The organism is Oceanobacter sp. 5_MG-2023 (genome assembly GCF_030548165.1).
In the GTDB taxonomy this organism is placed as follows: domain Bacteria; phylum Pseudomonadota; class Gammaproteobacteria; order Pseudomonadales; family Oceanobacteraceae; genus Oceanobacter.
In genome coordinates this window covers 56,604-156,724 of sequence record NZ_JAUORS010000007.1, presented here as the reverse complement: position 1 = coordinate 156,724, position 100,121 = coordinate 56,604, and the positions used below count along the sequence as shown (strand labels likewise).

94 protein-coding genes and 1 pseudogene (1 of these 95 only partly in view) are annotated in these 100,121 nt (G+C 53.0%); 44 read left to right on the top strand and 51 right to left on the bottom strand.

Going from position 1 to position 100,121, the window contains the following annotated elements; genetic code table 11:
* Positions 1 to 242 precede the first annotated feature (242 nt).
* From Q4551_RS06975 to Q4551_RS06955, 5 genes are all read left to right on the top strand, one after another.
* Positions 243 to 1,793 (top strand): 2-isopropylmalate synthase, encoded by a 1,551-nt coding sequence (locus Q4551_RS06975; RefSeq protein WP_303432737.1) that lies wholly within the window; start codon positions 243 to 245, stop codon positions 1,791 to 1,793.
* Positions 1,794 to 1,798: 5 nt separating this feature from the next.
* The gene (locus Q4551_RS06970; RefSeq protein WP_303432736.1) at positions 1,799 to 2,602 is read left to right on the top strand and encodes a hypothetical protein; all 804 of its coding nucleotides are present in this window, start codon (positions 1,799 to 1,801) and stop codon (positions 2,600 to 2,602) included.
* Positions 2,599 to 3,057 (top strand): ribosomal protein S18-alanine N-acetyltransferase, encoded by a 459-nt coding sequence (rimI, locus tag Q4551_RS06965; protein ID WP_303432735.1) that lies wholly within the window; start codon positions 2,599 to 2,601, stop codon positions 3,055 to 3,057. The genes Q4551_RS06970 and rimI overlap by 4 nt, the downstream gene beginning before the upstream one ends.
* Before the next feature lie 21 nt (positions 3,058 to 3,078).
* Positions 3,079 to 3,732 (top strand): energy-coupling factor ABC transporter permease, encoded by a 654-nt coding sequence (locus tag Q4551_RS06960; RefSeq protein ID WP_303432733.1) that lies wholly within the window; start codon positions 3,079 to 3,081, stop codon positions 3,730 to 3,732.
* A gap of 524 nt (positions 3,733 to 4,256) precedes the next feature.
* Positions 4,257 to 5,012 (top strand): ABC transporter substrate-binding protein, encoded by a 756-nt coding sequence (locus tag Q4551_RS06955; protein WP_303432732.1) that lies wholly within the window; start codon positions 4,257 to 4,259, stop codon positions 5,010 to 5,012.
* A 20-nt stretch (positions 5,013 to 5,032) separates the two neighbouring features.
* Here Q4551_RS06955 and Q4551_RS06950 read toward each other — a convergent pair whose 3' ends face one another.
* Positions 5,033 to 5,584, bottom strand: coding sequence for a response regulator transcription factor (locus tag Q4551_RS06950; protein WP_303432730.1), 552 nt, complete (start codon positions 5,582 to 5,584; stop codon positions 5,033 to 5,035).
* Positions 5,581 to 6,852 carry an ATP-binding protein gene (locus Q4551_RS06945; RefSeq protein ID WP_303432728.1) on the bottom strand — a complete coding sequence of 424 codons (1,272 nt, stop codon included), beginning with the start codon at positions 6,850 to 6,852 and terminating at the stop codon, positions 5,581 to 5,583. Before Q4551_RS06945 ends, Q4551_RS06950 begins: the two co-directional genes overlap by 4 nt.
* A 227-nt stretch (positions 6,853 to 7,079) precedes the next feature.
* On the opposite strand from Q4551_RS06945, the gene Q4551_RS06940 reads away from it, so the two are divergent.
* Together Q4551_RS06940 and Q4551_RS06935 are read left to right on the top strand one after the other, a co-directional pair.
* Positions 7,080 to 7,982, top strand: a complete 903-nt coding sequence (locus Q4551_RS06940; protein ID WP_303432727.1) for a DMT family transporter — start codon at positions 7,080 to 7,082, stop codon at positions 7,980 to 7,982.
* Positions 7,983 to 8,285: 303 nt separating this feature from the next.
* A complete protein-coding gene (locus Q4551_RS06935; protein ID WP_303432726.1) occupies positions 8,286 to 9,092 on the top strand; it encodes a class I SAM-dependent methyltransferase in 807 nt (268 codons plus the stop codon).
* 39 nt (positions 9,093 to 9,131) lie between these two features.
* Here the strand turns inward: Q4551_RS06935 and hexR are convergent, their stop codons facing one another.
* Positions 9,132 to 9,995 carry a transcriptional regulator HexR gene (hexR, locus tag Q4551_RS06930; protein WP_303432725.1) on the bottom strand — a complete coding sequence of 288 codons (864 nt, stop codon included), beginning with the start codon at positions 9,993 to 9,995 and terminating at the stop codon, positions 9,132 to 9,134.
* Between the two features lie 288 nt (positions 9,996 to 10,283).
* Between hexR and Q4551_RS06925 the strand changes: the two genes are divergently transcribed.
* The 12 genes from Q4551_RS06925 to Q4551_RS06870 all read left to right on the top strand — a co-directional run bounded on the left by Q4551_RS06925 (position 10,284) and on the right by Q4551_RS06870 (position 24,761).
* Positions 10,284 to 11,504 carry an efflux RND transporter periplasmic adaptor subunit gene (locus Q4551_RS06925; RefSeq protein ID WP_303432724.1) on the top strand — a complete coding sequence of 407 codons (1,221 nt, stop codon included), beginning with the start codon at positions 10,284 to 10,286 and terminating at the stop codon, positions 11,502 to 11,504.
* Positions 11,440 to 13,455, top strand: coding sequence for a MacB family efflux pump subunit (locus Q4551_RS06920; RefSeq protein WP_303432722.1), 2,016 nt, complete (start codon positions 11,440 to 11,442; stop codon positions 13,453 to 13,455). Before Q4551_RS06925 ends, Q4551_RS06920 begins: the two co-directional genes overlap by 65 nt.
* Entirely contained in the window at positions 13,456 to 14,901 is a 1,446-nt protein-coding gene (locus Q4551_RS06915) for an efflux transporter outer membrane subunit (protein WP_303432721.1), read from the top strand.
* Between the two features lie 564 nt (positions 14,902 to 15,465).
* Positions 15,466 to 17,142 (top strand): amidase, encoded by a 1,677-nt coding sequence (locus tag Q4551_RS06910; RefSeq protein WP_303432719.1) that lies wholly within the window; start codon positions 15,466 to 15,468, stop codon positions 17,140 to 17,142.
* An 893-nt stretch (positions 17,143 to 18,035) separates the two neighbouring features.
* The gene (locus Q4551_RS06905; protein ID WP_303432717.1) at positions 18,036 to 19,625 is read left to right on the top strand and encodes a peptide chain release factor 3; all 1,590 of its coding nucleotides are present in this window, start codon (positions 18,036 to 18,038) and stop codon (positions 19,623 to 19,625) included.
* Between the two features lie 362 nt (positions 19,626 to 19,987).
* The gene (gene rplM, locus Q4551_RS06900; protein WP_303432716.1) at positions 19,988 to 20,422 is read left to right on the top strand and encodes a 50S ribosomal protein L13; all 435 of its coding nucleotides are present in this window, start codon (positions 19,988 to 19,990) and stop codon (positions 20,420 to 20,422) included.
* Position 20,423: 1 nt separating this feature from the next.
* Positions 20,424 to 20,816 carry a 30S ribosomal protein S9 gene (gene rpsI, locus Q4551_RS06895; RefSeq protein WP_303432715.1) on the top strand — a complete coding sequence of 131 codons (393 nt, stop codon included), beginning with the start codon at positions 20,424 to 20,426 and terminating at the stop codon, positions 20,814 to 20,816.
* 224 nt (positions 20,817 to 21,040) lie between these two features.
* Positions 21,041 to 21,637: a ubiquinol-cytochrome c reductase iron-sulfur subunit gene (gene petA / locus Q4551_RS06890; RefSeq protein ID WP_303432714.1), complete on the top strand. Its 597-nt coding sequence runs from the start codon at positions 21,041 to 21,043 to the stop codon at positions 21,635 to 21,637.
* On the top strand, positions 21,637 to 22,863 hold the full coding sequence (locus tag Q4551_RS06885; RefSeq protein ID WP_303432713.1) for a cytochrome b N-terminal domain-containing protein: 1,227 nt from the start codon (positions 21,637 to 21,639) through the stop codon (positions 22,861 to 22,863). The genes petA and Q4551_RS06885 overlap by 1 nt, the downstream gene beginning before the upstream one ends.
* Positions 22,863 to 23,621 (top strand): cytochrome c1, encoded by a 759-nt coding sequence (locus Q4551_RS06880; protein WP_303432712.1) that lies wholly within the window; start codon positions 22,863 to 22,865, stop codon positions 23,619 to 23,621. Before Q4551_RS06885 ends, Q4551_RS06880 begins: the two co-directional genes overlap by 1 nt.
* A gap of 91 nt (positions 23,622 to 23,712) precedes the next feature.
* A complete protein-coding gene (sspA, locus tag Q4551_RS06875; RefSeq protein WP_303432711.1) occupies positions 23,713 to 24,339 on the top strand; it encodes a stringent starvation protein SspA in 627 nt (208 codons plus the stop codon).
* Positions 24,340 to 24,347: 8 nt separating this feature from the next.
* Positions 24,348 to 24,761: a ClpXP protease specificity-enhancing factor gene (locus Q4551_RS06870; RefSeq protein WP_303432740.1), complete on the top strand. Its 414-nt coding sequence runs from the start codon at positions 24,348 to 24,350 to the stop codon at positions 24,759 to 24,761.
* Between the two features lie 109 nt (positions 24,762 to 24,870).
* Here the strand turns inward: Q4551_RS06870 and map are convergent, their stop codons facing one another.
* From map to gatC, 6 genes and pseudogenes are all read right to left on the bottom strand, one after another.
* Positions 24,871 to 25,647 carry a type I methionyl aminopeptidase gene (gene map, locus Q4551_RS06865; protein WP_303432739.1) on the bottom strand — a complete coding sequence of 259 codons (777 nt, stop codon included), beginning with the start codon at positions 25,645 to 25,647 and terminating at the stop codon, positions 24,871 to 24,873.
* 8 nt (positions 25,648 to 25,655) lie between these two features.
* Positions 25,656 to 25,898: a ParD-like family protein gene (locus tag Q4551_RS06860; RefSeq protein WP_303432710.1), complete on the bottom strand. Its 243-nt coding sequence runs from the start codon at positions 25,896 to 25,898 to the stop codon at positions 25,656 to 25,658.
* 295 nt (positions 25,899 to 26,193) lie between these two features.
* A pseudogene (locus tag Q4551_RS06855) lies at positions 26,194 to 26,307 on the bottom strand (IS481 family transposase); the annotation flags it as partial.
* Between the two features lie 199 nt (positions 26,308 to 26,506).
* A complete protein-coding gene (gatB, locus tag Q4551_RS06850) occupies positions 26,507 to 27,982 on the bottom strand; it encodes an Asp-tRNA(Asn)/Glu-tRNA(Gln) amidotransferase subunit GatB (protein ID WP_303432709.1) in 1,476 nt (491 codons plus the stop codon).
* 11 nt (positions 27,983 to 27,993) lie between these two features.
* Positions 27,994 to 29,448, bottom strand: coding sequence for an Asp-tRNA(Asn)/Glu-tRNA(Gln) amidotransferase subunit GatA (gene gatA / locus Q4551_RS06845; RefSeq protein WP_303432708.1), 1,455 nt, complete (start codon positions 29,446 to 29,448; stop codon positions 27,994 to 27,996).
* Between the two features lie 108 nt (positions 29,449 to 29,556).
* Entirely contained in the window at positions 29,557 to 29,844 is a 288-nt protein-coding gene (gene gatC / locus Q4551_RS06840) for an Asp-tRNA(Asn)/Glu-tRNA(Gln) amidotransferase subunit GatC (RefSeq protein WP_303432706.1), read from the bottom strand.
* Between the two features lie 127 nt (positions 29,845 to 29,971).
* Between gatC and Q4551_RS06835 the strand changes: the two genes are divergently transcribed.
* From Q4551_RS06835 to Q4551_RS06805, 7 genes are all read left to right on the top strand, one after another.
* Positions 29,972 to 31,009: a rod shape-determining protein gene (locus tag Q4551_RS06835; RefSeq protein ID WP_303432705.1), complete on the top strand. Its 1,038-nt coding sequence runs from the start codon at positions 29,972 to 29,974 to the stop codon at positions 31,007 to 31,009.
* 98 nt (positions 31,010 to 31,107) lie between these two features.
* Positions 31,108 to 31,971 carry a rod shape-determining protein MreC gene (gene mreC / locus Q4551_RS06830; RefSeq protein WP_368501373.1) on the top strand — a complete coding sequence of 288 codons (864 nt, stop codon included), beginning with the start codon at positions 31,108 to 31,110 and terminating at the stop codon, positions 31,969 to 31,971.
* The gene (mreD, locus tag Q4551_RS06825) at positions 31,968 to 32,447 is read left to right on the top strand and encodes a rod shape-determining protein MreD (RefSeq protein WP_303432704.1); all 480 of its coding nucleotides are present in this window, start codon (positions 31,968 to 31,970) and stop codon (positions 32,445 to 32,447) included. The genes mreC and mreD overlap by 4 nt, the downstream gene beginning before the upstream one ends.
* Positions 32,444 to 33,016: a nucleoside triphosphate pyrophosphatase gene (locus Q4551_RS06820; RefSeq protein WP_303432703.1), complete on the top strand. Its 573-nt coding sequence runs from the start codon at positions 32,444 to 32,446 to the stop codon at positions 33,014 to 33,016. The genes mreD and Q4551_RS06820 overlap by 4 nt, the downstream gene beginning before the upstream one ends.
* Before the next feature lie 100 nt (positions 33,017 to 33,116).
* A complete protein-coding gene (rng, locus tag Q4551_RS06815; RefSeq protein ID WP_303432702.1) occupies positions 33,117 to 34,568 on the top strand; it encodes a ribonuclease G in 1,452 nt (483 codons plus the stop codon).
* Between the two features lie 8 nt (positions 34,569 to 34,576).
* On the top strand, positions 34,577 to 38,668 hold the full coding sequence (locus Q4551_RS06810; protein ID WP_303432701.1) for a YhdP family protein: 4,092 nt from the start codon (positions 34,577 to 34,579) through the stop codon (positions 38,666 to 38,668).
* Positions 38,665 to 39,465 (top strand): carbon-nitrogen hydrolase family protein, encoded by an 801-nt coding sequence (locus Q4551_RS06805; RefSeq protein WP_303432700.1) that lies wholly within the window; start codon positions 38,665 to 38,667, stop codon positions 39,463 to 39,465. Before Q4551_RS06810 ends, Q4551_RS06805 begins: the two co-directional genes overlap by 4 nt.
* A 10-nt stretch (positions 39,466 to 39,475) precedes the next feature.
* Here Q4551_RS06805 and yjgA read toward each other — a convergent pair whose 3' ends face one another.
* The 12 genes from yjgA to Q4551_RS06745 all read right to left on the bottom strand — a co-directional run bounded on the left by yjgA (position 39,476) and on the right by Q4551_RS06745 (position 49,032).
* Positions 39,476 to 39,988, bottom strand: a complete 513-nt coding sequence (gene yjgA, locus Q4551_RS06800; protein WP_303432699.1) for a ribosome biogenesis factor YjgA — start codon at positions 39,986 to 39,988, stop codon at positions 39,476 to 39,478.
* Between the two features lie 79 nt (positions 39,989 to 40,067).
* On the bottom strand, positions 40,068 to 41,426 hold the full coding sequence (gene mgtE / locus Q4551_RS06795) for a magnesium transporter (RefSeq protein WP_303432698.1): 1,359 nt from the start codon (positions 41,424 to 41,426) through the stop codon (positions 40,068 to 40,070).
* A gap of 216 nt (positions 41,427 to 41,642) precedes the next feature.
* Positions 41,643 to 41,912, bottom strand: a complete 270-nt coding sequence (locus Q4551_RS06790; RefSeq protein ID WP_303432697.1) for an HPr family phosphocarrier protein — start codon at positions 41,910 to 41,912, stop codon at positions 41,643 to 41,645.
* A gap of 38 nt (positions 41,913 to 41,950) precedes the next feature.
* On the bottom strand, positions 41,951 to 42,823 hold the full coding sequence (gene rapZ, locus Q4551_RS06785) for an RNase adapter RapZ (RefSeq protein ID WP_303432696.1): 873 nt from the start codon (positions 42,821 to 42,823) through the stop codon (positions 41,951 to 41,953).
* A 24-nt stretch (positions 42,824 to 42,847) separates the two neighbouring features.
* On the bottom strand, positions 42,848 to 43,306 hold the full coding sequence (gene ptsN / locus Q4551_RS06780) for a PTS IIA-like nitrogen regulatory protein PtsN (RefSeq protein ID WP_303432695.1): 459 nt from the start codon (positions 43,304 to 43,306) through the stop codon (positions 42,848 to 42,850).
* A gap of 3 nt (positions 43,307 to 43,309) precedes the next feature.
* Positions 43,310 to 43,612 (bottom strand): ribosome-associated translation inhibitor RaiA, encoded by a 303-nt coding sequence (gene raiA / locus Q4551_RS06775; protein WP_303432694.1) that lies wholly within the window; start codon positions 43,610 to 43,612, stop codon positions 43,310 to 43,312.
* A 50-nt stretch (positions 43,613 to 43,662) separates the two neighbouring features.
* Positions 43,663 to 45,153: an RNA polymerase factor sigma-54 gene (locus Q4551_RS06770; RefSeq protein WP_303432692.1), complete on the bottom strand. Its 1,491-nt coding sequence runs from the start codon at positions 45,151 to 45,153 to the stop codon at positions 43,663 to 43,665.
* 128 nt (positions 45,154 to 45,281) lie between these two features.
* The gene (gene lptB / locus Q4551_RS06765) at positions 45,282 to 46,007 is read right to left on the bottom strand and encodes an LPS export ABC transporter ATP-binding protein (protein ID WP_303432690.1); all 726 of its coding nucleotides are present in this window, start codon (positions 46,005 to 46,007) and stop codon (positions 45,282 to 45,284) included.
* Positions 46,004 to 46,540 (bottom strand): lipopolysaccharide transport periplasmic protein LptA, encoded by a 537-nt coding sequence (lptA, locus tag Q4551_RS06760; protein ID WP_303432689.1) that lies wholly within the window; start codon positions 46,538 to 46,540, stop codon positions 46,004 to 46,006. The genes lptB and lptA overlap by 4 nt, the downstream gene beginning before the upstream one ends.
* Positions 46,530 to 47,093 carry an LPS export ABC transporter periplasmic protein LptC gene (gene lptC / locus Q4551_RS06755; RefSeq protein ID WP_303432687.1) on the bottom strand — a complete coding sequence of 188 codons (564 nt, stop codon included), beginning with the start codon at positions 47,091 to 47,093 and terminating at the stop codon, positions 46,530 to 46,532. Before lptC ends, lptA begins: the two co-directional genes overlap by 11 nt.
* Positions 47,093 to 48,064: a KpsF/GutQ family sugar-phosphate isomerase gene (locus Q4551_RS06750; RefSeq protein WP_303432685.1), complete on the bottom strand. Its 972-nt coding sequence runs from the start codon at positions 48,062 to 48,064 to the stop codon at positions 47,093 to 47,095. Before Q4551_RS06750 ends, lptC begins: the two co-directional genes overlap by 1 nt.
* A gap of 2 nt (positions 48,065 to 48,066) precedes the next feature.
* A complete protein-coding gene (locus Q4551_RS06745; protein ID WP_303432684.1) occupies positions 48,067 to 49,032 on the bottom strand; it encodes a calcium/sodium antiporter in 966 nt (321 codons plus the stop codon).
* 207 nt (positions 49,033 to 49,239) lie between these two features.
* On the opposite strand from Q4551_RS06745, the gene Q4551_RS06740 reads away from it, so the two are divergent.
* From Q4551_RS06740 to hisD, 9 genes are all read left to right on the top strand, one after another.
* Positions 49,240 to 50,052, top strand: a complete 813-nt coding sequence (locus Q4551_RS06740) for an ATP-binding cassette domain-containing protein (protein WP_303432683.1) — start codon at positions 49,240 to 49,242, stop codon at positions 50,050 to 50,052.
* A 2-nt stretch (positions 50,053 to 50,054) separates the two neighbouring features.
* Positions 50,055 to 50,837 carry a lipid asymmetry maintenance ABC transporter permease subunit MlaE gene (gene mlaE, locus Q4551_RS06735; RefSeq protein WP_303432682.1) on the top strand — a complete coding sequence of 261 codons (783 nt, stop codon included), beginning with the start codon at positions 50,055 to 50,057 and terminating at the stop codon, positions 50,835 to 50,837.
* Positions 50,838 to 50,839: 2 nt separating this feature from the next.
* A complete protein-coding gene (mlaD, locus tag Q4551_RS06730; RefSeq protein WP_303432681.1) occupies positions 50,840 to 51,301 on the top strand; it encodes an outer membrane lipid asymmetry maintenance protein MlaD in 462 nt (153 codons plus the stop codon).
* A gap of 102 nt (positions 51,302 to 51,403) precedes the next feature.
* The gene (locus tag Q4551_RS06725) at positions 51,404 to 52,063 is read left to right on the top strand and encodes a phospholipid-binding protein MlaC (protein ID WP_303432680.1); all 660 of its coding nucleotides are present in this window, start codon (positions 51,404 to 51,406) and stop codon (positions 52,061 to 52,063) included.
* On the top strand, positions 52,060 to 52,371 hold the full coding sequence (locus Q4551_RS06720) for a lipid asymmetry maintenance protein MlaB (protein WP_303432679.1): 312 nt from the start codon (positions 52,060 to 52,062) through the stop codon (positions 52,369 to 52,371). The genes Q4551_RS06725 and Q4551_RS06720 overlap by 4 nt, the downstream gene beginning before the upstream one ends.
* A gap of 180 nt (positions 52,372 to 52,551) precedes the next feature.
* Positions 52,552 to 52,797, top strand: coding sequence for a BolA family protein (locus tag Q4551_RS06715; RefSeq protein ID WP_303432678.1), 246 nt, complete (start codon positions 52,552 to 52,554; stop codon positions 52,795 to 52,797).
* Between the two features lie 14 nt (positions 52,798 to 52,811).
* Positions 52,812 to 54,077, top strand: a complete 1,266-nt coding sequence (gene murA, locus Q4551_RS06710; protein ID WP_303432677.1) for a UDP-N-acetylglucosamine 1-carboxyvinyltransferase — start codon at positions 52,812 to 52,814, stop codon at positions 54,075 to 54,077.
* Positions 54,078 to 54,106: 29 nt separating this feature from the next.
* Positions 54,107 to 54,757, top strand: a complete 651-nt coding sequence (gene hisG, locus Q4551_RS06705) for an ATP phosphoribosyltransferase (RefSeq protein WP_303432675.1) — start codon at positions 54,107 to 54,109, stop codon at positions 54,755 to 54,757.
* Between the two features lie 14 nt (positions 54,758 to 54,771).
* Positions 54,772 to 56,076, top strand: a complete 1,305-nt coding sequence (hisD, locus tag Q4551_RS06700) for a histidinol dehydrogenase (protein WP_303432674.1) — start codon at positions 54,772 to 54,774, stop codon at positions 56,074 to 56,076.
* Positions 56,077 to 56,097: 21 nt separating this feature from the next.
* Here the strand turns inward: hisD and Q4551_RS06695 are convergent, their stop codons facing one another.
* Positions 56,098 to 57,276 carry a trypsin-like peptidase domain-containing protein gene (locus tag Q4551_RS06695; RefSeq protein WP_303432673.1) on the bottom strand — a complete coding sequence of 393 codons (1,179 nt, stop codon included), beginning with the start codon at positions 57,274 to 57,276 and terminating at the stop codon, positions 56,098 to 56,100.
* Positions 57,277 to 57,376: 100 nt separating this feature from the next.
* Here Q4551_RS06695 and Q4551_RS06690 point away from each other — a divergent pair, with 100 nt between their 5' ends.
* The 4 genes from Q4551_RS06690 (at position 57,377) to Q4551_RS06675 (ending at position 61,863) form a co-directional block, all read left to right on the top strand.
* Positions 57,377 to 58,147: a Nif3-like dinuclear metal center hexameric protein gene (locus Q4551_RS06690; protein ID WP_303432671.1), complete on the top strand. Its 771-nt coding sequence runs from the start codon at positions 57,377 to 57,379 to the stop codon at positions 58,145 to 58,147.
* 478 nt (positions 58,148 to 58,625) lie between these two features.
* Positions 58,626 to 59,528, top strand: coding sequence for an MbnP family copper-binding protein (locus Q4551_RS06685; RefSeq protein ID WP_303432669.1), 903 nt, complete (start codon positions 58,626 to 58,628; stop codon positions 59,526 to 59,528).
* Complete coding sequence (locus Q4551_RS06680) at positions 59,529 to 60,680, top strand: methanobactin export MATE transporter MbnM (RefSeq protein WP_303432667.1); 1,152 nt, start codon at positions 59,529 to 59,531, stop codon at positions 60,678 to 60,680.
* The gene (locus Q4551_RS06675; protein WP_303432665.1) at positions 60,652 to 61,863 is read left to right on the top strand and encodes a hypothetical protein; all 1,212 of its coding nucleotides are present in this window, start codon (positions 60,652 to 60,654) and stop codon (positions 61,861 to 61,863) included. Before Q4551_RS06680 ends, Q4551_RS06675 begins: the two co-directional genes overlap by 29 nt.
* 212 nt (positions 61,864 to 62,075) lie before the next feature.
* On the opposite strand, the gene rfbD is transcribed toward Q4551_RS06675, so the two are convergent.
* From rfbD to rfbA, 3 genes are read right to left on the bottom strand one after another with little or no spacing between them, the layout of a single operon-like run.
* Positions 62,076 to 62,969, bottom strand: coding sequence for a dTDP-4-dehydrorhamnose reductase (gene rfbD, locus Q4551_RS06670; protein ID WP_303432664.1), 894 nt, complete (start codon positions 62,967 to 62,969; stop codon positions 62,076 to 62,078).
* Positions 62,969 to 63,532 carry a dTDP-4-dehydrorhamnose 3,5-epimerase gene (gene rfbC / locus Q4551_RS06665; RefSeq protein WP_303432663.1) on the bottom strand — a complete coding sequence of 188 codons (564 nt, stop codon included), beginning with the start codon at positions 63,530 to 63,532 and terminating at the stop codon, positions 62,969 to 62,971. The genes rfbD and rfbC overlap by 1 nt, the downstream gene beginning before the upstream one ends.
* Entirely contained in the window at positions 63,532 to 64,416 is an 885-nt protein-coding gene (rfbA, locus tag Q4551_RS06660) for a glucose-1-phosphate thymidylyltransferase RfbA (protein WP_303432662.1), read from the bottom strand. Before rfbA ends, rfbC begins: the two co-directional genes overlap by 1 nt.
* Before the next feature lie 187 nt (positions 64,417 to 64,603).
* Here rfbA and rfbB point away from each other — a divergent pair, with 187 nt between their 5' ends.
* The gene (gene rfbB, locus Q4551_RS06655; protein WP_303432660.1) at positions 64,604 to 65,662 is read left to right on the top strand and encodes a dTDP-glucose 4,6-dehydratase; all 1,059 of its coding nucleotides are present in this window, start codon (positions 64,604 to 64,606) and stop codon (positions 65,660 to 65,662) included.
* Between the two features lie 266 nt (positions 65,663 to 65,928).
* On the opposite strand, the gene ybaK is transcribed toward rfbB, so the two are convergent.
* The 13 genes from ybaK to Q4551_RS06590 form a co-directional block, all read right to left on the bottom strand.
* Positions 65,929 to 66,402 (bottom strand): Cys-tRNA(Pro) deacylase, encoded by a 474-nt coding sequence (gene ybaK / locus Q4551_RS06650; protein WP_303432659.1) that lies wholly within the window; start codon positions 66,400 to 66,402, stop codon positions 65,929 to 65,931.
* Positions 66,403 to 66,405: 3 nt separating this feature from the next.
* The gene (locus Q4551_RS06645) at positions 66,406 to 66,741 is read right to left on the bottom strand and encodes a DUF1653 domain-containing protein (RefSeq protein WP_303432657.1); all 336 of its coding nucleotides are present in this window, start codon (positions 66,739 to 66,741) and stop codon (positions 66,406 to 66,408) included.
* 11 nt (positions 66,742 to 66,752) lie between these two features.
* Positions 66,753 to 67,451, bottom strand: coding sequence for an SIMPL domain-containing protein (locus tag Q4551_RS06640; RefSeq protein WP_303432656.1), 699 nt, complete (start codon positions 67,449 to 67,451; stop codon positions 66,753 to 66,755).
* A gap of 62 nt (positions 67,452 to 67,513) precedes the next feature.
* Positions 67,514 to 68,491 (bottom strand): thiamine-phosphate kinase, encoded by a 978-nt coding sequence (gene thiL / locus Q4551_RS06635; RefSeq protein WP_303432655.1) that lies wholly within the window; start codon positions 68,489 to 68,491, stop codon positions 67,514 to 67,516.
* A complete protein-coding gene (gene nusB / locus Q4551_RS06630) occupies positions 68,488 to 68,979 on the bottom strand; it encodes a transcription antitermination factor NusB (protein ID WP_303432654.1) in 492 nt (163 codons plus the stop codon). Before nusB ends, thiL begins: the two co-directional genes overlap by 4 nt.
* Before the next feature lie 5 nt (positions 68,980 to 68,984).
* Positions 68,985 to 69,461 carry a 6,7-dimethyl-8-ribityllumazine synthase gene (gene ribE / locus Q4551_RS06625; protein ID WP_303432652.1) on the bottom strand — a complete coding sequence of 159 codons (477 nt, stop codon included), beginning with the start codon at positions 69,459 to 69,461 and terminating at the stop codon, positions 68,985 to 68,987.
* A gap of 28 nt (positions 69,462 to 69,489) precedes the next feature.
* Positions 69,490 to 70,605, bottom strand: coding sequence for a 3,4-dihydroxy-2-butanone-4-phosphate synthase (gene ribB, locus Q4551_RS06620; protein ID WP_303432650.1), 1,116 nt, complete (start codon positions 70,603 to 70,605; stop codon positions 69,490 to 69,492).
* A 70-nt stretch (positions 70,606 to 70,675) separates the two neighbouring features.
* The gene (locus Q4551_RS06615; protein ID WP_303432649.1) at positions 70,676 to 71,329 is read right to left on the bottom strand and encodes a riboflavin synthase; all 654 of its coding nucleotides are present in this window, start codon (positions 71,327 to 71,329) and stop codon (positions 70,676 to 70,678) included.
* Positions 71,330 to 71,366: 37 nt separating this feature from the next.
* Entirely contained in the window at positions 71,367 to 72,521 is a 1,155-nt protein-coding gene (ribD, locus tag Q4551_RS06610; RefSeq protein WP_303432648.1) for a bifunctional diaminohydroxyphosphoribosylaminopyrimidine deaminase/5-amino-6-(5-phosphoribosylamino)uracil reductase RibD, read from the bottom strand.
* Entirely contained in the window at positions 72,518 to 73,003 is a 486-nt protein-coding gene (gene nrdR, locus Q4551_RS06605; protein WP_303432647.1) for a transcriptional regulator NrdR, read from the bottom strand. The genes ribD and nrdR overlap by 4 nt, the downstream gene beginning before the upstream one ends.
* A 138-nt stretch (positions 73,004 to 73,141) precedes the next feature.
* Positions 73,142 to 73,513 (bottom strand): hypothetical protein, encoded by a 372-nt coding sequence (locus Q4551_RS06600; protein ID WP_303432646.1) that lies wholly within the window; start codon positions 73,511 to 73,513, stop codon positions 73,142 to 73,144.
* A gap of 254 nt (positions 73,514 to 73,767) precedes the next feature.
* Positions 73,768 to 75,030: a serine hydroxymethyltransferase gene (gene glyA / locus Q4551_RS06595; RefSeq protein WP_303432644.1), complete on the bottom strand. Its 1,263-nt coding sequence runs from the start codon at positions 75,028 to 75,030 to the stop codon at positions 73,768 to 73,770.
* Between the two features lie 115 nt (positions 75,031 to 75,145).
* Entirely contained in the window at positions 75,146 to 79,282 is a 4,137-nt protein-coding gene (locus tag Q4551_RS06590) for an EAL domain-containing protein (RefSeq protein WP_303432643.1), read from the bottom strand.
* A gap of 152 nt (positions 79,283 to 79,434) precedes the next feature.
* On the opposite strand from Q4551_RS06590, the gene ettA reads away from it, so the two are divergent.
* The 3 genes from ettA (at position 79,435) to Q4551_RS06575 (ending at position 83,195) form a co-directional block, all read left to right on the top strand.
* Entirely contained in the window at positions 79,435 to 81,096 is a 1,662-nt protein-coding gene (ettA, locus tag Q4551_RS06585; protein ID WP_303432642.1) for an energy-dependent translational throttle protein EttA, read from the top strand.
* A gap of 346 nt (positions 81,097 to 81,442) precedes the next feature.
* Positions 81,443 to 82,624, top strand: coding sequence for a DnaT-like ssDNA-binding domain-containing protein (locus Q4551_RS06580; RefSeq protein WP_303432640.1), 1,182 nt, complete (start codon positions 81,443 to 81,445; stop codon positions 82,622 to 82,624).
* Positions 82,548 to 83,195, top strand: coding sequence for a replication protein P (locus Q4551_RS06575; protein WP_303432638.1), 648 nt, complete (start codon positions 82,548 to 82,550; stop codon positions 83,193 to 83,195). The genes Q4551_RS06580 and Q4551_RS06575 overlap by 77 nt, the downstream gene beginning before the upstream one ends.
* Positions 83,196 to 83,288: 93 nt before the next feature.
* Here the strand turns inward: Q4551_RS06575 and Q4551_RS06570 are convergent, their stop codons facing one another.
* The 3 genes from Q4551_RS06570 to Q4551_RS06560 all read right to left on the bottom strand — a co-directional run bounded on the left by Q4551_RS06570 (position 83,289) and on the right by Q4551_RS06560 (position 86,508).
* Positions 83,289 to 84,002, bottom strand: coding sequence for an NYN domain-containing protein (locus tag Q4551_RS06570; protein WP_303432636.1), 714 nt, complete (start codon positions 84,000 to 84,002; stop codon positions 83,289 to 83,291).
* Positions 84,003 to 84,435: 433 nt separating this feature from the next.
* Positions 84,436 to 86,217, bottom strand: coding sequence for a sodium:solute symporter family protein (locus Q4551_RS06565; protein ID WP_303432634.1), 1,782 nt, complete (start codon positions 86,215 to 86,217; stop codon positions 84,436 to 84,438).
* A gap of 27 nt (positions 86,218 to 86,244) precedes the next feature.
* Entirely contained in the window at positions 86,245 to 86,508 is a 264-nt protein-coding gene (locus Q4551_RS06560; protein WP_303432632.1) for a DUF4212 domain-containing protein, read from the bottom strand.
* Between the two features lie 311 nt (positions 86,509 to 86,819).
* Here Q4551_RS06560 and Q4551_RS06555 point away from each other — a divergent pair, with 311 nt between their 5' ends.
* On the top strand, positions 86,820 to 88,199 hold the full coding sequence (locus tag Q4551_RS06555; RefSeq protein WP_303432630.1) for a deoxyguanosinetriphosphate triphosphohydrolase: 1,380 nt from the start codon (positions 86,820 to 86,822) through the stop codon (positions 88,197 to 88,199).
* A 221-nt stretch (positions 88,200 to 88,420) separates the two neighbouring features.
* Here the strand turns inward: Q4551_RS06555 and nadN are convergent, their stop codons facing one another.
* From nadN to Q4551_RS06505, 10 genes are all read right to left on the bottom strand, one after another.
* Positions 88,421 to 90,469, bottom strand: a complete 2,049-nt coding sequence (nadN, locus tag Q4551_RS06550) for an NAD nucleotidase (protein ID WP_303432629.1) — start codon at positions 90,467 to 90,469, stop codon at positions 88,421 to 88,423.
* A gap of 178 nt (positions 90,470 to 90,647) precedes the next feature.
* Entirely contained in the window at positions 90,648 to 92,174 is a 1,527-nt protein-coding gene (locus tag Q4551_RS06545) for a SpoVR family protein (RefSeq protein ID WP_303432628.1), read from the bottom strand.
* Entirely contained in the window at positions 92,171 to 93,457 is a 1,287-nt protein-coding gene (locus Q4551_RS06540) for a YeaH/YhbH family protein (RefSeq protein WP_303432627.1), read from the bottom strand. Before Q4551_RS06540 ends, Q4551_RS06545 begins: the two co-directional genes overlap by 4 nt.
* Positions 93,458 to 93,560: 103 nt before the next feature.
* Positions 93,561 to 95,483, bottom strand: a complete 1,923-nt coding sequence (locus Q4551_RS06535) for a PrkA family serine protein kinase (protein ID WP_303432626.1) — start codon at positions 95,481 to 95,483, stop codon at positions 93,561 to 93,563.
* A gap of 500 nt (positions 95,484 to 95,983) precedes the next feature.
* Entirely contained in the window at positions 95,984 to 96,307 is a 324-nt protein-coding gene (gene glpE, locus Q4551_RS06530; protein WP_303432625.1) for a thiosulfate sulfurtransferase GlpE, read from the bottom strand.
* Between the two features lie 38 nt (positions 96,308 to 96,345).
* Positions 96,346 to 97,149: a symmetrical bis(5'-nucleosyl)-tetraphosphatase gene (locus tag Q4551_RS06525; RefSeq protein ID WP_303432624.1), complete on the bottom strand. Its 804-nt coding sequence runs from the start codon at positions 97,147 to 97,149 to the stop codon at positions 96,346 to 96,348.
* A 211-nt stretch (positions 97,150 to 97,360) separates the two neighbouring features.
* Positions 97,361 to 97,738 (bottom strand): Co2+/Mg2+ efflux protein ApaG, encoded by a 378-nt coding sequence (gene apaG / locus Q4551_RS06520; RefSeq protein WP_303432623.1) that lies wholly within the window; start codon positions 97,736 to 97,738, stop codon positions 97,361 to 97,363.
* A complete protein-coding gene (gene rsmA / locus Q4551_RS06515) occupies positions 97,725 to 98,570 on the bottom strand; it encodes a 16S rRNA (adenine(1518)-N(6)/adenine(1519)-N(6))-dimethyltransferase RsmA (protein ID WP_303432622.1) in 846 nt (281 codons plus the stop codon). The genes apaG and rsmA overlap by 14 nt, the downstream gene beginning before the upstream one ends.
* The gene (gene pdxA / locus Q4551_RS06510; RefSeq protein WP_303432621.1) at positions 98,567 to 99,571 is read right to left on the bottom strand and encodes a 4-hydroxythreonine-4-phosphate dehydrogenase PdxA; all 1,005 of its coding nucleotides are present in this window, start codon (positions 99,569 to 99,571) and stop codon (positions 98,567 to 98,569) included. The genes rsmA and pdxA overlap by 4 nt, the downstream gene beginning before the upstream one ends.
* Positions 99,568 to 100,121, bottom strand: the final stretch of a protein-coding gene (locus Q4551_RS06505) for a peptidylprolyl isomerase (RefSeq protein WP_303432620.1). 727 nt of this gene lie beyond the right edge of the window; only the last 554 of its 1,281 coding nucleotides appear in the window; its start codon lies off the right edge, out of view; its stop codon occupies positions 99,568 to 99,570. The genes pdxA and Q4551_RS06505 overlap by 4 nt, the downstream gene beginning before the upstream one ends.

The following is a 100,121-nucleotide window of genomic DNA, read 5'->3' as shown; positions in this document are numbered from 1 at the left end:
ATCGCCGATGGTAGTGTGGGGCTTCCCCATGTGAGAGTAGGTCATCGTCAAGCTCTTAAACGAAATACCCCGTCCTGTTATGCAGGGCGGGGTTTTTTTATGCCTGTGAGAAAGCAAGGGCGGACGCTGAGAATAAATAACCCGGGACTGAGCCGGTAACGGATACCGACGGTTGGGCTGTGCGGAAGGTACGATAGCATCGTATAATGATCCGTTACGTTGTACCTATTCGGGAGATTTCCATGAGTCAGCCAGATCGTTTGGTCATATTTGATACTACTATGCGCGATGGCGAGCAGAGCCCCGGCGCGTCCATGACCAAAGAAGAAAAGGTCCGCATCGGCAAAGCGCTGGAAAAAATGCGAGTGGATGTCATCGAAGCAGGTTTTGCGGCCGCCAGCCCAGGAGACTTTGCCTCAATTGAAGCGGTTGCCCAGGCCGTGCGTGAAAGCACTGTTTGCAGCCTGGCCCGCGCGATAGATAACGATATTGAACGGGCTGCGGCTTCGCTACAAAAAGCAGAGCGTGCCCGTATCCACACGTTTATTGCAACATCCCCCATTCATATGCAGTACAAGCTGCGTATGCAGCCTGACCAGGTGGTAGAGCAGGCCGTATATGCGGTGAAAAAAGCCCGTAATCTGGTAGCTGATGTTGAGTTCTCCTGTGAAGATGCCGGGCGTTCCGAGATCGACTTTCTCTGCCGGATTATTGAGGCCGCCATTAATGCTGGTGCACGTACAATCAATATTCCAGACACGGTTGGTTATGCAATTCCTGAAGAATTCGGCGCTACCATCAAGACCTTGCTGCAGCGTATTCCCAACGCCGACAAGGCGATCTTTTCCGTGCATTGTCACAACGACCTGGGTTTGGCGGTTGCCAACTCGTTGGCTGCAGTTGCCAATGGTGCTCGCCAGGTAGAGTGCACAATCAATGGTCTGGGTGAGCGTGCAGGTAACGCGGCTCTGGAAGAAATCGTTATGGCGACCCGTACCCGTCAGGACCTGTTTAATATCACTACCGGTCTGGATACCAGCCATATTGTACCGACTTCCCGTTTGGTCTCATCTATCACGGGTTTCCCGGTACAGCCGAACAAAGCCATTGTGGGCGCCAACGCATTTGCGCATGAGTCGGGCATTCACCAGGATGGCGTTCTCAAGCATCGTGAAACCTATGAAATCATGAAAGCAGAAGACGTCGGTTGGGGTGCCAATAAAATGGTTATGGGCAAACATTCTGGCCGTGCCGCTTTCCGCAGTCGTCTTGAAGAACTGGGGATCAACTTTGATTCGGATGTGGCGTTTAATGAGGCCTTTGTCCGTTTTAAAGATCTGGCGGATAAAAAACACGAAATTTTCGACGAAGATTTGCAAGCACTGGTAAGCGAAGCGGCAGCGGATGCTGCACCGGATATCTACAAACTGGTAACTCTGGAAAGCCGCTCCGCGACAGGTACTACGCCGGTTACGTCTCTGGTCGTCAGTCGGGAGGGTATTGAACACTCCAGTACCAGTGAAGGTTCTGGTCCAGTGGATGCTGCCTTGAAAGCCATTGAACAAGTGGTGGAGTCCGGGGCCAATTTGCTGTTGTACTCTGTGAATAATATTACCAAGGGGACAGATTCCCAGGGTGAAGTCACCGTTCGCCTGGAAAAAGGTGGCCGTATTGTTAATGGTAGCGGTGCCGACACCGATATCGTTGTCGCTTCGGCCAAGGCCTATATTCACGCACTGAATTTGCTCTTCTCTGGACTGGATCGTCAACATCCGCAAACTGACGGTGTCTGATTCTCATGCGTGAAGCGGTACGCTGTCAGTATTTGAAAGCGATGGGGATTCCGGTCTGGGTACCCAGAGATGAACTTCCCCATGCCGCTCCAAGTCAGTTATTGCCCTGGCTTGGTGAGCAACATGGCCCACATGGTAGTGAACTGCCAGTGGACCACTTGCCCAATTACCGGAATGCGGAAGATCACCCGGAAGGTGGGCACTTTGCTGCCGAACTGCTGGATCATCGCGGTAACACCACGACACGTGTGGCGGTGGATGCTGCGGTCGTCAGTAATCGTGACTCTGTTGCGCCAGCAGCCACCGCTTTGACTGACTTGCCAACCTCTCCTCCTGATTCACTGGTTAAACCAGAAACAGCGGTAGCTGAACCACTGGTAGTCGCTGATCTGACACCGCCTCGTTTTGAGTTACATTTTATCGCGACGGGTAATGGCACAATCTGGGTCTGTGACCGTCAGGAACAGCTTCCGGCGCTGCAAGCGTTTGCCTGGCAAATAGGGATTGGCATGAAGTGGTCGCCTGAGCAAGGCAGTCCTCTTTCTTTTCGCTGGCCCTTTATCGAACATGGCCAGGAAGACCAGAGCAGTGCGGTAGCTGAACAGGCATTACGGGCGCAATGGCAATTTTTTGTACATCATGGCGGCCGCCATGTTATTGGTTTTGGCAGTAATACCCGGCAGTGGCTGACGCGAATTCAGGTGCCTGGCTGTTATCAGGACGATGACGTCGTTACCGTGATGAGTTGTGCCGAACGGAAAAAACAATTGTGGTTGGCATTATTAAATCTGTCCATGGAGCAACAATGAATAGTCATGGCGCCTGTCTTGTCTCAGCTGGCCCGGATGATCTGGAAGCGGTTATGGCCATTGAGCAGCGTTGCCAGTCTCATCCCTGGAGTCGTGAGGTGATGTTACGCTACCTGAGTAAAGAGCATGTGGTGTGGCGACTGGAGCTGGATGGCACCCTGATTGGTTTTGCCGTTGTCACTCAGATAGCGGGAGAGGCGGAGTTGCTGGATATCGCAATTGATCCTGACTATCAAGGGCGAGGCTTTGGCCAACAATTATTACAACGATTGCTGGATGACGTTGGCAGCAAGGGGAATGAGCGCATGTTTCTGGAAGTACGTGCCAGCAATATGCCAGCAATAGCTGTTTATGAAAAACTGGGGTTCTGCCAGATTGGTGTTCGGCGCAATTATTATCCAGCCAAGATCGGGCGGGAAGATGCTCTGATGTATTGCCAGGAATTGTTCCAATAATCGATAGCAGGAGCTATTACCATGAGCCCGACTCTACCAGACTGGCTACTGGGGTTGATGTCATTGGTCAGCCTTGGACTGTTGGGCTGGAGTATTTATAGTTATCGTTGGTCAGCACTGATTGAGCATCGTCCAGCCCAGCACCTGTTTTTTGGCAGTGTACTGGTGATGGTTCTTTTCTGGCAGGCGAAAGCCGGTATTTTGCCAGGGTTGGGTTTTCATATACTGGCACTGACGTCTGTAACCCTGATGATGGGCTGGCGTCTGGCCTTGGTCGCAACGGCCATGATGCAACTGGTGCTGGCCTTGTCTGGGCAATTTGAATGGCAGACACTGGGCTACCATTATCTGATTCAGACGGCTCTGCCCATTGGTTTTACCTATGGTTTTTATTCTCTGGTGTACCTGCGTCTGCCCCATAATCCATTTATTTATATTCTTGTCGCGGGTTTTCTCAATGCCGGAGTGACCCATGCTTTTCTGGATCTTCTGCAAAGCGCCATTTATGCACTCAGTGGTACTTATACGGCGGATAAGATCTGGCATGACTACTTGCGCTATTTGCCATTGATGATGTTTCCGGAAGGAGTGGTGAATGGCATGTTTATTTCTGGCATGGTCGCTTTCCATACCGAATGGCTAAGTACCTTTAACGAAGAGTCTTATTTCAAATAGATGGTTGATGCACTGTCATCCCGAACCGTTCACCCCGCTGTGTAGGCAACCGCCCTCATTCCCGCACCTGATGGCTCGCCGAGCCAGAATCATTGCAATTTTTGATGAAATCATGACCAATTAATTACTAAACACTTAGTCTGAAAATTGTTCTATTTGTAATAAAAAAGTATGACTCTCGCCGCAATATTGAACCGTTATGGTGTACGGTAATTTTCCATATCCAATGGCTCGACCAGGGTCCCAAGCGTTGTAACAGGGTAGATGACGCCAGGGTTTGGCCAGAAATTAGGCGCTGTGTTGCTGCGGCCGAATGTTAATGCTGATTTCCCCTTGTTCTGTTTCTCGCTTTGTCGCTGCCTTGCACCGTCTGGTTGCCCCTTGATCTTGGCCAGTCTTGAGCCAAGGCGAAGAAAAATCAGCAGGCTACTGGTGTTCGGCATACTCAGAAGGTTCAGAGTGAATCAGCTGGCCTGGTTTCAGAAAGATTATCGCATCAAACAACCGATATTAGAGGCACATCTATGATTGGACAAAACCGGATGGGGATAGTCGCAGGGATCATACTCTCGGTATTTTCTTGTGTAGCGCCAGCCGCTGAAAAAATCACCTTACTTACAGAACAGTATCCGCCCTATAACATGAGCATGACGATGCAGGGGTATGCCCATAAATCTGAAGACATTGGTGGTTTATGCACCGACATCATACGAGCCACTTTTGCCAAGGCGGGTATTGAATACCGCATGAAGCTGCGTAACTGGAGCTATGGTATGGATCGTGTCCAGCGTCGCGTTAACCACGGTTTGTTCTGTACGGTACGTACCGAAGAGCGGGAGTCGGTATTCAAGTGGGTCGGCCCGATTACGACCATGAAGGTCGCATTGATGGCGAAAGAGGATTCGGGCATCAAGCTGAATCGGCTGTCGGATGCCCGACGATATACGATTGGCGGTTATAAGGGAGATGCGTTTACCGGCCAAATGGTTTCTGAAGGCATGAATGTATCCATTGCTAGCGATGACATGGCCAATCCGTTGCGCTTGCAGAATGGCTCGATTGATTTGTGGGTAACCGATGTGTTGGCTGGTCCCTACAAGGCTTCCGAAGCTGGGGATCTGGATGAATTAAAGATAGCGCTGGAATTAAAATCGTCCCCTGTGTACTTGGCGTTTAATACCGAGACAGACGACGAGATTCTCCAGAGCCTGCAAAATGCCCTTGGCAGCTTAAAGGAAGACGGCACCATTACCGCACTGGAACATCAGTACGGCCTCTGAAATTGACCATCTCCCCAGGATTACCTGGGGGCGTACTTCTGTAATTTTCGCTGTAGTGTGCGGCGGTGCATATTCAATGCCCTGGCGGTTGCGGATACATTGCCGTCATGTTCATTCAGCACTCGCTGGATGTGCTCCCACTCTAATTGATCCACTGACATCACCTGTGCCGGTTCGCTGCAGCTATCGACTGGATGGGAGCTGTTGTTGTCTTTGAAGGCAGCGACCAGCTCTTGCAGGGTAACGGGCTTGTGCAGGTAATTGTGTGCACCCAATTTGATGGCTTCTACCGCTGTCGCGATACTGGCATAACCGGTGAGCATAACGATGGTCAGCTCCGGCTGTTGTTGCAGTAATCGGGGAATCAGGGTCAGGCCGGATTCTTGCTCCATCCGTAAATCCAGAGTCGCCCATTGTGGCTGGAAACTGGTTTGAGCAGCCAGTGCTTCATTGCTGTTGTGTGCCGGTCGGGCGCTGAATCCCTGTCGCTCCAGACTGCGGCACAAGACCTGGCTGAAATGCAGATCATCGTCAATCACCAGTATGCGAGGAAGAGACTGGGTCGAGGTCATAATTGTGGCTCCGGTAAAAAGGAAATCGGCAAGCTGAGCGTGCAACGGCTGCCACCGTCAGGCAGGGCTTGTAGTTCAATATTGCCGCCAAATTGCTCAACGCTGGCGTTACTGAGGTACAGGCCAATCCCCAGCCCGGTCTGCTTGCTGCTGTTGTATGGTGAGTAACGGCTCAGGGAAGCGGCGGCGTGGGGATCAGGCTGGATAATATCCAGCATCCAATAGCCTTGTTGTTCCCTGGCCTGGAGTTCGATGGGTTGTTGGCCTGCTTCGGCAGCATTGTTCAGCAGGTTTAATAACGCCTGGTCCAGCAGTGGGGAGGTATGAATCAGCGCCGAGCCATGGTGTTCAAATGGCTGCCATACCGCGTTGGGCTGGCTTAGTTGCCAGCGCTGTAGCTGGCTTTTGAGCCAGTCGCTGGCGAGTTGTTGTCGTGCATCACGGGCTTCACGTCCCTGTCGAGCCAGTTCCTGTAACGAATGCTGGCAACGATTCACCTGCTCCCGCAGCAAGGACAGATCCGGTTCGATTTCTGCTGCGGTCTGGCTATCGATCAGGTCGTCGAGCAGCATTCCCATGGTCATCAATGGCGTGCCCATTTCGTGAGCAGTACCGGCAGCCAGTGTACCGATCCCCACCAGCTGTTCGTTTTTGAGCTGTTGCTCCCGCAGTTGCTGGATTTCTTGCTGCTGGCGCTGGCGGGTTCGGATCAGTTGTGGAATCAGCGTCACCAGAATCAGCGCACTGAGCACAAAGGTGAGCCACATCCCCGACAAGTGCCAGTCGACCAGCGATACGCTGCTCATCGCGTGACCATGGTGCAATAACAACGGCTGATACCAGATACTGAGCAAACTGTAGTCGGCGACACATAACGCTGTCATCCAAATGGCCAGTATCCAGGGTAAGCCATAACTGGCGAGCACCAGCAGTACCAGAAAGTAAGAAATGAGCGGATTGGTGGCGCCACCGGTAAAAAACAGCAGTCCGGTAAATAACTGACACTCCAGAGACAGGTGTAAAAACAGTTGCCAGTCCTGGATGGCCCCTTGAGTGACTTGCCACTGACTGAAGACTTGCAGCGGTAAATACAGCGCCAGCAGTACCCAGGCAGCCTCCAGGTTGGCGACACCTTGAGAGTGCAGATAACTCAGAAATAACAGCCATACCGTTGCGATGGCCAGCTGCAGCAGGGCCAGTCGCTGCAGTACCTGATTGAGTCCGGAAGAGGGAGAAGCCAGCGAGCGCATGAATAAAGCGGTGTCCAAGGGTAATCGGCCGTCAGTATAAGGGATTCTGTCTGGCTTGATTCTACCCGGGATGATCTGCCCTGCGTTATTTGGTCGCAGTGTATATGAATGGCCATGCGCCTATCGAGGTGTCTGCACCCATCATTATCCCGCAATTGGCACAATCATCTGCCTTCGTTTGCGAGTACAGTGCGTCTCTATTTTAGATTTGTGTACAACAGAGTGTGGTATTTGGAGTTTTTGTGATGAATAAAGTGGGATCCGTCAAGGCTGATCTGGCCTTGGTGTTGGTGACTTTGCTGGCTGCCGCTGGCTGGATTTTTTCCAAGGAAGCCTTGGCGGGCATGGCTCCACTGGCGTTTATTTTTATCCGTTTTGTCAGTGCCGGGATGATCGTGGGACTGGTGGGCAGTCAGGATATTCGTGCCATGAGTTCATCAGACTGGCTGCGGGCTTTACGCTCTGGAGCCTGCTTTGGTATGGCGATCGCTTTCTGGATCATGGGATTACAGAATGGTCAGCACATGGGAGTCGGGGCCTTTCTGACCTGTCTCGGGGTGGTGATGGTGCCGCTGGTGGTGTTGCTGTTTGGCGATCGCCCGCCGTCGACTACCTGGGTATCGTTGCCGCTGGCGGCAACCGGGCTGGGGTGTTTGTCACTGGATGGAAACTTTGTGTTTGGCCTTGGTGAATTTTGTTATCTGGCGGCGGCCTGCATGTTTTCTCTGACATTTGTCCTGACCAGTCGGGCGGCGGCCACAATTCCTGCGATTGCCCTGACATCGGTGCAGTTGACCATGGTGGGATTGGTTGCGCTGCCGTTGTCGCTGATCCTGGAAGAATGGCAACTGCCGCAGACCGTTGATATCTGGCTATGGGTGTTAGCCAGTACATTGATTGCGACATGTGTGCGATTTTTTCTGCAGACCTGGGCGCAGGGTAAGACCGCATCCAGCTCCGCAGCCCTGATTATGGTACTGGAGCCGGTCTGGACAGCATTTCTGGCGGCTTTCTGGTTTGCCGAACGTATGTCGCCGATACAAATGTTGGGCTGCGGGCTGATTTTCACGGCCTTGCTGGTGAGTCGGTGGCGTTACCTGATCCAGATGGCCAAAAAGCTGGTACCTGTCAGAGCGGGTTGCGAGTGACTGACTCTGTGCTCCAGGCATGATTTCAGCGGGTGACGGCGGGCGATCTGGCAGAGTGTGGGTGAACCGTGTGGGTGAACCGTGTGGGTGAACCGTGTGGGTGAACCGTAAACTCCCTGATATCATACTGCCGCCATGACGCCGTGGCATTCGCACCGTTGTGCCAGGATAACCTCGATTGGCCAACAACAGATAATAGATAGCAAGGGATGTCGACCGATGCAGTCAGAAGCCAATACCGTCCGGGATCACGCAAAGCAGTTTTTCAGGTTGGGCCGCCGGTGCCTGGATGGTTTGATCGTTGTGAGTCTGGCGAGTGTTGTGTCCGTCAGTCAGGCTGATGTAAAAGCAGCGTCCGCTGCGGATTTTGCCACCGTGCTGGCCAGTGATGTGCGTCAGCATGATCGCCCGCGGGATGCCTTTCGTCATCCTGCCGAGACGCTGGCTTTTTTTGATCTACAAGCCGATATGACGGTTGTGGAAATATGGCCCGGTGGTGGCTGGTATGCCGATATTCTGGGGCCATTTCTGGCTCAGCAAGGACAGTATTATGCGGCGCATTTTGATCCGGATTCCCCGGTGGGCTATTTTCGCAACAGCCGGGAGCGATTTGAGGCCAAAATGGCCAGCCAGCCGGGGTCATTTGGCAGCACAACCCTGACGGTCTTTGCCCCGGGCAGTGACCACGCCATTGCACCCGATGGCAGCGCTGATCGGGTGCTGAGTTTCCGGAATGTACACAACTGGTATATGCGGGGTGGTGATGAACAGGTACTGGCGGCTTTCGAGACGTTTTATCGGGCGCTGAAACCCGGTGGTATTCTGGGAGTTGTCGAGCATCGATTGGCTGCCGACCGGCCACTGGCTGATCAGCAGAGCAGTGGCTATATGAACCAGGCGTATGTAATTCGTATGGCGCAACAGGTTGGCTTTACACTGGCTGCCAGCAGCGAAGTCAACGCCAATCCGGCCGATACGACCCGTCACCCCAAAGGTGTCTGGACCTTGCCACCGTCATACCGGCTGGGTGATCAGGATCGCGACCGTTATCAGGAGATAGGGGAAAGTGACCGCATGACACTGAAATTTATCAAACCGGCACTGCGTTAGTTAAAGGATACGGCAAGGGGATTATTCGCTGGACAGGTGTCAGGGTTGAGTGGGCAGGTCGGGGTAGCGGGTTGCTTTCAGGCTATCCTTGATCTTCTTCAAGTGCGCATGGAAGTCGACGCCCCGGCGTAAGGTAACGCCAGTAGCCAGCACATCCAGTAACACCAGCTGTACAATCCGTGACGTCATGGGCATGTATTTATCCGTGTCTTCCGGGGTCGGGAAGGACAGGTGCACACTACTGGAAGCCGCCAGTGGCGACTGGTCGGCAGTGAGGCCAATCACGCTGGCACCATTACTGCGGGCAATGCGGGCGATATCCACCATGTCACGGGTACGGCCGGTATAGGAAATCGCCACAATCACATCACCAGTATGAGCCGCTGCGGCGACCATACGCATCATCATCACATCATCGTAAGCCATCACCGGTAAATTGAAGCGGAAAAACTTGTGCTGTGCATCCATCGCGACCGGGCCTGAGGCGCCGAGACCAAAAAATGCAATCTGCTTGGCCTGGATCAGTATGTCCACGGCTTTTTCGATCGCCATCAAATTCACATGCTTGCGCGCATTTTCCATCGCAGCAATGGTCGAGGTGAATATTTTGTCGGTGTATTCCTCGGTATTGTCGTCTTGCTCGACATCGCGACTGACGTACGGTGTACCGGTTGCCAGGCTTTGAGCCAGCTGGATTTTGAAATCCGGGAAACCGGACGTTTCGAAATTACGGCAAAAGCGGTTCACGGTAGGTTCACTGACCAGCGATGCATTGGCCAGTGTTGAAATGCTCATGCGAGTCGCGCTTTTGGGGTCCTGAAGAATGACTTCAGCGACCTTGCGTTCGGACTTGTTCAGGCTTTCCAACTGCTCGCCGATTTGATCAAGAAGACTCATAGCCAACCTCGTAGCAAGGACACAGGGACGCGCAATGGTATGGATCGGTTGTTATTTTACGACATCGGCGAAGAACCCAGACTATACCTTTGCCTGACTGGCAAGACCAGTGAGTCACTACGGAGGGCCGGTGCAGTGCATTGTTTTTTCGAATGTTCGGTAAAATAATGAAGTGCAAATTAATGCAAATAACAATCAATTTAATTATTATTTTGTGTTTAATCGCGTAGCCCGGTATCAGGTGCAAGATTGTCGGACTTATGAATACATAAACAGTTAAGGAAATCGCAACGGATGACGCAATTCACCACCACCTCACGCCCCCGGCGTTGGCTCTCTCTGTTGCTGTGGGTCGTTGTTCTGGGCTGTTTGCTGGGGGCTGCTGCCTACTGGTGGCTACTGGTCGAAAACGATGAATCACAAGACTGGTTGGTTGAACCGCTGCGTTATGGTGATATTGAGCAGAGTGTCGCAGCTACCGGCACGCTGGAACCCAAAAATTACGTTGAAGTTGGTGCTCAGGTATCTGGCCAGATCAAACACTTGATGGTTGAAGAAGGTGAAGTGGTCAAGAAAGGCCAGTTATTGGCAGAAATTGACGCCTCGGTATTTGAACTGAATGTACAAACGGCGGAAGCCGGGCTGGAAAACCTGAAAGCCCAGTTGACGCAACAGGAAGCCGAGCTGGAATTGGAAATGTTACGGCTGAAGCGTAACGAAGGGCTGTACGCCCGCAAGGCGATCAGCGAAGACGCGCTGTTTGAAAGCCGCACCAATGTGAAAATACTCAAAGCCAAAATAACCGCCCAGAAAGCCGAAATCAAAGCAAATGCCGCGGCACTGGAAGCCGATAAGGTTTCGCTGGGTTACACCCGGATCTATGCCCCGATCGATGGCACCGTCGCCAGTATTGATGTGCGCGAAGGCCAGACCTTGAATGCCACGAACAGTGCCCCGACCGTACTGCAAATATCGGATCTGTCAGTGATGACACTACGCACTGAAGTATCGGAAGCAGACGTTCCCAAGCTTCGTCGTGGTATGGACGTCAAATTTGCCACCCTGGGGAATCCCAATCGCTACCGCTGGTCGACCGTCCGGCAGATCTTGCCAACACCGGAAGAAGTGAATGATGTTGTGCTGTATCAGGTGCTGGTGGATGTGGCTAATGATAATGGCCGTTTGATGGACTCGATGACCACCAAGGTGTTTTTTGTTGAAGGGGCGGCCAGTCATGTGCTGGTTGCGCCTGTAGCGGCCATTCGTAACGGCCGTAATGGCGCATTTGCCCGGATTGCCGGTGCCAATGGTGTCGAACGTGTGCCGGTTGAATTAGGGGTTCAGAGCCGTACTCATGCCGAAATTCGTTCTGGTCTGGACGAAGGCGCGCTGTTAATTACCGGCAGCCAACAAAAACAGACCACCACAGAGGCGAGAAGCATGACTGGTAATGACCGTCCAGGCCCTCCCGGTGGTGGTATGGGTGGCGGCATGGGAGGCCGACGTGGTGGCTGAACCCAATACCAGACCACAGCATGAATTGATCTCATTGCGTGGCGTATGCCGCTATTACCAGGCTGGAGATGTTGTCGTCAAAGCATTGGATAACGTCAGCCTGACCATTCGGCGTGGTGAATTTGTTGCGGTGATGGGGCAATCCGGATCGGGCAAATCAACACTGATGAATATTCTCGGCTGCCTTGATCATCCAACCTCGGGTGAATATCGGGTGAATGGACATGATGTAAACAGTCTGTCTCCCGATCAACTGGCTGCATTGCGACTCAAAACCTTTGGCTTTGTTTTTCAGCGTTATCAGTTGTTGGCCAACCTGACTGCCCAGGAAAACGTCGCCTTGCCGTCCGTGTATGCCCACACCCCGAAAGAGGCTCGTCACCAGCGCGCGGCAGCATTACTCGATAAGCTTGGCGTGGCCGAGCGTATGCAGCACACTCCGGCGGAGCTATCGGGCGGGCAGCAACAGCGAGTTTCCATCGCCCGGGCGATGATCAACGGCGCAGATGTGATTCTGGCAGATGAACCCACCGGTGCTCTGGATAGTGCAACCGGTGTCCAGGTGCTGGACATGCTCCGTCAGCTGAATGCTGAAGGGGTGACAGTGATTCTGATTACCCATGATGCCGAGGTTGCCGCAGCGGCCAGACGTCAGATCCAGATCCACGATGGCCGCATTCTGTCAGACAGTGATGAAGAGAATCATTCACCAACACCAGTCCCTGAGACCGTCAATCCACCACCTCTGCAGTCATACCCTTCGGTCAGTGCACTGGTATCGGTGATGACGGCGTTACAATCATTAAAAAACAACTGGTTTCGTACGCTGCTGACCTTGTTGGGCATTGTGATTGGCGTCGCTGCCGTAGTGGCCATGATGGCCATTGGTGAAGGGGGCAAACAGCAAGTGCTGGATCGTATTGAATCGATGGGCACCAATCTGTTACTGATTCGCCCCGGCGGTGCCAATAATCGCAACTCGGGTGCTACTGCCACGCTGAGCCGTGAGGATGCTGCGCTATTGGCTGAATTGCCCGGTGTCGAAGTGGTCTCTCCAGAGCGTAATTCCAATGCCACCATCCGTTTTGGCAATCGTGATTATTCCGGGCGTATCCGGGCAACCACGGAAGACTACCTGCGGGTGAAAGATTGGCAGTTATCGCAAGGCACCTTCTTTACCAGTGCGGATATGGATTCACTGGCTCCACTGCTGGTGGTTGGGCAAACCATTGTGGATCAACTGTTTGTGAATGGCGAAAACCCGATTGGCCAATACGTGTTTATGAAAAATGGCATGTATCTGATTGTCGGCGTGCTGGAGGCCAAAGGGGCTACGGCCGGAGGTAATGACATGGATGAAGAGGTGCTGGTGCCGCTCTCGACCGGTATGGTGCGGATTTTTGGCCGTGAATACCTGAGCTCCATTACCGTCAAGGTTGAGGACACCGACAGCATTGATCAGGTCGAAGCCGAAGTCACCCAACTCCTGACTGCCCGGCATGGCAGTGAAGATTTCACCGTACGTAACACCGCCTCCCTGATTGAAGCCATTTCAGAAACCCAGGATACCCTGACCTGGTTGTTAGGCTCTGTTGCGGCTATTTCGTTATTTGTTGGTGGTATCGGGGTGATGAATATCATGCTGGTCAGTGTGTCGGAACGTCGACGGGAAATCGGCTTGCGGATCGCTACCGGGGCCAAACCCAGTGACATTCTGCAACAGTTCAATATTGAAGCATTGGTGGTCTGCTGTCTGGGCGGGGTTGTGGGGTTGATGCTGGGCGGCTCTATCGCTTTGATCATGGGACAAATGAATGTTGCTGTGGCCTTTTCCTGGGCACCGCCATTGATGGCATTTGCGTCGGCGCTGCTGGTCGGGCTGGTGTTTGGTCATGCTCCGGCACGCAAGGCTTCCCGTTTGAACCCGATTGACGCATTGGCGGAGGATTAAGTGAGTAGATTGCATTCGGGGTCATACATGATGGCCATGAAAATTACCGCTCTGGCTGCGATGCTGGCGGCTGGTGGTTGCGCCGGGCCACAGCGGTTTGAGCCGGAAGTCGTGGCATTACCTGATATGGCAGCCAATGAACAACAGACCAAGCAGGCCTTGCACGTCGGGCAATTACAACATCAGTGGTGGGCACAGTTAGGTTCGCCGCAGCTGAACCGGCTGATGGATGAAGCGCAACTGGATAATATCGATGTGCGTCAGGCCTTGCTGCGTATAAGCAAAGCCAGCGCTGCACTGGATGGCGAAAATGCCGATCTCTGGCCGACACTGTCTGCCAGCGCTTCTGCCAGTCAGAAGCAGGCATTGAATGATGCCAGTGGACGCAGTAACAGTACGGGATTGAATCTGTCAGCCAGTTACACCGTTGACTTATGGCAGCGGCGGGGGACATTGATCGAACAGGCAGAGCTGGACGTAGTGGCCGCAGAAGTGGACCTGGCCAGTGCCCGCATCACGCTACAGAGTAATCTGGTAACGCAATACCTGGACTGGCTATCAACCAAGGCTCGCTTACAGCTGGCGCAGCAGAATCTGCAAGCCAGCCGGGAAATGGAGTCACTGGTACAGATCCGTTTTGATGCCGGTGATGCCAGTGGCATCGAAATGGCGCAACAACGTAATACCACCTTGTCATTACTGGGTAGTGCGGTGTCGTTACAGCAACAGCTGGCGGTCAATCAACGAGCGTTGGCAGCTTTACTGGGCCGATCCAATCTGCAAATTCATCTGGGTGACGAACATTTTGACCAATTGCAGATTCCACGGGTGGCGAGTGTGCAGCCCGCTGAGCTGTTAACCCAAAGGCCGGATATCGTCGCGTCGGAGTTGGCATTGCGCCAACGTCATCAAGATATCTATCTGGCCGAAAGTGATCGCTGGCCCAGTCTTAGCCTCAGTGCCGGGTTGTCACCAGCGGATTTAATGTCCTTGGCCGGGAACTGGACCTTGAGTCTGACAGAAGCCTTGTCGGTCACGCTGTTTGATGCAGGCAGCAAGGCTGCGGCGGTAGCTGAGGCCGAAGTAGAAGAAGCCGTTGCCCGGTTGGAATACCGCCGTATTGTTATCGATGCCATGCAAGAAACACTGGATGCCATGGAAGCGGTTGATTATGAGCGTCAGCAGACTGAACTTGCGGTTGATACCCTGGAAAATAATCAGGAGTTGCTGGCACTGGCTGACATTCGTTACCAATATGGCGATACGGACTTTTCCGATTTGCTTAATGCCCAGCGCACTTTCTTCAACGCCAGAGACAGCTTGGTGGTGCAGCGCCAGAAACATATCCAGGCCTTGGTCGAGCTGTATGTTGCCTTTGGTGTTGCCCCGGCCCTGGAGGGCGCTGTCTCATTGGATGAGACTCCCTCTTTTTATAGTGCTCAGTGAAAGGGCGCCGCCAGCGGCGCCTCAAGATTCATCGAGTTCTCCCTTTCTTACCTTTTCCCCTTTCTCACCTTTTCTCTTTTCTTCCCCTCCTCCCTCTATTTATTCCCGACAACTGAATCGGATGCTCGGTTACATATTCACTTTGGTTTCTGTGACTGCCTGGCTGTTGGGGTCATGACTCGAGGTGATGGTAGTGATTTCAACTTTTCAAAAACAGGTGCCGGGAGGTGCCATAATAATGTGCGATAGAATTTTTATTGCACCAAAATAAAGTCATCAAATAAAGTATGGATATATTTAGTTGAGCATTATAGTAAACGACGGCCCTGATAACGTATAAGCATCATGATTTCAAATGCGGGGCCATGTTTTTATTTGTGAAAATAGTTTTTTCTGTGTTTTTTTTGTTATTCAAATTACGTTCGTCATTTTATTTTCGACAAAATCGACATTTTTTTTAGAGATGATCGGTGTGGCACGATAAATGATTATAGATCGGCCAGAAGGATATTATTGGCGAGTGCCAATACAGAAGGAAATACAAAAACAATTGCGGAGATATTTATGTTCCAAATGAAAAAATTGGCTGGTGCGGTACTTACCTTTTCAGTAATTCTCAGCGGCTGTGATGGATCTGACAGCGATGATGATGAGGTGGTTCCGGTTGCTTTTTCATTTACTGAAGCGACCATCGAAAGTTTGCATACTTCTCTTGCTACTGGCGGTATTACCTGTGAAGAAGTCGTTGAAGGGTATATTGAACGTATTAATACCTATGACGATGAAGGTACCGATGTTGAATTGAACAGTGTCATTGCGATTAACTCATCTGCTCTTGATGAAGCTCGTGCAAAAGATCTGGCATTTGAAGACGATGGTATTGATGGCTCCCTTTATTGTGTTCCTGTTTTGCCAAAAGACAACTTTAATACTGCTGAAATGCCAACCACTGGTGGCGCATTGGCATTCCAGTATAACCGTCCCGTCAGTGATGCTTACACCATTGGCAAGATGCGTGACGCCGGTGCTATTGTTCTGGGCAAGGCCAATATGGATGAGTTTGCCTTTGGATATACGGGCGAAAGCTCGGTCCGAGGCCTGGTTAAAAACGCGTATGACCAAACCAAAGGTGCGGGTGGCTCATCCAGTGGTACCGGTGCTGCCATTGCATCCAGCTTGGCAATGGTAGGGACAGGCAGTGATACGGGAGGGTCTATCCGGGTACCTGCCAGCCTGGGTGGCCTGGTCGGTATTCGCCCATCCATGCGCTTGGTCAGCCAGGACGGCATCATGCCATTGGCTTCCTGGCAGGATACCGGTGGCCCGATCTGCCGTACTGTTGAAGATTGTGCCTTGATGATGGATGTCATGGTTGGGTTTGATGATTCTGAATATGCCAATCAGCGCGTCAGCTTTGAAATTGATGCGGCTGCCATTAGCAGTGAAGAAGAATACCTGTCAGTGACGGGTGTGCCGGAAACCTATACCGACTACCTGGATGCTGATGGTCTGAATGGCGCTCGTATTGCCATCGATCGTGACTTGTTCGGCGATAACGAAAACGTCAACGCTCTGATGGACAGTGCGATTGCAGCGATGGAAGCGGCTGGAGCCACGGTTGAAGAAGTGACCATTGATAACCTGGAGTCGATTCTTTATGACTACGCCTCCATGTCCAGCTATGAGTTCCAGCACGACCTGGTCAGCTACCTGAACAGCTGGACCACGTCGGTTGATGGGCACATTACAACCTACCAAGGACTGATCGACAGCAATGGCTACCTTGAGAACTACAAGTCCTCACTGGAATATCGTGGCACGATTGATCTGGATAACCTGACAGACGAACAGCAAGAAGTGTATACCCTGAACACAGTTGAGCGGCCTGTTGTTGTCCGTACCAGCTTGTTAAAAGCACTGAACAATGTGGATGACGAAGGTAACAGCCTGGGCGAAGCGTATGACGTATTACTGTACCCAAGCTTGACCGGTGAAGCCGGAGACTTGGGTGGTTCACCGAGTGCTGGACGAAATAACCGTCTGAGCCCGTTCTCTTTGTTCCCTGCGTTGAGCATGCCTGCTGGTATGACGGATGATGATCCTGCAATGCCTATTGGTATGGAAATGTTGGGTCGGGAATTTGATGAGGCCACTCTGATTAAACTGGCATACAGCTATCAGGAACAGGTTAACCCTCGCCAGGCTCCTGTTAATACGCCAGAGCTGACGACTGAGCAATAAGAATAGACTGATTCAATAATAATAACTCATAGAGTCCGCTTGAAAAGAACGTCTGAATATGGAAGAAGTGAATATCCTGGGCTGATGCAAGTTCGCTTGCATTATAAGTCCTGAATTTCCCTTCGACTGTATTCAGGTGTTTTTTATTTTATTCTGTCAGTGAATTTTCCTCGCGGTTGAGTCGTCTTGAAATTTATATTTTTAAATCTTGCATGTTGCTGGCAATGTAATTACCTGTTCGGTTGGTCAGATATTTTTATAAGTATTTACAAGTCGTATCGTTAATTGTTTTTTGATCGGTTTGTTTTTTGGAGAAGAGGCGGCTCTGGATTTTTGAAAACGGATTTTATACACAAGTTTAAAGTGTCAGATTTTTGATAAACTTGTTTTCATATATTTGCACTTTCTTACATAAGATGATGTTAGTTGTTTTTTATATCCAAATTAGAACGTTGGTTGACGTTTAATGGGTGTTATTTTCAGAATAATATCCGTTTTATAATTTGAAGTTATTTTGTGCTTTGGAATTATTGTAAGGTTGGGGTTTCTTGCTGAGTGTTTCTTGATACGTGTCGCTTGGTTTGAAGCGTGGGTTAATATAAAGAATTCCATTATCCGGCCACAGCACCAACCTGGCCCAAGATCGGCCAAGGGGTTGAGTGATGCTGACAGCAATCCCGGTAATCCACTTTGAAGTATTACCTCATTATTCTGTATCACGGGTGGGGTCGTGGAGAGGGGAGAACATCCGTGTCGCCGGTCGGCGTTCCAGGAATCTTGTCCAGGTTAATAGCTTTCGGTTGTGGATTTTCCATTGATTGGTGAAAATAGCGCCTGTTCTATTTTCAAGTCGCTGTGGCGTGCTGTGCCAGGGCTGTAGCCACAATAACCGGATGTCTATGTCTAGTATCTCTCAGGAAGTCTCGACACGTCGTACTTTCGCCATCATCTCCCACCCGGATGCGGGTAAAACCACGATTACTGAAAAGCTGTTGCTGTTCGGAAACGCCATTCAGTTGGCCGGTACTGTAAAAGGCAAAAAGACGGGCCGTATGGCCACATCGGACTGGATGCAGATGGAGCAAGACCGGGGCATCTCGATCACCACGTCGGTGATGCAGTTTCCTTATCGGGACTGCATGGTCAACCTGCTGGATACTCCAGGGCACGAAGATTTCTCGGAAGATACCTACCGTACCCTGACCGCCGTGGATTCAGTCTTAATGGTGATCGACGGCGCGAAAGGTGTTGAGGATCGGACCATCAAGCTGATGGAAGTATGCCGTTTGCGGGATACCCCGATTTTTACCTTTATCAACAAAATGGATCGCGAAGTTCGCGATCACATTGAAGTGCTGGACGAAATCGAAACCATTCTGAAGATCAAGTGTGCCCCCGTTACCTGGCCAATCGGCATGGGTAAGGCGTTCAAGGGGGTGTACAACCTGGTCACCGACACCATTCATGTGTTCCAGCCAGGGCAAGCGAGCATTGTCCCGGATGATACCCGGATTCAGGGGATTGAGTCGGCTGAAGCGCTGGCCTTGCTGGGTGAAGAACTGGTAACGGAGCTGATTGATGAAATCGAGCTGGTGCGGGGTGCCAGTTATGAATTTGATCTGGATGAATACCGCGAAGGCAAAATGACACCGGTGTTTTTTGGTACGGCGCTGTCAAACTTCGGCGTGCGGGAAATGCTCAACTATTTTGTTGAGTGGGCACCGGCCCCGATTGCACGGGAAACCAACGAGCGCACTGTCGAGCCAACAGAAGAAGCCTTTTCCGGCTTTATTTTCAAAATCCAGGCGAATATGGACCCGAAACACCGTGACCGTATTGCTTTTATGCGAGTGTGCTCCGGGACTTACAGCAAAGGCATGAAGATGCGCCATACCCGCATCGGCAAGGACATCAAGGTCGCGGATGCGGTCACCTTCCTGGCCGGGGACCGCAGTCAGGTCGAAGAGGCTATTTCTGGCGATATTATCGGTCTGCACAACCATGGCACCATCCAGATTGGTGATACCTTTACGCAAGGCCATGACATGCGGTTTACCGGTATCCCGCATTTTGCTCCGGAGTTGTTCAAGCGCGTACGACTGAAAGACCCTCTGAAGATGAAGCAGCTGCAAAAAGGCCTGCAGCAGTTATCGGAAGAAGGGGCGACCCAGCTGTTTATGCCAATCAACAACAATGACCTGATTCTGGGGGCTGTCGGGGTACTGCAGTTTGATGTTGTACAGCAGCGCTTGCGGGACGAATACAAGGTTGAATGTATTTACGAGCCGGTCAGTGTGAATACCGCCCGCTGGGTGTACTGCAACGACAGTAAAATGCTGGAAGACTTTAAACGCAAGGCCGTCGATAATCTGGCTATTGATGGTGGCGGCTATCTGACGTATATCGCTCCGACACGGGTGAACCTAAGTCTTATTCAGGATCGCTGGCCCGATGTTGAATTCCGCTCAACCCGTGAGCATTAATTCATTGTGCGCAGGGATGCCCTCTGTAACCGCCCATGTTCTCCGTCGCCGCTCATAACGGCACGGAGTCGGTTCTTGGGCGATGGATAGACAAGGCCATGCCGGTCTTGTATGGACGAAGCCAATCTGTGCTGTGGACAATAAAAATCCGTAGATAATCCATTTTTAAGTGGACTGTTTTCTGCACTAAAGATACAATCCGCGCCCCTTTATGAAAAGACGGCTCATTCTGGCACTCGTGTCGTGACGGCTGATCCGCGATTGACTGTGTTAAAAATACACAGGTGGTTGCGTGGGTAATAACCGTCCTGTAGAATGCCGCCCTCTTTTCTGATCAACATGCCCTTGAAGGCGAGAATTTGATGAAAACTTACAGCGCAAAACCCGAAGCCGTAAAACGTGAATGGTTTGTTGTTGATGCAGCTGATCAGACGCTGGGTCGCCTGGCCACCGAGGTTGCTCGCCGTTTGAGAGGCAAGCACAAGCCAGAATACACACCACACGTTGATACCGGCGATTATATCGTCGTGATCAATGCTGAAAAAGTAAAAGTCACTGGTAAAAAAACCAGCGATAAAATGTATTACCGCCACACCGGTTATCCTGGTGGTCTGAAATCGATCTCTTTTGAAAAGCTGATCGACTACAAGCCTCAGGACGTAATCGAACTGGCAGTTAAAGGCATGCTGCCCAAGAATCCTCTTGGACGCGCCATGTTCAAGAAAATGAAAGTTTACGCAGGTAGCGAGCATCCACACACCGCTCAGCAGCCTCAAGAACTGAAGCTGGGAGAATAATATGGCCGTAACTCAATACTACGGTACCGGTCGTCGCAAGACGTCTACTGCTCGCGTTTTCTTGCGTCCAGGTACTGGCTCTATCGTAATCAACAAGCGCACACTGGAAGAGTACTTCGGTCGTGAAACTGCTCGTATGGTTGTCCGTCAGCCTCTGGAATTGACTGAAAGTCTGGAGAAGTTTGACATTGTCGTGAATGTTAACGGCGGTGGTGGTAATGGTCAGGCGGGTGCTATCCGTCACGGCATTACTCGTGCCCTGATGCAATACGACGAAACGCTACGTCCATCACTTCGTGCCGCGGGTTACGTTACTCGTGATGCTCGTGAGGTTGAACGTAAGAAAGTCGGCCTGCGTAAAGCACGTAAGAAGCCGCAGTTCTCCAAACGTTAAGCGATTTATTGCTTACAAAAAAAAGCGTCCCTTGGCTTATGTCAATGGACGCTTTTTTTGTTTTTATATCCCTACAGTGGGTATGTCTTCCCGGTTGTTTCAAATCCTCAATTTCTTTACTATGTGCGCCGCTCTGCATTCTACGCCGGGTCTGCCGACCGTAGTCCCTCTCAGGCAAACGACCTCGCGGCAGAAAAGAATTTTAATGATGGGAGAAGATGGTAATGAGTCAAGACGGCGTTAATAAAGGTCGGCGCACCCTGCTGGTGGGCGTGACTTCTGCTGTCGGCGCGGTTGGTGCTGGCTTCGTCGCTGTACCCTTCGTCAAATCTTGGGTTCCAAGTGAAAAGGCGAAAGCGGCAGGCGCTCCGGCCAAGATCGATGTCAGCAAGATCGAACCAGGTTCGATGCTGACAGCCGAATGGCGTGGTAAGCCGGTATACGTTGTGCGTCGTACAGACGACATGCTGGAAAATCTTCCAGAGCACAATGACCGACTGAAAGATCCGGATAACAGCAACAAGGCTCAGCAACCAGCCTACGCTGATAACATCAATCGCTCACGCAAACCGGAAGTACTGGTTGTGCTGGGTGTTTGTACCCACTTGGGGTGTGCTCCCAAGTACTTTGGCGAAGTTCAACCCCAACAGTTTGATGCAAACTGGCCTGGCGGTTGGTTCTGCCCATGTCACGGTTCTCGTTTTGATCTGTCTGGTCGTGTTTTTCAGGGATCTCCGGCTGCGTCCAACCTGGAAATTCCACCGCACAGCTATGAAAGTGCCAATGTGGTTGTAGTCGGTGTGGATGAGGAGAACGCCTGATGAGTAACAAGCAAAACACCCTGATGGGTTGGGTTGATGACCGCTTGCCGGTTACCAGCACCTATGAAAAGCATATGTCGAAGTACTATGCTCCGAAGAACTTCAACTTCTGGTATTTCTTCGGCGTACTGTCGATGCTGATGCTGGTTAACCAGATTCTGACCGGTGTCTGGCTGACCATGAACTTCACCCCAAGTGCCGATGCCGCATTCGCCTCGGTTGAATACATCATGCGTGATGTCGAGTGGGGTTGGCTGATTCGTTATATGCATTCGACCGGTGCAACTTTCTTCTTTATCGCGGTGTATCTGCATATGATGCGGGCGATTCTGTATGGTTCCTACCAGAAACCACGTGAATTGATCTGGATCTTCGGTATGGCCATCTATCTGGCTCTGATGGCAGAAGCCTTTATGGGTTATGTACTGCCATGGGGACAAATGTCTTACTGGGGTGCTCAGGTCATTATCTCGCTGTTCTCTGTTCTGCCTTACGGTAACGAACTGACTGAATGGATTCGTGGTGACTTCCTGATCTCTGGTGCAACACTGAACCGTTTCTTTGCCTTGCACGTAGTGGCTGTGCCACTGGTGATTGTTGGTCTGGTGGTGATGCACTTGCTGGCCCTGCACGAAGTGGGTTCCAACAACCCTGACGGCATCGATATCAAAAAACTGAAAGACGAAAACGGGGTTCCTCTGGATGGCGTGCCATTCCACCCTTATTACTCAGTACACGACCTGGTCGGTATTGTGGTCTTCCTGATGGTGTTCTGTACGGTCATGTTCTTCTTCCCGGAAGGCGGCGGTTTCATGTTGGAGTATGCCAACTTTGAACCGGCTAACGGTCTGAAAACACCGGAGCATATTGCCCCTGTCTGGTACTTTGGTGCCTTCTACGCGATTTTGCGTGCTGTACCCGACAAGCTGCTGGGTGTTGCCGCGATGGGTGCTGCCATTGCAGTACTGTTTGTACTGCCGTGGCTGGATCGCAGTCCTGTGCGCAGCTGGCGCTATAAAGGCTGGATGAGCAGAACCTTTATTCTGGTGTTTGCCGTCGCCTTTATTCTGTTGACCTGGCTGGGTACTCAACCAACCAATGAACTGAATACCTTCCTGGCTCGTGCTTCATCGTTTATCTACTTCGGTTTCTTCTTGTTGATGCCTTTCTATACTCGTATGGAAAAAACCAAACCAGTGCCAGAACGCGTAACAGGAGGCCACTAATGAAAACGTTATTTGCATTGATTGCTGCACTGCTTCCTGCAGTTGCAATGGCGTCCAGTGAAGGTGTGCATCTAGACAAGCACCTGACCGATCTGACGGACAAGGCATCACTTCAACGTGGTGCCCAGACCTTCATGAACTACTGCATGGGTTGTCACTCGATGGAACATGCCCGGTTTAACCGCATAGCCAGTGACCTGGATATTCCAGAAGAGCTGATGATGGAAAACCTGGTATTTGATACCGACAAGAAATTCGGTGCACTGGCGACTATCGCCATGCGTACGGAAGATTCCAAAGTCTGGTTTGGTGCAGCGCCACCGGATCTGACTCTGGTCGCTCGGGTACGTCGTCCAGATTGGCTGTATACCTACTTACGCAGCTTTTATGTCGACCCAAGCCGTCCATGGGGTGTGAATAACACGGTCTTCAAAGATGTGGGTATGCCTCATGTGCTGGCTGATCTGCAGGGTCTCCAGCACAAAGGTACTGCTCCGGTTGCTGTGGGTTATGACACATTGACGGGTCAGGAAATCACCGAAGAGCACGAAGATGTGTTATATCTGGCAGAGCCAGGCACTCTGAGTGTTGCTGAGTATGATGATCTGATCTTTGATCTGGTGAACTTCATGACTTACTCCGCTGAGCCGATTGCGGTTGAGCGTGAAAGACTGGGTTGGTGGGTACTGTTGTTCCTGGCAATCTTCTTTGTACCTGTGTACATGTTGAACAAGGAATACTGGCGCGACGTGCATTAATCGCCCGGTATTTTGACGCTAGCCTGGCCGTTTATGCGGCCGGGCTATCTTTGTTTTTAGGTAATTGAATTTTTTAGCGAGTGAGGAAATTATGGGGGTTGTAGCGAAACGCTCTACCATGACGTTTTATTCCGATGCCAAGGATCATTTCAGCCATCGTGTACGTATCGTACTGGCTGAAAAAGGTGTCGCCGTCGAAATTATGGATGTGGACCCGGACAACCTGCCCGAAGATCTGACATCCCTGAACCCTTACAACACCCTGCCAACTCTGGTGGATCGGGAGCTGACTCTCTACGAAGACCCGAACATCATGATGGAATACCTCGACGAGCGTTTTCCTCATCCTCCACTGTTGCCTGTTTACCCTGTCGCACGTGCAGAAAGCCGGTTGTGGATCAAACGCATCGAGAAAGATTGGTGTGGCCTGGTCGGCACGATCCTGGCTGGAGGCGATGGCGTTGAAGAAGCGCGCAAGGCATTGACCGAAAGCCTGGTCAGCACGGCCCCCATTTTTGCCGAAATGTCATATTTCATGAGTGACGACTTCTCCATTGTGGATTGCTGCGTTGCCCCTATCCTGTGGCGTTTGCCGGTGTTGGGCATAGAACTGCCAGAGCGTCAGTGCAAGCCACTGCTGCAATACATGGAACGCCTGTTCGATCGTGAATCGTTCCAGGCCAGCCTGACCGAAGCCGAACGGGAAATGCACGAATAATGGAAACAATGACCCCAAGCCGACCTTACCTGGTACGCGCCCTGAACGAGTGGATCCTCGATAATCAGTGCACACCCTATGTATTGGTAGATGCCTCACTGGCTGGGGTTCAGGTGCCTCAGGATTATGTGAATAAAGGCCAAATCGTACTGAACATCAGTATGACGGCAGTTCAGAACCTGTTGATCGATGATCAGGGATTGTCCTTTAATGCCCGCTTTGGCGGTGTACCCATGTCGGTATACGTGCCCACCGTGGCCATTCTGGCGATATACGCCAAGGAAAACGGTCAAGGTATGGTATTTGGTTCAGAAGCGGGTGCTCCTGATCCGAATAATCCACCAGAGCCGCCCAAACCGAAGCAAGTCGAGCCAGAGAAAAAAGCCGGTGCTGGTCGTCCTTCGCTAAAAGTAGTGAAGTGATCTGACGCGTGTTCGAGATGTTTGAAGTGAAACATCGGATGCATAAAAAAACCGCCTTCGGGCGGTTTTTTTATGGGTGGCTGATGATAGGGCCAGCAGGGTATTCCAGCTATTCTGTGGTATGAAGTGTTTTTTCTTCTTCCCTCAGCGTCAGTACTTCGTAACCATCGGCAGTCACGGCAATGGTATGTTCCCACTGGGCCGACAGCTTCTTGTCGCGGGTAATTACCGTCCAGCCGTCTTTCATATGCTTCAGTTTATGACTACCCTGATTGATCATCGGCTCAATGGTGAAGGTCATCCCGGCGGCCAGCGCCATCCCTATGCCGGGCTTGCCATAATGTGTGACCTGAGGCTCTTCGTGCATCTCGCGGCCAATGCCGTGACCACAATATTCCCGCACCACACTGTAACCGGCTTTTTCAGCCACTTGCTGAACCGCATGGCCAATATCGCCTAGCGTCACCCCGGGTTTTACGGTCCGGATACCGGCCCACATCGCTTCGTAAGTTGTCTCAACCAGACGACGCGCCATTGGCGTAATCTTGCCAATGCAATACATCTTGCTGGAGTCAGCGATAAAGCCATTTTTCTCCAGTGTAATATCGCAGTTGATGATATCGCCGTTACGTAAAATCTGGCTGGCCTTCGGTACCCCGTGGCACACCACATGATTGATCGACGTATTCAGGCAGTAGGGGAAATCATACTGCCCCCGGCTGGCTGGACGAGCGTTCAACTCGTTCTCAATAAAGGACTCGACCTTCAGATTGATATCCATGGTGCTGATGCCAGCCACCACAAAGGTATCCAGCATTGCAAACACCTGTGCCAGCAAGTGGCCGGACTCACGCATCAGCCCGATTTCTGCCGGGGTTTTTACCATGGCGTTCATTAGCAGGCCTCTTGCTGACGCTGGATGTCGGCCTTGCATTCAGATTTCAGAGTCGCCAACGGCAACTCATTTGTGGTCAATAACTTGCGGGTTAACTGGGCGTAAGTGAGATCGGGGTAAAATTCCGCCAGCATCCCTATCTTGATCCAGTACTCCGCCTGCGAATTGATCGACCGCGCCATCACAGCACTGGTCTCACGGATTTCCTCGTGCAGTTCTTCCGATATTTTAACGATACCCATAACGTTGACATCCTCCTGGCCGAAAATTGAGATCAGCCTCTGACACTACAAAACATATACAAATTGTATATCAATTGGATGGTCTGGATTGTTCGGATTTGAAAGACAGTGCGTTGTGGGTGAAGCCGAAACCGGGACCATGTAACGTGAAATACTCTGGTGGCTGCGATGGTTTGAAGGTTGAGGCCGTGTAGTGGCCAACTGATTCCGGACACGGTTTTAAGTTTTTCTTCTGCTGCGAGAGGGCTGATACCATCATTCGTCCAGACCCGTCGGTAGCCCTTCCAGTGCCGTAATCCCGGGATACGTCCATGGTTGTTTGGTAAGCTTCGGTGACGTTGCCGAGTTCTGTGGCCAGGGTAAGCAAGCCGACTTTGTGTCGAATGATTCGTTCGTTACGATGGATCATGCGAGTTACCTTGTTGGTGTCGATCAAAGGTTTGGTCGCCTTTAATCTCAACCGGCAACTCGCTCCTTTTTAATGAGCACTGCCAGATGGGGTCTGAATTGATTCACTTAATTTGTTGATATTCTTTCTGATATCTAAGGTTGCTCTGTTATTCAAACAGCCCAGACGTCCGTATCCGAACGTCTGGTGCACCAAAACGTTACCCCAACTCTTCCAGCTTTTTCTTCAGTACTTCCATCACCACTTGCGGGTTGACCCCCTTGGCAGCTTTACGGGTCAGGCCAATAAAGGGTCCCATGGCCTTGCCACGTTTTTCCACCGGGGTATTGAGGTAGCCTTCCACCAGTTTCGGGTTGTTGGCCAGTACATCGGCAACGATGGCTTCAATGGCACCGGTATCGGACACCTGTTTCAGGCCCATGGAGTCAACCAGCGCGTCGACTTTTTCCACTGTGCTGTCGGCTTTGCCTGCTTCTCCGAGTGCCACCAGTGCGTTGAATACTTCCTTGGCGCCGCCGTTGTTGAGGGTGTTGTCCTTGATCAGTTGCAGGATACGGCCCAGTTGCTCGGCGTTGACAGGCAGTTCGCTGATGTCGATTTCCAGCCGGTTGAGGGTGGCGGAGACATCACCTTGCACCCAGTTGGCGGCGAGTTGGTAGTCGTTGGCTGCTTGTGCTGCGATTTCAAAATAATCGGCCAGTGTACGACTGGAAGCCAGAACCGCTGCGTCGTTGGCTGACAGCTGGTGGCTTTCGATAAAACGCTTGCGCTTGGCGTCGGGCAGTTCGGGCAGAGTGCTGCGTACGGCTTCGATGTAGTCATCATCAATAATGATGGGTAACAGATCGGGGCAAGGGAAGTAGCGGTAGTCATTTTCCACTTCCTTGGAGCGCATGGAGCGGGTTTCGTTTTTGTCGGCGTCGTAGAGGCGGGTTTCCTGAGTGATGGTACCGCCGTCTTCCAATACATCCATCTGACGTTCGATTTCGACATCGATCGCCCGTTCGACGTTACGGAAGGAGTTGACGTTTTTGATTTCGGTACGGGTGCCAAATTCCTGTTGGCCCTTGGGGCGCAAGGAAACGTTACAGTCGCAGCGCATGGAGCCCTGGGACAAATCGCCATCGCAAATGCCCAGATATGTGACGATGCTGTGCATTTTGCGGAAGTAGGCCGATGCTTCTTTGGCGCTGCGTAATTCCGGTTCGGAGACGATTTCGACCAGCGGTGTTCCGGCCCGGTTGAGGTCGATGCCGGACATGCCGCCAAAACCTTCGTGCACGGATTTACCGGCGTCTTCTTCGAGATGGGCGCGGGTGACGTTAATGCGTTTGCTGCTGCCGTTGTCGAGTTCGATATCAATATGACCCATGCCGACGATGGGGTGGTGCAGCTGGGTAGTCTGATACCCCTTGGGTGAATCCGGGTAAAAGTAGTTCTTGCGGTCGAAGACCGAGCGTTTGCCAATTTCGGCGTCGATGGCAAGGCCAAACTTCACCGCCATGCGCAGGGCTTCTTCGTTGAATACGGGCAAAACACCGGGTAATCCGAGGTCAACTGCGCAAGCCTGGGTATTGGCGTCGGCACCGTAGGCGGTGGAGGCACCGGAGAAAATCTTTGATTTGGTGGCCAGCTGAGCGTGAATCTCAAGGCCGATAACAACTTCCCATTCCATAATCAGGCTCCTTATACCAGATCCGCTGGCGTTTGCTGATGCCAGTCGGTGACTTGTTGGAATTGATGGCCAAGGTTGAGCAGGCGGCTTTCATCAAAGTAGTTGCCAATCAGCTGCAGGCCGACGGGCAGGCTGTCGACCTGGCCACAAGGAATCGACATGGCTGGCAAACCGGCCAGGTTGATGGCAATGGTGAAAATATCTTCCAGGTACATGGCCACCGGGTCGCTGGTTTTTTCACCGGCCTTGAACGCCGGGCTGGGGGTGGTTGGGCTCATGATGACATCGACTTGTTTGAAGGCTTCGACAAAGTCATTTTTGATCAGGCGGCGTACCTGCTGGGCTTTTTTGTAATAAGCATCGTAGAAACCGGCCGACAGTGCGTAGGTACCCACCATGATGCGACGTTTGACTTCTTCACCAAAGCCTTCGCCCCGTGACCGCTTGAACAGATCATTGACGTCTTGTGGGTCATCACAGCGATGGCCGAAGCGTACACCGTCCATGCGAGACAGGTTGGCGGAGCACTCAGAGGGTGCAATCACGTAGTACACCGGAATCGCCAAATGTGTGTTGGGGAGGCTGATTTCTTTGACCGTAGCACCCAGTTTTTCGTATTCGGCAATGGCGTTGCGGACTTGCTGTTGCATGTCGCTGCTGAGGTCATCGCGGAAATATTCTTTGGGTAAACCAATGGTCAGGCCGGCAATGCTGTCGTTCAGGTTGGCGGTGTAGTCCGGTACATCCTGCTGCATCGAGGTGGAATCTTTGGGGTCGAATCCGGCCATCACGTTGAGCATCATGGCGGAATCTTCTGCGGTGCGGGTAATGGTGCCGCCCTGGTCGAGGCTGGAGGCAAAGGCAATCATGCCCCAGCGGGAAACCCGGCCATAGGTTGGCTTGATCCCGGTGACGCCACAAAACGCAGCAGGTTGGCGAATCGAACCGCCGGTATCGGTGGCCGTGGCACCGGGCACCAGACGCGCCGCAACCGCGGCTGCAGAACCGCCGGAAGAACCACCGGGAACGTGATCCAGCTGCCAGGGGTTGTGCACTGCGCCGTAGAAGGAGCTTTCGTTGGATGACCCCATGGCAAACTCATCCATATTGAGTTTGCCCAGGCTGACGGCACCGGCGTTGTTGAAGTTGGCGACCACGGTGGCATCGTAAGGAGCGACAAAGTTGCTGAGCATTCTGGAGCCGCAGCTGGTCAGTACGCCGTTGGTACAAAAAATATCCTTGTGAGCCATGGGAACGCCTGTCCAGGGGGTAGCGTTGCCCGCTGCCCGCATGGCATCGGCGGCGGCGGCCTGTGCCAGTGCTTGTTCGGCCGTCACGGTAATAAAGCTGTTGTAGTTATGATCCAGTTGTTGGATGCGATCCAGGTACGACTGGGTCACTTCAACGCTGGAATATTCGCCCGCGGCCAGGTCGCGGGCTATCTGGGCGATGGTTTTGTTGTGCATGGGGTCTCTGTCCTGTGAAGCTGATCCCGAATTCGGAAGGTGCCTGAAATAATCCGGCAAGCTGAAACGGCCGGACGGGATGATCTGCTGTGTTTATGCGACCACGGTTTATTCTACGACGCGAGGGACGAGGTAGTGTCCGCGTTCCGTTGCCGGAGCAATTTGCTGGAAGTGCTCCCGCTGGTTGCTTTCGGTGACCTGATCAGCACGTAAACGCTGCACGGCATCGAGAGGGTGAGCCATGGGCGCAACATCGCTGGTGTCGACCGCGGATAGCTGATCCACCAGCTCCAGTATGTTGCTGAGGTTGTTCTGGTATGCGGCAATTTGGGCGTCATCGATTTGCAGACGGCACAATTCGGCAATATTGCGCACCTGATCTTGTTCCAGAGCCATACAGCTTCTCCAGTATCTCTGTCTGTGAAAGCGCTCGAGACTAGCACAAATGCGCCTTGCTCTAAATCCCTGCCATTGCTAGAGTTAGCGCACTTTTTTATGCCAGATGCAAACAGGAAACGGCGGGATGTTCAAAGCTCTTAGAGGCATGTTCTCCAGCGATCTGTCGATCGACCTGGGAACCGCAAATACCCTAATTTACATGCGCGACAAGGGTATTGTTCTTAACGAACCATCAGTCGTTGCCATTCGTCTTCAGGGACACCAGAAAAGTGTCGCTGCGGTTGGGATGGAAGCCAAGCAAATGCTTGGGCGTACTCCGGCCAATATTCAGGCCATTCGGCCGATGAAGGACGGTGTGATTGCCGACTTCGAAGTTACTGAAAAAATGCTGCAGTATTTTATCAAACGGGTGCATGAGTCCAGTTTTATGCCGCCCAGCCCACGGGTTGTGGTGTGTGTGCCGTATCAGGCCACCAAGGTTGAACGTCGGGCGATTCGCGAATCGGTACTGAATGCCGGTGCCAGCAAGGCTTATCTGATACATGAGCCGATGGCCGCTGCGATCGGTGCCGGTTTGCCCGTCGATGAGGCTCGTGGTTCGATGGTGGTTGATGTCGGTGGTGGTACAACTGAAATTGCCATTATTTCACTGAGTGGCGTGGTCTACGCTGAATCCGTGAAAATAGGCGGCGACCGCTTTGATGAATCGATCGTGGCTTACGTGCGTCGCCACTATGGCAGCCTGATCGGTGAAGCAACCGCCGAACGAATCAAGGAAGAAATCGGCACGGCTTACCCCGGCGCGGAAATTCGCGAAATTGATGTGCGGGGCCGAAACCTGGCCGAAGGGATTCCACGCAGCTTTACGCTGAATTCCAACGAGATTCTGGAAGCCCTGCAAGAATCACTGGCCGCGATTGTCCAGGCGGTCAAAAGTGCATTGGAACAGGCTCCTCCTGAGCTGGCTTCTGACGTGGCCGAACGCGGCATGGTGCTGACCGGTGGTGGTGCCCTGTTGCGCGATCTGGATAAACTGCTGAGCGAAGAAACCGGCCTGCCGGTGCTGGTTGCCGATGATCCGCTGACCTGTGTGGCGCGAGGGGGCGGTCGTTTCCTTGAAACCGCATCGGAACAAGCGCTGGATATACTGTCTCAGGAATAATTCAGGTTAATGGATGACATTGCCGCCTGTTTGGGCGGCGGTGTCGTTTGTCCTTTTTATTACTTTGGCAGCTTGCCTAGTCGTTCGGGAGTCGGGTTATCAGACTGCAATTTCAGATCCCCCCGTATCAGGGCCAGCGTACTCTGCTGGTCTGCCTGATAGCGCTTGCGCTGATGTGGGCGGATCAACGCTACCCGGCGTTTCAGTCGTTGCGCAATATTGCCGGATACGTTTTGTATCCGGCACAGCAACTGGCTGTCTTGCCTTCTTCTTTAGCTAACTGGATGGATGAATCCACTACCTCTCGGCGGGATCTGCTTGATCAGAACAAGCAGTTGTCGGCCCGTAATCTGGTCCTGGAGTTAAAAGCCCAGCGGCTGGCTTCACTGGAAGCGGAAAATATTGAGCTGCGTGAGCTGCTCAGTGCTTCTGAGCAGGTCGACGACAAGGTGCTGGTAACGACGGTGATTGCGGTTGATCCCGATCCTTATACCAAGCAGATCCTGATCAACAAAGGCGGCGATGACGGTGTGTTTGTCGGTCAGCCAGTGCTGGATGCTCATGGTTTGCTGGGCCAGGTGGTGGATGTATTGCCGCATATTTCCCATGTCATGATGATTGCTGATTCCAATCACGCCATTCCGGTACAGATCAATCGTAACGGTGTCCGGGCGATTGCCACCGGCACCGGGGCGCTGGATCGGCTGGAGCTGATTTATGTGCCGAACACGGCAGATATTCAGGAGGGCGACTTGCTGGTCAGCTCTGGGCTTGGGGGCCGTTATCCCCGTGGTTATCCCGTGGCGACGGTCGAAAAGGTCGAACATCAGGCCGGTGAATTGTTTGCCAGTGTGACGGCGCGCCCCAGTGCCCTGATGGACCGCAGTCGGTTATTGCTGCTGGTATTCAGCCAGGGGGCCGGCAAAGTACCATCGGATGAACTGTGGAGGAAAAATCGATGACCTCTGTACAGTCGTTTGTTATCGGTATGCTGTCGCTGTTTGTTGGGTTTGTCTTTGAACACTTGCCGCTGCCAGAGTTATTGATCTGGTTCCAGCCGTTATGGATTTTGGTGGTGATTACCTTGTTGGTATTCCAGTCGCCACAAACGTTCGGGTTGTGGCTGGCGATTCCTGCCGGTTTGATGATGGATGCGGAACAAGGGACATTGTTGGGAACCCATGTTTTCACGCTGTCGGTGCATATCTTTCTGGTGCAGTATTTTTTCCGGCGTATTGAAGTCTTTAACCTGTTCCAGCAAATGGCGCTGGTGCTGGTGCTGGCCTTGCTGCATCAGTTGCTGAGTTTCTGGCTGGCGCAAGTAATGCTGGACCTTCCGCATCCGGTTGAAATGTGGGGGCCGGCGTTCAGCTCGATGTTTGTCTGGCCGTGGGTGTTTGCCCTGACGCGTCTGACCCTGCGGCGGATGTCGGTATGATTATTCTGGCTTCGGCGTCACCACGTCGCCGCGAATTGTTAAGCCAGATCGGGGTGACGCATACCGTTCAGCCGGCTGATATTGATGAAACCCCCGCTGCGAATGAACATCCTGAGGATTATGTCGTCAGAATGGCACGGAGCAAGGGGCTGGTGGTGGCGTCATCACTGACGATACCGGCCACGGTGCTGGCCGCAGATACCAGTGTGATTCTGAACGGGCAGATTCTGGGCAAACCAGAGTCGCCTGAGCACCACCGAGCAATGCTGGAACAACTGTCGGGCAATACCCAGCAAGTGCTGTCGGCCATCGCTGTTGTGACCGGGGATCGCTGTGATACCCGGCTGGTGACCACCCATGTGACCTTTCGCCAGCTGGATGAGGTACTGATCAAGCGCTATCTTGAATGTGGTGAAGGGAAAGACAAGGCGGGCGGCTACGGTATTCAGGGGAAAGGGGCTGTCTTGGTTGCAGATATTCATGGCAGCTACAGTAATGTGGTTGGCTTGCCGCTGGCAGAAACAGCCGTCTTGCTCGAACAACATGGCATTTCATATTGGCAGACATGATGGGGGCGTCCTGTCCCCTGGAGTGACTGTCCTGCATCCAGATAGTTTCTGGTTTTGCTGCGCCATTATTGACCCGTCAAAACAATAAAAGGATCTGGTAATGAACGCAGAAATCTTGATGAATATTACACCAACCGAGACGCGGGTTGCCGTGGTAGAAAACGGTGTATTGCAAGAAATAGTCATTGAGCGCACCAATCATCGTGGCCTGGTTGGCAATATATATAAAGGCAAGGTGGTGCGGGTATTACCCGGCATGCAGGCCGCTTTTGTGAATATCGGCCTGGAACGAGCGGCTTTTATTCATGCCGCTGAATTGGGCCACCCTGATAGCCAGACGCCGATTAACCAGCTGTTGCATGAAGGCCAGTCGCTGGTGGTGCAAGTGACCAAGGATCCGATCGGTACCAAGGGTGCACGATTGACGACCCAGTTGACGATTCCTTCCCGCTATCTGGTGTATATGCCGGGTGCAGATCACGTGGGGGTTTCCCAGCGTATTGATGACGGAGGTGAGCGTGACCGTCTCAAGCATATGGTGCAGGACTGCATGGACGCCGAAGGCCTCACTGGAGAAGCCGGATTTATTCTACGCACGGCGGCAGAAGGCGTCGGAGAAGAAGAAATCCTCGCCGATACCCGTTATTTGCGACGTTTGTGGCGCAAGCTGGAAGAGCGGATCAATGAATTCTCATCCCCTGCGGTGGTATATGATGAGCTGCCCCTGTATTTACGTACCCTGCGGGATTACGCCCGCCCGGAAGTCGACAAGATTCTGGTGGACTCCCGTGAGACTTTTGAAAAAATCCTGCAATTCTCCCAGCAGTACGTTCCAGAAATAGAAGACCACCTGAATTATTACCATGGCCCGCGGCCGGTGTTTGAGCTGTATAGCGTGGAAGACGAGATCCAGCGAGCGCTGGAACGTAAAGTACCACTGAAAAGTGGCGGTTATCTGGTCATTGACCAGACCGAAGCCATGACCACTATTGATGTTAATACCGGTGGTTTTGTTGGTCGCCGCAATCTTGAAGAAACCATCTACAAAACCAATCTGGAAGCCGCCAATGCAATCGGCCGCCAGCTGCGGCTGCGTAATCTCGGCGGTATTATCATCCTCGACTTTATCGATATGACCGAACCGGAGCATCAGCGTCAGGTGTTACGGATGCTGGAAAAAGTGCTGGAAAAAGACCACGCCAAAACCAAAATCAGTGGTGTCTCAGAGCTGGGGCTGGTGGAAATGACTCGCAAGCGTACCCGGGAAAGCCTCGAACAGATGCTGATGGAGCCGTGCAAGGCCTGTGATGGCCGAGGTTCTGTGAAAACCCCCGAGACCGTCTGCTACGAAATTTTCCGGGAAATCCTGCGCGAAGATCGCGCCTATGGCGCTGATACCTATCTGGTGCTGGCCAGCCAACCGGTGTTGGACCGTTTGCAAGACGAAGATAGTGACGGCTTGGCAGATTTGGAAGCATTTATTGGCAAAACCATTAAACTGCAAGTTGAATCCCTGTACGCACAGGATTATTACGACATCATCTTGCAATAGGAATCGGCATGAGGTTTCTCGGTGCCTGCTGGACGCAACTATGGATAACACTGGTGGTTGGACTGGTGATGACGGCACTGTATACCAGTGCCGGGCGTCAGTTGATCCCGCTGGTAGAAAGCTGGCATCCGGATATCGAGCAGCAACTGACCCAGCAACTGGGGCAGCCGGTTGTGATAGGCAAGGTAGAAGGTGACTGGCGTTATTTGTCACCGATTGTCCGGCTGCGTGACATTGTTGTCGGCGTCGCACCGGATCAGGTTTCACTGCGGCGCGTGGAGCTGGAACTGGACGTCAGTGCCAGCGCATTTTACCAGCTGCCGGTGTTCAAGAGGATCGAAGTCGAAGGGCTGGAGCTGCCGCTGCGACGCGCTCCGCAACAATGGTTTATTGGTCAGAACTGGGCGTTGTCGTGGCAGCAGCCCAGTAACACCGGCACCGACTCTACGGCAGCTTCTCCAGCCGCTTCCGGAACTTCCCAATCGCTTGGTCCTCGCCAGTCAGAACAGCGTCCTTTGTGGGCGCGGTTGCTGGAATTACAGCAGCGGATGGAAATTACCGACTCCCATATCCAGCTCCAGAATGCCAATGGCAAAGTCGATCAGCTACAGATCGAACAGCTGTTGTGGCGTCACCAGGGCGGCAGCCAGTCGATACTGGGGAAGCTGTCCTGGGGACGAGAGCAGCTGGCTGATATTACCCTGAATGCGGTGCTGGATGGCCAGGTCTGGCCTTGGCGTGAACAGAACGGCGAAGTGTTCGCCTATGTTGAACCCCAAAGCTGGACGCGCTGGATTCCGAATGACCTGCCGATGGAGCTGGTGTTCAACCAGCTGGACGCCGGAGCGGATGTCTGGTTAAAAATCCATAATGGCGAATTGTCCCAGGTCTATGCTGATCTCAATATTGAGCAACTGGAGCTGACCACCCGTGAACAGCCACTGAGCCTGAGTGAAGGCCGGATTCAGCTGGGTGGGGAGCATCATGGCGATGACTGGCATATGCGCATCATGCCCGACCTGGGCGATGCCGTGCCGGTGCATGATTTCACCATCAGTGCGATCAGCTTGCCGGAACAGTCGCGGGGCTGGCAGCTGGGGCTGGCGCAGCTGGAAATCAGTCAGGCGATTGGCTATTTGCTGGAGCATGGTCTGCTGCCAGATCCTTTCGATCGTTATCTGGGTAATATCCAGCCTGGTGGTCAGGCGCAGGATGTGCGGATTTCCTTTTTGCCGGAGGCCGAGACCAATGACGCTATCGATGTCCGGGCGCAGTTGCAGAATATCCACGGCAGCGCCTATCAGGGTATTCCAGGCATGAAAGGGCTGAACGGCCATGTGCATTTACAGCCCACGGTTGGCCGTATCGACTTCAAGGACCAGACCGCCACGATTGATTTGCAAGGCGTATACGATGAACCATGGTCTCTGAGTGGACTTTCCGGTGCGTTTCACTGGCGTATCCAGCCAGAGGAGTCCCGTATCTGGCTGACAGGGTTACAGGCTCGCTGGCAACATTTGCAACTCCGCAGTGAGTTGTCGATGACCCTGCCATCCCGTGCTTCCGGGCGCGACAGTCGGTTCAGTCTGCTGTTGGGAATGCCCCGAGCCACCATGACAGACCGCAGCCGCCTGTTACCTGATTTGCTTGACCCTGAAGTGCGACACTGGCTGGATACCGCACTCCTGAGTGGCAAGCTTTCCAACGGGGCTTTTTTGCTGGATGGCGTACTGGACGAAGAGCGTCCGGATAACAGCCTGACAACCCAGCTCTATATGGACGTCCAGCGCGGCGAGCTGAAATATCTCGAAGGCTGGCCGGTGGTTGGTAACGTGACCGGGCGGGTCTTGCTGGATACACCGTCAGTAGATGCCTGGGTTGATGGTGCCGATACGCTGGGAGGGCATATCGAGAAAGGTGCGCATATCCGTTTGCGCAGTGGTGCCGATCATTCAACCCGGCTGTTGCTCAATGGTCGCCTGAAAGGGGATAGCGGTGCCGCACTGCGCTATTTTACCGACACACCACTACAAGAGGTGGTGGGACACGCCTTTGATCACTGGCAAGGACAAGGGAGCCTGCAGGCGGTTATGGCGATGGATATGGCTTTGGGGGACGATAGCGGCGATCCGGAAATGCGTATCGAGGCTCAACTCGACGATAACCAACTGCGTCTGGATGACCTGAATCTGGAGATTACCGGACTGACCGGTGCGCTGGTTTATGATTCGATTGCCGGCCTGTCTTCGCCTCGTATGGAAGGGCATGTAATGGGAGGAGATATGGTAGCGAAAATGACCTCCAAACCGCTGCCCAATGGATTTTCCACCCAGCTTCGCGCCGATGGTCGAGCGACCATGGCGGCCTTTAAGCAGTGGCTGCCAATGTTTTTACTGGACCCGGTAACGGGTGATCTGGGCTATCAGGCCACGCTGGATCTGAATACCACCTCTGGTGATGTACGTTTTGCCCTGGATACCAATCTGGATGGCACTCTCATCGACTATCCGGCGCCACTGGGCAAAGCGGCTGCCGATGCCTCGCATCCCTTGCATGTTACCGTTCGACCCGGTCGCGAAACCCGTATCAGTATGAATTACGATGATCGTATCCGGGGGGTGTTTGCACTCGACGATCAAGGGCTTAATCGGGGACAGGTGTATCTGGGCAAGAGCGAACCGTTTTTGCCCAGTGACAGCGGGGTTGAAATTCGTGGGCAGCTGGATACGCCGGTCAATGCCGAAGAGTGGTGGGATATGTGGCTGCGGCTGGAGCCATTGGCACTGGCCGAAGAAGCAGCAAGCAGTACAGCGGCCGCGGGTTCTGGCCCGGCAGCAGAGCAACCAGACAGTGATACCAACGCCGGTACACGCAGCAGCACCTCGGAGAATCCGTTACGGCTGGTGGATTTGATCTTTACCCGGTTGGATGTCTGGGATATGGCTCCCGGCCCAACTCATGTTATTGCCCAGCAGAACTGGGGGGAATGGCAAACCCGTATCGATAGTGAACTGATGGCCGGTGATGTGGTGCTGAGTGCCGGGAGTGATCCTGTGCAGATGACACTGGAATATCTGCATATGCCACAAACGGATGATGTGGTGAAAGAGCCTGGCCAGCGGGGTTCACTGCTGGGTGAAGTACCGCTTGATCAGCAGCTGACAGCGGTCTTGGCCGACGATACCTTGCTGGATATGGTACCGGCAGACTTGTTACCAATGGATATCCAGATTGCCGAGATGATTATCGGGAGCCGTAATTTGGGCCGCTGGTCTCTGAGCAGTCGTCCCATTGAAAAAGGGCTGGCATTGACGATCAATGATAGCGATATGAAAGGTCTGAAATTCAATGGAGATATTCGGTGGCTGCAGGAAAAGGATGGCCACCGTACTTATGTCGATATGCTTAAAGTGCGCGGCAAGGATATTGGCAAGGTGCAGCAAGCCTTCCGGCAAGAGCCCATCATTGATGGCAAGGAGTTGACGGCCTCAGCCAGCCTGGAATGGCGAGGATCGCCACTGGCGTTTAACCCGGTGAGTCTGCAGGGGCTGGTGAGCTTGCGTATTAATGACGGCGTCTGGAAAACCGAAGGAACCGGCGCATTAAAAGCATTTGGTATCCTGAACTTCAATTCCATTTCCCGCCGCTTGCAACTGGATTTTTCCGACTTGTATCAGTCCGGTATGGCGTTTGATGTGATGAAAGCCAAGGCTGATATCGTGGATGGTACCTTGACCTTCTCTGAGCCATTGGTGGTGGATGGCCCTGGAGCCAAGTTTCTTGTATCGGGCAATACCAATCTGGTGACAGAGACTCTGGATATGAAATTGGCCGTCACCTTCCCGGTGACCGGCTCCTTGCCGCTGGTGGCGGTGTTGGCTGGGTTTGCGCCTCAAATTGCCGGGGCGATTTATGTCACGGAAAAACTGATTGGTGACGAATTGGAAAAATTCACCAGTGCCAGCTACGACATTACCGGGCGCTGGAGCACCCCGAAAATGAAAATCCGTCAGGCCTTTGACAATGATGTGGACGGCAAAAAAAGTCGCAGTTTCAAACAGCGTTTCCTGAGTATTTTTGGACTGGAGGAATCCCGATGACGAAAGTGGCAGCAATCCAGATGAACAGTCTGGCAGCACCAGAAGATAATTTTCAACAAGCCGTGGCTCTGTTGAGGCAAGCCAAAGAAGAAGGAGCAGTGCTGGCATTACTGCCAGAAATGTTTCTCAGTATGGACGGTAAATGTTATCAGGATCTGGCTCGGGAGCTGAGCTGGGTGGATCGGCTGGGTGACGTGGCGCGTGATCTAGGGCTGTGGCTGGTGGCTGGTGCCATCCCGCAACCGGCACCTGATCCTGCGGAGCCTCGGCTCCGCTCTGCCTGTCTGGTATTTGACGATCAGGGAGAGCTGGTCGCTCGTTACGACAAAGTGCATTTGTTTGATGTGGCGGTGGGTGACTCTCAGGGCCAGTATCGAGAATCTGAACGCTTTTGCCCCGGCGATGCGGTGGTGGTGGTGGATACACCAGCAGGCCGTTTGGGGCTGAGTATCTGCTATGACCTGCGGTTTGCCGAGTTATACCGGCTGTTACGGGAACAAGGGGCAGAGTTGCTGGCAGTACCAGCGGCCTTTACCTGGAAAACCGGAGCGGCTCATTGGGATGTCTTGCTCCGCGCTCGTGCGATTGAGCAGCAATGTTATCTGATTGCCGCCAATCAGTGTGGCTGGCACGATCGCAAGCGCCAGACCTGGGGGCACAGTCAGATTGTTGATCCGTGGGGTACGCCGTTAGCGGTGCTTGAGGAAGAGCCGGGCGTTGTCTGTCAGACGATTGATCTGGAGGAATTACGGCGCTTGCGTCAGAACATGCCAGTGGCAGAGCACCGGCGGTTCTGATCAGAGAGGGCTATTCCGTTTCGGTTTTGATAAATTGGAACAGGCTTTTATAGGCCTTGCCGGGCTGGGCATTGTCTCCAGCCATCTCCTTTTGGGCATTACGCACCAGGTTACGCAGTTGCTGGCGATCAATCTGCGGGTACTGATCGATAAAGTCATTCAGGCCGCTGTTGTCTTGCAGTAGCCGGGTACGCCACATTTCATACTGGCGCTGGCGTCGGCCGTAGGCATCGCTGGATGGATCCATCAGGTCGATTTTTTCCTGGATGCCGGCGATGTCTTCATCTCGCATCACGCGGCCGATGTACTGCAAGTGACGGCGTTTGGCACCATGTTGTTTGATGCGGCGGCTTTCTTCCAGAGCGGCATGCAGCACATCACTGATGGGCATATCGTTCCATAGTGATGGGTTCAGTTCGGTCAGTCGTTCTCCGAGTGCTTGCCAGCGCTCGGCTTCCCGTTTCATTTCAGATTTGCTGACCAGCTCGTATTCTTCATCTGGCTGGGAGTCAAAGTCGCTCATACAAGGTTGCTCATTATGGTTCCGACCGTAGTCGCTAAAGTGGTATGCAAGGGATGATCCATAAGGATACCCGGCACATCTAGATATAAATCAGGGTAGCCAGTCCGAGGAATGACATAAAGCCAACCACATCGGTGACCGTCGTCAGGATAACACCACCGGCCAAGGCGGGATCAATACCACGGGCCTTGAGAATTTGCGGCAATGCGGCACCCACCACAGCAGCAGCCATCAGATTGATAATAATCGCGGCGGACATGATCAGTGACAGCTTGATGTCGTTGAACCATACCCAGGCCATAATCGCAATAATGATGGCCCACAACCCGCCGTTGAGGGCTGCGACCAATAATTCACGATGAAAAAGCCAGCGGAAGTTGGCACCACTGAGATGCCCGAGTGCCTGGCCGCGAATCACCAGTGTCAGTACCTGGCTGCCGGCAATACCGCCCATGCTGGCGACAATCGGCATCAGTACCGCCAAAGCAACAACGGCTTCAATGGCCTTGTCAAACAGACCGATAACCGCAGAAGCAATAAAGGCGGTAATCAGATTGATGCCCAGCCAGACCGCGCGCCGGCGGGCGGTTTTGAGCACCGGGGCGAAGGTGTCTTCATCATCATCGAGACCGGCCATGCTCATTAATGAGTGGTCGGCGGTTTCCCGGATCACATCCACCACGTCATCAATGGTGATACGGCCAAGCAGCATGCCATTGGCATCCACCACCGGGGCCGATACCAGATCATGGCGTTCAAACAGCTTGGCGACTTCCGTTTCATGCTGGGTTGCCTGGATCACCATGATCCTGCCGGTAGACATTACTTCGCGCACGGTTTGTTGGGGGTCACTCACCAACAGTTTGCGGATAGGCAAGGCACCGATAAATTCGTTTTGCCGGTTCACCACCAGAAGGTTGTCGGTCATGTCTGGCAGTGACTGGTGACGACGCAGATAGCGCAGCACAACATCCAGAGTAATATCCGGACGAATCGTGATGGTGTCGGTGTTCATCAGACCACCGGCGCTGTCTTCCGGGTAGCCCAGAATGGCTTCAACCCGGGCGCGATCCTGGTGGTCCATCGAGCTCAGAATTTCCTGGGTCACTTGCTCAGGAAGTTGCTGGAGCATATCGGCAATGTCATCGGAATCGAGGTCAGCGGTGGCATCGACCACCTGCTCTGCGCTCATGTCGCTGAGGAACTGACTCTGGATATCGATCGACAGGTATTGCAGTACCTCACCTTCGATGCCTTTGTCGACCAGCTCCCAGATGACTTTCCGGGCTTTGGGCGGGGAGGATTCGATCAGGTGGGCGACATCAACAGGGGCCAGGCCGGAGTTGATGATCCGGCGTACACGTGCCATGGCACCGGACTCGAGCGCTTCGTTCAGGCTGTTGAGTTTGGATCTGGCCTTTTCGCTGAGTTCTGCCATGGAAGCCCCGGTACGGAGTGAATGATTGATTCTAGCCTGAATCACCGAGTGTGGCTATCCGGGGAATACTGAAACTACTCGCATTGATATCGCTAGTGATTTGATTTTATAGGAAACTTTGATTGTTGGAGGAAGTGTTCTGGGGAATATGGCGGTCGTTGACCGCCGTTGTTGGAGGCAAGAACAGGTCAGCTATCGAACGGCTGTCAGGTGTTTTTATTCACCCTCATCAAAGCGACGATTGATCAGGTCGCAGAGTGCGTCCAGTGCTGCCTGGGCATCCTGGCCCTCTGCTTCGATATAAAGATCGGTACCCTTGCTGGCGGCGAGCATCATCACGGCCATGATACTTTTGGCATCGACCATGCGGTTTGGATAACCCACCTTGATGGTTGCGCCGTAGCTGGCCGCGGTTGATACCAGTTTGGCGGCTGCCCGTGCGTGTAAACCCAGCTTGTTGATGATGGTGATTTGCGTGTTAACCATCCAGGCTCCCGAAACGATTGGATTGTGGGTAATAAGCATCAGTGGCTGTGATGGGCAGCAGACCTGAGCTCGCGGTGACGTACCTGTACATTGCCAAATTCTTGTTTGAAGGCTGCGGTCAGGCGTTCTGATAAATACACTGAGCGATGTTGACCGCCAGTGCAGCCAATGGCAATGGTCAGGTAGCTGCGGTTATTTTCGGCAAAACGGGGTAACCAGCGCAACAGGTAAGTACGGATGTCATCAAACAGTTCGGTGACTTCCGGCTGGCTGGATAAAAAATCGATAATCGCCTGATCCTGTCCGGTCAGAGGACGTAATTCATGTTGCCAGTAGGGGTTGGGCAGGTTGCGGACATCAAATACAAAATCGGCATCCAGAGGAATCCCCTGCTTGAAGCCAAAGGACTGGAACAGAATGGCCATATCCGGGGTGACTTTCTCGGCTACTCGCATTTTGATCAGGCTGCGCAGCTCATGGACTGACATGCGGGTGGTATCCAGCGTCAAGTCAGCCAGGTTGGCAACAGGTTCGAGCAATTCGGTTTCGCGCTCGATGGCTTCTGCCAATGAAATATTGTCATTGGTGAGGGGGTGTTTGCGACGGGTGGAGCTGAAGCGTTGTAGCAGGACTTCTTCGGTGGCATCCAGAAATACAATATCGACCTGGCGATACTGTCCGGGTAAGCAGGTCAGTACCTGGGTCAGCTGTTCCATGGCGTCGGGCAAATTACGCACATCGACACTGACAGCGACATTGGCGCGTTTTTCGGCGCTGTAGGGTAAATCCGCCAGTGCGGGCAACAGATCAACCGGCAGGTTGTCGATGCAATAAAAACCGAGATCTTCGAGCACGGCCAAAGCGCTGGACTTGCCTGAGCCAGAGCGGCCACTGATCACAACCAGGCGCATGATGCGGTCTCCGTATTGGTCTGGTTAGTGGTTGGCCAACGCTCGTTGGTACAGTTCCTGATCGCTGCTGGCACTACGCAATTGCTGACGGTAATCATTCTGACTGAAATTTTGCGCCAGTGTGGCGAGAATTTGCAGATGATCGTCCGTTGCTTCTTCAGGGACTAATAAAGCAAATACGAGGTCAACCGGTTGATGGTCAATGGCATCAAAATCGATGGCCTCTTGCAAGTGAAGTAACACGCCGACGGCTTGTTCGCATTGCCGTAAACGACAATGGGGGATTGCGATGCCTTCACCTATGCCAGTACTGCCCAGACGTTCACGTCCAAGCAGGCGTTCAAACACTTCGTCCGAACTGCTGCCGTCAACTTTTTCGGCAATCAGTCCGGCAAGAAACTCCAGCAATTTTTTTTTGCTGGTAATGGCGACGTCGGTACGGGTGCATTCTGGCAGTAGAATATCGGCAATCGCAATGCTCATAGGTCAACCTTGCCCGTGCTGTCGGGCAATCAGTTTTTCTTTGTGTTTCAGGAGTTGACGGTCCAGTTTGTCGGCCAGCAAATCAATGGCGGCATACATATCGTCGTGAGTTGAGGTGGCGTGAAAGTCAGCACCACTGGCATGCAGGGTGGCTTCTGCCTGTTGTCGGCCTTTTTCCAGGGTCAGTGTGATCTGGCCAGAAGTAATCGGGTCGACATGACGCTCAAGACGAACCAGTTTTTCCTTGACGTATGCTTCCATGGCTTCGGTCACTTCAACATGGTGTCCACTGATATTGATGCTCATAAACGGCTCCTTATCGCTCGCTTGTATCGAACAGAGATCGACGCTATCGATCAGATCAATTGTTTCCGCTCATTGGAAGGCGGAATCATCATGGCTTCACGGTATTTGGCCACCGTGCGGCGTGCAACCTGAATGCCCTTGTCGCCCAGCACAATGGCAATTTTGTTATCACTCAGGGGTTTACGCGGATTTTCTTCGCTGATCAGTTTTTTGATCATGGCGCGAATGGCGGTGGATGAACATTCGCCACCGGCGTCAGTACTGACGTGGCTGGAGAAGAAATACTTCAGCTCGAAAATACCACGAGGTGTGTGCATGAATTTTTGCGTAGTGACCCGTGAAATGGTTGATTCATGCATACCAACGGCATCGGCAATATCATGCAATACCAGAGGTTTCATGGCTTCTTCGCCCTGTTCAAAGAAGTCGATTTGGTACTCGACAATTTTGGTGGCGACTTTCAGCAGGGTTTCGTTGCGGCTTTGCAGGCTTTTGATAAACCAGCGCGCTTCTTGCAAATGGTCTTTGAGGAAGGCGTTGTCGGCACTGCTGTCGGAACGTCGCACCAGTGAGGCGTAGTCGGAGTTGACGCGCAGCTTGGGGGCGATATCCGGGTTAAGCTCAACACGCCATTCATCACGGATATTACGAACAATCACGTCCGGTACCACGTATTCCGACTGCTCGGAGCTGATATCAGCGCCCGGCTTGGGGTTGAGTTCTTTAACCAGACGCAGGACGGCTTTGAGGTCTTCTTCCTTGAGCCGGGTTTTGCGCATCAGGGTGGGGTAATCTTTACTGCCCAGCAGGGCGATGTAGTCGCCGATCACCAATTTGGCTTCTGCCAGCCAGGGTGTTTCGGCAGGTAGCTGGTTGAGCTGCAGAATCAGGCATTCACGCAGGTCGCGGGCAAAAACACCGGCGGGGTCAAACTGTTGCAAGCGTTTGAGGACGGCCTGGATTTCATCTTCTTCAACACCCAGTTCCGGGTCAATTGAACCGAGTATGTCGTCGATGGTGGTGTGCAGATAGCCATCGTCATCAACCCCGTCGATCAGCATGGTGGCGATCTCGCGATCGGTGTCACTCATGGGAGTCAGGTTCAGCTGCCATTCAAGATGATCTTGCAGGTCGTCTGTGGTGGCATGACGGGAGTCATAATCAAAGTCGTCATCGCCAACCGGGCCAGAGCCTGAGGAAACCCCGGCCGTGGTCTGGAACGTATCATCCCAGTTGCTATCGACTGGCAGATCATCTGGCATCTTGTCATCAGACCATTGCTCACCCAGTTCCTGGGTGTCGGCATCGGTCGTGGCCGCTGTTGCGGTGACTTCCCTTTCCTGATCTGCATTGGTTTGCTGTGCATCCGGAAAGTCGTCGTGCTCGGACTCTTCGAATTCCAGCATGGGGTTGGAGTCCAGGGCTTCCTGGATTTCCTGTTGCAGATCGAGGGTAGACAATTGCAGCAGTCGAATTGCCTGTTGCAGCTGAGGGGTCATGGTCAGCTGCTGACCCATTTTTAACTGAAGCGATGCTTTCATACAGCGTTATTATTCATCGGTTGTCGGCATGGTCTGTGCATTATACGCCAGCCTGTGAGACAGGGAATGCTTTTCATGGTGGCGAATGAAACAGCGCTGGGCATCATAGCCCTGCAAGCCGATAAGATTCAAAGATGGAAGTCATGACCAAGGTAGATAGCCCGAACCTGTTCGTTGGCGAGTACATCATCAGCGCTGCCTTCGGCAATTATGTGTCCACCGCCTACGATATAGGCTTTTTCACAAATTGCGAGAGTTTCGCGGACGTTGTGGTCAGTAATCAGTACGCCGATGCCACGTGCCTTGAGTTGACGAATGATATCCATAATGTCAGCGACCGAGATCGGATCAACACCGGCAAAGGGTTCATCCAGCAAAATAAAGGAGGGTTCGGCGGCCAGGGCGCGGGCTATTTCGACCCGTCGTCGTTCGCCACCAGACAGGGCCATGCCGAGGCTGGTACGAATGTGCTGAATGTGAAATTCATCCAGTAGCTGTTCCAGCTGTTGCTGACGTTGGGGTTTGTTCAGGTCTGACCGGGTTTCCATGATGGCCATGATATTGTCTTCGACGCTGAGTTTGCGGAAGATCGACGCTTCTTGTGGCAAGTAGCCAATGCCTTTCTGGGCGCGGCCGTGCATGGGCAGATGGCTGATATCGTCGTCATCGATACTGACACGCCCCTTGTCGGCTTGTACCAAGTTGACAATCATATAGAAACAAGTGGTTTTACCTGCGCCGTTAGGGCCCAGCAAGCCGACAATCTGTCCGCTGCTGACCGCCAGGGAAACGTCCTTGACGACTTCGCGGCCGTTATAGCTTTTGGCCAGATGTTCAGCCTTGAGCGTTTTCATGGTTGTACGTCCGTGTTGGGCTGGGGTTGGATAATCACTTGAATACGCTGGTTGTCGTCAGCGCCGCCAGTGCCACTGCCGGATGTTTCTGAGCCACTGGCTGAGACGGTTTCCTGTTCAATGTCATAGCGGATCAATTCGCCACTGAAGAGGTTGTTTTCCTGACGCAAGGCGGCGTCTCCCTTGAAGGCAATTTCCTTGCGGTCGGCGTAAAAATCAATACGTTTGGCCGTCGCTCTGGTGATCGGTTTGTTGCTGCTGACCTGTTGCTGGTAGCGAGCCGGTTGACCTTCGGCAATCGCTTGTTTGAGCGCCTTGCCATCCAGTATCAGTGTCAGACGATCGGACTCGATGGTCAGTGTGCCTTGCTTCAGTACGACATCGCCTTCGTAGACGACCATACCGGTCTTGCGATCGAGTTCGGCGCGGTCGGATTCGATGATCATTTCTTGTTGCCAGTCTTCAGGCAAAGCCTCGACCGTGGTCGCCAAGACACTGCCAAAAAACAGCAGGGCGGTCAGTTTATTGTACATACCGGGTACTCACGTGTGCTTGAAGGTCGAGATGTTGGCGCTTGATATCCAGCGTCATACCTGTTGCATGGGTGATGTTATTGCCATGACGAATGATGACAGGTTCAGAGGTTGAAGCGGTGGCTGATGCGGGCTGGTAAAGCAACAGGCTGGTGGTGATGCTGAATGTATCAGCGTTTTCTGCTGCCGTGGCCAGAGAGCGTATTTCCACCTGCTGGCTGAGTTCAACCTGGCTGTCGGTATCCATAATGCGGCCTGATTGAGCGCTGACTTGCCAGTGTTGCTGCGGGTCTGTTTGTGTCGTAATCACCGGGTTTTCCAGCCGGGTTTCCGATAATGACGGAATATGGCGAGAGCCATCGGCCGATAACATCTGTTGTAGCTGGCCATCCGCATCGTAACGACGGTGTTGTAATTGTTTGCCGTAATAATCCGGTTCAAGACTGGTCACCGGCGTTGCTGCCGTGACCAGCTCAGTGGTATAGCGCTCTACCGCCAGCAAGGCGAGGCCAACGGCCACTGCCAAGACCAGCAGCACATAGCGCTTGCGCATCAGATAACTCCAGCACGCAGCAAGTCGTGCATGGTGACAACACCACAAATATTCTGACCGTCGGTAACGACCAGGGCATTGATCTTGCCGTCTTCCATGATTTTTAACGCTTCGGCAGCCAGCATACCCGGGATGATGGTTTTGGCCTGGCGGGTCATCAGGTCTGAAATCAGGGCGGAGTGGATATCGACACCATGATCAATGGTACGGCGCAGGTCGCCATCGGTGAAAATACCCACCAATTCACCCGCTGCCGTTTGTACGGTGGTCATACCGAGACCCTTGGTGGTCATTTCCAACAGGGAGCGTGACAGGCTGGATTCGGGTCTGACGACCGGAATTTCCCGGCCGCTATGCATGATGTCTTCGACTTTTAATAACAAGCGTCGACCCAGACTGCCACCAGGGTGGGAAAAGGCGAAGTCTTCTGCCGTGAACCCACGGGCTTCCAGTAACGCAATTGCCAGGGCGTCTCCCAATACCAGAGCACTGGTGGTTGATGAGGTAGGCGCCAGGCCCAGCGGGCAGGCTTCAGAATCCACACTGGCGTTCAGGTGAGCAGCCGAGGCAAGGCCCAGGGTGGATTGCGGGTTACCGGTGATACTGATCAGGGGCACTGCCAGACGTTTCAACAGAGGCAACAAGCTGGTTACTTCGGCGGTTTCGCCGGAGTTACTCAGGGCAATCACCACATCGACGGATGTGATCATCCCCATATCCCCATGGCTGGCTTCTCCAGGGTGGACAAAAAATGCCGGGGTTCCTGTACTGGCCAGTGTAGCCGCAATTTTGCGACCAATATGGCCGGATTTGCCCATTCCTGACACAACAACCCGGCCTTTGCAGGACAGCATCAGCTGACAAGCAGTTTTGAAATTGTTGTCCAGCATGGCGGACAGGTTGTGAATCGCACGTTGTTCCAGTTCTATGGTACGTAGCGCCGACGACAGGAAATCAAATTCAGTGTTCATTGTTATCCATTACTTGTCATTACAAACAGAGTGGCCAGGTAGCCAAGGTAACTCAGTCCTAGCAGGCTGCCACTGAATCGTCCCATCACGCCACTGCGGCGATTGAGTACAAACAGCACCAGCAATGCCAGCGTCAATGACAGCATAACAGGCAGATCGCGATGCAGAGCCATCGGCTCGACCGCTACGGTAGCGATCAGGCCAGGCACTGGCATTACCGCGAGCAGGTTGAAAATGTTGGAGCCAATCACGTTACCGATGGCAATGTCGTGATGTCCTTTCAATGCGCTGGCAACAGAGGCCGCCAGTTCTGGCAGGCTGGTGCCAATGGCGACGATGGTCAGACCAATCACCAGGTCACTGACCCCAAAGTTATGGGCAATGATGGTTGCGCCCCAGACCAGAGCCTTGGAGCTGGCCATCAGGCAGACCAGTCCGGAGACGAGCCAGAAAACAGCCATTTTGGTGGGCAGCGATTCAATTTCTGCGGCTTCATCTTCGTCGACAATGGGTTCACCACTCTCATCGGACTCCTGGAACAGGATGTACATGGTGGCGACCAGACCGGCCAGCAGAAGGAGGGAATCAACATAACTCAATTCCAGGTCGGCCAGTGTCAAGCCCGCCAGAATGCTGACCAGCAACAACAGTGGCAGCTCTTTGCGCAGTAATTTCTTTTTCAGCGGAATCGGGCTGACCAGCGCCGTAATCCCCAGTACCAGGCCAATGTTGGTGATGTTGGAGCCGAGGGCATTACCCACAGCCAGGTTGCCAACACCATCCAGAGTTGCGACGGCAGAGACAAACAATTCAGGAGCGGATGTGCCAATGGAAACAATCGTCAGCCCCACCATTAGCGGTGACATGCCAAGGCGGCGAGCTGTTGCTGCAGCTCCAAGGACAAATTTGTCGGCACTCCATACCAGGACAACCAAGCCGATTAAGACGGCAACCAGTGCTGTGATCATGATGCTCCTGCAGACAGACTCTGCTCAGACGTACTTGATGATAGAAGAGGCCGCATTGTACCGGAGGGGCGCAGAGGCGCAATTGGAACAATGCGTTTTGTTGCAGGTGAAAGACATCACAAAAGCGGCGTTGGTTCTGAAGGATCAATCCGCTATGCTAGCGCTCACTTTAAATCCCGTATTTCCGGCCCGGGAAAGGACGCTTTCATGGTGGTTGAGCAACCCTACATTTCGGTGCGTGATCTGGTCTTTACACGCGGCGACCGGCTGATCTATGACGGCCTGTCTGTTGATTTCCCCCGTGGCAAGGTGACGGCTATTATGGGCCCGAGCGGTACCGGGAAAACAACCCTGTTACGTTTGATCGGTGGACAATTGACCCCAGACCAGGGCTCGATCGTGCTGGCGGGGGAGGAAATCACCACGCTCAAGCGCCCGCAATTGTTCGAATTACGCAAACAGAAGATGGGGATGTTGTTCCAGACAGGTGCCCTGTTTACCGACCTGAACGTTTTCGACAACGTCGCATTTCCTTTGCGTGTTCACACTGATTTGCCGGAATCCATGATTCGGGATCTGGTACTGATGAAATTGGAAGCCGTTGGTTTACGCGGTGCCCGTAATTTGAATCCTGCTGAATTGTCCGGTGGTATGGCGCGTCGTGTGGCATTGGCCCGTTCCATCGCCATGGATCCGGAACTGATCATGTACGATGAGCCTTTTACCGGGCTCGATCCTATTTCGATGGGTATGATTGTCAAATTGATCAGGGGACTGAACAAAGCCCTTGGCTTGACCAGCTTGCTGGTCTCTCACGATGTAGAGGAATGCTGTGGCATTGCCGATTACCTCTGCCTGGTATCCGGAGGCAAAGTAATTGGCTTCGGTTCACCAAATGAGCTGTTACATGAAGGCTCCGATGAAGTTCGGCAGTTTCTCAGCGGCGACCCGGATGGGCCTGTGCCGTTTCATTATCCGGCAAATGATTATCGTGAGGATATTTTGGCAGGAGGTAACTGAGCATGCTTGAGCGATTGCAGTTGCTGGGCCGCAAAGGCTTGTCTTCAATTGAAGCCCTCGGTTCCGCTTCGCTGCTGTTATGGCACTCCCTGTCCTGGGGTGGGCCGGGCAGTGCTAATTTTTCCGATCTTATACGTCAGCTTTTTGATGTTGGTGTACGCTCGCTGAGCATTATCGCCGTGGCCGGTTTTTTTGTCGGCATGGTGCTGGGGCTACAGGGTTACACCATTCTGGTTGATTTCGGCTCCGAAGCCGCACTGGGGACGATGGTATCGCTGACCCTGTTACGCGAGCTGGGACCGGTAGTGACCGCTCTGTTGTTTGCCGGGCGAGCAGGTTCTGCCCTGACGGCGGAAATCGGCTTGATGAAAGCCACCGAGCAGCTGTCGGCGATGGAAATGATGGGGGTTGACCCGCTGAAACGCGTGATCACACCGCGCTTGTGGGCCGGTATTATCTCTATGCCATTGTTGGCGGTGATTTTCAGCACCGTCGGCATCTGGGGCGGGGCGTTTGTCGCAATCGATATGCTGGGCATTGATGAAGGTGCCTATTGGGGCAATATGCAGGCATCGGTTGAATTTTATAACGATGTGATCAAGGGAGTGATCAAGTCAATTGCGTTTGGCTGGGTGGTGACCTGGATTGCAGTCTATCAAGGCTACGCATCAATGCCGACGTCTGAAGGTATTGGTAAGGCAACAACCCAGACGGTGGTGATTTCCTCGCTGGCGGTATTGGGACTGGATTTTGTACTGACAGCAGTCATGTTTGGAGGCGTTTAATTATGCAAAAGCGTTCTATAGAACTCACCGTTGGGGCTTTTGTGGTGATTGGTATTCTGGCGCTGGTACTGATGGCTCTCCGCGTCAGTGGCTTGTCGATGAGCGATGCCGGAGATACCTATACCATCAAGGCCCGTTTTGAAAATCTGGGCGGGCTGAATGAGCGAGCCAAGGTATCCATGGCCGGTGTGACCATTGGCCGGGTTACCCGGGTTTATCTGGATAAGGAATGGTACTCTGCAGTGGTTGAAATGGAAATCACCAAGGATATGAGTACCCTGACCAGCGACACCTCCGCAGCCATTCTGACCGCGGGTTTGCTGGGCGAGAAGTATATTGGCCTGACTGTTGGGGCTGAAGACGATTATCTGCAAGAAAACGATTGGATAGAAGATACCCAGTCAGCTCTGGTGCTTGAAGAGCTGATCGGACGTTTCCTGTTCAGCAAGGCGGAAGAAGGCTGACAAATGCTTTGATCTGATGGTCGCTGTCATTTTCAGGTCATGACATAACAATAAACTGGCACTACATGAAGAGAGGGAAATATCATGATTCGGTGGCTATTAATGGCTATGGTTTTGCTGTCCCCTGTGTCTGGAGTACAGGCTCTGGAATCGGAAGCACTGGGTGAACACGCGCATGAAGTGGTACGCAGAGTAACAACCCGGGTTATGGAAAATATCAACACCAATCGCGACTTGTACGAAAGTGACAACGCCAGGTTCTACTGGGAATTGGAAGACGTACTGGGTCCAATGGTGGATTTTCGTCGTTTGACTCGCAAGATTATGGGGCGGCATTACTTCGATGCCAGCAAGGCGCAGCGTCAGCGTTTTGCCCGTGCCTTCAAGCGCAGTTTGCTGAGTTCTTATGCGACGGGGCTGATTGAATTTACCGATTATGAAGTGCGTATGTTGCCTCCGCGCAAGGATTTTGAACATACTTCTTCCAACACCCTGGTCGATCTTGAAGTAATCACTCCCAGTGGTCGGATATTCCCGATTACCCAAAGCATGTATTACGACCTTTCCGCCTACTCCTGGAAAGCGCAAAACGTGATTGTGAATGGCATTAATATCGGCCAGTTATTCAATGAGCAGTTCACCCAGTTGGTTGACGATAAAAACGGCAATATCGGTGCCGCGATTGAACAGTGGATTGATGATTTACAAGAACAGGGCCGCGAGCTGCGTAAACGCGCCGTGATAAATGGTACGCAATCATGACCCGACTTGACGCAGTATCAGCCAGCCTGGCCTGTATTGGTGGAGACTTGCTAGCCTCCACCGTGGTCGAGCTGATGGAGCCAGGGCGTGACATGATCCGCCGTAGCGGTGGTGAGTGGTGTCTGGATATGGCCGATGTCGATCGGGTTTCCAGTGCCGCGGTGGCGTTATTGCTCGATTGGATGAGAACGGCACAGCAGGCGGATGTCAGCATGACTGTCCGTGCGGTACCGGAACGTTTATTGCCGATTCTGCGAATCAGTGATCTCGAAGGGCTGTTTGCTGAGATTCTGGTGGCCGAAGCATAACGACGGCATCCTGGTGAACGTGTCTGGAGCGGTGGGCTGGGTTACAAAGTCCGCCAGAAATAGTGAACACGGCACACGAACTATGGCCGAATATCGCTGGAGGTTCCCCCTTCCACTTATTCTGGCCCTCTAAATCCGCTATCATTCCCCGCTTTCCAATTCCCTGATTGGTGGAGTGTTATGGCGCCGTCTGCAATATCCGAGATTCTGACCTTGTTGAATACCCAATTGCCCGATATTCAATGGCATGTTGATGGCGATGGCTATCAATATCTGGTTGAAGGAGTCGGTGATCATTTTGAAGGCCTTAACGCAGTCAAACGCCAACAAGTGGTTTACCAGGTGTTGAACCCTCTGATCGCCGCTGGCTCACTGCACGCAGTGACCATCCGTACTTTCACCAGCGCTGAGTATGCTGCGCGCTGATTTTTGGAAAATACATGGAAAAATTGCAAATTGTTGGCGGTAATCGGCTGTCTGGCGATGTCCGGATTTCCGGAGCCAAGAACTCCGCACTGCCGATTCTGGCGGCTACCCTGTTAGCCGAAGGCGTCATGCGGGTTGGCAACCTGCCTCATCTGCACGACATCACGACCATGCTGGAGCTATTGGGCTGCATGGGCGTCGAGGTCGCAATCAACGAAGACATGTCGGTAGAAACCAACTGTCGCAATATCAAAAGCTGCGTCGCTCCCTACGACCTGGTGCGTACCATGCGAGCATCGATTCTGGTACTTGGGCCATTGTTGGCCCGTTATGGGGAAGCCGAGGTGTCATTACCCGGAGGCTGTGCGATTGGCAGCCGCCCGGTCGACCTGCATTTGCGCGGTATGGAAGCAATGGGCGCCCACGTGGACGTGATGGATGGTTACATCAAGGCCCACGTGCCCGGTGGCCGCTTGCACGGAGCGAATATTTTTCTGGATATGCCGACCGTTACCGGCACAGAAAACATCCTGATGGCGGCAGTATTGGCGGACGGGCGCTCCGTCATTACAAACGCGGCCCGGGAACCGGAAGTGGTGGATCTGGCCAACTGCCTGATTGCCATGGGGGCCAGGATTCAGGGTGCAGGCAGTGAGACATTGATCGTCGATGGTGTAGAAACCTTGCATGGCTGCAGCTTCGATGTATTGCCAGACCGTATCGAAACCGGCACCTATCTGGTCGCGGCAGCGGTTACCGGTGGTTGTGTCAGAACCCACCATACCGATCCGTTATTACTGGATGCGGTGCTGCTGAAACTGCAGGAAGCCGGTGCCGAGATCACTACGGGTGAGGACTGGATCCAACTGGATATGACTGGCCGTCGCCCCAAGGCGGTGAATATCCGTACCGCACCACACCCGGCTTTCCCCACCGATATGCAAGCCCAGTTTGTGGTTTTGAATGCCGTGGCCGAAGGGGTCGGCACTGTTGTTGAAACTGTCTTTGAAAACCGCTTTATGCATGCCCAGGAGCTGGTGCGCATGGGGGCGGACATTCATGTCGAAGGCAATACCGCAACGATTACCGGTCGTGAAACCCTGAGTGGTGCTCCGGTGATGGCCACCGACTTGCGGGCGTCGGCCTCGCTGGTACTGGCGGCACTGGTCGCTCACGGCACCACCGACGTCAACAGCATCTACCACATCGACCGTGGTTACGAATGCATCGAAGAAAAATTTCAGCAGCTGGGTGCCCATATCCGTCGAATTTCCGGCTGACAGGCACATCACACTAGATTGAGGACATCATGACCCAACCGCTTACCATTGCACTCTCCAAGGGACGCATTCTGGATGACACTCTGCCATTGCTGGCCGAGGCAGGTATTCATCCGGCGGAAGATATTCAAAAAAGCCGCAAGCTGATCTTTGATACCAATCATCCGCATATCAAGCTGGTGGTTATTCGTGCGACGGACGTGCCGACTTATGTGGAATACGGTGCCGCGGATCTGGGTGTCTCCGGCAAGGATGTGCTGATGGAATACAACAGCGACAATCTGTGTGAGCCGCTGGATTTGAATATTGCGACTTGTCGCTTGATGACCGCCGCCATCAAGGGAACCGAGCTACCCGAAGGGCGACTCAAGGTAGCGACCAAATTTGTTAATGTCACCAAGCGTTATTTTGCTGAGCAAGGGCGCCAGGTCGATATTATCAAGCTGTATGGTGGTATGGAGCTGGCTCCGATTATGGGGCTGGCCGATCTGATTGTGGATATTGTTGATACGGGTAACACCCTCAAGGCCAATGGTCTGGAAGCACGTGATCTGATTGCACCGGTCAGTTCACGACTGGTTGCCAGCCGTGCGGCGATGAAAGTAAAACATGCCCAGATTCAACCCATTATCGATTTGATTGGCGCAGCGGTTGAGCGTCAACAGCAGCAAGCCAAATAACCGGGGAGAACCGCATGACCTTATCTATTCGTCGATTCAGCTCTGCGCAGGACGATTTTGCCAGCCAGATGGATGCGCTGTTGTCGTGGGAATCGGTATCCGATACCGGCGTCCAGCAGGCTGTTACCGACATCGTTAACGATGTGCGTCGTCGTGGTGATGCCGCCGTCATTGAATACACCAACAAGTTTGATCGCATGGACGTTACCGCCATGGCCGATCTGGAATTGAGCCAGGAGCAGTTGCAAACCGCTCTGGACGGCCTGCCCGACGACCAGCGCAGCGCCTTGTTGGCCGCCGCGGAACGTGTCCGGGCTTACCACGAACACCAGAAGCAGGATTCCTGGCGTTACAGCGAAACCGACGGCACGGTACTGGGTCAGAAAATCACTCCGATGGATCGTGTTGGTATCTACGTTCCCGGCGGCAAGGCAGCCTATCCGTCCTCGGTGTTGATGAATGCGATTCCGGCCCACGTGGCGGAAGTGCAGGAAATCATCATGGTGGTACCAACTCCCGACGGTGAACTGAACCAGCTGGTGCTGGCGGCGGCGGCGGCGGCGGGTGTATCCCGTGTCTTTACCATTGGTGGCGCCCAGGCTGTCGCTGCGTTGGCCTATGGCACCGAGACCGTCCCTGGCGTGGACAAGATTGTTGGGCCGGGCAATATTTATGTCGCCACCGCCAAACGTATGGTGTTTGGTCAGGTCGGTATCGACATGATTGCCGGGCCGTCAGAAATCCTGGTGGTCTGTGATGGTGGAACCAATCCGGACTGGATTGCCATGGATCTGTTCTCGCAGGCAGAGCACGACGAAGATGCCCAGTCGATTCTGGTATCTACCGATAGCGATTTCCTTGATCAGGTGACTGCCAGCATCAACACGTTGCTGCCGACCATGGAGCGGGCCGATATTATCCGTACCTCTCTGACCAACCGTGGCGCACTGATTCATGCCAGCTCCGAAGACGATGCCGTGGCCATTATCAACCGCATTGCACCAGAGCATCTGGAATTGTCGGTGGCTGACCCGGAAGCCTGGCTGCCGTCAGTTCGGCATGCGGGGGCTATCTTTATGGGTCGTTACACCGCAGAAGCGCTGGGGGATTATTGCGCAGGGCCAAACCACGTCTTGCCGACTTCGGGCACGGCGCGCTTTTCATCCCCACTGGGTGTGTACGACTTCCAGAAGCGCTCTTCGCTGATCATGTGCTCAGCTGACGGCGCTTCAGAATTGGGTCAAGTGGCTTCTACCCTGGCGCGTGGGGAGTTTCTTACTGCCCATGCCCGCTCAGCGGAATACCGCATCAAGGATTGATGCCGTTGCAGTGGTCGGTACTCAGTCAGCAGCCGGTATGGCGTCGCTGTTCTGGGTACCACGCTGACCGGCAATCGCTTCGGTTTGAGCCAGTTTGCCATCACGAATAAAGTCCAGCAGGATTTTGTCCCCGGGGTGCAGAATGGCAATCTGGTTCATCGCCTTGCGGGCGTCCTTGGTATCCATCTGGTTGATCTTGACGATGATATCGCCGACCGTCAGCCCGGAAAGATCCGCCGGACCATCCTGATAGATCCCCGTCACTATCAAGCCTTCCAACGCCTCCGGTAATGCCAGGGCATCCAGTAGCTTCGGTGTTGCTTCCTGGACTTCGATACCGAGCCAGCCCCGAATCGCGATACCGTGCTGCGAGATATCCGTCAGTGCTCGCTGGGCAACGGCAACAGGGATCGCAAAACCAATACCTTCGCTGCCACCGCTTTGGGAATAAATCGCGGTATTGATACCGACCAGCTCACCTTTGGCATTGATCAGTGCACCACCGGAGTTACCCGGGTTGATGGCGGCATCGGTTTGGATATAGTTTTCGTAGGTATTCAGCCCCAGCTGGTTACGACCGGTTGCCGAGACAATGCCCAGTGTCACGGTCTGGCCGACACCAAACGGATTACCAATGGCGAGCACCACATCGCCGACCCGCAGGTGTTCATCATGAGCGACCGGGATAATCGGTAAATCTGGCATGTCGATTTTCAGAATCGCCAGATCGGCTTCTGGATCAGAGCCGATCAGGGTGGCACTGGCTTCGCGGCCATCGTGCAGGGCGACCACAATCTGGTCGGCGTCCTTGATAACATGATTATTGGTGAGAATATGACCCTCGGTAGTCATGATCACGCCAGAACCCAGGCTGGACTGCAAGCGTTCGTCAGGTTCCGGCGTCGTATTAAAAAAACGCTGGAACAGCGGATCATCAAACAAAGGGTGCTGTTTGCGTTTGACTACCTTGCTGGTGTAAATGTTGACGACAGCGGGGGCTGCTCGCTCCACGGCATCGGCATAACTGGTGACCATGCCGGTGGATGATTGGGCACTGTGTTGAATGGCGGCGGCTGGTTGTCCTGACTCACGCGCTGTACTGGTTACCCATTGTGGGGCCCAAAGCAGAATCATCAGGGCAACACACAGGCCGACCAGTGATGGCACCAGCATGGTGTGGACAAAAGAATATCGAGGCATGTAAGCAAGTCTCCACGGGGTTGCGAGCAAGCCGCAGGTTCAAACAATCAGCGCTATTATTACTGGCTAACAAATTTAACAGAAATAAGTGAGGTGCATCATGTTCGATGGCGCAATTGAACGCCAGCAACTGCTGACGTATCTGAACCAATTGTTGCAAAACCGCCACATTAGGGATTATTGCCCAAACGGTCTGCAAGTCGAAGGCCGGGATCGTATCCGGCATATCGTTACCGGCGTAACGGCCAATCAGGCGTTGATCGATGAGGCCATTGCTCTCGGTGCAGATACCTTGCTGGTGCATCATGGTTACTTCTGGAAAGGCGAAAATGCCTGCATAACCGGTATCAAACGCGAACGACTGAAAGCCTTGCTGGCCCATGATATCAACCTGCTGGCTTATCACTTGCCGCTGGATATTCACCCGGAACTGGGTAATAACACTCAGCTGGCCGATATACTGGAACTGACCATTACTGGCCCCATTGATCCGCTGGATACCGCCACGCCGGGTCTGATCGGCCATCTACCCAAGCCGATGACTGCCAGTGAATTTTCCCAGTGGATTGGCGAATGTCTGGATCGGACACCGTTACATATTGGCGAAGATGAAGACATCATCGAAACCGTTGCCTGGTGTACCGGTGGTGCCGAGGGGTATTTGCAGCTGGCCATCGATGCCGGTGTTGACGCTTATATTACCGGTGAAATCAACGAACCGGCGGTGCATCTGGCACGGGAAACCGGTACCCATTTCTACAGTGCCGGTCATCATGCCACCGAGCGTTATGGTGTGCTGGCGCTGGGACAGCAGCTGGAAGCCGAGTTGGGTATCAAGGTCACATTTATCGATATTGATAATCCAGTGTGAGCCCGGAGGCTGGATAACAGCATCAATTTGCCATTGCCGATCGAAGATACATACGGCTTGATTTTATCTCGACAGAATTCTTGCTGCTTGTATCTTGTACGATGCCAGGTGTCGGATATATTGATCGATTTATAAATAAAAAATATTGAATCGGGAATACGAGCAAAAGCCACCAAAACAGTTTATATCAAAGCAGAGGTGCACGATATTGATCAGCCCGCTGACGACTCTGTAAATAAGGGTAGAAGGAGATATGGGTATCATCAAGTCATGATGTTTCAATATCGCCGGAGATTGTGAATATAACCCATGGCGTTATGCGAGTGAAAAGCGCTGTATTCCATTTTGGCTCACAAGTTCCCTTGCTGTGACACAGTGTCGCACGGTATGGATTTGCTTGGATGCTCCCGGCATTATCGCTTGCCAGCTGGAGCATACCAGCACCAAATTATAAATCTTATCCGGTAAGGACACATTTATGCGCATTATCTCCACAACTCCTGGCACCAGACTACTAACCACTCTAAGCGTTATGGCTACCAGCGTACTACTGGCCAGTTGCGGTAGCGACAGTAGCAATGATAGCGACTCGGACGCCAGTGCCGAGACCGTCAGCTACAGCTTGCAGTTTTCGGCGTCAGTCGGTGCTGAAGAGATGGCGTGTGGGGAGCATACAACTCTGGTTGGTACCGCAGACGATGGCAACGGCAGCCTGCCTTCAATCAAGGATTTCCGTTTGTATGTCTCGGATGTTCAAGTCGCGACTGACGATGGTGAGTTTGTCAGCCTGACGCTGGATAGCAGTGACTGGCAGTATGAAAACGTAGCTCTGCTGGACTTTGAAGATGGTAGTGATACCTGTACTTCATCCACCACTGCCATGAACAGTGTGATCACAGGGACAGCTCCTGAAGCCGACTATAGCCGGGTGCGCTTTACCGTGGGTGTACCAGAAGACTTGAACCACCTGGATAGTGACACAGCGGTTTCACCACTGAATATCAGCGGCCTGCACTGGAGTTGGGCTGGCGGCTACAAACATGCCCGCCTGGATGTGGTTGACTGGAATATTCACCTGGGTACCACCGGTTGCACACTGGATGAAAATAACGACAATCTGGATTGTACCGACTCACGTCCCAACCGCCCGACCTACACCTTTTCGAATGTGACGCTGGCAAGCAGCACCATCAACTTTGATTATGCTGCGCTGGTTGCTGATTCGGATATCACAACCGATGAAGGTGGTGCAACGGGCTGTATGTCGAGCGCTACCGACCCTGAGTGTGCCGAGATCTTCACCAATCTGGGGCTGGATGTCACCACGGGCCAATGCCTGGATGATGACTGTGATTCACAAACCTGGGTTACGGTTGAATAAATGGCACTGAGTCATTGGTATGCCGGGGTGCTGGGAGCCTGTGGGCTACTTCTGGTGGGTTGCCAGTCATCCGATTTTGATCTGCAGCTGGAGCAGGAAGCCGAAGGGGTCACCCTGCTGCAACTCAGCAGTGAGGGTGGCTTTGTGCTGCCCGCGATTCCGGATGACAACCCACTGACGGATGCCAAGATCACCCTTGGACGTTATTTGTTTTACGATACCCGACTGTCGGGCAACCAGACCCAGAGTTGTGAAAGCTGTCACTTTCAGGAACTGGCCTTTACGGATGGCAAGGTCGTGCCGACCGGATCGACCGGTGATGATCTGGTGCGTAATTCCCAGACCTTGACGAACGTGGCGTACAACGGCACCTACACCTGGTGGAACTCGATTTTTACCAGTATCGAGCTGCAACTGGCTATTCCTCTGACGGGTGATACACCGGAAGAGTTGGGGATTAACGACGCCAATCTGACGGAAGTGCTGGATCGCTTCCGTAATGATGAAGACTACCAGACCCTGTTTGCCGATGCCTTTCCATCGGAAAGCGACCCCTTTACCCTGACCAATATAACCTACGCATTGGCTTCTTTTACCCGGACGATGGTGTCTGACCGCTCACCTTACGACAATAATGAGCTGTCCGATTCGGCTCGTCGGGGAGAGACCCTGTTCTTCTCGGAAGAGCTGGAATGTTTCCACTGCCATAATGGTTTCAATTTCTCCAGTTCAACCATTACCACCAATACCCGCTTCCCGGAACGACCATTTTTTAATACCGGTTTGTACAATATCGATAATCAGGGCAGTTACCCTGAGGACAATACCGGCAAATATCAGGTTACCGGGGACTGGAATGATATGGGTGCTTTCCGGCCACCGACGCTACGCAATATCGAGCTGACAGCGCCTTATATGCACGACGGTTCCATGGAAACACTGGAAGAAGTTCTGGAATTTTATGCTGATGGTGGACGTAATATCACCTCTGGTGAGTACAGCGGAGATGGACGTGATAACCCGTATAAAAGCAGTTTTGTCAGCGGATTTGACCTGTCGGACGATGACAAAACAGATCTGATCAATTTTCTTCACAGCCTGACTGACCAGGAATTTATTAGCGATGAGCGTTTTTCCAACCCGTTTGAATAATATCTGCTGCGTTATGGCAGTTACCGGCCTGGTGGTTCTCCCGGCAGTCGCCGACAGCGGTCATCAGCACGGACATGCTGCTGCCAGCGAGAGCGGGGATAATGCTACGCCATGGCAGCTGGATGTGATGATGGGCTATCAGAATATGTCTTCTCCAGTCATTGCCGGTTTTTTGCCCTATGACACACATTATCTCAGTGCTGGGGTCAGCTTGCAGCATGTGGATATTGGTCGGTCTTTCCAATTGCCGGATCAGCATCTGTATGGGCGAGCAGTGTTGTCATATCACAGCAGCAGTACCGAGGTGCATGAAGCCTGGCTTGGTCATCAAGCTGGTAACTGGGAGATGCGGGCAGGGCAGCAGCTGGTGGATATCGGTTGGTTGAATCGATTACATGGCCATTCGCGCCGGTTCGCCGAGTTACCTCTGGTGTATCAGGCATTGTGGGGTGGTGAGTGGTCAGAAGGCGAAGCCCGGTTGGCTTATCAGGGGCAGTGGTCGGAGCATTGGCAGTGGCGAACTACCGCCAGTGTGTTGGGTACCAGCCAGATGGCTACCACCGATGATGGTGGTGCTGCCATGATCACCGCTCAAGTCGGTACGCGTTACGGCCAATGGCAACACCTGTTCAAGCTGGATGTTTATGGTGCTGAGGTTGGTCAGCGAGGCATGCAGCTATTTGCCACCAGTTCGGAAAGCCATACCCATGGCTCAGCGGCGACCGAATACTTTGATGGTCAAGTGAGCCATATTGCTCTTGGCTGGAGCAGTGAATGGAAAAACACCCTGGGTGTGTGGCAGTTGCAGGGCGAGTATCAGCAGCGACAGGAAGAAGGTGATCTCAGTAGTGCTGACGGACAAACCACGGATGCCAGTGCGGCGCTGGATTTACGCAGTTGGGGGGCCTATCTGGATTTGTCATGGCAACAACGCACATTGGAAGCGGGCCTGCGTTGGCAGATGATAGGCAGTGATGTTGCGCTGAGCGAATTATCCAGTGATGACCTTGAAGACTCGATTCTGAATCACGAAGACCGTAGCCCAAGTTACCTGAATATGCTGGTGGCCTGGCATCTGCCCTTGCCTGGCAGCAAGCTGCGTTTGCAATATAACGTGCCGCTGGCGGATGCTTTGGCATTACCAAGAACGCAGCTGCAATGGGTACACAGCGTCGCTTTCTAGATGAGCGTGCTGTCACTCCGGCCTTGGGTCAGCTGTGCTGGCTGTTGATGCTTCCTGAGCGAGACCGAACGGATCATAAAAGGCTTTATGATCCGATCCGCAAAGGCTAAAGACTCCTGAGCTTTGGTCTGCATACGGCGAGTTTCAAACGTAGGGTACGCTGATGCCGAAAAAGTAATTGGGTCTAACGGTACTGATTGAGTAACAAGATGTTATCTCACCCCTTCCGCTTTAATACTTTCAAGCACTGCTTGTAACCCAGCTTTCCAGTTTGACGGCTCGACGCCTGCTGCCACTACTTTAGAGCAATCAAGTACCGAAAATACGGGTCTGGTCGCCGGAGTCGGGTATTCGGAAGAGGGAATCGCTCCCAAGGTAGGGCATCGCTCAATCAAGCCGACAGCCAAAGCCTGTTGATGAATTTCTCTGGCAAATGCCCACCATGACACTGCGATATCACCGGCAAAATGATAAAGGCCTTTCACTTCAACCTTCCCTTTTTTCTCACGTTGTTGCATCAGTGAGTAAATTGCCCGGGCTATATCACCGGCATAGGTAGGGCAACCTATTTGATCTGCCACCACCGACAATTGGTCTCGTTGCTGGGCTAACTTGACCATGGTTTTGACAAAGTTATTTCCGTACTCACTGAATACCCAAGCTGTTCTGAGAATGATCGCTTCCGGACAAATCTTGAACACCGCCTGCTCACCAGCTAGCTTGGATGCGCCATAGACAGACTGAGGGTCGACTGCGTCAGTCTCTTTCCATGCAATGCGTCCTTCGCCAGAAAACACATAATCGGTGGACACATGTATAAAATGAGCAGTATTGCCGGCACACCAGGAAGCCAATAAAGCAGGGCCGGTTTCATTAACCTTGTAGGCTGAATCATGTTCTGATTCTGCTTTATCAACTGCGGTATAGGCCGCGGCATTAACAACAACATCGGGCTTTATGGCACTTAGTACGTTATTGACAGTTGCCTCATCGGATATATCCAGTTCTGACGATGACAAGGCATGAAACTCTTCACCATGGCTTGTCAATAAGCGGGACATACTCTGCCCCAATTGACCATTGGCTCCAGTAATCAACCAGCGCATCAAACACTCCTTGTTGCTGCTAGCTGAGCCAGCGTAGGGGCAACTGCATCTTTACCAGACAGCTGGACTTCTACATCACCCAGCTCGCTCAAAGGCCATTCAATAGCGACCTCCGGGTCGTTCCATATAAGACTGCCTTCATCGGCAGGATCATAGTAGTCGGTGCATTTGTATTCAAAGTCTGCAGCGTCTGAAAGCACCAGAAAGCCATGAGCCAATCCAGGTGGAACCCAGAATTGGCGCTTGTTTTCCTCGCTCAAAATAACGCCTTCCCACTGCCCAAACGTGGGAGAACCTGGGCGTATATCAACGGCTACATCGAAGACTGATCCGCGAATAACCCGTACGAGCTTGCCTTGAGGCTTTGACTTCTGAAAATGAAGCCCTCGTAATACCCCTTTTCGGGACCGGGAATGATTGTCCTGTACAAAGGTTGCATTGATACCTGCCATATCACGGTAACGATTGTCCTGAAATGTCTCCAGGAAAAAGCCTCTCTCATCCCCAAAAACTTTAGGCTCAATCACAACAACACCGTCAATCGAGGTTTGAATCACATTCATCAGGCTTGTGCCTCCTTCAGAATTTTGAATAGGTATTGACCATAACCTGTTTTTTTCAAAGCAGTAGCTTCGGCTTCCAGTTGTTCTGCGGTGATCCAGCCATGATCAAATGCAATTTCTTCCAGGCATGCTATTTTGAAGCCTTGGCGCTGTTCAATGGTATTCACAAACATACCAGCTTCAATCAAGGAGTCATGAGTACCAGTATCCAGCCAGGCAAAGCCTCGGCCCAATACTTCAACATTCAGCTTGCCGGCTTCCAGATACATGTTATTGATATCTGTGATCTCAAGCTCACCACGAGGAGAAGGCTTCACGGCTTTGGCGACATCGACGATATTGTTATCGTAGAAATACAAACCGGTAACGGCATAGCTGGACTTTGGCTTGATTGGTTTTTCTTCAATGGAAAGTGCCTTGCCATTACTATCAAACTCGACCACCCCAAAGCGCTCAGGATCACTTACGTGATAGCCAAAAACAGTGGCTCCATCTTTACGCTTGGCGGCATTGATAAGATTGTCACTAAAGTGCTGACCATAAAAAATGTTGTCGCCCAACACCAATGCAGCCGGTGCTCCAGCCAGAAATTCTTCCCCGATCAGGAATGCCTGGGCCAATCCATCAGGGGATGGCTGCACCGCGTAGCTAAAACGCACTCCGTATGCTTCACCAGACCCTAGCATGCGCTGGAAAGATGGCATATCTTCTGGGGTGGAAATAATAAGAATCTCTCTGATACCTGCCAACATAAGTACAGAGATGGGGTAAAAAATCATTGGTTTGTCATAGATTGGTAACAATTGTTTGGAGACACCTCGTGTGATGGGGTGCAATCGTGTCCCGGAACCTCCAGCCAAGATAATGCCTTTATATGAACTCATTTTCTCTCCAAATGTATTTTATGAGCATGTATGCTACATTTATTGGCGGACCAATCAAGATGAAATTGACTAGCCGATGCAGTATCTTTAACTTGTATGATTGTTTTCGGATAATGGAAAGCAGAGAAGATCAAAAAAGACAACGCCTTAAAACAGCAAAATATATACCTAACTTGAGTCAAGCACAATGAAATTTCTAGTCACTGGCGGAGCCGGTTTTATCGGAAGTGCCGTCGTCCGACACCTGATCAATGCAACAGACCACACTGTCATTAATCTGGACTGCCTCACTTATGCTGGCAATCTGAATTCACTGGATTCAATATCTCAGAATGAACGTTACACATTCACAAAAGTAGACTTGAGAAATGCCGACGCGGTAAAAGACACACTCGAAAAATACCAGCCAGACATCATCATGCACCTGGCTGCTGAAAGTCATGTCGATCGTTCAATCGACAGCCCCGATGACTTTATTCAAACCAATGTTATTGGAACATTCAACTTACTTGAAGCCGCTCGAAAGCTTTATTCAACACTCCCAGAGGAACGGCAGCAACAGTTCCGGTTCCATCACATATCCACTGATGAAGTATATGGTGACCTGGAAGGTACGGATGACCTGTTTACCGAAAATACACCATACTCTCCCAGCTCTCCATACTCAGCCAGTAAGGCATCATCTGATCATTTGGTGAGAGCGTGGGGCCGTACCTATAACTTGCCAGTAGTTGTCACCAATTGCTCTAATAATTATGGACCTTTTCATTTTCCTGAAAAATTAATTCCACATGTAATTTTAAATGCATTGCAAGGGAAATCATTGCCTGTATATGGAACAGGGGCTCAAATTAGAGATTGGCTTTATGTGGAAGATCATGCGAGAGCTCTAATAACCGTTGCGACCCAGGGGGAAATTAATGAAACCTATAATATTGGTGGTCATAACGAAAAATCCAATCTGACTGTAGTGGAAACAATCTGCAGTTTGCTGGAAGAGCTGGCACCTGAAAAACCAGCAGAAGTGCAATATTACCGAGACCTGATTACTTTTGTAAAAGACCGGCCTGGACATGATCAGCGTTATGCGATTGATGCCACTAAAATACAAAAAGAGCTTGGTTGGGAACCGATGGAAACCTTCGAAAGCGGAATCCGAAAAACGGTTCAGTGGTACCTGGAAAATGAAGACTGGTGGTCGTCTGTATTAAATGGAGATTACAGATTGGAACGACTCGGAAATTAGTGAAATCTTGTTGCTTGCTGGAATAGCTTTCGTCTATTGATTTGGCTGATATATATGTACCGACGTTGGACAGCGAGGCGTGCAGCTATTTATTACCAGTTCGGAAAGCCATATCCATGGCTCACGAGTACTATGATGATCAAGTGAGCCATATTGCCCTTGGCCGGAGCGTAAATGGAACAACGCCTGACGGTGATGAGTGTACTGTCACGCCGGCCTTGGGTCAGCTGTGCTGGTTGTGTGTGGATAATGACAATACGACCGCGTCAGTGACTAATCGCGGCGAACGTTCCTTGAGTTAATGCCAGTAAATCAGCCGGAGCCAACTCAATCTCCAGCCCACGCCGACCGGCACTGACGTTGATTGTTGTTTGCGGCTCGGCGGAGCTGTCGAGTACGGTAGGCAGTTTCTTTTTCTGTCCTAACGGGCTGATTCCTCCAACGACATAGCCGGTTGTTTTTTCTGCGATAGCCGGATCGGCCATCTCGGCTTTTTTGGCCCCCAGTGCTTTTGCGATGGCTTTCAGATTCAGCTTTTTGTTCACCGGCAGAATGGCAACCGCCAGGGTACTTTTGTGACCACCAAGGCTGACCAGCAAGGTTTTGAAAACCTGTGACGGGGCGAGGCCGAGAGCTGCAGCGGCTTCTTCACCCCAGGATGCTGCTTTGGGGTCGTGTTGATATTCATGCAAGCTAAAACGGACAGCGGCTTTTTTGGCCGCATTAACAGCGGGGGTCATACGTCAATTATCCTCTGTTTGAGCCATTGATGGTGTCGAGGTATTGGTTGTTGTGGAGTCTGCTTGTTCCATTGGCCCCTGATAGTCAAATCGAGCCAGTATTTCCCCTGCGACCTCGACGGTTTCCATAAACATTTCGTACGGCCGTACCCAGTGACTGAAGTCACCGTAAAGCGTGCGGTAATGCACCAGCCATTCGTTGGTTTCGCTATGGCGAACCAGCCCAAATACCTCGTAATCCTGACCCTTGTAATGACGATAGCGCCCAGGACGTAATGGTTCAGGGGCTGGCGGGATTGGCTTGTGGGACGTTGTGTTCGCGGTTGACGTTTGGCTCATGTCTACCTTCCTTATTCAAGTTCAAACCGGACATCAACACTGGCGCTGATGGTTTGTTTCTGTACCAGCATTGGAGCGCTTTGTTTGCTGCTGACAGACATTTCGCGCATGGCATAAACGGGCTGATTGATACGTGAGCCGCTTTCGCTGATAGCCAGTACATCCCCCAGCTCACTATTCAGCGTAGTGGCCATCAAGTGAGCTTTGTCTTTGGCTTTTAACAAGGCGTTTTGTAATGCCTGGTTTTCCAGAGCATCACGATTGTCAAAACGGAACTGGCTCTGGCTGATTTGTACCAGCGGGTTCTGCATCAGTTGGTGGACCAGGTCACCGTAGTTGCCCAGATCACGCAGAGTAATTTCTATCCGGCGGGTGACCTGCTCGCCGGTATAGGTACGGCTTTTATCAATCCACTGGTATTGGGGGTAGTTCGAGATTTGTTCCGCACGGACATGCTCTTCGGCGATATCCAGTTTGCGAGTTACCGCCATCAATTGATGAAAGCTGTCGTCGACCTGCCGTTTCGCGGCGGCCAGAGTGGGCTGGATATCGCTGATTGAGAGATTGAGCAGCAAATAATCCGGATTTGCCTGAATATCAGCACTGGCAGACACCTGGACGTAGGCAGGTTCACCGGCCAGGGCGGGTTGGGATAACACAGCTGTAAGCGGCAAGCATAACATCAGGGCGGTGCGGGTAAGGCGTATCATAAGAGTTCCTTTTCGTTTGATGTTCGTCTGGAGATTTACTGTGTCTCTGACTCTGTAATGAGCTAGAAGTGCTGATAGCCGGACGTTGTCAATTGCACTGGTTGGTCCTGTAGTAACACGGTAACTGTCGGCTGCTGATCATTGATCTTCGACTGGCACTGGCCGATACGGGTCAAGGGCACGTCCAGCTGTTGTGCCAGTGTCGCAATACGTGTCTGTTGATCCGCCGGTGCCGTGAACAACAATTCGTAGTCATCACCACCGCTCAGGCAGTCGGGCCAGCCAGGATGACCGAGTGCAACAGCTGTTGGAATGTGTTCGCCGGTCAATGCCAGGTTAACGGCTGAGGCGGTAGCAATATGGTGGGCATCTTGTAACAGCCCATCAGAAATATCCAGTGCTGCTGTCGCGATGCCTAACAGCGACTGGCCCAGAGTTAACCGTGGCGCTGGGTAATAATAGGCGGCGGCCAAGCCGGTGTGGATGGCCGGATTGGCGAGTACCATGGGTAATGCCAATGCCGCTTGCCCAAGACAACCACTGACCCAGACATCGTCCCCTGCCTGGGCCCCACCACGAGTCAGCCCGCGGGGATGTGAGAGTGCCGGTACCCAGCCTTGAACCAGCAGGCTGATCACCAGCGCTGGCCCGCGTGTGGTATCACCACCGAGCAGGGTGATACCGCATGCAGTGGCCGCATCCCGTAAACCACGGGCAAAATCATCAAGCCAGTCCGGTTGGTTGTCAGGCAGGGTGAGACCGAGTAAAAAACCTTGCGGGGAGGCCCCCATCGCCGCCAGGTCACTGACAGCACAGCGCAAGGCGCGCTGGGCAATCAAATGGGCAGGGGCATTGGCGGGGAAGTGAACATCGGCAACCTGGGTATCCAGGCTTTGTGCCAGATGCTGATCGGCTGGCGGAGCAATGACGCTGGCATCGTCACCTATACCAAGCAGAGTGGCCGCATCTGTCGGATACCCCTGAGTAAAACAGCGCTGTATCAGTTCAAATTCAGAACTGCCGGGCTGTTGTCTGCTCACTGCTCCTGGTTGTCTCGCCGTTGGGCGCCACCACGGGCACCTCGGATTTCAACGCCCCGTTCGCGCTGGGCCAGCTTGTCGAGGACGCCATTGATGTACTTGTGACCATCGGTAGCGCCAAAGACTTTGGCCAGCTCGACCGATTCGTTGATAACGACCTTGTAGGGTACATCCGGACGGCGGCACATTTCGAAAGCCCCAAGGCGCAGAATGGCCAGCTCAACTGGCGTCATCTCATCAAGGCGGCGATCCATCAGCGGCGCAATTTTCTCATCCAGGGCTGAGCGCTCACGGGGGACGCCGTGGAGTATGTCGTGGAAATACTCCAGGTCGACCTTGCTCATATCGTTATCGGCACGAAATTCCGACTCGATCTGGGTCAGATTGGCCCCGGCGATTTGCCATTGGTACAGCGCCTGCAAAGCAAAAGCACGTGCTTTGCGGCGGGCAGCGGGACTGGGTTTATGGTTGCCAGAAGCACGTGACATGCGGATCAGGCCTCCAGGGCGGACAGCAGGGAAACCATTTCAAAGGCAGACATCGCAGCTTCTTCCCCTTTGTTACCTGCCTTGGTGCCTGAGCGTTCAATTGCTTGCTCAATACTATCGACGGTCAGGACACCGAAGGACACCGGTACACTGTATTCCAGTGAGACGCTGGACAGTCCTTTGGTACATTCACCCGCGACGTATTCAAAGTGTGGGGTGCCACCACGAATCACGGCACCGAGTGCGATAATGGCATCGTAGCGTTCGGATGATGCGATGCGTTGCACAACCAGAGGAATCTCGAACGCACCGGGCGCACGAATAATGGTGATGTTTTCTTCATCAACGCCGTGACGCAACAGGCTGTCGACTGCGCCTTCGAGCAGGCTTTCAACAACAAAGGCATTCCAGCGGCCAACCACAATGGCGTATTTGCCGTCATTCGGGGTGAGGTTGCCTTCAATAGTTCTGATCTGTTTCATGTGTATTTCCAGTTCGTAATCGGTGGTGTCAGGCGTCAAACGGCAAGTATTCAGTGATTTCGAGATCAAAACCCGAGATGCCGCTGTATTTCATTTCCGAGCTGAGCAGACGCATTTTTTGTACGCCTAGCTCACGCAAGATTTGGGAGCCGGTGCCGATGGTGAGAAAGGCACCAGAGCTATCGGTGTTGGGGCTGGGAATCGGCCGCGCGCGACCAAAAAAGTCGTCGAGGCTGTCTTCGATGGCATCGTGCTGACCGGCGGATAACAGCACGAGTACACCTTCGCCCTCTGCGGCAATGCGCTGTAGCGCATGGGATGATGACCAGCTGGCACCGGACTTGGGTTTTATGCCAAGGACATCGCGCAGGTAATTATTGGTCTGTACCCGGACAACACAAGGGCTATCCGGCTGAATGTCGCCCAGTGTCAAGGCCAGGTGGGTCTCGTTCTGGATGGTATCGCGGAACGTGTGCAGCATAAAATCGCCATATTCGGTGGCAATCTTGTCTTTGCTGATCAGCTCAACGGTTTTTTCATTGGCCATGCGGTAATGGATCAGATCGGCAATGGTACCGATCTTGAGGCCGTGCTTGGCGGCAAACACTTCCAGTTGTGGACGTCGGGCCATGGTGCCATCAGGGTTCAGAACCTCAACAATGGCGGCTGCCGGGGTCAGACCTGCCATACGGGCGAGGTCGCTCCCCGCTTCGGTATGACCGGCACGACTCAAAACACCGCCGGGGCGGGCGCGTAACGGAAAGATGTGACCTGGCTGGACAATGTCTTCTGGTTTACCCATCGGGTTGACTGCCGCCAGGATAGTCGCGGCACGGTCGGCGGCAGAAATACCGGTGGTGACACCTTCTGCGGCTTCAATTGAGACGGTAAACGGGGTGTAAAACCTGGCGCCGTTGGCGGTTACCATGGCGGGTAAACCGAGGTAATCACAACGTTCTGCTGACAAGGGGAGACAGATCAGGCCACGCGCTTCGGTGGCCATGAAATTGATGATTTCTGGCGTTACTTTTTCTGCGGCAACAATAATATCGCCTTCGTTTTCACGGTCTTCGTCATCCATCAGAATGACCATTTTACCGTCACGGATGTCGGCCAGAATTTCTTCGATGGTGTTCAGTGCCATAATAAGCCTGTTCAGAATAATCTGTGAGTATGTGTTGTATTACTGATTGTCTGGCGCTCGATGAATCGGTTTATTTCCAGAATCCATGCTGTGCCAGAAAAGCCGCATCCATCGGCGTTTTTTCTGTATTGTCTGGCGCTTTGACCAGTTGTTCCAGATAACGGGCAATCATATCAACTTCCAGGTGAACCTGCTGACCTGGCTGGCTGGAAATCAATGTTGTCTCAGCAGCGGTATGGGGCACAATATTCAGAGAAAACCCGGCATCACTGAGTGCATTCACTGTCAGGCTGACACCATCGACAGTGATAGAGCCTTTGGCGGCAATATAACGCGCCAGTTCCGCAGGGGCTTCGACGGTCAAGCGAATCGAGCGGGCATCGGCCTGACGCTGACTGATACGGCCAACGCCATCCACATGCCCGCTGACCATATGGCCACCGAGGCGAGTGGTGGGCAGCAGGGCCTTTTCCAGATTGACTTGGGTGCCTGCTTGCCAGCTGCCGATACGGGTATGGGCCAGGGATTCTCGTGACACATCGGCAACAAAGCCGTCGCCGGGGAGTGCCACGACGGTCAGACACACACCATTGGTGGCGATGCTGTCACCGAGTTTGACATCGGCCAGATCCAGCGCCCCGGTGCGGATTGTCAGGCGCAAGTCACCGGATACGCTGGTAACACTTGCGACGGTGCCGATTGCTTCGATAATTCCTGTAAACATGGCTTTCTCAATCTGTCTCTGTTGACGATGGGTCGGGTTATGGCCGAGCGGCTTCCGGCTGCAAGGTCAGGCGTAAATCCTGGCCAACCATACGAATATCCTGCCAGTGCCAGCGAATCTGCTGCTGCATGCTATCCAGTGGCAATGCCAGCAACGGCCGGGCATTACTGCCCAGCAAGGTTGGTGCGCAATACAACACCAGTTCATTCACCAGTCCGGTTTCTACAAACGCCGCCGCCAGCCGGGCACCACTTTCGACCAATATGTCATTGTGGCCCTGTTCGGCCAAAAACCGTAGTAGCGCTGGCAAATCAACCTTGCCTGTCTGTGTTGCCGGGCTTTGCCAGAGCGTCAGTTGCCCCAAGGTTGCTGCTCGCTGCACGGTGACCAGGGAGGTATTGGTAACCGCCAGGAGGATATCACCAGGCTGGTCAAAAACAGCTTCGTTGCCGCTGAGCCGTTGTTGGCCGTCAATCACTACCCGTAAAGGCTGACGCCAGAGATGTTCCGGTTGTTTGATACCGGTTTCGGCTGGCCGTACGGTCATGGAAGGATTGTCGATCAGTACCGAGCTGGCACCGGTAATCACTGCGCAGCTGCGCGCTCGTAACCGCTGTACATCGCGGCGGGCCGCAGGGCCAGTGATCCATTGGCTTTCGCCACTGGCCATGGCGGTGCGGCCGTCGAGGCTTTGGGCCAGCTTGATTCTGACCCAGGGCAGGCCACTGCGCATACGCTGGATAAATCCGGCGTTGAGGGATTCAGCCTGATTTTGCAAGCAGGTTTCCGTCACCTCGATACCGGCATCACGCAGATATTGAAAGCCCCGGCCAGCCACTTGCGGATTAGGGTCGCGACAGGCACCAACAACCCGGGCAACACCGGCGTTGGCCAGAGCATGGGCGCAGGGTGGTGTGCGGCCAAAATGGCTGCAAGGTTCGAGGGTGACATAAGCGGTGGCCGCTTGAGCCTGATCGCCCGCCATGCGCAAGGCGTGGACTTCTGCGTGGGGGCCTCCGGCCTGCTGGTGCCAGCCTTCACCCACCAGCACATTATCCTTGACGATGACGCAGCCAACCCGGGGATTGGGGCTGGTGGAATAGAGTCCTTGCTCTGCCAGACGTAAAGCCCTGGCCATCCAGTACTCATCGCCATGGGCTTCTGGGCTATGGGTTGGCGTATATGTCTTCATGGGTTGGTTTCCGTAATAACCGTGGCGCTGACGCTGGCAGACAGGCGTTCAATTTCGGCGCGGAATTCGTCGAGATCCTTGAAGCTGCGATACACCGAGGCAAAGCGAACATAGGCAACCTGATCCAGTTGATGTAATTCAGCCATCACGTATTCGCCAATCTGGCGGCTGGATATTTCCCGGTCATTTTTGTTGCGGATGGTTTGCAGGATATGGTGGATAGCCGCGTCCATCGTGTCGACAGGAATCGGGCGTTTTTCCAATGCCCGTTGGATACCACTGCGGAGTTTGCTTTCGCGAAAGGTTTCCCGGACACCGTTCTGCTTGATCACAAGAGGGAAGGTCAGTTCGACGCATTCGAAGGTGGTAAAACGCTCACCACAGCCGGAGCATTCGCGACGGCGACGAACCTGGGCACCGTCAGCCATCAAGCGTGAGTCGACCACCTTGGTTTCCGGATGTGAGCAGAATGGACAATGCATAGGCGGAACTGACTAAAGAGCGATACGGCCATGGTGGCCAAAGCGCGCCAGTGTACTCCTGCCGTGATTATCAGGCAATGATTTCACACATGGACTTCGGCCAGGCCATCACCGGGTAAACCATGTTCCGGCACGTTTTCAGGCACGTTCGCAGTCGGGATTGGCCAGGACAGTATGGGTCAGGCGCTGAATCAGTTCATTGAGAGGGGTTGGGGTTGGATCAAAGTGGTCGATGTTTCCCCAGCGCTGGAACGGGCTGATGGCAAACCCCTGAGTCACGTCATTAAAGTACAGGCAATGGCGGCCAAAGGTAGCCAGTACCCAGAAACCACAGCCTTCATCGGCCCAGGGGTGCTGTTGCCATATTTCGGCGGTTGGCAAACGCATCAGCTGCCAGAGCGTTTTGACCGGCGCCTCCATACTGGCTTCAGTGTGCTGGATCAAATTGAGTAAGCGGGACTCGGAAATAGGAGACCATTGGGTGTGGGCATGCAGGTTCGACGTCGTCATGAGAGGCATCCTGAGTATCGAAAGAGTACGGTCGGAACTTCTTGCGCGAGCGCTGCGATTCTAGAACGTTGAGGTCTGGTTGCAATAAAAAATTGCCATATCCGATCAAAGTCTATGTGAATTCGCCAGGGTGGCTGGCCAGGGACAGGTCAGATGGCAAACAGACGGGAAAATATGGGGAGTGTGAAGGCGAGCTGTCGAGTCTGGAAACACCGTCGCCACGATGTGCTGTGGCGACCGGTGTCCGGCAGGGCTTAGCGGTAAACCGGGAACTGATCACACAAGGCGATGACCTTGGCTTTCACTTCGGCTTCCACTTGCTCGGAAGTGCCGTTTTCCAAGCTGTCCAGTACGTCACAGATCCAGCCAGCCAGTTCTGTTGCTTGCGCTTCACCAAACCCACGGCTGGTGATCGCTGGGCTACCGATACGCAGACCAGAAGTCACGAAAGGTGAACGTGGATCGTTTGGTACGGAGTTTTTGTTCACCGTGATATTGGCGCGGCCGAGGGCGGCGTCGGCATCTTTACCTGTGTATTCCTTGCCAATCAGATCAACCAGGAACAGATGGTCGTCAGTACCGCCAGAGACGATATTGATGCCACGGGCAATAAAGGTAGCGGCCATGGCCTGGGCGTTTTTGACCACCTGGGCCTGATACGCCTTGTATTCATCCGACATGGCTTCCTTGAAACACACAGCCTTGGCGGCAATCACGTGCATCAGTGGGCCACCCTGGGATTCCGGGAAGACGGCAAAGTTGAGCTTTTTGTTCAGCTCTTCGTCTTCTTTTGCCAGAATCAGACCACCACGAGGGCCTCGCAGGGTTTTGTGGGTTGTGGTGGTGACGACATCGGCAATACCAACCGGTGTCGGGTAAACGCCTGCGGCAACCAAACCCGCCACGTGAGCCATATCGACAAACAGGTAAGCGCCCACCGCATCGGCGATATCGCGGAAACGCTGCCAGTCAACCACTCGGGAATAGGCAGAGAAGCCGGCAATAATCATTTTGGGCTGATGTTCTTTGGCCAGACGCTCGACTTCTGCGTAATCGATTTCGCCGGTTTCCGGGTTCAGACCGTACTGGATGGCATTGTAGATACGGCCAGAAAAAGAGACCGATGCACCGTGGGTCAAGTGACCACCGTGTGCCAGGCTCATACCCAGAACGGTATCGCCGGGTTTGACCAGTGCCATGAAAACCGCAGCATTGGCCTGGGAGCCAGAGTGTGGCTGAACGTTGGCATAAGGTGCGCCAAACAGTGCCTTGGCGCGGTCGATGGCCAGTTGTTCAATTACGTCAACGTGCTCACAGCCGCCGTAATAACGTTTGCCCGGATAACCTTCCGCGTATTTGTTGGTCAGCTGGGAGCCCTGGGCTTCCATCACCCGTGGGCTGGTGTAGTTTTCGGAAGCAATCAGCTCGATATGGTGTTCCTGACGCTGATCTTCAGCCTGCATGGCAGACCAGAGATCCGGGTCAAAGTCGGCAATGTTCATGTCGCGGCTAAACATCAGGTGATCCTCGGTGTGTGGGCGGGTGCATCGGTCGTGGCTACGCCGGGCAATTTAAAAGGGCGAGCATTCTACCCTAAATTATGGCGTTCTGGCACGTGAGTGTTATTCACCATCAGACTGAATCTCGCTCAATTGCTTTGAGGCTGCATACCGGCTGGTCGGTCATACGGGCTTCGAGCTCGTCAGCGGTGACAGGAACCGATAGCAGATAGCCTTGAAGGGTTTCACAACGTGCTTCGATCAAAAATGCCAGTTGTTCGCAGTTCTCGATCCCTTCGGCAATCACCCCCAGCCCCAGATTATGGGCCATGGCAATAATGGTGCGGGTAATCTGGGCATCATCACGGTTGGTGGGCAGGTTCTGGATAAAACTGCGGTCTACCTTGAGAATATCAACCGGAAACTGTTTCAGATAATTGAGTGACGAATAGCCAGTCCCAAAATCATCAATCGAGATGCGTACGCCCAGCGCCCGTAATTCGTGCAACACCGACAGGGTGAAATCAATATCGTCGATCAATGCGGATTCGGTCAGCTCCAGCTCCAGATGGTGTGGAGAAATACCGGATTTTTGCAGTGCCTGTTTGACCTCGTCGACAAAGCCGGGGTATTTGAACTGACGTGCAGAGACGTTGACCGCAATCAGTTGAATCGACAGCCCCAGCTCAAGCCAGCCCGCCATTTTCAGACAGGCTTGCTCCAGCACCCAGCAGCCAACTGGGCCAATCAGCCCGGTATCTTCCAGAATCGGTACAAACTCCTGTGGCAAAACCTCGCCGCGAACCGGGTGATGCCAGCGCAGCAGGGCTTCGACACCCACGGCGCGCAAGGTCCGGGAGTCGTACTGTGGCTGAAACAGCAAGTACAGTTCCTGTTTTTGCAGCACCTGGTGCAGATCATTTTCCAGCTCCATCCGTTCCACCGCCTGGCGGTTCATGGCGGCATTATAAAACTGCAGATTGTTACGGCCAGCGTCCTTGGCATGGTACATGGCCATATCGGCGTTTTTCAGCAGTTCGATAACACTGTCGCCATCGTTCGGGTAGGTGGCGATACCGATACTGGCACTGAGGAATAACTGGTGCTTGCCAATGTAATAGGGTTGGTTGAGTTCTTTGAGAATACGCTCTGCCACTCGCTGGGGAATGGTGACCACGTCGTGATTGGTATTATCAAAGGCCAGTCCGATGGTGAATTCGTCACCGCCCATCCGGCACACCATATCGCCACTTTTGACACATTGGCGCAGCCGCTCGGCGACCTCAATCAAGACCTTGTCTCCCGCCGGGTGGCCAAGGGAATCATTGATCGGCTTGAATCGGTCAAGGTCAATAAACAGCAGTGACAGATGGCTGTTGTGATGGCTGGTCTTGTGCATCAGTGCTTCCAGCCGCTCGTGCATCTGGGCGCGATTGGCGAGGCCGGTGAGAGGGTCGTAGTAGGCGAGGTGATGGATACGCTCTTCGTTGGCTTTACGCTCGGTGATGTCCGACATAATGATGGTCAGACTCTGGATCTCGTGTTGTGGATCACGAATGATGCTGATGCCGGTCCAGGAAGTGCGCGTTTCGCCACTCATGCAGCGATATTTGAGTTCGCCCTGCCAGTAATTATCAACCACCAGCGTTTCGATAATATCGTGCATATAGTGGTTGTTGCGATGCTCCGGAGCGACCAGGTGATCCGGGGTTTTACCGATAATTTCATGCGCCGGAAAGCCGGTAATCTGGGTAAAGGACCGGTTGACCTTGACTACCCGGAAGTTGTCATCGGCGACGATAATGGCTTCGTTGGTATTTTCAAACACATCGGCGGCCAGCAGCAGTTCTTGCTCGTTACGGCGTTCTTCCGTGACGTCGCGACAAATCCCTGTGATGCCTTGTGTGCTGCCGTCCGGGTTGCGAATCATGCTGGCCTGTATATTCAACAGGCGGCGTTCGCCATCCCGGGTTGTCGCCTGAATATCCTTTTGTAACAGATTGTGGTGCAGGTCGGGGTTATTGGTTGCTGTTTGCAAGGCCTGGCGCAAATCGAGCTGTAATGAGCGGATATCGCGGAGGCTGAAAATCACGTCGATTCCCAGCTTCAGCAATTCGTCCGGTTGATACCCCAACAGCCGGTGTACGGAAGTACTGACGAAATTGAGCTTCATATGGCTGTCGGTGGCCCAGATGACGTCAGTCATGTTTTCCGCCACCATGCGATAGCGGGCTTCGCTTTCGATGGTTTGCTGCTGTTTGGCGCGGTCGTCGGTGACATCTCGGGCGGTGCCAATGTAGCTGTTTACATTACCGTTCTGATCGTACCGGAATGGCGTCAGCTCGAAGCGGATTAGCCGGGTGCTGCCATCGTGGTGGCGGCATTGTAAACAGATGATATGCGCCTTGCCCGGTGGCAGGGTTCTGAGGACAGTCAGCGCCTGATGGCAGCGTTGTTTTTCTTCGTCCGAGGCATACAGTAACCAGTCGCAACAACCATCGTTATCGGCCAGCGCCGGATACCCCAGTGTTTCCGAACCGGAGCGGTTGCGGTAAATGATGGCAGGCTCCAGCTGATCGTCCAGATCGGCGACAAAAACGGTATCCGGCATGGCGGCCATGACCGCCGCCCAGAAGTTTTCCTGTTCCCTTGCCCGTTCCGCCGCTCGTTTTTCTTCGGTGACATCAATCAGGGAAACCATCAGCTTGTGCTCGAAACCCGGACTGAAATGAATCGACAGCTCCCGTTGCTGGCCATCAAAACGGGTAATCGCAACCTGGGTATGGGTAAACCGGGATTGTTCCTGGCGGCTTTGTTGAACGGCATCGAGAAAAGCGTGGCGGTCGTCAGTAAACAGCTGGCGGAATTGCCGTTGCAGCTGGGAGCGGCTGCTGGCACCCGCCAGGGCAATGGCCGCTTGATTGACATTGATAATGCTCAGGCTGTCGAGACTGTTGTGAAACTCCGCGATATCCAGCAACCAATGCGCGACACCTGATTCCTCAAACAGTGACATATAACGCTGACGGCTGCGTTCCAGTTCGCGCAGGGTATGTACCGAGGTGCTGATGTCGCGCAGTATCCAGACGATGCCATCAAGCTGCTGATCGCGATACAGCGGGTAATGGCTCTGCTCCATGATGCGTGATTCTCCATCAAGGCTAGCCGTCAGGGTACGGCCTTTGTCGTGCAGGTGTGCCAGCTCCTGAACACTCAGCCCATGGGCCCACAAGGCTTGTGGGTGTGGCCAGATCGCCGCGAGAGTGTGGCCTTTAAGCAAGGTATAACCATTTTGTGCCAGCAGCTCACTGGCCCGGTGATTGACATAGTTCACTTCACCGTTGGCATCGGTAGAAATCAGGGCATCTTCGATTGACTGCAGCACCCGATTGGCCCGTTCTTCCGCTTGCTGGCGCTGGGTGTCGGCTTGGGTCGCAGCCTGCTCCGCCTGCTGCACCGAACGACGAAACGCCCATACTGAAGAAATCAATATCAAAATCAGCAATAGCGGAGCGAGCAAATAGCCGGTCAGATGATGCTTCAGATCCTCTGGTAACGGGAAGGCCACCACAGACCAATGCGTGCCGGGAATCGCCTGTTGTACCAATGGGCTGGTCGGAGGATGGCTGATCTGGCGATGGCTTTCAGCGTACGGCGCCAGGGTATCGATCAGCCGGAGCGTAATGCCGGGGTTGCCGCTGGGTAAAATATGACCACGGAAACGGTCCAGCGAGTGGCGGCTGATAACCCGATAAGACTGTCCAGAACGATGGCACCAGGACTGCAGATAAAGCTGCTGGTCGACTCGATAGGGTTGTGTCAGCAAGGGCGAGTCCGGCTGTTCTGCCAATGTCAGCAGATGATTGTGATCCAGTAGCGGCCCCATTTGTTGCACATAAACCAGCGGCTGTGTGGTCGTCACCATGGCGATGGCTTCCAGCGAAGGCGTTAATGCTGTCAGCTGGTCGAGGTCAGTGCTGTGATTTGGGAGCGTCTTGTGGGTACTGGCTGAGGTTGGAGGAGTGGCAGATATCTGCCCACTTACACTGCATTGTAACGGCGTATACGCCAACAACAGCGAGTGCATGACCGTGGCTTGTTGTTGCACCAGCGTGGTGGCATTGGTGAGTAATCGCTTACGGTCGGCGTGCACATGCTGGAACACATTGAAGACAACAATCGCCACCATGATGATCAATGAGGGAAGAAAAAAATAATGTAGGCGCGTTGCTGGTCGCACGGAATGGCCTGCTGGGTCATGATGCTGCATGAATCTGATCTCTGCTCATTATTCTGACAGATAAGAAACCGGAGCGGTTTCTGCACACCCGGTCACTGGGTGCGTGGATCGTGTTGTCGCTGATTGCCATTCACGGTGGATTTCAGTAGTTTGGCGCAGCATTTTCAGTTAAAGGTTTCACCATGGCACAGTATGTATTTACGATGAACCGTCTGGGCAAGATTGTACCGCCCAAGCGTCAGATTCTGCGCGATATCTCACTATCTTTTTTCCCGGGTGCCAAAATTGGTGTGCTCGGCCTGAATGGTTCCGGTAAGTCGACCCTGTTAAAAATCATGGCAGGTATTGACCAGGATTTTATTGGCGAAGCGCGTCCACAGCCCGACCTGAATATTGGCTACCTGCCCCAGGAGCCGGAACTGGACCCGGCCAAAGACGTCAGAGGCAATGTTGAAGACGGCCTCAGCGAACTGATGAACGCCAAGGCCGAACTGGATGCCGTATACGCCGCCTATGCCGAGCCGGATGCCGACTTTGACGCCCTGGCCAAAAAACAGGGCCAGCTTGAAGCCCTGATCGAAGCGGCTGACGGTCATGACAGCGACCGCCAGATGGAAATTGCCGCCGATGCGCTGCGACTGCCACCCTGGGATGCTGATGTTACCAAATTGTCAGGGGGAGAGCGCCGTCGTGTTGCCCTGTGCCGTCTGTTGATGTCAAAACCCGACATGCTGTTACTGGACGAACCCACCAACCACCTGGATGCAGAATCCGTCGGCTGGCTGGAGAAATTCCTGGAAGAATACCCTGGCACCGTGGTAGCAATTACCCACGATCGTTATTTCCTCGACAATTGTGCCGAATGGATTCTGGAGCTGGATCGCGGCCATGGTATTCCTTACGAAGGTAACTACACCACCTGGCTGGAAGCCAAAGAGAAACGCCTGGAGCAAGAAAAGAAAGAAGAAGATGCCCATGCCAAGGCCATCAAACACGAGCTGGAATGGGTGCGACAAGGTGCCAAAGGGCGTCAGTCCAAATCCAAGGCACGTCTGGCCCGATTCGAGGAAATGAACTCCCGCGAATTCCAGACCCGCAACGAAACCAACGAAATCTACATCCCGCCTGGCCCACGTTTGGGTGACAAAGTGATCGAATTTCATAATGTGACCAAGGCTTACGGTGATCGCGTTCTGATTGATGACCTCAGCTTTACCGTACCCGCGGGTGCGATCGTCGGGATCGTTGGGGGTAACGGAGCGGGTAAATCCACCCTGTTCCGTATGATTGCCGGGACAGAGCAACCCGATAGTGGCGAAGTGGTTATGGGCGACAGCGTCAAACTGGCCTTTGTAGAACAGCTGCGTGACGAGCTGGACGACAGCAAAAGCGTCTGGGAAGCCATCTCTGGCGGTCTGGACATGCTGACCATCAATGGCAAGGAATACCCCAGTCGCTCTTACATTGGCCGCTTTAACTTCAAGGGTGGAGACCAGCAAAAACGGGTTGGAGACCTTTCCGGTGGTGAACGTGGCCGCCTGCAGCTGGCCCATACCCTGAAACAGGGAGCCAACGTTCTGTTGCTGGACGAACCGTCCAACGACCTCGATGTAGAAACCTTGCGCGCACTGGAAGAAGCCGTACTGGCCTTCCCCGGAGCCGTGATGGTGGTATCCCACGATCGCTGGTTCCTCGACCGTATCGCCACTCATATCATGGCGTATGAAGGTGATTCAAAAGTCAGCTTTTTTGAAGGCAACTACACTGAATACGAAGCCGATCGGAAGAAACGCCTGGGTGCCGACGCAGCGCCAAAACGTATGAAATACAAGCGTTTGGCGTAATTCGTTCCAGAATACCGGCACTTGCCTGCCGGTAAAATCAAGCCGCTTGATTGAGCGGCTTTTTTAAGCATTTTAAACACGATAAACGCTTCTCTGGTGACAGGTTTTTTCAGGATTAATGGAGAGCGTGGATCGCAGGTGCTCTTGAGCGGCGGCACAATGTCGCAGTAAAGGAGCCGGATGCGCTTTTATCGTGCCCGGCCCCGAACAGCAAACACTGGCATCACAGAATCGTATGACTCTCTGGCGCTATGACGGTAGCATGGTGCAATGCCACTAGCCGCTACGGTTAATGCTCTCGTTTTATTCTTCCGTTTTTGATTCAGGTTAATTCAAGCAATGCATCATGAGTAATCACCCTCTGTTCAACGATTATTCCATCCCTTTGTCTGTGACGCTGGCCGCCACGATCGGGCTGGAAGATGCAGTCTTACTGACGATTATCAACCAGGCTGCGATATTACAGCCCGACAGCCACCATCAGGGTATCCGGCTGGCGCGTGATACCGTGCGCCAGCAACTGCCTTTTTGGGATGATGTGACGATTCGCCGTACGCTGGCAAGCCTGGTAGACAAGGGGCTTATTCGCTTGCATGGCCCGATGTACCCGGAAAGCGTTGAACTGGTACTGAGTTTTGAACACAGTCAGTCGGCCGCTGCAGCACCGGCCCGACCTCTGGGTGGTGCTAGCGCAGTACCGATGGCACAGGGAATACCAGCCGCCCATGCTCACCACAGCATTGGCCAGGATTGGCAGCCCAGTGCGGATACACTGACCCGACTGCAACAGCATGGTATTCCGGCCAGTTTTATCTGGGCCCAGCGGGATGTCTTTTTATTACAAGGGCAAGAGCAAGGGGCTAACCGGAACGACTGGAATACCCGCTTTTTCCGCTTCGTCAAAAAACAGTGGGTATACGCCCAGAACGACGCCGAACGTCAACGGCTGCAGCAAGAAGGCCAGCTGAACCGCAGTGGTTTCAGTGTTGCCAGTGACGAAGCCGCTCCCATTGGCCATCAGTGGCGCCCCAGTGAAGATGCCTTGCAGATATTGCAACGTTCCGGGATTGAACAGCAGTTTATTGATGATGCCGTGGCAGAATTTATCCTGTACTGGCGTGAGCGGGGCGATGCGCTAAAAACCTGGAACAGCAAGTTTATCCAGCACATTCGTCAGCAATGGGCGCGTTATTCGGCGGCGGTGGAACATTCGACCGTACCCTTGCCGATTCCCAGCGACTGGCAACCCTCGAGCGACTGTTACGATATTCTCTCCATGGCACATATCGACCCGCAATTTGCCCGTGAACGGGTAGCCGAATTTGTGCTTTACTGGCGTGATTCCCGTCAGGTACACAACAGCTGGAACAGCCGCTTCTTGCAATACATCAAACAGCAATGGGCGCGGCAGCTGTCACAACCGACCCCGTCGACAACATCAGGAGGCAAGAATGGACAAGCAGCTGCTGAACCGGACTACACAACAGTTGAAGCAAGTTTGCGCCGACTCAACGACACCAGCTGGTGAAGGGCAAAAAGCCGCCAACACCGAGCAGAAATCGGCCTTGAACCAAATGTTTGAGCTGTTTCGTTTCAACTACCACAACCAGTTTCTCAAAGCCTTTCCCGATGCCGCGACCCTGATCACCGCCAAGCGCTTGTGGTCCCGGCTGCTGGTGGATTACCCGGCCAGTACGATCCTGGCGGCCGCGGAGCGCGCCGTTAAGGAATCCAGCTATTTGCCCAATGTCCATGAAGTGATTTCTCGTTGTGACCTGGCAGGGGAGTTGGGCGTACCGGATGCTCATGCCGCGTATATTGAAGCCTGCCGGGCGCCTTCGCCGAAAAAAACCTTCGCCTGGAGTCACCCGGTGGTGTATTTCGCCGGACGGGCCAGTGACTGGTTTTTTCTTGCCAATAATGCGGAATACAAAGCCTTTCCGGTATTCAAACGTAACTACGACCTGCTATTGCAGCGGCTGCAACAGGGCGAGGATATTCAGCTGACCATTGAGAAAGCACTGCCAGAAACCAGCGAACGGCCATTGGCGCGTCAGCAACAGCAAGAAAAACTGCAGCAGCTGAAATCCTTGCTGTGATGTGGTTGTTTCAGAGTGTTTCAGGATGTATTTGTTGTAGCCAAGAAAAACCCTGAAATATCTTCTGGAAATAAATAGACGTTACCGTACTTGTTACGCCGTTTTTTCTCTAACATAAATATGTACATTAGAGGATTCATCACCAAATTTCCGTTCCTGAAACTCCAGGTAAATCAACGATCTAACCAGTTTTCCGAGTTTTTCAAAACCATAGTTTCTTGGATCAAACGAGGGGGTTTTCTTATTGATATATCCTCCAACCGCTGATAACGGTGACCAGCCATCATCTTTGGATACAGCATTAACTGCATCGATAATAATTCTTTTTAATTCCGGGTTGCCGGATTCATCCTTGATATTTTGATGTTCAGATTTTCTTAACACTTCTGTATATACAAATTTGTCACATGCGGCTACAAATGGCTCTGGTGTTTTCTTTTCGCCAAAACCATATACAACCAATCCACTTTCGCGAATCCTGTTCGCCAGCCTGGTGAAATCACTATCAGAAGAAATCAGGCAAAAACCATCAAGCCTTCCCTCGTGTAACAGATCCATTGCATCAATAATCAGAGATGAATCCGTGGAGTTTTTACCTTGTGTGTAGCTGAACTGCTGTATTGGTTGGATCGCGTACTTGTGAAGGTGTGGCTTCCAGCTTTTCAGATTGGTTGTCGTCCAATCTCCATATGCTCGTTTCACACTGGCTACACCAAATTTTGATATTTCCGCCAATAGTTCTTCGCAGATTGCAGCCTGGGCATTGTCGGCATCAATGAGTACAGCCAACCTATCGTTTTCTGACATTCTTCTTGTCCTTTCTGTTTAGCCGTTTTGTTTCTTCGAATGGCATTTTTCAAGTAGCCTTGACATGTAAAACGACAGTACGCCAAGGCAATGCTCTATCATTCAGCTATTCAAGCTAGCAGCCACTGAAAAAACGCGCAACCTCTGTTCTGGTTGAATACCCAGTGACCTGTCCCTGTAAACGCCCCTGTAAATGCCTCTGTAAATGCCTCTGTAAATGCCTCTGTAAATGCCTCTGTAAATTTATCAGGGTTTACAATACAGAGGCTATCCTGACCTTGGTGGAGATTGCCGCCTTCACGACAGCTTTTCCTCTTTCTCTGTTGCGGCTGGGACCTTTCAAGCTGCTTGAGCCTGTATCTGCAACACCAAACAACAGCCATAAAAAAACCCGGCCGAAGCCGGGTTATAACGAGAGTTCGTTTATCACATCTTAGTGATCCTGAGCGGCGCTGGCGCCTTTAGGAACACGGATGCTTTCAACCATTTCTTCAATATGTTTCGGTACTGGTGCTGTCATGTTGGTGACAACAAAAGCAACCACAAAGTTGATCAACGCACCCAGAGCACCGAAGGCCTCAGGGGATACCCCCAGGAACCAGTTATCTGGAGTGTTTGGCAACATCTCGGTACCGGCAACAAAGAACCAGCCTTTGTAGACGAAGATATAAACCAGTGTTGAAACCAGGCCTGCCAACATACCGCTTACTGCACCGGTGTTGTTAATCTTGCTGCTGAAGATACCCATCATCAAGGCCGGGAAGATAGACGCGGCAGCCAGACCAAAGGCCAGGGCAACTACCTGAGCGGCGAAGCCAGGAGGGTTCAGGCCAAGGTAGCCTGCGACCATAATGGCACCGGCCATGGCAACACGAGCGGCCAGCAGTTCCTGTTTCTCTGTGATATTTGGCATGAAGGTGCTTTTCAGCAAATCGTGCGAGATAGCAGAGGAAATGGCCAGCAACAAACCAGCGGCTGTAGACAGTGCTGCAGCCAGACCACCGGCAGCAACCAGAGCGATTACCCAGTTAGGCAGGTTAGCGATTTCAGGGTTGGCCAGTACCATGATGTCACGGTCAACTTTCACCATTTCATTGCCTTTCCAGCCATAAGATTCGGCTTTGGCGGCAAATTCAGGGTTTTGATCGTTGTAGTACTGGATGCGGCCATCACCGTTTTTGTCTTCAAACTGCAGCAGACCTGTAGTTTCCCAGTTTTTGAACCAGTTAGGACGTTCGGAGTATTCCAGGTTGGCTTGTGGATCACCAACGGCAAATTCAGGATTCTGGATGGTGTTGGTCAGGTTCAGACGAGCCATGGAGCCAACTGCAGGGGCCGTGGTGTACAGGATGGCAATAAACAGCAATGCCCAGCCTGCAGACTTACGCGCATCAGATACTTTAGGAACCGTGAAGAAGCGGATAATAACGTGAGGCAGACCGGCTGTACCAAACATCAGTGACAGGGTGTACATCATCATATTGAAGGTGCCGCCTTTCTGGGCGGTGTATTCCGCAAAGCCGAGGTCAACCAGGGTCTGGTCAAGCTTGATCAGCAGGGGAGTGCCGTCGGCAGTATCACCCATGAAACCGAGTTGTGGGATTGGGTTGCCAGTCAGGTTCAGGGAGATAAAGACCGCAGGTACGGTGTAAGCAAAGATCAGTACACAGTATTGCGCGATCTGGGTGTAGGTAACGCCTTTCATACCGCCGAGTACGGCGTAGAAGAATACAATCGCCATACCGGAGTACAGGCCAGTTGCATAATCAACGTCGAGGAAGCGGGAGAAAGCCACGCCGATGCCTTTCATTTGACCAATTACATAGGTCAGGGAAGCAACGATCAGGCAGACAACCGCAACGATACGGGCTGTTCTGGAGTAGTAACGATCACCAATAAAATCAGGCACGGTAAACTTGCCGAACTTGCGCAGGTAAGGTGCCAAGCACAGAGCCAGCAGTACATAACCACCGGTCCAGCCCATCAGAAAGATAGACGCGTCGTAACCTTTAAATGCAATCAGACCGGCCATGCCGATAAAAGAAGCAGCAGACATCCAGTCAGCACCGGTTGCCATACCGTTAGCGACCGGGTGAACACCGCCGCCAGCAGAGTAGAATTCGCCAGTAGTACCCGCTCGGGCCCAAACTGCAATACCCATATACAGGGCAAACGTAAGACCTACAACAATGTAGGTTAAGGTCGTGAGATCCATTATTGATTCCTCAGCTATTTATTTTTATTAGTCGTCAACGCCGAATTCACGGTCGAGATCACGCATTTTTTTAGCGTAATAAAATACGATTGCTAGGAACACGTAGATTGAACCTTGCTGTGCAAACCAGAACCCCAAGCCGACACCACCCACCGGGATATTGTCGAGTAATGGCCGTAGCAAAATACCGAATCCATATGAACAGACAGCCCAGATAACCAGCAGCACCTTCATCAAGTTGATGTTTCTGCGCCAGTAGGCTTTTTTATCGTCTTCAGACTTGAAAGACATAACCCCTCCTAATTGTTATTTTATAGGTCAGTTGTAACCTATCAGTTAAGTTCGATTGGGCAATAGATAGACCTTGGTATTAGCTTCGGGATAAATCGGAAGTTTTTTGAAAACTTCAATAAAATCAATCGGTTAAATATGTTTTTGAAAGGCTATACCATGGTCGCAAGTGACCGCTGGCGACCTTGCCGTAGGTGGCATGGAGAGACAGGAAAGATGACCGCTGCGGTTAAAAGACCAGAATTCAGTCATAACGGCATGGTGTCGTCGAACAGCCAGAGGCCTGGCCCGGCGGAAGGAGAGAATAATTGATGGCAAAACAAGCGGATGGTGGCACTGAGGGAATGGCTGGCAGCAGTATGAACTGGCGGCAATTGTTGTTGCCGCTGCGTTATGGCGAAACCCAGGCCCGGCTGGCGCTGGATATCGGTCGAACGCCTTTTCACAAGGATTATGACCGTATTATTTTTTCATCGGCGTTTCGGCGCCTGAATCGTAAAACCCAGGTGCACCCCCTGACTGAGAACGACCACTTGCACAGTCGTCTGACGCATTCATTGGAAGTGGGGTGTGTGGGGCGCTCGCTGGGCAGCATGGTAGGAAATGCCATGGCGCATCAACTGCCGGAATTTATGGATGCCGGAGACCTGGGAGCCTTGGTACAGGCGGCATGTCTTGCCCACGATATCGGCAACCCTCCTTACGGCCACAGTGGAGAAGAAGCGATCCGGCACTGGTTTATGGATGCACAGAACCGGCATTTTCTGGAAGACCTGACGGTGGCGCAGCAGGCTGACCTGATGACGTTTGAAGGTAACGCCCAGGGGCTGCGGCTGGTCACTCAGGTGGAATACAACCGTTTCAAGGGGGGAATGCGGCTGACCTATGCCACCCTGGGGACGTTTCTCAAATACCCCTGGAGTGTGATGGAAGTAACCGAGGGGCGGGCGAAAAAATTTGGCTGTTATCAGTCAGAATTGCCGATCTTGCGTGAAGTCGCCGCGACGTTGGGGCTGTTGCCGCGTGGTGAAGATCGTTGGTGTCGTCACCCTCTGGTGTATCTGGTCGAGGCCGCCGATGATATTTGTTATGGGCTGATTGATCTGGAAGATGGTGTGGAAGTTGGCCTGCTGCAATACCACGAGGTTGAAGCCCTGCTCAGTCCATTGCTGGTGGATCAGTGGGAGCAGGTGCAGGAAGATATTGCCAATGAAGACGGCGATCGCCGCAAGCTGCAGATTTTACGCGGCTACGCCATGGAGGTGATGGTGCAGGCTGTCAGTGCCAGTTTTACACGCCATGAAGCACAATTGCTGCAAGGGAACCTGGCCGGCGGCATTATCGATTATTGTCCGCCAGCGGTACGCCAGGTGGTGGCGGATGCCAAGGAACTGGCCCGTCAGCGTATTTTCCGCGACGGCCGCAAGTTGACCATTGAAATCGGCTCGTACACCACATTGGGGGTGCTGCTGGAATCCTTTCTCAGTGCGGCGCGGGAATGTGCCTTGGGTCAGGCCGCCACGTTTCGGAATACGCGCTTGCTGGCGTTGATGGGCGGTTCTGCCCCCAAGCCTGGCTGGACCCTGTATGAAAGTTATATGCGTACGCTGGATTATATTTCCGGAATGACCGACACCTTTGCCGCCAGTCTGGCCCGGCAGCTTGAAGGCTATAATCCGCCGTCCCAATAGTCGGTTGGTTATGGTTACCGCCTGCTTGTTAATAGTTGCCGGGTTCAATAGGGGGAATGGGTGGTTTATGCTTGGTTGCTGGTCGCGCAAGTAGCGAGAGCAGTGAGATCGGTTAAGACGGCAGGATAAAAACAGAAAAATCGGCCAACCTGTTTCAGGTTGGCCGGTTTTGTTTTAGTCAGGCAACGTTCGTTGCCCGGTGAAGCCTGATGGCCGGTTTATTAGTAGCCAGTACAGGTTTCTGTGCTGTGGTTGCAGCCATTGGTATCGATCAAGGTTTGAGTCGAGTACTCAGTAACCGGCAGCTTGCTCAGGGATTCACCGTTGTCGGTCAGAAGCGTCATATAGTCAACGAAGCTCTGGGCATACTCAGTGAAAGTATCCACATAAGCGTCACCAGTGATGGTGCCAAATGTGGTGTAGCCATCCTGGCCTGCCGCAATGTAGTTATTGGTTACGACGGTGTAAGTGGTCGCCATATCCATACTGCTCCAGTCGCCTGCGCCACGAGAGTTGACTTCAATATTGCTGAAGCGGCTGCCTTTTTCCTGAGTCAGGTCGACATCAAAACGCAGGCCGTAAGCGTAAGGGTAGGCACCGGTTGAACCGTCGGTATCCAGTGTGTAATCCAGCGCGTCTTCCAGTACATCCTGAATTTGTTGGCCGGTCATATCCAGCGTTACCAATGTGTTGGCAAAAGGCATCAGGGTAAAGGCATCGGCAATGGTGGCGTCGCCAGCAGCCAGATCATCACGAACACCACCGCCATTCTGAATGCCGATATCCGCGGTTGGTGTGACGGTGACAAAACCCTTGGCGACCTGACCGGTAATATCAGAACCGTGGGCGCTGGTGGCTGTGACGTCACAGATGTTGGAGCGGCCCTGACCAGGAATTCGCTCGAAACACATATCTTCAGCGATAGTGCCGATAACGGTTTGTTCCAGTATTGAGGTCTGTTCGTCGTATACGGCCAGCAGGTCGGCGGTAACAGAATCTTCCTGAGTCAGGACGATTTCGTCATGGGCGGTCAAAGCCTGGCTGATGGCAAAGGCCGAGTTGCCGTTCAGAGTGGCATCTTCACCAGTGCTGTCTTCATATTGGTAGCTGTTGGCAATCGGCATGTATGGCTGGCCTTCACAGGCGCTAACCACACCGTCGGCGTCGAAGCTGACCGTCAGCTTGCCCAGCAGGTGGGCGTATTCCCAGGCTTGTACCACACAGACAGTTTCGCCGTCGGCGTTGGTCACGACGGTTGGGTATTCAGCGACCGAGGAGCCAACTCCGACGCTGGCAAAGGTGTCATCGCCGAGCAAGGTGTGGGAATCACCACCCACAATCACGTCAACACCGGTCAGTGCTGCGGCCAGCGTCAGGTCATTGTTGTACTGGTAGTGGGTCATCAGCACGATTTTGTTAACGCCCATACCTTCCAGCTCATCAATATATTGCTGTGCGGTAGTGGTTTCGTCGAGGAATTCGGTGCCGTCATCAGGGAATGAGGAGTTTTTGGTTTTATTGGCAATATCGATACCGATAACACCAATTTGCTCGCCGTCACGTTCAAAGATCTGGTAAGGCTGGATCTTGTCCTTGATGGCTGAGTCATCGTGAGGCACGACGTTGGCTGCCAGCGTCGGGGTTTCGCAAGCAGAGGCGTTCAAGGCATCGATAAAGACTGCAAGGCCATCATCACCATTGTCGAACTCGTGATTACCCAGTGCGAAAGCGTCGAAGCACACCTGGTTCATCATTTCGGCATCGGCCAGACCATTAAACAGCGAGTAGTAAAGTGTTCCGGTGACGGCATCACCAGCATGCAGCTTCAGGACATTGTCACTTTGGCTGGCAAGGGTGTCGAACAGGGTCACCATCATCGGGAAACCGCCGTAAGTGACCTCTACTTCGGCAATGTCCGAACCGTCTGTCAGGCTGGTGTCCAGAGTCAGGCCGGAGACATCAAAGTCAAAGGTGTCGGCGGCGATGTGTGAGTGGTGATCATTCATATGCAGAATGGTCAGGTCGATGGCTTTGGCAGTTGATGCATCGGCACCATCTTGACCGTCCTGGCCGTCAGTACCGTCCTGGCCGTCAACACCATCAGTACCGTCCTGGCCGTCAACACCATCAGTACCATCCTGGCCGTCTACGCCGTTAACACCATTGGTGCCATCGATACCGTCGACACCATCTTTGCCATCACTGCCATCGCTACCACAGGCTGCCAATGAAATGGCCAATGCCAGCGTGGATAATCTGAACAGGTTCATGTCCTTTTCCTCTGAATAGTATATAGGGGTCGTCGAAAGCATAGAAATGTAAGTAAATTTGATGAATTTACCATTACGGAGATGTGATTTGTAAATGACACTTATTCAAAGAAGAGTGCGTAGGCGGGAACCGGGCAGCGTCTCTGCTGAGACGCTGCCCGTGGAGTGGCTGTGGGGATCAGTGCGCCACGGTCATGGCTGGGCAACTTTGTTTGTTGACTTGTTTGCCGTCCTTGTAGGTTTCCAGGTGAATATCAAATCCCCATAAATAATTCAGATGTTTGAGTACTTCATGTACATCCTCAGACAGTGGGGTGCCATCCTGCATGGTGTGGCGTAATGTCATCGAGCGATCCCCTTGCAAATCGACTGCCCAGACCTGGATATTGGGTTCCCGGACTGACAAGTCGTACTGCCGCGCCAGCATTTCCCGAACCTTGCGATAGCCACTGTCGTTATGAATGGCTTCAACCTCGTAGTGGGCTCGTTCATCGTCGTCGTAAATACTGAAGAGATGAAACTCCCGCATCAAGTGCGGCGACAGGAACTGCTGGACAAAACTTTCATCCTTGAAGTTGTGCATGGCAAAGTGCAGGGTTTCCAGCCAGTCTTTACCGGCGATATCCGGAAACCAGTCGCGATCTTCTGCGGTGGGGTTTTCGCAAATGCGTTTGATGTCCCGGAACATATTGAAGCCGAGGGCGTAGGGGTTGATGCCGGAATAGTGTGGAGAATCGAAGCTCGGTTGATGCACCACATTGGCGTGTGACGCCAGCACTTCCATCATAAAGCCGTCGGTGACCTTGCCTTCATCGTACAGGTGATTCAGCAATGTGTAGTGCCAGAAGGTGGCCCACCCTTCGTTCATCACCTGAGTCTGGCGTTGCGGGTAAAAGTACTGCGAAATCTTGCGTACGATACGCACCAGCTCACGCTGCCAGGGGGCGAGCAGAGGGGCGTTTTTTTCGAGGAAATACAGCAGGTTTTCCTGTGGTTCTTCCGGGAATTTACGCGGTTTGTTTTTGACTTCATCAGTGCTGTGGGTCGGCAAGGTACGCCAGAGGTCGTTGATTTGCCGTTGCATCTGGTCTTCCCGTTCTTCCTGGCGCAACTTTTCTTCGGCGGCGGAGATCGGCCGTGGCCGACGATAACGATCGACGCCGTAGTTTTGCAGGGAATGACAGGCATCTAACACTCGTTCGACTTCTTCGTTGCCGTAACGTTCTTCACACTTGCGGACGTAGTGCTTGGCAAACATCAGGTAGTCAATAATGGAGCTGGCATCTGTCCAGGTCTGGAACAGGTAATTACCCTTGAAAAAGGAGTTGTGACCGTAACAGGCGTGGGCAATCACCAGCGCTTGCATCGGCATGGTGTTTTCTTCCATCAGGTAGGCGATACAAGGATCGGAGTTGATAACGATCTCGTAGGCCAGACCCATTTGTCCGCGCTGATAGCTTTTCTGGGTGGCGAGAAACTGTTTGCCGTAAGACCAGTGGTTGTAGCCAATCGGCATACCCACCGAGGAATAGGCATCCATCATTTGTTCGGCACTGATGATTTCAATCTGGTTGGGGTAGGTATCGAGACCGTAGCTTTTGGCAATGCGGGCGATTTCCCGATCGTAGTCTTCCAGCAGGGCAAAGCTCCAGTCGGAATCGGTCGACAGGTACTCACGCTGGTCTGTCGCTGGTTTTGGGGTCATACCGCCTCCTTATAACGCTCTTTGGCGAACAGCTCCCGGAAGACCGGAAAAATATCGCCGGGATTGCGGATCTGGGCTGTTGCAAACTGTTGGCTATAGGCTTTGGCGACGCTCTGATAGGCGTACCAGAGTGCCTGGTGTTCATGGGGCGTGATTTCGATATAGGCAAAGTGCTGAATGGCGGGTAACAGCTGTTCGGCAAGAATGCTGGCGCACAGCGGTGAGTCATCATCCCAGTTGTCGCCGTCGGATGCCTGGGCGCCATAGATATTCCAGCCGCCACTGAGGTAGCGTTCCTGGACAATATTATTCATCAGCTTCAGTGCGCTGGAGACAATGGTGCCGCCGGTTTCTCTGGAGTAGAAAAACTCTTCTTCGGTGACTTCCTTGGCGCTGGTGTGGTGACGAATAAAAACAATCTCGATGTGTTCGTAGTTCTTTTCCAGAAACAGATACAGCAGCAGGTAAAAACGCTTGGCCAGATCCTTGACGTCCTGGGTCATGGAGCCGGAAACATCCATCAGGCAAAACATAACGGCCTTGCTGGTGGGGGTGGGCACCTTGATCTGGTTGCGATAGCGCAAGTCGAGCTGGTCGATAAACGGCAGCCGTTTGAGTTTTTTCTCCAGCGAGAGAATTTCTTCTCGCAGGGCGTTGATCTGATCGGCGTTGCTGTCGCCTGCGCCGTCGGCCAGCAAGGCATCGATGGTGGCGGTCAGTTCACGAATCCGGCGGCGTTTGCCTGCGCCCATGCCAATACGACGGGCGTGGGCATTACGCAGTGACCGTACTACCGAGAGGTTGTTGGGGGTACCTTCGGAAACAAAGCCGCCGCGCCGGGTCTTGAACTCTTTTGACTGCGACAGGGTTTTCTTGATCATGTTGGGCAGTTCGAGGTCATCGAACAGGTATTTGAGAAACTCCTCTTTGGTGATAAAGAAGCGGAAGTCGTCTTCACCTTCCCCCTGGTTGCTGGCTTTTCCTGAGCCGGAGCCGCCACCACCACCTTTGGGTTTTTCCAGCTGGTCGCCGGTGTTGAATTCCTTGTTGCCCGGAAATACCCGGTGCTGCTTGCCGCCCTGACCATGGCTGATAACCGGTTCGTGGGTGTTGCGGGTCGGGATGCTGATCTGCTCGCCGCGTTCCATATCGGTGATGGAACGGCGCGTTACGGCATCTGCAACCGCTTCCTTGATGTGCTGGTTATAGCGCCGTAAAAACCGTTGCCGGTTCACCATGCTCTTGTTTTTGCCGTTCAGGCGTCGATCGATAATATAAGACATACAGTGTCTCCACTCGTCAGAAGCTTCCCCGTGAAGCGTGGCCCTGCGTTTGCGGCACTCAGCCGCGCAGCAACCGTTTATGCTGCTGCACGGGGTTCACCGGTTACTGGGACTTGCGTACACGCAAGTACCATTCGGATAACAGACGAACCTGTTTCTCGGTATAGCCTCGTTCGGTCATGCGGGCGACAAAGTCGTTGTGCTTTTTCTGATCCTGATGGGAAGATTTGGCAGAAAAGGAAATAACCGGCAGCAGATCCTCGGTGTTGGAGAACATTTTTTTCTCAATCACCGAGCGCATTTTCTCGTACGACTGCCAGGATGGGTTATTGCCATTATGGTTGGCTCTGGCGCGCAAGACGAAATTGACGATCTCGTTACGGAAATCTTTTGGATTGCTGATACCTGCAGATTTCTCGATTTTTTCCAGTTCTTCGTTGATCGAGACCCGATCCAGAATTTCACCGGTTTCCGGGTCGCGGTACTCCTGATCCTGAATCCAGAAGTCGGCGTAGGTGACGTAACGGTCAAAAATATTCTGGCCGTATTCGGAATAGGATTCGAGATAGGCGGTCTGGATTTCCTTGCCGATAAACTCGACATAATCCTGGGCCAGGTATTCTTTCAGGTAGTTAAGGTAGCGGTTGTGGGTTTCTTCCGGGTATTGCTCCTGTTCTATCGCCTGTTCGAGGATATACATCAGGTGCACCGGATTGGCGGCCACTTCGGTGGCATCGAAGTTGAACACCTTGGATAAAATCTTGAAGGCAAAACGGGTGGATATGCCGTTCATGCCTTCGTCGACACCCGCGGCATCCCGGTATTCCTGCAGCGACTTGGCTTTCGGATCGGTGTCCTTGAGATTCTCGCCGTTGTAGATACGCATCTTGGAGTAGACGCTGGAATTCTCAGGCTCTTTCAGTCGTGACAATACGGTGAACTTGGCCAGCATTTTCAAGGTATCGGGGGCGCAGGGAGCGCTGGCCAGAGAGCTGTGTTCGAGCAGTTTTTCGTAAATCTTGACTTCTTCATCGACGCGCAGGCAGTACGGTACCTTGACGATATAGACCCGGTCGAGGAAGGCCTCGTTGTTCTTGTTGTTCTTGAAGGTCTGCCATTCGGATTCGTTGGAGTGCGCCAGAATCACGCCTTCGAAGGGAATCGCGCCCATGCCTTCAGTGCCGTTGTAGTTACCTTCCTGGGTGGCCGTCAGCAGCGGGTGCAGCACCTTGATGGGAGCCTTGAACATTTCGACAAATTCCATCATCCCCTGGTTGGCGCGACACAAGGAGCCGGAGTAGGAATAGGCGTCTGGATCGTCCTGGGGGAAATCTTCCAGTTTACGAATATCGACCTTGCCGACCAGTGAGGAAATATCCTGGTTGTTTTCATCGCCGGGTTCGGTTTTGGCCACACCAACCTGGTCTAGGCTGGAGGGGTAGAGTTTGACGACTTCGAACTTGCTGATGTCGCCGCCCATTTCATGCAGGCGTTTGACTGCCCAGGGCGACATGACGCGACCGAGATAGCGACGTGGAATGCCAAAGTCTTCTTCCAGAATCTCGGCGTCTTCGGCCGGGTCGAACAGCCCCAATGGTGATTCAAATACCGGTGAGCCCTTGATGGCGTAAAACGGTACATTCTGGATCAACAGTTTCAGACGTTCTGCCAGCGAGGATTTACCTCCGCCCACCGGCCCCAGTAAATACAATACCTGTTTGCGTTCTTCGAGGCCCTGGGCGGCATGACGGAAGTAGGACACGATGCTTTCGACCGCTTCTTCCATGCCGTAAAACTCGTTAAAGGCTGGATAACGCTTGATGATCTTGTTGGAGAAGATGCGGCTGAGCCGCAGGTCCTTGGACGTGTCTACCAGTTGTGGCTCACCGATGGCTAATAACAAACGTTCGGCGGCGGTGGCATACACACTCGGGTCTTGTTTGCAGAGATCGAGGTAGTCTTGCAGGCTCATGACTTCTTGCTGAGTGGCCTGGTAACGATCTTGATAGCGGCTGAATACACTCATTTGGCACCTCTTCGGCTGATAAATATCGTTGTTCAGTTGATGTCCAGAACGGCGGCGTTCCTCTTTTTGATTCGGTTTTCAGATGCAAAGACCCGTGTAAACAGGCCTTTAAAACGGGTTATCTTTTACTTTGGCCAGACAGTAATCGATTGGTTCAGTCCGGCGGTGGTGGCTGATGAATGATGTGTTGATACAGAAAATGTCATGCATCGAGTGTGCCGTAACAGCGTGGACTTGTTTGAAAATGCGTGGTCTGACATGAACGGCAGGCCGGTTTGCGACCATAAAAAAGCGTCTGACAAGCAGGCAGGGGTGGCTCTGCAAGTGGTAATAAAACGGTCGTCAGGGCAGAGACAACAGCGTTTCAGCAGCGTTGGCGAGAGAGCAGGAAGATCAGGAAGGTAAAGAACAGAGGGACGGCAAATTCAAAAGGCGAGAGCAAGCAGACGCTGACCATGGGCAACGCCTGTTGTTGTCATATCATGATTGGCAGTGGCGAACTAACTGCGCTGGCACAATTCCGGGCAGGCGATTTTCCACATTTCGTAACCGCCTTTCAGGCTGTATACCGCTTCGTAGCCTTGTTCAGAAAAAAACTGCGCCACGCCTTGGCTGGAGTTGCCATGGTAGCAACAGACGATCAGGGGTTTCTGCTTGCTGGTGGCGGCAATAAACTCGTTGAGGTTTTGGTTGTCGACCCGCTGTGCCGCGGTCATATGACCGACTTCGTAGCTCATTGCGTCACGAATGTCGGCAATCTGGACATCGTTATTGGCGATCATGGTTTTGGCGTCTTCCGCGCTGATTTGGGTAAAACCGCTCATCTGTTACTCCTTTTTATCGGTGGTTGCTGTCATCAGGCTCAGGGGTGAGCCGGCACGGCATAACGCTGCCGGTTGTCCAGGCGCATGGCTGTAAGAGAACCACCCCAGACACAGCCGGTGTCAAGGGCATCAATTCGAGTATGGTTGACTTCGCCGTTAAGGGCCGCCCAGTGACCAAAAACAAGGCGTGTTTGGGTCTTGCTTGCCTCAAACCAGGGCATAAAACCGGCGGGAGCGCTGTCGAGTCCTTCTTTGGCGCTGAAATCCAGGCGGTTATGGGCATCGATAAAGCGCATACGTGTCAAATAATTGACAATTGCACGCCAGCGATTCGTGCCGGTGAGGTGTTCATCCCACTGATCTGGCTTGTTACCGTACAAGGAGTTCAGCAATTGCGAATACTGGTCGCCCTGTAATATCTGTTCGACCTCACTGGCCAGTGTCTTGGCGTGTGCGGCGGACCAGAACGGTGGAATACCCGCGTGGCTCATGCACCATTGCTTGTCTGCACTCAGGTGTACCAGTGGGCGGTGCCGGAGCCAGTACATCAGTTCGTCGCGATCCGGGGCCGTCAGTACCGCGTCGAGGGTGTCTTTTTTGCTTTTGTGGTTGTTGCCGTAATAACGCGCCAGCAGGTGCAGGTCGTGGTTGCCAAGTACGGCGACCACACGGTCGCCGAGGGATTTGGCCCAGCGCAGCACTTCCAGACTTTGCGGGCCACGATTGACCAGATCTCCGGCGAGCCAGAGCTGATCGTGCTGAGGGTCAAACTCAATACGATCGAGCAAGCGCTGAAGGGGTTCATAGCAGCCCTGGATATCACCAATGGCGTAAGTGGTCACGATTTGCCTCTCTGGTTGTCTGTGGGCATTGGCCGGTGTTGTGTGCCTGTCTTGCCCGGGCTGGTTATTGGTCGGTATCAGAATCTGTGTTCAATATCTGTCGATTGTATCGGTTGCTGTCGCTGGTGTTGTCTCAGGTGTTGTATCGGTATTCGGGACGGCATAAACAACCTGTATTGCCGTCCATCACTTCAGGTTTGGGCCAAGAGGGTTAATTCAGGGCAAAGGTGGTCGCCAGGGTGAACACCGGAATATTGGCATGAAACAGGGTGCCATCATCCGCTTCCATAACGTAATAGCCTCGCATGCTCCCCACCGGAGTGCTTAATACTGCTCCGGATATGTAGTCGAACTGTTGTCCAGGGGCGATGTTGGGCTGCTCGCCGATGACTCCTTCGCCTTTGACTTCCTGCACATCACCATTGCCATTGGTAATAAACCAGTGGCGGGTTTTTAACGTGGCACCCTGCTTCCCAATATTGCTGATATAAACCTTATAGGAGAAGACAAAACGTTCATCTTCCGGGTCGGATTGCTCTTCCAAGTATTCTGGCAGTACATTCACCATGATGGTTTCATTCAATTCCATTGTCTTTCTCCGCTTGCTCTGTCAGCTGCGATACGGCATCAGAAATACGAACGTACTCTTCCAGTGTCAGTACTTCCGGGCGCAGCTGTGTGTCGATACCCAGTGCTTGAAGCTGTTCGGCACTGATGAGCTTTTTTAATGTATTTCGTATGGTTTTACGGCGCATGCTAAAGGCTTCACGTACAACGCGCTGTAGCATTTTTGTATCTTTTGCAACGAGAGGCAGTTCTTTGTAGGGCGTCATTCTGACAATGGCTGAATCCACTTTGGGGGGCGGGTTAAATGATCCCGGCCCCACCACAAACAGCAGTTCTACCTTGCAGTAGTACTGCGTCATGATGCTCAAGCGGCCATAGTCCGACGTACCTGGTCGGGCTGCCAAACGCTCGACGACTTCCTTTTGCAACATGAAATGCATGTCTTGCACCAAGGTGTGGTGGCTGAGCAAATGAAAAATCAAAGGCGTCGATATATTGTAGGGCAGGTTGCCAATAATGCGCAGGCGCTGGCCATCGTTGACCAATTGACTGAAGTCGAATTTTAACGCATCGCCTTCATGAATCTGAAAACCGGGGTAGTTGAAAAACTTGGTGCGCAGGATTGGAATCAGATCGCGATCCAGCTCGACCACGTTCAGCTTGCCAGTGGCTTCCAGTAACGGCTCGGTAATGGCTCCCATTCCGGGACCGATTTCGACCAGGCAGTCATCATCCTTGGGGTAGATGGCATCAACGATTTTGCCAATGACGTAAGGATCATGGAGGAAATTCTGCCCAAAGCGTTTACGGGCCTTGTGGCCGTGCATGTTATTGGGTTTGGGATGACGGCTCATGCGGGTTTGGCTCCAGCGGTGTGGCGGCTGTTGGCCATGTGGGCTGCCACGGCGATGGCCGTGTGCAAGCTGCCGCTGTCTGCCTTGCCGGTGGCGGCCAGGTCGAGGGCGGTGCCATGGTCAACAGAAGTACGAATAAAGGGCAGGCCCAGCGTAATGTTGGCGGCGCGGCCAAAGCCATGAAACTTCAGCACCGGCAGGCCCTGGTCATGATACATGGCGAGGGTGGCATCGGCGCCAGCCAGATGTTTGGGGGTGTACAGGGTATCGGCGGGCAGTGGCCCAACCAGATCGATACCTTGCGCTCGAAGTTGGGCCAGCGTTGGCCCGATAATATCTTGCTCTTCGTGACCGAGGTGACCGTTTTCTCCGGCATGGGGGTTGAGGCCCGCGACCAGGATACGAGGTTGCACGCAGCCAAAAAAGGTTTTCAGGTCATGATCCAGGATATGGATCACCCGGCTCAGGCGTTCCGGGGTAATGGCATCCGCCACTTGGCGCAGCGGCAAGTGAGTGGTCACCAGTGCGACGCGTAAATCGGTGGTGGCCAACATCATGACGACTTCTTCAACGCCGGCAAAATCCCGGAAGTATTCGGTATGGCCACTGAACGGAATACCGGCATCGTTGATGATGCCCTTGTGTACCGGCGCGGTGACGATGCCGTCCCAATGACCTTGCTGGCAGCCTTGTGCAGCCATGGTCAGGGTGGCCAGAACGTACGCGGCATTGGCCGGGTCAAGTTCACCGGCCACGGCAGGTTGTTGCAGGGCAACGGCCTGTACGTACAGGGTGCCCGCGGGCGTTGGAGTGGCCGCGGTGGCCGGATCAAAGGTTGCCAGCGTCAGTGGCAAACCGAGCAACTGTGCCCGTTCGGCCAATAGCTGCGGGTCGGCGATCACGACCAGTTGGTGCTCACTGCCTTGTTGGGCCAGCTGAATACAAAGGTCAGGGCCAATGCCACCGGGTTCACCGGCGGTGATAGCCAGGCGCAGGGTCATGCCGGCTCCTTGATATCGACGTACGCTTCGGTGCGGATTTTACGTAGCCACAAAGGCAGCTCTTCTTCAAAGCGGCGCGAGTACAGTAACTGACGCACCTGATTACGCTGCATTTCCTTGCCGATATCACTTTGGCGTTGATCCTGTACTTGCAGAATGTGCCAGCCGAACTGGGTTTCAAACGGTGCGCTGATATGGCCAACCTGGGATTGCTGCATGGTGGTATCGAACTCTGGCACCATGGCACCCGGGCTGACCCAGCCAAGGTCTCCGCCTGCGGCACCGCTGCCAGGGTCATCACTGAACTCCTTGGCCAACACGGCGAAGTCCTGCCCTTGTTGCAGGCGCTGATAAAGCTGGTTGATCAGGGTTTCAGTGTCGCTTTCACTGCGTAATTCGTTCGGGCTGACGAGAATATGGCGCACTTGATACTGGGTGATCATCTGGCTGTTACCACCGCGTTTTTCCAGCACTGCAACCAGGTGATAACCACTGGAGCTGCGGATTGGATCGGAGACATCACCAATAGCCAGGTCTGGTACGACGGGTG

Bases quoted from the DNA above. Each gene is read 5' to 3' on its own strand.
- ybaK (WP_303432659.1), bottom strand. From the start codon at position 66,402: ATGACCCCCGCTGTTAATGCGGCCAAAAAAGCCGCTGTCCGTTTTAGC.
- Q4551_RS06860 (WP_303432710.1), bottom strand. From the start codon at position 25,898: ATGGGTATCGTTAAAATATCGGAAGAACTGCACGAGGAAATCCGTGAG.
- rfbC (WP_303432663.1), bottom strand. From the start codon at position 63,532: ATGAATGTGATTCAAACCTCGATTGACGGTGTTGTTGTGATTGAGCCT.
- Q4551_RS06590 (WP_303432643.1), bottom strand. From the start codon at position 79,282: ATGCAGCATCATGACCCAGCAGGCCATTCCGTGCGACCAGCAACGCGC.
- lptB (WP_303432690.1), bottom strand. From the start codon at position 46,007: ATGAAAACGCTCAAGGCTGAACATCTGGCCAAAAGCTATAACGGCCGC.
- Q4551_RS06560 (WP_303432632.1), bottom strand. From the start codon at position 86,508: ATGTCTTTCAAGTCTGAAGACGATAAAAAAGCCTACTGGCGCAGAAAC.
- Q4551_RS06810 (WP_303432701.1), top strand. From the start codon at position 34,577: ATGAGGTTTCTCGGTGCCTGCTGGACGCAACTATGGATAACACTGGTG.
- mlaD (WP_303432681.1), top strand. From the start codon at position 50,840: ATGCAAAAGCGTTCTATAGAACTCACCGTTGGGGCTTTTGTGGTGATT.
- Q4551_RS06820 (WP_303432703.1), top strand. From the start codon at position 32,444: ATGATTATTCTGGCTTCGGCGTCACCACGTCGCCGCGAATTGTTAAGC.
- rng (WP_303432702.1), top strand. From the start codon at position 33,117: ATGAACGCAGAAATCTTGATGAATATTACACCAACCGAGACGCGGGTT.
- Q4551_RS06940 (WP_303432727.1), top strand. From the start codon at position 7,080: ATGAATAAAGTGGGATCCGTCAAGGCTGATCTGGCCTTGGTGTTGGTG.
- hisG (WP_303432675.1), top strand. From the start codon at position 54,107: ATGACCCAACCGCTTACCATTGCACTCTCCAAGGGACGCATTCTGGAT.
- Q4551_RS06805 (WP_303432700.1), top strand. From the start codon at position 38,665: ATGACGAAAGTGGCAGCAATCCAGATGAACAGTCTGGCAGCACCAGAA.
- Q4551_RS06920 (WP_303432722.1), top strand. From the start codon at position 11,440: ATGACCGTCCAGGCCCTCCCGGTGGTGGTATGGGTGGCGGCATGGGAG.
- Q4551_RS06970 (WP_303432736.1), top strand. From the start codon at position 1,799: ATGCGTGAAGCGGTACGCTGTCAGTATTTGAAAGCGATGGGGATTCCG.
- rsmA (WP_303432622.1), bottom strand. From the start codon at position 98,570: ATGAGCCGTCATCCCAAACCCAATAACATGCACGGCCACAAGGCCCGT.
- Q4551_RS06750 (WP_303432685.1), bottom strand. From the start codon at position 48,064: ATGAACACTGAATTTGATTTCCTGTCGTCGGCGCTACGTACCATAGAA.
- yjgA (WP_303432699.1), bottom strand. From the start codon at position 39,988: ATGAGCGACTTTGACTCCCAGCCAGATGAAGAATACGAGCTGGTCAGC.
- Q4551_RS06715 (WP_303432678.1), top strand. From the start codon at position 52,552: ATGGCGCCGTCTGCAATATCCGAGATTCTGACCTTGTTGAATACCCAA.
- Q4551_RS06580 (WP_303432640.1), top strand. From the start codon at position 81,443: ATGAGTAATCACCCTCTGTTCAACGATTATTCCATCCCTTTGTCTGTG.
- rfbB (WP_303432660.1), top strand. From the start codon at position 64,604: ATGAAATTTCTAGTCACTGGCGGAGCCGGTTTTATCGGAAGTGCCGTC.
- glpE (WP_303432625.1), bottom strand. From the start codon at position 96,307: ATGAGCGGTTTTACCCAAATCAGCGCGGAAGACGCCAAAACCATGATC.
- Q4551_RS06555 (WP_303432630.1), top strand. From the start codon at position 86,820: ATGGCAAAACAAGCGGATGGTGGCACTGAGGGAATGGCTGGCAGCAGT.
- Q4551_RS06790 (WP_303432697.1), bottom strand. From the start codon at position 41,912: ATGGTTAACACGCAAATCACCATCATCAACAAGCTGGGTTTACACGCA.
- rfbA (WP_303432662.1), bottom strand. From the start codon at position 64,416: ATGAGTTCATATAAAGGCATTATCTTGGCTGGAGGTTCCGGGACACGA.
- Q4551_RS06905 (WP_303432717.1), top strand. From the start codon at position 18,036: ATGTCTATGTCTAGTATCTCTCAGGAAGTCTCGACACGTCGTACTTTC.
- ettA (WP_303432642.1), top strand. From the start codon at position 79,435: ATGGCACAGTATGTATTTACGATGAACCGTCTGGGCAAGATTGTACCG.
- Q4551_RS06675 (WP_303432665.1), top strand. From the start codon at position 60,652: ATGAGCGTTTTTCCAACCCGTTTGAATAATATCTGCTGCGTTATGGCA.
- Q4551_RS06950 (WP_303432730.1), bottom strand. From the start codon at position 5,584: ATGACCTCGACCCAGTCTCTTCCTCGCATACTGGTGATTGACGATGAT.
- Q4551_RS06770 (WP_303432692.1), bottom strand. From the start codon at position 45,153: ATGAAAGCATCGCTTCAGTTAAAAATGGGTCAGCAGCTGACCATGACC.
- Q4551_RS06720 (WP_303432679.1), top strand. From the start codon at position 52,060: ATGACCCGACTTGACGCAGTATCAGCCAGCCTGGCCTGTATTGGTGGA.
- rfbD (WP_303432664.1), bottom strand. From the start codon at position 62,969: ATGCGCTGGTTGATTACTGGAGCCAATGGTCAATTGGGGCAGAGTATG.
- Q4551_RS06835 (WP_303432705.1), top strand. From the start codon at position 29,972: ATGTTCAAAGCTCTTAGAGGCATGTTCTCCAGCGATCTGTCGATCGAC.
- Q4551_RS06540 (WP_303432627.1), bottom strand. From the start codon at position 93,457: ATGTCTTATATTATCGATCGACGCCTGAACGGCAAAAACAAGAGCATG.
- nrdR (WP_303432647.1), bottom strand. From the start codon at position 73,003: ATGCATTGTCCATTCTGCTCACATCCGGAAACCAAGGTGGTCGACTCA.
- gatA (WP_303432708.1), bottom strand. From the start codon at position 29,448: ATGCACAACAAAACCATCGCCCAGATAGCCCGCGACCTGGCCGCGGGC.
- Q4551_RS06565 (WP_303432634.1), bottom strand. From the start codon at position 86,217: ATGGATCTCACGACCTTAACCTACATTGTTGTAGGTCTTACGTTTGCC.
- Q4551_RS06960 (WP_303432733.1), top strand. From the start codon at position 3,079: ATGAGCCCGACTCTACCAGACTGGCTACTGGGGTTGATGTCATTGGTC.
- apaG (WP_303432623.1), bottom strand. From the start codon at position 97,738: ATGGAATTGAATGAAACCATCATGGTGAATGTACTGCCAGAATACTTG.
- lptA (WP_303432689.1), bottom strand. From the start codon at position 46,540: ATGTACAATAAACTGACCGCCCTGCTGTTTTTTGGCAGTGTCTTGGCG.
- Q4551_RS06975 (WP_303432737.1), top strand. From the start codon at position 243: ATGAGTCAGCCAGATCGTTTGGTCATATTTGATACTACTATGCGCGAT.
- mlaE (WP_303432682.1), top strand. From the start codon at position 50,055: ATGCTTGAGCGATTGCAGTTGCTGGGCCGCAAAGGCTTGTCTTCAATT.
- gatC (WP_303432706.1), bottom strand. From the start codon at position 29,844: ATGGCTCTGGAACAAGATCAGGTGCGCAATATTGCCGAATTGTGCCGT.
- hisD (WP_303432674.1), top strand. From the start codon at position 54,772: ATGACCTTATCTATTCGTCGATTCAGCTCTGCGCAGGACGATTTTGCC.
- petA (WP_303432714.1), top strand. From the start codon at position 21,041: ATGAGTCAAGACGGCGTTAATAAAGGTCGGCGCACCCTGCTGGTGGGC.
- raiA (WP_303432694.1), bottom strand. From the start codon at position 43,612: ATGAGCATCAATATCAGTGGACACCATGTTGAAGTGACCGAAGCCATG.
- glyA (WP_303432644.1), bottom strand. From the start codon at position 75,030: ATGTTTAGCCGCGACATGAACATTGCCGACTTTGACCCGGATCTCTGG.
- mgtE (WP_303432698.1), bottom strand. From the start codon at position 41,426: ATGGCAGAACTCAGCGAAAAGGCCAGATCCAAACTCAACAGCCTGAAC.
- Q4551_RS06545 (WP_303432628.1), bottom strand. From the start codon at position 92,174: ATGACCCCAAAACCAGCGACAGACCAGCGTGAGTACCTGTCGACCGAT.
- Q4551_RS06570 (WP_303432636.1), bottom strand. From the start codon at position 84,002: ATGTCAGAAAACGATAGGTTGGCTGTACTCATTGATGCCGACAATGCC.
- pdxA (WP_303432621.1), bottom strand. From the start codon at position 99,571: ATGACCCTGCGCCTGGCTATCACCGCCGGTGAACCCGGTGGCATTGGC.
- Q4551_RS06740 (WP_303432683.1), top strand. From the start codon at position 49,240: ATGGTGGTTGAGCAACCCTACATTTCGGTGCGTGATCTGGTCTTTACA.
- map (WP_303432739.1), bottom strand. From the start codon at position 25,647: ATGGTAAAAACCCCGGCAGAAATCGGGCTGATGCGTGAGTCCGGCCAC.
- Q4551_RS06575 (WP_303432638.1), top strand. From the start codon at position 82,548: ATGGACAAGCAGCTGCTGAACCGGACTACACAACAGTTGAAGCAAGTT.
- Q4551_RS06880 (WP_303432712.1), top strand. From the start codon at position 22,863: ATGAAAACGTTATTTGCATTGATTGCTGCACTGCTTCCTGCAGTTGCA.
- Q4551_RS06535 (WP_303432626.1), bottom strand. From the start codon at position 95,483: ATGAGTGTATTCAGCCGCTATCAAGATCGTTACCAGGCCACTCAGCAA.
- Q4551_RS06640 (WP_303432656.1), bottom strand. From the start codon at position 67,451: ATGATACGCCTTACCCGCACCGCCCTGATGTTATGCTTGCCGCTTACA.
- ribB (WP_303432650.1), bottom strand. From the start codon at position 70,605: ATGGCACTGAACACCATCGAAGAAATTCTGGCCGACATCCGTGACGGT.
- nadN (WP_303432629.1), bottom strand. From the start codon at position 90,469: ATGAACCTGTTCAGATTATCCACGCTGGCATTGGCCATTTCATTGGCA.
- Q4551_RS06955 (WP_303432732.1), top strand. From the start codon at position 4,257: ATGATTGGACAAAACCGGATGGGGATAGTCGCAGGGATCATACTCTCG.
- Q4551_RS06925 (WP_303432724.1), top strand. From the start codon at position 10,284: ATGACGCAATTCACCACCACCTCACGCCCCCGGCGTTGGCTCTCTCTG.
- Q4551_RS06910 (WP_303432719.1), top strand. From the start codon at position 15,466: ATGTTCCAAATGAAAAAATTGGCTGGTGCGGTACTTACCTTTTCAGTA.
- rpsI (WP_303432715.1), top strand. From the start codon at position 20,424: ATGGCCGTAACTCAATACTACGGTACCGGTCGTCGCAAGACGTCTACT.
- Q4551_RS06645 (WP_303432657.1), bottom strand. From the start codon at position 66,741: ATGAGCCAAACGTCAACCGCGAACACAACGTCCCACAAGCCAATCCCG.
- rapZ (WP_303432696.1), bottom strand. From the start codon at position 42,823: ATGCGCCTGGTTGTGATCAGTGGCCGCTCTGGCTCAGGCAAGTCCAGC.
- ribD (WP_303432648.1), bottom strand. From the start codon at position 72,521: ATGAAGACATATACGCCAACCCATAGCCCAGAAGCCCATGGCGATGAG.
- Q4551_RS06685 (WP_303432669.1), top strand. From the start codon at position 58,626: ATGCGCATTATCTCCACAACTCCTGGCACCAGACTACTAACCACTCTA.
- mreD (WP_303432704.1), top strand. From the start codon at position 31,968: ATGACCTCTGTACAGTCGTTTGTTATCGGTATGCTGTCGCTGTTTGTT.
- Q4551_RS06600 (WP_303432646.1), bottom strand. From the start codon at position 73,513: ATGACGACGTCGAACCTGCATGCCCACACCCAATGGTCTCCTATTTCC.
- Q4551_RS06870 (WP_303432740.1), top strand. From the start codon at position 24,348: ATGACCCCAAGCCGACCTTACCTGGTACGCGCCCTGAACGAGTGGATC.
- Q4551_RS06885 (WP_303432713.1), top strand. From the start codon at position 21,637: ATGAGTAACAAGCAAAACACCCTGATGGGTTGGGTTGATGACCGCTTG.
- Q4551_RS06725 (WP_303432680.1), top strand. From the start codon at position 51,404: ATGGCTATGGTTTTGCTGTCCCCTGTGTCTGGAGTACAGGCTCTGGAA.
- ribE (WP_303432652.1), bottom strand. From the start codon at position 69,461: ATGAAACAGATCAGAACTATTGAAGGCAACCTCACCCCGAATGACGGC.
- rimI (WP_303432735.1), top strand. From the start codon at position 2,599: ATGAATAGTCATGGCGCCTGTCTTGTCTCAGCTGGCCCGGATGATCTG.
- ptsN (WP_303432695.1), bottom strand. From the start codon at position 43,306: ATGAGCATTGCGATTGCCGATATTCTACTGCCAGAATGCACCCGTACC.
- gatB (WP_303432709.1), bottom strand. From the start codon at position 27,982: ATGGAATGGGAAGTTGTTATCGGCCTTGAGATTCACGCTCAGCTGGCC.
- sspA (WP_303432711.1), top strand. From the start codon at position 23,713: ATGGGGGTTGTAGCGAAACGCTCTACCATGACGTTTTATTCCGATGCC.
- Q4551_RS06695 (WP_303432673.1), bottom strand. From the start codon at position 57,276: ATGCCTCGATATTCTTTTGTCCACACCATGCTGGTGCCATCACTGGTC.
- Q4551_RS06680 (WP_303432667.1), top strand. From the start codon at position 59,529: ATGGCACTGAGTCATTGGTATGCCGGGGTGCTGGGAGCCTGTGGGCTA.
- nusB (WP_303432654.1), bottom strand. From the start codon at position 68,979: ATGTCACGTGCTTCTGGCAACCATAAACCCAGTCCCGCTGCCCGCCGC.
- rplM (WP_303432716.1), top strand. From the start codon at position 19,988: ATGAAAACTTACAGCGCAAAACCCGAAGCCGTAAAACGTGAATGGTTT.
- Q4551_RS06745 (WP_303432684.1), bottom strand. From the start codon at position 49,032: ATGATCACAGCACTGGTTGCCGTCTTAATCGGCTTGGTTGTCCTGGTA.
- lptC (WP_303432687.1), bottom strand. From the start codon at position 47,093: ATGCGCAAGCGCTATGTGCTGCTGGTCTTGGCAGTGGCCGTTGGCCTC.
- Q4551_RS06690 (WP_303432671.1), top strand. From the start codon at position 57,377: ATGTTCGATGGCGCAATTGAACGCCAGCAACTGCTGACGTATCTGAAC.
- Q4551_RS06615 (WP_303432649.1), bottom strand. From the start codon at position 71,329: ATGTTTACAGGAATTATCGAAGCAATCGGCACCGTCGCAAGTGTTACC.
- murA (WP_303432677.1), top strand. From the start codon at position 52,812: ATGGAAAAATTGCAAATTGTTGGCGGTAATCGGCTGTCTGGCGATGTC.